The organism is Brevibacillus thermoruber 423, assembly GCF_000454065.1.
GTDB lineage: Bacteria > Bacillota > Bacilli > Brevibacillales > Brevibacillaceae > Brevibacillus > Brevibacillus thermoruber.
The window spans coordinates 249,929-363,757 of record NZ_KE695651.1 but is presented as its reverse complement, the minus strand read 5'-3'; the positions used below and the strand labels follow the sequence as shown (position 1 = coordinate 363,757).

General features: G+C 59.4%; 119 protein-coding genes and 1 pseudogene (2 of these 120 only partly in view). 12 read left to right on the top strand and 108 right to left on the bottom strand.

Annotated elements, in window-relative coordinates; genetic code table 11:
- From resB to M516_RS0113015, 41 genes are all read right to left on the bottom strand, one after another.
- Positions 1-845, bottom strand: the 5' portion of a protein-coding gene (gene resB / locus M516_RS0113220) for a cytochrome c biogenesis protein ResB (protein WP_029099552.1). The gene continues 811 nt to the left of window position 1, outside the view; only the first 845 of its 1,656 coding nucleotides appear in the window; it begins with the start codon at positions 843-845; its stop codon lies beyond the left edge, outside the window.
- Positions 846-857: 12 nt separating this feature from the next.
- Entirely contained in the window at positions 858-1,382 is a 525-nt protein-coding gene (gene resA / locus M516_RS0113215; protein WP_029099551.1) for a thiol-disulfide oxidoreductase ResA, read from the bottom strand.
- 122 nt (positions 1,383-1,504) lie between these two features.
- Positions 1,505-2,254 (bottom strand): pseudouridine synthase, encoded by a 750-nt coding sequence (locus M516_RS0113210; RefSeq protein WP_029099550.1) that lies wholly within the window; start codon positions 2,252-2,254, stop codon positions 1,505-1,507.
- Between the two features lie 104 nt (positions 2,255-2,358).
- Positions 2,359-2,892 carry a spore maturation protein gene (locus M516_RS0113205; protein WP_029099549.1) on the bottom strand — a complete coding sequence of 178 codons (534 nt, stop codon included), beginning with the start codon at positions 2,890-2,892 and terminating at the stop codon, positions 2,359-2,361.
- 15 nt (positions 2,893-2,907) lie between these two features.
- A complete protein-coding gene (locus tag M516_RS0113200) occupies positions 2,908-3,498 on the bottom strand; it encodes a nucleoside recognition domain-containing protein (RefSeq protein WP_029099548.1) in 591 nt (196 codons plus the stop codon).
- Complete coding sequence (locus tag M516_RS0113195; protein WP_029099547.1) at positions 3,491-4,651, bottom strand: D-alanyl-D-alanine carboxypeptidase family protein; 1,161 nt, start codon at positions 4,649-4,651, stop codon at positions 3,491-3,493. The genes M516_RS0113200 and M516_RS0113195 overlap by 8 nt, the downstream gene beginning before the upstream one ends.
- 89 nt (positions 4,652-4,740) lie before the next feature.
- Entirely contained in the window at positions 4,741-5,325 is a 585-nt protein-coding gene (gene scpB, locus M516_RS0113190) for an SMC-Scp complex subunit ScpB (RefSeq protein ID WP_029099546.1), read from the bottom strand.
- Positions 5,315-6,082: a segregation/condensation protein A gene (locus M516_RS0113185; RefSeq protein WP_029099545.1), complete on the bottom strand. Its 768-nt coding sequence runs from the start codon at positions 6,080-6,082 to the stop codon at positions 5,315-5,317. The genes scpB and M516_RS0113185 overlap by 11 nt, the downstream gene beginning before the upstream one ends.
- A 25-nt stretch (positions 6,083-6,107) precedes the next feature.
- Positions 6,108-6,782 carry a site-2 protease family protein gene (locus tag M516_RS0113180; RefSeq protein ID WP_029099544.1) on the bottom strand — a complete coding sequence of 225 codons (675 nt, stop codon included), beginning with the start codon at positions 6,780-6,782 and terminating at the stop codon, positions 6,108-6,110.
- Positions 6,783-6,914: 132 nt separating this feature from the next.
- Positions 6,915-7,652: an alanyl-tRNA editing protein gene (locus M516_RS0113175; protein ID WP_029099543.1), complete on the bottom strand. Its 738-nt coding sequence runs from the start codon at positions 7,650-7,652 to the stop codon at positions 6,915-6,917.
- Between the two features lie 402 nt (positions 7,653-8,054).
- Positions 8,055-8,489: a peptidylprolyl isomerase gene (locus tag M516_RS0113170; protein ID WP_029099542.1), complete on the bottom strand. Its 435-nt coding sequence runs from the start codon at positions 8,487-8,489 to the stop codon at positions 8,055-8,057.
- Positions 8,490-8,515: 26 nt separating this feature from the next.
- Entirely contained in the window at positions 8,516-10,831 is a 2,316-nt protein-coding gene (locus M516_RS23455; protein ID WP_051188214.1) for a GGDEF domain-containing protein, read from the bottom strand.
- Between the two features lie 139 nt (positions 10,832-10,970).
- Positions 10,971-12,293: a diaminopimelate decarboxylase gene (lysA, locus tag M516_RS0113160; RefSeq protein WP_029099541.1), complete on the bottom strand. Its 1,323-nt coding sequence runs from the start codon at positions 12,291-12,293 to the stop codon at positions 10,971-10,973.
- A 193-nt stretch (positions 12,294-12,486) separates the two neighbouring features.
- On the bottom strand, positions 12,487-13,959 hold the full coding sequence (locus M516_RS0113155) for a spore germination protein (protein WP_029099540.1): 1,473 nt from the start codon (positions 13,957-13,959) through the stop codon (positions 12,487-12,489).
- Positions 13,886-14,527 carry a stage V sporulation protein SpoVABEA gene (gene spoVAEA, locus M516_RS0113150; RefSeq protein WP_029099753.1) on the bottom strand — a complete coding sequence of 214 codons (642 nt, stop codon included), beginning with the start codon at positions 14,525-14,527 and terminating at the stop codon, positions 13,886-13,888. The genes M516_RS0113155 and spoVAEA overlap by 74 nt, the downstream gene beginning before the upstream one ends.
- A gap of 29 nt (positions 14,528-14,556) precedes the next feature.
- The gene (gene spoVAE / locus M516_RS0113145; protein WP_029099539.1) at positions 14,557-14,907 is read right to left on the bottom strand and encodes a stage V sporulation protein AE; all 351 of its coding nucleotides are present in this window, start codon (positions 14,905-14,907) and stop codon (positions 14,557-14,559) included.
- A complete protein-coding gene (gene spoVAD / locus M516_RS0113140) occupies positions 14,907-15,935 on the bottom strand; it encodes a stage V sporulation protein AD (RefSeq protein WP_029099538.1) in 1,029 nt (342 codons plus the stop codon). Before spoVAD ends, spoVAE begins: the two co-directional genes overlap by 1 nt.
- 12 nt (positions 15,936-15,947) lie before the next feature.
- Positions 15,948-16,427 carry a stage V sporulation protein AC gene (spoVAC, locus tag M516_RS0113135; protein ID WP_029099537.1) on the bottom strand — a complete coding sequence of 160 codons (480 nt, stop codon included), beginning with the start codon at positions 16,425-16,427 and terminating at the stop codon, positions 15,948-15,950.
- A gap of 114 nt (positions 16,428-16,541) precedes the next feature.
- On the bottom strand, positions 16,542-16,961 hold the full coding sequence (locus M516_RS0113130) for a stage V sporulation protein AB (RefSeq protein ID WP_029099536.1): 420 nt from the start codon (positions 16,959-16,961) through the stop codon (positions 16,542-16,544).
- On the bottom strand, positions 16,958-17,572 hold the full coding sequence (locus M516_RS0113125) for a stage V sporulation protein AA (RefSeq protein WP_029099535.1): 615 nt from the start codon (positions 17,570-17,572) through the stop codon (positions 16,958-16,960). Before M516_RS0113125 ends, M516_RS0113130 begins: the two co-directional genes overlap by 4 nt.
- A gap of 112 nt (positions 17,573-17,684) precedes the next feature.
- Positions 17,685-18,440: an RNA polymerase sporulation sigma factor SigF gene (gene sigF / locus M516_RS0113120; protein WP_029099534.1), complete on the bottom strand. Its 756-nt coding sequence runs from the start codon at positions 18,438-18,440 to the stop codon at positions 17,685-17,687.
- Between the two features lie 11 nt (positions 18,441-18,451).
- Positions 18,452-18,898: an anti-sigma F factor gene (gene spoIIAB, locus M516_RS0113115; protein ID WP_029099533.1), complete on the bottom strand. Its 447-nt coding sequence runs from the start codon at positions 18,896-18,898 to the stop codon at positions 18,452-18,454.
- A 1-nt stretch (position 18,899) separates the two neighbouring features.
- Positions 18,900-19,250 carry an anti-sigma F factor antagonist gene (gene spoIIAA / locus M516_RS0113110; RefSeq protein ID WP_029099532.1) on the bottom strand — a complete coding sequence of 117 codons (351 nt, stop codon included), beginning with the start codon at positions 19,248-19,250 and terminating at the stop codon, positions 18,900-18,902.
- Positions 19,251-19,399: 149 nt separating this feature from the next.
- On the bottom strand, positions 19,400-20,590 hold the full coding sequence (locus M516_RS0113105; protein WP_029099531.1) for a D-alanyl-D-alanine carboxypeptidase family protein: 1,191 nt from the start codon (positions 20,588-20,590) through the stop codon (positions 19,400-19,402).
- A 408-nt stretch (positions 20,591-20,998) separates the two neighbouring features.
- A complete protein-coding gene (locus tag M516_RS0113095; protein ID WP_238550975.1) occupies positions 20,999-23,032 on the bottom strand; it encodes a methyl-accepting chemotaxis protein in 2,034 nt (677 codons plus the stop codon).
- A 255-nt stretch (positions 23,033-23,287) separates the two neighbouring features.
- Positions 23,288-24,247, bottom strand: coding sequence for an ABC transporter ATP-binding protein (locus tag M516_RS0113090; protein WP_029099528.1), 960 nt, complete (start codon positions 24,245-24,247; stop codon positions 23,288-23,290).
- A gap of 15 nt (positions 24,248-24,262) precedes the next feature.
- Complete coding sequence (locus M516_RS0113085) at positions 24,263-25,258, bottom strand: ABC transporter ATP-binding protein (RefSeq protein ID WP_029099527.1); 996 nt, start codon at positions 25,256-25,258, stop codon at positions 24,263-24,265.
- Between the two features lie 14 nt (positions 25,259-25,272).
- Entirely contained in the window at positions 25,273-26,187 is a 915-nt protein-coding gene (locus M516_RS0113080) for an ABC transporter permease (RefSeq protein WP_029099526.1), read from the bottom strand.
- Between the two features lie 6 nt (positions 26,188-26,193).
- The gene (locus M516_RS0113075; protein ID WP_029099525.1) at positions 26,194-27,126 is read right to left on the bottom strand and encodes an ABC transporter permease; all 933 of its coding nucleotides are present in this window, start codon (positions 27,124-27,126) and stop codon (positions 26,194-26,196) included.
- A gap of 262 nt (positions 27,127-27,388) precedes the next feature.
- Positions 27,389-29,029, bottom strand: coding sequence for a peptide ABC transporter substrate-binding protein (locus M516_RS0113070; RefSeq protein WP_029099524.1), 1,641 nt, complete (start codon positions 29,027-29,029; stop codon positions 27,389-27,391).
- Positions 29,030-29,149: 120 nt separating this feature from the next.
- A complete protein-coding gene (locus tag M516_RS0113065) occupies positions 29,150-29,620 on the bottom strand; it encodes an Lrp/AsnC family transcriptional regulator (RefSeq protein WP_029099523.1) in 471 nt (156 codons plus the stop codon).
- A gap of 383 nt (positions 29,621-30,003) precedes the next feature.
- Entirely contained in the window at positions 30,004-31,308 is a 1,305-nt protein-coding gene (locus tag M516_RS0113060; protein WP_029099522.1) for a pyrimidine-nucleoside phosphorylase, read from the bottom strand.
- A 35-nt stretch (positions 31,309-31,343) separates the two neighbouring features.
- Positions 31,344-32,153, bottom strand: coding sequence for a purine-nucleoside phosphorylase (locus M516_RS0113055; RefSeq protein WP_029099521.1), 810 nt, complete (start codon positions 32,151-32,153; stop codon positions 31,344-31,346).
- 36 nt (positions 32,154-32,189) lie between these two features.
- Entirely contained in the window at positions 32,190-33,365 is a 1,176-nt protein-coding gene (deoB, locus tag M516_RS0113050) for a phosphopentomutase (protein ID WP_029099520.1), read from the bottom strand.
- A 70-nt stretch (positions 33,366-33,435) separates the two neighbouring features.
- On the bottom strand, positions 33,436-34,323 hold the full coding sequence (xerD, locus tag M516_RS0113045) for a site-specific tyrosine recombinase XerD (RefSeq protein ID WP_029099519.1): 888 nt from the start codon (positions 34,321-34,323) through the stop codon (positions 33,436-33,438).
- A gap of 88 nt (positions 34,324-34,411) precedes the next feature.
- Entirely contained in the window at positions 34,412-34,651 is a 240-nt protein-coding gene (locus M516_RS0113040) for a YqzK family protein (protein WP_029099518.1), read from the bottom strand.
- Positions 34,652-34,720: 69 nt separating this feature from the next.
- Positions 34,721-35,851: an alanine dehydrogenase gene (gene ald, locus M516_RS0113035; protein WP_029099517.1), complete on the bottom strand. Its 1,131-nt coding sequence runs from the start codon at positions 35,849-35,851 to the stop codon at positions 34,721-34,723.
- A 115-nt stretch (positions 35,852-35,966) separates the two neighbouring features.
- Positions 35,967-36,431, bottom strand: a complete 465-nt coding sequence (gene fur, locus M516_RS0113030) for a ferric iron uptake transcriptional regulator (protein WP_035289716.1) — start codon at positions 36,429-36,431, stop codon at positions 35,967-35,969.
- 94 nt (positions 36,432-36,525) lie between these two features.
- Positions 36,526-37,152 (bottom strand): stage II sporulation protein M, encoded by a 627-nt coding sequence (gene spoIIM, locus M516_RS0113025; protein WP_029099515.1) that lies wholly within the window; start codon positions 37,150-37,152, stop codon positions 36,526-36,528.
- A 57-nt stretch (positions 37,153-37,209) separates the two neighbouring features.
- Entirely contained in the window at positions 37,210-38,409 is a 1,200-nt protein-coding gene (locus tag M516_RS0113020) for an endonuclease Q family protein (RefSeq protein ID WP_029099514.1), read from the bottom strand.
- On the bottom strand, positions 38,396-38,953 hold the full coding sequence (locus tag M516_RS0113015; protein ID WP_029099513.1) for an NUDIX domain-containing protein: 558 nt from the start codon (positions 38,951-38,953) through the stop codon (positions 38,396-38,398). Before M516_RS0113015 ends, M516_RS0113020 begins: the two co-directional genes overlap by 14 nt.
- Positions 38,954-39,058: 105 nt before the next feature.
- On the opposite strand from M516_RS0113015, the pseudogene M516_RS26325 reads away from it, so the two are divergent.
- Positions 39,059-39,112, top strand: a pseudogene (locus M516_RS26325) (Z-ring formation inhibitor MciZ); the annotation flags it as partial.
- Between the two features lie 7 nt (positions 39,113-39,119).
- Here M516_RS26325 and M516_RS0113010 read toward each other — a convergent pair.
- The 12 genes from M516_RS0113010 to M516_RS0112950 form a co-directional block, all read right to left on the bottom strand.
- A complete protein-coding gene (locus M516_RS0113010) occupies positions 39,120-40,307 on the bottom strand; it encodes a DUF3866 family protein (protein ID WP_029099512.1) in 1,188 nt (395 codons plus the stop codon).
- Positions 40,308-40,521: 214 nt separating this feature from the next.
- Positions 40,522-41,637 carry a M20/M25/M40 family metallo-hydrolase gene (locus tag M516_RS0113005; RefSeq protein ID WP_029099511.1) on the bottom strand — a complete coding sequence of 372 codons (1,116 nt, stop codon included), beginning with the start codon at positions 41,635-41,637 and terminating at the stop codon, positions 40,522-40,524.
- A 297-nt stretch (positions 41,638-41,934) separates the two neighbouring features.
- Positions 41,935-43,491 carry an acyl-CoA carboxylase subunit beta gene (locus M516_RS0113000; protein ID WP_029099510.1) on the bottom strand — a complete coding sequence of 519 codons (1,557 nt, stop codon included), beginning with the start codon at positions 43,489-43,491 and terminating at the stop codon, positions 41,935-41,937.
- A complete protein-coding gene (mce, locus tag M516_RS0112995) occupies positions 43,484-44,335 on the bottom strand; it encodes a methylmalonyl-CoA epimerase (protein WP_035289710.1) in 852 nt (283 codons plus the stop codon). The genes M516_RS0113000 and mce overlap by 8 nt, the downstream gene beginning before the upstream one ends.
- 44 nt (positions 44,336-44,379) lie before the next feature.
- Positions 44,380-46,032, bottom strand: coding sequence for an acyl-CoA mutase large subunit family protein (locus M516_RS0112990; protein WP_029099508.1), 1,653 nt, complete (start codon positions 46,030-46,032; stop codon positions 44,380-44,382).
- A gap of 317 nt (positions 46,033-46,349) precedes the next feature.
- Positions 46,350-48,494 (bottom strand): copper amine oxidase N-terminal domain-containing protein, encoded by a 2,145-nt coding sequence (locus tag M516_RS0112980; RefSeq protein WP_029099507.1) that lies wholly within the window; start codon positions 48,492-48,494, stop codon positions 46,350-46,352.
- Between the two features lie 514 nt (positions 48,495-49,008).
- Positions 49,009-50,370: a dihydrolipoamide acetyltransferase family protein gene (locus M516_RS0112975; protein WP_029099506.1), complete on the bottom strand. Its 1,362-nt coding sequence runs from the start codon at positions 50,368-50,370 to the stop codon at positions 49,009-49,011.
- A 33-nt stretch (positions 50,371-50,403) separates the two neighbouring features.
- On the bottom strand, positions 50,404-51,387 hold the full coding sequence (locus tag M516_RS0112970) for an alpha-ketoacid dehydrogenase subunit beta (protein ID WP_029099505.1): 984 nt from the start codon (positions 51,385-51,387) through the stop codon (positions 50,404-50,406).
- Between the two features lie 12 nt (positions 51,388-51,399).
- Positions 51,400-52,392 (bottom strand): thiamine pyrophosphate-dependent dehydrogenase E1 component subunit alpha, encoded by a 993-nt coding sequence (locus tag M516_RS0112965; RefSeq protein ID WP_029099504.1) that lies wholly within the window; start codon positions 52,390-52,392, stop codon positions 51,400-51,402.
- Positions 52,393-52,419: 27 nt separating this feature from the next.
- Positions 52,420-53,841: a dihydrolipoyl dehydrogenase gene (lpdA, locus tag M516_RS0112960; RefSeq protein WP_029099503.1), complete on the bottom strand. Its 1,422-nt coding sequence runs from the start codon at positions 53,839-53,841 to the stop codon at positions 52,420-52,422.
- 170 nt (positions 53,842-54,011) lie between these two features.
- Positions 54,012-55,103 (bottom strand): Glu/Leu/Phe/Val dehydrogenase dimerization domain-containing protein, encoded by a 1,092-nt coding sequence (locus tag M516_RS0112955; protein WP_029099502.1) that lies wholly within the window; start codon positions 55,101-55,103, stop codon positions 54,012-54,014.
- 228 nt (positions 55,104-55,331) lie between these two features.
- Positions 55,332-57,398 carry a sigma 54-interacting transcriptional regulator gene (locus M516_RS0112950; RefSeq protein WP_029099501.1) on the bottom strand — a complete coding sequence of 689 codons (2,067 nt, stop codon included), beginning with the start codon at positions 57,396-57,398 and terminating at the stop codon, positions 55,332-55,334.
- 150 nt (positions 57,399-57,548) lie between these two features.
- On the opposite strand from M516_RS0112950, the gene M516_RS0112945 reads away from it, so the two are divergent.
- Positions 57,549-57,812, top strand: coding sequence for a DUF2627 domain-containing protein (locus M516_RS0112945; RefSeq protein WP_029099500.1), 264 nt, complete (start codon positions 57,549-57,551; stop codon positions 57,810-57,812).
- 22 nt (positions 57,813-57,834) lie between these two features.
- Here M516_RS0112945 and M516_RS0112940 read toward each other — a convergent pair whose 3' ends face one another.
- The 8 genes from M516_RS0112940 to M516_RS0112905 all read right to left on the bottom strand — a co-directional run bounded on the left by M516_RS0112940 (position 57,835) and on the right by M516_RS0112905 (position 63,517).
- Positions 57,835-58,710 (bottom strand): hypothetical protein, encoded by an 876-nt coding sequence (locus M516_RS0112940; protein WP_029099499.1) that lies wholly within the window; start codon positions 58,708-58,710, stop codon positions 57,835-57,837.
- A complete protein-coding gene (locus tag M516_RS0112935) occupies positions 58,695-59,384 on the bottom strand; it encodes a glycosyltransferase family 2 protein (protein ID WP_029099498.1) in 690 nt (229 codons plus the stop codon). The genes M516_RS0112940 and M516_RS0112935 overlap by 16 nt, the downstream gene beginning before the upstream one ends.
- Positions 59,371-59,928: a copper transporter gene (locus M516_RS0112930; RefSeq protein WP_029099497.1), complete on the bottom strand. Its 558-nt coding sequence runs from the start codon at positions 59,926-59,928 to the stop codon at positions 59,371-59,373. The genes M516_RS0112935 and M516_RS0112930 overlap by 14 nt, the downstream gene beginning before the upstream one ends.
- 12 nt (positions 59,929-59,940) lie before the next feature.
- A complete protein-coding gene (gene steA, locus M516_RS0112925) occupies positions 59,941-61,101 on the bottom strand; it encodes a putative cytokinetic ring protein SteA (protein WP_029099496.1) in 1,161 nt (386 codons plus the stop codon).
- A 145-nt stretch (positions 61,102-61,246) separates the two neighbouring features.
- Positions 61,247-61,423 (bottom strand): DUF2759 family protein, encoded by a 177-nt coding sequence (locus M516_RS24810; RefSeq protein WP_065066239.1) that lies wholly within the window; start codon positions 61,421-61,423, stop codon positions 61,247-61,249.
- A 156-nt stretch (positions 61,424-61,579) separates the two neighbouring features.
- Positions 61,580-62,356: a class I SAM-dependent methyltransferase gene (locus tag M516_RS0112915; protein ID WP_029099495.1), complete on the bottom strand. Its 777-nt coding sequence runs from the start codon at positions 62,354-62,356 to the stop codon at positions 61,580-61,582.
- Positions 62,353-62,727 carry a VOC family protein gene (locus tag M516_RS0112910; protein ID WP_029099494.1) on the bottom strand — a complete coding sequence of 125 codons (375 nt, stop codon included), beginning with the start codon at positions 62,725-62,727 and terminating at the stop codon, positions 62,353-62,355. Before M516_RS0112910 ends, M516_RS0112915 begins: the two co-directional genes overlap by 4 nt.
- 1 nt (position 62,728) lies before the next feature.
- On the bottom strand, positions 62,729-63,517 hold the full coding sequence (locus M516_RS0112905) for a class I SAM-dependent methyltransferase (RefSeq protein ID WP_029099493.1): 789 nt from the start codon (positions 63,515-63,517) through the stop codon (positions 62,729-62,731).
- Positions 63,518-63,637: 120 nt separating this feature from the next.
- On the opposite strand from M516_RS0112905, the gene M516_RS0112900 reads away from it, so the two are divergent.
- The gene (locus M516_RS0112900; RefSeq protein ID WP_029099492.1) at positions 63,638-64,504 is read left to right on the top strand and encodes a LysR family transcriptional regulator; all 867 of its coding nucleotides are present in this window, start codon (positions 63,638-63,640) and stop codon (positions 64,502-64,504) included.
- Here M516_RS0112900 and M516_RS0112895 read toward each other — a convergent pair.
- The 8 genes from M516_RS0112895 to spo0A all read right to left on the bottom strand — a co-directional run bounded on the left by M516_RS0112895 (position 64,501) and on the right by spo0A (position 72,107).
- Complete coding sequence (locus M516_RS0112895; RefSeq protein ID WP_029099491.1) at positions 64,501-65,322, bottom strand: metallophosphoesterase; 822 nt, start codon at positions 65,320-65,322, stop codon at positions 64,501-64,503. The genes M516_RS0112900 and M516_RS0112895 overlap by 4 nt on opposite strands.
- Positions 65,323-65,356: 34 nt before the next feature.
- Positions 65,357-65,935 carry a beta-class carbonic anhydrase gene (locus tag M516_RS0112890; RefSeq protein ID WP_029099490.1) on the bottom strand — a complete coding sequence of 193 codons (579 nt, stop codon included), beginning with the start codon at positions 65,933-65,935 and terminating at the stop codon, positions 65,357-65,359.
- Positions 65,936-66,124: 189 nt separating this feature from the next.
- Positions 66,125-67,657 carry an ATP-binding protein gene (locus M516_RS0112885; protein ID WP_051188213.1) on the bottom strand — a complete coding sequence of 511 codons (1,533 nt, stop codon included), beginning with the start codon at positions 67,655-67,657 and terminating at the stop codon, positions 66,125-66,127.
- Positions 67,626-68,024, bottom strand: coding sequence for an ATP-binding protein (locus M516_RS0112880; protein WP_029099488.1), 399 nt, complete (start codon positions 68,022-68,024; stop codon positions 67,626-67,628). The genes M516_RS0112885 and M516_RS0112880 overlap by 32 nt, the downstream gene beginning before the upstream one ends.
- Before the next feature lie 211 nt (positions 68,025-68,235).
- Positions 68,236-69,021, bottom strand: a complete 786-nt coding sequence (gene istB, locus M516_RS0112870; RefSeq protein WP_029099487.1) for an IS21-like element helper ATPase IstB — start codon at positions 69,019-69,021, stop codon at positions 68,236-68,238.
- Positions 69,018-70,235 (bottom strand): IS21 family transposase, encoded by a 1,218-nt coding sequence (gene istA, locus M516_RS0112865; RefSeq protein ID WP_230077399.1) that lies wholly within the window; start codon positions 70,233-70,235, stop codon positions 69,018-69,020. The genes istB and istA overlap by 4 nt, the downstream gene beginning before the upstream one ends.
- Before the next feature lie 386 nt (positions 70,236-70,621).
- Positions 70,622-71,125 carry a hypothetical protein gene (locus M516_RS0112855; RefSeq protein ID WP_029099485.1) on the bottom strand — a complete coding sequence of 168 codons (504 nt, stop codon included), beginning with the start codon at positions 71,123-71,125 and terminating at the stop codon, positions 70,622-70,624.
- A 193-nt stretch (positions 71,126-71,318) separates the two neighbouring features.
- Positions 71,319-72,107 (bottom strand): sporulation transcription factor Spo0A, encoded by a 789-nt coding sequence (gene spo0A / locus M516_RS0112850; protein WP_029099484.1) that lies wholly within the window; start codon positions 72,105-72,107, stop codon positions 71,319-71,321.
- Between the two features lie 42 nt (positions 72,108-72,149).
- Here spo0A and M516_RS25220 point away from each other — a divergent pair, with 42 nt between their 5' ends.
- Entirely contained in the window at positions 72,150-72,494 is a 345-nt protein-coding gene (locus tag M516_RS25220) for a hypothetical protein (protein WP_152523397.1), read from the top strand.
- A 62-nt stretch (positions 72,495-72,556) separates the two neighbouring features.
- On the opposite strand, the gene spoIVB is transcribed toward M516_RS25220, so the two are convergent.
- The 27 genes from spoIVB to M516_RS0112710 form a co-directional block, all read right to left on the bottom strand.
- Complete coding sequence (spoIVB, locus tag M516_RS0112840) at positions 72,557-73,888, bottom strand: SpoIVB peptidase (RefSeq protein ID WP_029099482.1); 1,332 nt, start codon at positions 73,886-73,888, stop codon at positions 72,557-72,559.
- A gap of 154 nt (positions 73,889-74,042) precedes the next feature.
- Entirely contained in the window at positions 74,043-75,773 is a 1,731-nt protein-coding gene (gene recN / locus M516_RS0112835; RefSeq protein WP_029099481.1) for a DNA repair protein RecN, read from the bottom strand.
- Between the two features lie 15 nt (positions 75,774-75,788).
- Positions 75,789-76,238: a transcriptional regulator AhrC/ArgR gene (ahrC, locus tag M516_RS0112830; protein ID WP_029099480.1), complete on the bottom strand. Its 450-nt coding sequence runs from the start codon at positions 76,236-76,238 to the stop codon at positions 75,789-75,791.
- Positions 76,239-76,243: 5 nt separating this feature from the next.
- Positions 76,244-77,101: an NAD(+)/NADH kinase gene (locus M516_RS0112825; protein WP_029099479.1), complete on the bottom strand. Its 858-nt coding sequence runs from the start codon at positions 77,099-77,101 to the stop codon at positions 76,244-76,246.
- A 111-nt stretch (positions 77,102-77,212) separates the two neighbouring features.
- On the bottom strand, positions 77,213-78,025 hold the full coding sequence (locus tag M516_RS0112820; protein ID WP_029099478.1) for a TlyA family RNA methyltransferase: 813 nt from the start codon (positions 78,023-78,025) through the stop codon (positions 77,213-77,215).
- On the bottom strand, positions 78,022-79,908 hold the full coding sequence (dxs, locus tag M516_RS0112815) for a 1-deoxy-D-xylulose-5-phosphate synthase (protein WP_029099477.1): 1,887 nt from the start codon (positions 79,906-79,908) through the stop codon (positions 78,022-78,024). Before dxs ends, M516_RS0112820 begins: the two co-directional genes overlap by 4 nt.
- Positions 79,909-80,190: 282 nt before the next feature.
- Positions 80,191-81,087 (bottom strand): polyprenyl synthetase family protein, encoded by an 897-nt coding sequence (locus M516_RS0112810; RefSeq protein ID WP_029099476.1) that lies wholly within the window; start codon positions 81,085-81,087, stop codon positions 80,191-80,193.
- Positions 81,084-81,341 (bottom strand): exodeoxyribonuclease VII small subunit, encoded by a 258-nt coding sequence (locus M516_RS0112805; protein ID WP_029099475.1) that lies wholly within the window; start codon positions 81,339-81,341, stop codon positions 81,084-81,086. The genes M516_RS0112810 and M516_RS0112805 overlap by 4 nt, the downstream gene beginning before the upstream one ends.
- A complete protein-coding gene (xseA, locus tag M516_RS0112800; protein ID WP_029099474.1) occupies positions 81,310-82,689 on the bottom strand; it encodes an exodeoxyribonuclease VII large subunit in 1,380 nt (459 codons plus the stop codon). The genes M516_RS0112805 and xseA overlap by 32 nt, the downstream gene beginning before the upstream one ends.
- Positions 82,690-82,701: 12 nt before the next feature.
- Positions 82,702-83,556 carry a bifunctional methylenetetrahydrofolate dehydrogenase/methenyltetrahydrofolate cyclohydrolase FolD gene (gene folD, locus M516_RS0112795; protein WP_029099473.1) on the bottom strand — a complete coding sequence of 285 codons (855 nt, stop codon included), beginning with the start codon at positions 83,554-83,556 and terminating at the stop codon, positions 82,702-82,704.
- Between the two features lie 88 nt (positions 83,557-83,644).
- Positions 83,645-84,607, bottom strand: coding sequence for a tRNA (adenosine(37)-N6)-threonylcarbamoyltransferase complex transferase subunit TsaD (locus M516_RS0112790; protein ID WP_029099472.1), 963 nt, complete (start codon positions 84,605-84,607; stop codon positions 83,645-83,647).
- A gap of 18 nt (positions 84,608-84,625) precedes the next feature.
- The gene (gene nusB / locus M516_RS0112785; RefSeq protein WP_029099471.1) at positions 84,626-85,030 is read right to left on the bottom strand and encodes a transcription antitermination factor NusB; all 405 of its coding nucleotides are present in this window, start codon (positions 85,028-85,030) and stop codon (positions 84,626-84,628) included.
- 51 nt (positions 85,031-85,081) lie between these two features.
- Positions 85,082-85,294 carry a DUF2273 domain-containing protein gene (locus M516_RS0112780; protein WP_029099470.1) on the bottom strand — a complete coding sequence of 71 codons (213 nt, stop codon included), beginning with the start codon at positions 85,292-85,294 and terminating at the stop codon, positions 85,082-85,084.
- A gap of 12 nt (positions 85,295-85,306) precedes the next feature.
- Positions 85,307-85,870 (bottom strand): alkaline shock response membrane anchor protein AmaP, encoded by a 564-nt coding sequence (amaP, locus tag M516_RS0112775; RefSeq protein WP_176703206.1) that lies wholly within the window; start codon positions 85,868-85,870, stop codon positions 85,307-85,309.
- Positions 85,871-85,962: 92 nt separating this feature from the next.
- Complete coding sequence (locus M516_RS0112770; protein ID WP_029099468.1) at positions 85,963-86,373, bottom strand: Asp23/Gls24 family envelope stress response protein; 411 nt, start codon at positions 86,371-86,373, stop codon at positions 85,963-85,965.
- 71 nt (positions 86,374-86,444) lie between these two features.
- Entirely contained in the window at positions 86,445-87,800 is a 1,356-nt protein-coding gene (accC, locus tag M516_RS0112765) for an acetyl-CoA carboxylase biotin carboxylase subunit (RefSeq protein ID WP_029099467.1), read from the bottom strand.
- Positions 87,801-87,816: 16 nt separating this feature from the next.
- Entirely contained in the window at positions 87,817-88,311 is a 495-nt protein-coding gene (gene accB, locus M516_RS0112760) for an acetyl-CoA carboxylase biotin carboxyl carrier protein (RefSeq protein WP_029099466.1), read from the bottom strand.
- A 232-nt stretch (positions 88,312-88,543) separates the two neighbouring features.
- On the bottom strand, positions 88,544-89,224 hold the full coding sequence (locus M516_RS0112755; RefSeq protein ID WP_029099465.1) for a SpoIIIAH-like family protein: 681 nt from the start codon (positions 89,222-89,224) through the stop codon (positions 88,544-88,546).
- Positions 89,225-89,236: 12 nt separating this feature from the next.
- Complete coding sequence (gene spoIIIAG / locus M516_RS0112750) at positions 89,237-89,872, bottom strand: stage III sporulation protein AG (protein WP_029099464.1); 636 nt, start codon at positions 89,870-89,872, stop codon at positions 89,237-89,239.
- 30 nt (positions 89,873-89,902) lie between these two features.
- Positions 89,903-90,559, bottom strand: coding sequence for a stage III sporulation protein AF (spoIIIAF, locus tag M516_RS0112745; protein ID WP_029099463.1), 657 nt, complete (start codon positions 90,557-90,559; stop codon positions 89,903-89,905).
- A gap of 9 nt (positions 90,560-90,568) precedes the next feature.
- Positions 90,569-91,759 (bottom strand): stage III sporulation protein AE, encoded by a 1,191-nt coding sequence (gene spoIIIAE / locus M516_RS0112740; protein ID WP_035289701.1) that lies wholly within the window; start codon positions 91,757-91,759, stop codon positions 90,569-90,571.
- Between the two features lie 12 nt (positions 91,760-91,771).
- Positions 91,772-92,161: a stage III sporulation protein AD gene (gene spoIIIAD / locus M516_RS0112735; RefSeq protein WP_029099461.1), complete on the bottom strand. Its 390-nt coding sequence runs from the start codon at positions 92,159-92,161 to the stop codon at positions 91,772-91,774.
- 14 nt (positions 92,162-92,175) lie between these two features.
- A complete protein-coding gene (gene spoIIIAC / locus M516_RS0112730; RefSeq protein ID WP_029099460.1) occupies positions 92,176-92,379 on the bottom strand; it encodes a stage III sporulation protein AC in 204 nt (67 codons plus the stop codon).
- Positions 92,380-92,395: 16 nt separating this feature from the next.
- Positions 92,396-92,914: a stage III sporulation protein SpoIIIAB gene (gene spoIIIAB, locus M516_RS0112725; RefSeq protein WP_029099459.1), complete on the bottom strand. Its 519-nt coding sequence runs from the start codon at positions 92,912-92,914 to the stop codon at positions 92,396-92,398.
- Positions 92,902-93,864: a stage III sporulation protein AA gene (spoIIIAA, locus tag M516_RS0112720; RefSeq protein ID WP_029099458.1), complete on the bottom strand. Its 963-nt coding sequence runs from the start codon at positions 93,862-93,864 to the stop codon at positions 92,902-92,904. The genes spoIIIAB and spoIIIAA overlap by 13 nt, the downstream gene beginning before the upstream one ends.
- A gap of 218 nt (positions 93,865-94,082) precedes the next feature.
- Positions 94,083-94,577 (bottom strand): CD1247 N-terminal domain-containing protein, encoded by a 495-nt coding sequence (locus M516_RS0112715; protein ID WP_029099457.1) that lies wholly within the window; start codon positions 94,575-94,577, stop codon positions 94,083-94,085.
- Positions 94,578-94,662: 85 nt separating this feature from the next.
- Positions 94,663-94,926: a YqhV family protein gene (locus M516_RS0112710; RefSeq protein WP_029099456.1), complete on the bottom strand. Its 264-nt coding sequence runs from the start codon at positions 94,924-94,926 to the stop codon at positions 94,663-94,665.
- 157 nt (positions 94,927-95,083) lie between these two features.
- Between M516_RS0112710 and comA the strand changes: the two genes are divergently transcribed.
- From comA to M516_RS0112695, 3 genes are read left to right on the top strand one after another with little or no spacing between them, the layout of a single operon-like run.
- Positions 95,084-95,905, top strand: a complete 822-nt coding sequence (gene comA / locus M516_RS0112705; protein WP_029099455.1) for a phosphosulfolactate synthase — start codon at positions 95,084-95,086, stop codon at positions 95,903-95,905.
- Positions 95,896-96,612, top strand: a complete 717-nt coding sequence (locus M516_RS0112700) for a 2-phosphosulfolactate phosphatase (RefSeq protein WP_029099454.1) — start codon at positions 95,896-95,898, stop codon at positions 96,610-96,612. The genes comA and M516_RS0112700 overlap by 10 nt, the downstream gene beginning before the upstream one ends.
- 36 nt (positions 96,613-96,648) lie before the next feature.
- Positions 96,649-97,113, top strand: coding sequence for a DUF441 domain-containing protein (locus tag M516_RS0112695; protein WP_029099453.1), 465 nt, complete (start codon positions 96,649-96,651; stop codon positions 97,111-97,113).
- A gap of 142 nt (positions 97,114-97,255) precedes the next feature.
- On the opposite strand, the gene efp is transcribed toward M516_RS0112695, so the two are convergent.
- From efp to M516_RS0112675, 4 genes are all read right to left on the bottom strand, one after another.
- A complete protein-coding gene (gene efp / locus M516_RS0112690; RefSeq protein ID WP_029099452.1) occupies positions 97,256-97,813 on the bottom strand; it encodes an elongation factor P in 558 nt (185 codons plus the stop codon).
- Positions 97,814-97,855: 42 nt separating this feature from the next.
- Positions 97,856-98,926, bottom strand: coding sequence for a M24 family metallopeptidase (locus tag M516_RS0112685; RefSeq protein WP_029099451.1), 1,071 nt, complete (start codon positions 98,924-98,926; stop codon positions 97,856-97,858).
- A 36-nt stretch (positions 98,927-98,962) separates the two neighbouring features.
- Positions 98,963-99,403: a type II 3-dehydroquinate dehydratase gene (gene aroQ, locus M516_RS0112680; RefSeq protein WP_029099450.1), complete on the bottom strand. Its 441-nt coding sequence runs from the start codon at positions 99,401-99,403 to the stop codon at positions 98,963-98,965.
- 100 nt (positions 99,404-99,503) lie between these two features.
- Positions 99,504-99,992: a YqhR family membrane protein gene (locus tag M516_RS0112675; protein ID WP_035289698.1), complete on the bottom strand. Its 489-nt coding sequence runs from the start codon at positions 99,990-99,992 to the stop codon at positions 99,504-99,506.
- A 136-nt stretch (positions 99,993-100,128) separates the two neighbouring features.
- On the opposite strand from M516_RS0112675, the gene M516_RS0112670 reads away from it, so the two are divergent.
- Complete coding sequence (locus tag M516_RS0112670) at positions 100,129-101,064, top strand: DUF1385 domain-containing protein (RefSeq protein ID WP_029099448.1); 936 nt, start codon at positions 100,129-100,131, stop codon at positions 101,062-101,064.
- A 36-nt stretch (positions 101,065-101,100) separates the two neighbouring features.
- A complete protein-coding gene (locus tag M516_RS0112665) occupies positions 101,101-101,439 on the top strand; it encodes a hypothetical protein (RefSeq protein ID WP_029099447.1) in 339 nt (112 codons plus the stop codon).
- A gap of 62 nt (positions 101,440-101,501) precedes the next feature.
- On the opposite strand, the gene M516_RS23450 is transcribed toward M516_RS0112665, so the two are convergent.
- The 3 genes from M516_RS23450 to M516_RS0112650 all read right to left on the bottom strand — a co-directional run bounded on the left by M516_RS23450 (position 101,502) and on the right by M516_RS0112650 (position 103,672).
- Positions 101,502-102,449, bottom strand: a complete 948-nt coding sequence (locus tag M516_RS23450; protein WP_035289695.1) for a patatin-like phospholipase family protein — start codon at positions 102,447-102,449, stop codon at positions 101,502-101,504.
- A gap of 113 nt (positions 102,450-102,562) precedes the next feature.
- Complete coding sequence (gene mntR, locus M516_RS0112655; protein WP_029099446.1) at positions 102,563-102,991, bottom strand: transcriptional regulator MntR; 429 nt, start codon at positions 102,989-102,991, stop codon at positions 102,563-102,565.
- A gap of 123 nt (positions 102,992-103,114) precedes the next feature.
- A complete protein-coding gene (locus M516_RS0112650; RefSeq protein WP_029099445.1) occupies positions 103,115-103,672 on the bottom strand; it encodes an NADPH-dependent FMN reductase in 558 nt (185 codons plus the stop codon).
- 197 nt (positions 103,673-103,869) lie between these two features.
- Here M516_RS0112650 and M516_RS0112645 point away from each other — a divergent pair, with 197 nt between their 5' ends.
- Complete coding sequence (locus M516_RS0112645; protein WP_029099444.1) at positions 103,870-104,901, top strand: hypothetical protein; 1,032 nt, start codon at positions 103,870-103,872, stop codon at positions 104,899-104,901.
- Between the two features lie 15 nt (positions 104,902-104,916).
- On the opposite strand, the gene M516_RS23445 is transcribed toward M516_RS0112645, so the two are convergent.
- Positions 104,917-106,917 (bottom strand): PAS domain-containing sensor histidine kinase, encoded by a 2,001-nt coding sequence (locus M516_RS23445; protein WP_051188212.1) that lies wholly within the window; start codon positions 106,915-106,917, stop codon positions 104,917-104,919.
- 371 nt (positions 106,918-107,288) lie between these two features.
- The gene (locus M516_RS0112635; RefSeq protein WP_029099443.1) at positions 107,289-108,611 is read right to left on the bottom strand and encodes a M28 family peptidase; all 1,323 of its coding nucleotides are present in this window, start codon (positions 108,609-108,611) and stop codon (positions 107,289-107,291) included.
- Between the two features lie 297 nt (positions 108,612-108,908).
- Between M516_RS0112635 and dat the strand changes: the two genes are divergently transcribed.
- A complete protein-coding gene (gene dat, locus M516_RS0112630; RefSeq protein WP_029099442.1) occupies positions 108,909-109,760 on the top strand; it encodes a D-amino-acid transaminase in 852 nt (283 codons plus the stop codon).
- 435 nt (positions 109,761-110,195) lie between these two features.
- Entirely contained in the window at positions 110,196-110,426 is a 231-nt protein-coding gene (locus M516_RS0112625; protein ID WP_029099441.1) for a hypothetical protein, read from the top strand.
- A 200-nt stretch (positions 110,427-110,626) separates the two neighbouring features.
- Here the strand turns inward: M516_RS0112625 and M516_RS0112620 are convergent, their stop codons facing one another.
- The 3 genes from M516_RS0112620 to gcvPB all read right to left on the bottom strand — a co-directional run.
- On the bottom strand, positions 110,627-111,457 hold the full coding sequence (locus tag M516_RS0112620; protein WP_029099440.1) for a lipoate--protein ligase family protein: 831 nt from the start codon (positions 111,455-111,457) through the stop codon (positions 110,627-110,629).
- A gap of 228 nt (positions 111,458-111,685) precedes the next feature.
- Positions 111,686-112,588 carry a class I SAM-dependent methyltransferase gene (locus tag M516_RS0112610; RefSeq protein WP_029099439.1) on the bottom strand — a complete coding sequence of 301 codons (903 nt, stop codon included), beginning with the start codon at positions 112,586-112,588 and terminating at the stop codon, positions 111,686-111,688.
- 331 nt (positions 112,589-112,919) lie between these two features.
- Positions 112,920-113,829, bottom strand: the 3' portion of a protein-coding gene (gcvPB, locus tag M516_RS0112605; RefSeq protein WP_029099438.1) for an aminomethyl-transferring glycine dehydrogenase subunit GcvPB. The gene runs 563 nt beyond the window's last position; the window shows 910 of its 1,473 coding nt (coding positions 564-1,473); its start codon lies off the right edge, out of view — the gene reads right to left on this strand; its stop codon occupies positions 112,920-112,922.

Sequence of the window (113,829 nt, the reverse complement as noted above, 5' to 3'; positions counted from 1 at the left end):
TACGCCACGTTTTTTACGTAATACGGGGTATCCGGCACCGCCACCGTCTGCCCCTCGCGCACCCAGACGAACTGGTCCAGGTAAAAGCCGGGGATATTCCGCATCAGGACGCCAATCAGGAAAATAATCAGTCCAATGTGGTTGATGTAGGGCCCCCAACGGCTGAAGCGCCCTTTTTCCGCCATCAGCGCGTCGCCGTCGCGGAAGATGCGGTAGCCTTTTTTCCGCAGGGCTTCGGCGGCCTTGTCGGCGACCGCACCCGGCTGCGTCTCGGCGGAAAGCTCCGCTTCGCCGTACAGCTTTTGCCCTTTCAGGAACGAGACATGCTGGTTGACGCGCGGTTTGTTCAGCGCCTTGTAGAGCGGGATCACCCTGTCCAGACTGCAGATGACCAGGGACGTGCCCAAGGCGACCAGCAGCGTGACAAACCACCACGACGAGTACATGTTGTGGAATCCCAACGCGTAGTAGATCTGCCCCAGCGTTCCGTAGGTCTCGCTGTAGAACCGGGCGACGTCCGCCTCCGTCGGCACCGGCACGGGGATGTACTGCTGCTGCGGAAAGATGGTACCGATGGCGGAGGCGATCAAGATAACGATGATGATGCCAATGGCGACCTTGACGGATGAGAAGGTGTTCCACACCCGGTCAATCAAGGTATTGGTATAGGTCTGGGATCGGCGGGCCATCCCTTCGTAACGCATGTCGGGAAAGGCGGCCTGTCCGACCTGTGCAGCCTCTCCGGTCTGTGCGGTCAGCTCCTGCTCCAGCGGCCTGCCGCACGATTCACAGAGCAGCGTGCCGACCGGATTGGCATGTCCGCATTCACATTTTCGCTGATCCATGTTGCTCCTCTCTTACGGCAAGATTTTGGCCACTTTTTGGGCGATCATGTCCTCGTTCAACTGCCCGACGAAAATTTCCTTCACTTCTCCGTCCGGATCGATGAAAAACGTCGTCGGAATCGGTCCGATGCGATACAGCTTGGTGATTTGCGACTCGCGGTCCAGCAGGATCGGGAAGGTCACGCCAAACTGCTTCACAAACGGTTCCACGGTGATCGGCGATTCCCCGATGTTCACGCCCACAACCACCAGTCCCTTGTCTTTGTACGCTTCGTACTGCTTCTGCAGGGCGGGCATTTCCTGTTTACAGGGGCCGCACCACGTCCCCCAGAAGTTGAGCACGACGCCTTTTCCCCTCAAATCGGACAGGGTGATGGACGCGCCGTTTAGCTGTTCCAGGCTGAAATTGGGGGCGTCCCTGCCCACTTTCACGGCGTTGGGGTCCTTCACAAAGCTGGAATAGACGGCGAAGACCAGCGCCACCAGCAAAACGCCCAAAACAGCCACTCTGATGTATGTGCGATTGCTCTTGTCCATGAATGTCCAAACTCCCATCTGTGCCTGTTGCCGGCCTGTTTGCTTCCTTATTTTATTATAGCGTTCCTTGATTTTCCGCCAGCGCACAAGATATGAACAGATTTTGAACGTCTCGCGCCGGATCAGCGGCGGTGCGGCGGGATTTTGCGGTCCCGGGTCAGGCCCCGTTTCAACCGCTCCACTTCCGCCGTCGTCAGCGGCCGGTACTGTCCCGGCTCCAGTCCTTCCAGCGTGAGGAAGCCCAGCTTGACGCGCTCCAGGGTCAGCACCGGATGGCCGATCGCTTCGCACATTCGGCGGACCTGGCGATTGCGCCCTTCGTGAATGGTCAGCTCCAGCAGCGCCCGATCCCCGGCGGCCGACGTCTTCAGCAGTCTTGCCCGCGCGGGAGCCGTCATGCCGTCCTCCAGCTTGATTCCGCGCGCCAGCCTGTCCACTTTTTCCGGGCTGGGCACTCCTCTCACCCAGGCGCGGTACACCTTGTCGATCTCGTACGAGGGGTGTGCCAGCATGTTGGCCAGTTCCCCGTCGTTTGTCATCAGCAGCAGGCCCGACGTGTCGTAGTCCAGCCGTCCCACCGGATAGACCCGTTCCTTTACCCCTTTCAACAGATCGGTGACGACGCGCCGGCCCTGCGGATCGGAGACGCTGGTGATGACGCCGGTCGGCTTGTACAGCAGCAGGTAGACGTGCTGTTCCAGGCGAACCGGTCGGCCGTCCACGGCGATCCGGTCCGTGCCGGGATCGACCCGCGTTCCCAGTTCCCGCACCACTTTGCCGTTCACCTGCACCCGGCCCTGCACGATCAATTCTTCGCAGTGGCGGCGAGAGGCGACGCCGGCGTGTGCCAACACTTTTTGCAACCGTTCCATGGATGGTTCACCTCTACAACATCATACCCATTCTTACCAGTGTGGACAAGAAAAACGAAAAAACTTCCCTCGACCGGGAAGTTTTCCAGCCAGCCCATCACGGCTCAGCCAAAGACGTACGTAACGATCAGCAGCGAAAAGATTACGCCCGCCAGATCCGACCACAGCCCGACCCGCAGGGCGTACGCGGAATGGCGGATGCCTACCGCGCCGAAGTAGACGGTCAGCACGTACAGCGTCGTATCCGTGCTTCCCTGCATGGTGGCGGCCAGCCTGCCGATAAACGAATCGGGGCCGTACTGGGCGATGAGGTCGGTGGCCACCGCCAGCGACCCCGTGCCGGTGAGCGGGCGAAGCAGCGCGAGCGGGACGATCTCCTCCGGCACGTGCAGCACCGCGAGCAGCGGTTTCAGGACGGAGAGCAGCAGTTCCAGCGCTCCCGATTCACGGAACATCGTGACGGCCACCATCATCGCGATCAGATGGGGAAGGATGCGGATGGACGTGGTCAGCCCGCCTCTGGCTCCGTCGACAAACGTCTCGTACACGGGAATCCGCCTGTGCCAGCCGTACAGCAGCACGAACGCGATCGTGACCGGAATGGCCCACAGCGAGATCAGGGAAACCCATTGGTACATACCGGCTTCCCTCCTTTATTTCAGCCTGCGGGTGTGACGGTATCGGTACCAGCGATCCAGCAGCAGGGCGACAGCCGTGGCGCCGAACGACGCCAGCAGCGTCGTGCCCACGATTTCGACCGGATGGGCCGAACCGTACTGCATGCGAATCGCGATCATGGTCGTGGGAATCAGGGTAATGCTGGCCGTGTTGATCGCCAACAGCGTGCACATGGCCGGCGTGGCGTGCTGCTTGTCGGGATTCAGTTTTTGCAGTTCCTCCATCGCCTTCAGTCCCATCGGCGTGGCCGCGTTGCCCAGCCCGAGCAGATTGGCGCTCATGTTGGACAAAATGTAGGCCATGGCCGGATGTCCGTTCGGCACGTCGGGAAACAGCCGGTTGATGAGCGGCGCCAACAGCCGGGCGAGCACGTCCAGAAGCCCCGCTTTCTCGGCAATGCGCATCAAGCCCATCCAGAACGCCAGCACGCTTACCAGCCCGAACGCGACGGTCACCCCCGTTTTGGCTCCTTCAAACGCCGCCTGATTGACCGCATCCAGCCGTCCGTTGACGGCGGCCACCACGATGCTGATGACGATCAGGGCGAGCCAGATGACGTTAAGCACTCCACATCCCTCCCGCCATGATCTCCCAGACATGGTCCCAGAACGACCGCGTCCGCCCGGGCGTCGAGGCCGGCGACGAATCCTGTACGGTGAGCGGCACCCGGCCGATCAACCGGTCACCGAGATACACCTGCAAAAACCCGACGTGACTGCCGACCATCCGCTTCGTCACGGACGGCTGAACCAGCTCCACCTGCGTGCGGAGCTGTTCGGCCTCGCCGTTTTGCAGCGGATAGGCGAACTCGTTGATCGTCACCAGGCGGAGGGACGGTTCGTCTGCCGCAAACCCCGCCTGGACCGTTTGCCCCTTGGTAACAACCCTGCTCACGGCAAAGTGCTCAAACCCCCAGTCCAACAGCTTCATCGAGTCGTTCCAGTCATCCGGCGCATTGAGCGTGATCGCCGCCAACTGCCGACCGTCCCGCGTCGCGGAGGAAGCCAGACAGCGTTTGGCCAGCTTGGTGTAGCCGGTCTTCACTCCGTCCGCGCCGTTGTACAGATGAAGCAGCTTGTTTTTGTTCTGCAAACGCCGGTCCCATTTTTCCCCTTCCCACGAGATGCTCTTCACCTTGGTCGAGACGATCTGGCGAAAGACGGGATTGTGCAGCGCGTAGGCGGAGAGCTTGGCCATATCCTCGGCGGTGGAATAGTGCATGTTGCTGTCGTCGAGACCGTGCGGATTGGTGAAGTTGGTGTGGGTCATGCCGATCAGCGCCGCCTTTTCATTCATCAGGTAGACGAATCCGGGCACCGATCCGCCGACGTGATGCGCCACGGCCACGGCGGCGTCGTTGCCGGAGCGGAGCATCAGCCCGTACAGCAGTTCTTCGAGCGTCAGCTTTTCGCCCTGCTTGAGGTAGATCGAGGAGCCGTCCACCCCGACTGCCTCCTTTGGCACGGTCACGACGTCCTGAAGCCGGCCCGACTCGATCGCCACAATCGCCGTCATGGTTTTGGTCAGGCTGGCGATCCGCATTTTTTTCGATCCGTTTTTGGCGTACAGGATGCGCCCGCTGGCCACATCGATCAGGGCGGCCGCTTCCGCGGAGACGTCGGGGGGGCCGTCTGCGGCCTCCACCTGCTGCTGCATGAGGAGCATCTGCCAAAAAAGAAAAACGACGAGTACGCCGGACAGTTTTTTCCGCACTTTCATAACGTCCTCCCCAACGATTGTAGTACCGGCAGTTTGTACCAGTATATGGGGACGAGTCGTTTGATAGTACCGAAACTGTCCGCAGGCGACTAGTCGTTTGTCGTCTCTTCCGCTTTTCCAAACAGGGCGGACGCCTCCATCCGGGCTTCCTCGATGTTCAGGTTGACGGGCGGCTCGGGCAGATCGCTCAATTCCCGCAGCCCGAAATGTTCCAAAAACTCCTTGGTCGTGGCGTACAGGATCGGGCGCCCCACGCCTTCCGCCCGGCCCGCTTCGCGAATCAGCTGCTTGGAGAGCAGCGTGTTCAGCGCCTTTTCGCATTTGACGCCGCGAATCTCCTCGATTTCCGAGCGGGTGATGGGCTGCTTGTACGCGATGATCGCCAGCGTCTCCAACGCCGCCTGGGAAAGCGTGGACTGGCTGGGCGATGAAGCCAGCCGCTCAAAATAGGGCGCGTGCTCAGGCAGGGTGGTCAGTTGGTAGGCGCGGGCCACCTCCACGATCTGAATGCCGCGTCCCGCACGGCGAAAATCCGCTTTCATGTCCTCGATCAAATCGACGACCGTTTCTTCCGGCACTTCGATTATCTCGCTGATTTGCTTGGCGTCAATGCCCTCGTCGCCCGAGATGAACAGCAAGCCCTCGATGACGCCTTTCAGCTTGTCATAGTCCATCGGCTTGGGCTCCTTTCTCCGTATTCTCGCAGATCATGATGTCGTGAAACAGCTTGTGCTGCACGCAGGTGACGTGTTTGGCCTTCATCAGCTCCAGCAGGGCGAGAAACGTGGTGACGATCTCCGTGCGCGACGCCCCCGGCGAGAAAAGCTGGAAAAAGCGGATCATGCCGCCGCCCACCCGCAAAAGCTGCCGGATTTCCTTCATTCTGTCCTTGATGGAAATCTCGTCGCGCGACACCTTGGCGATCGGGTCCCTCTCCTTGACCCGCTTCACCAGCTTTTCCAGCGCGCTCAGCAGGTCGTACAGGGTGACGTCCTTGATCGTCTGCTCCTCTTCGCGGACGTAGGGGGACAAGTCTTCCGCCGGACGCGTGAACACCTGGTTGCGCCCCGTCTCCATCTCGCGGAGCTGATCGGCCAACAGCTTGTACCGTTTATACTCCAGCAGCCGCTGCACCAGTTCCTCGCGCGGGTCGGCCTCTTCCACGTCCATGTCCAAAAGCGGTTGAAACACGTGCTCTTCCTTTCGCGGCAGCAGCATCTTGCTTTTGATCGACAGCAGCGTGGCCGCCATCACGACGAACTCGCTGGCCACATCCAACTGAAGCTGCTGCATCGTGTCGATCGTCGCCAGATACTGCTCGGTAATCTCCGCGACCGGGATGTCGTAGATGTCCACCTCCGCCTTTTCGATCAGGTGCAGAAGCAGGTCGAGCGGGCCTTCAAAGGAATCTAGTTTGATGCTGTATGACACAAGTAACTCCCTCGTTTCCCACTGGCTAGAACAGCGATAAAATGGCGGTAGCCGCATCTACCACCCACGAGACGGTCATGCTCAGCGGCGCATTCAGAATCAGGCCCCGCAGAGCCGGCAGGAAGATCAGCAGCAGCAGGAGCCACGGTCCGTAAACCTCCAGCTTGTAAAAGAATCCGTCCCAGCGGCGCGGCGAAAGAAAACGGACGATTTTGGAGCCGTCCAGGGGATGGATGGGCAGCAGGTTGAACACAAACAGCGCGCAGTTGATGAGCACGCAGTTGAACAGCGTTTCATGAATGGCGACGGCAGCCATTTCGTGCATGCCCGCAAGCACGTTCGATTGCGCCACCCAGCCGTAGATCGTCATGAAGAAAACGGCCAGCACCAGGTTGATCAGCGGCCCGGCCGCCGACACGTAGACGATCCCCAGCCGTTTGTTGCCGCGGAACTGCAGCGGGTTGATCGGCACGGGCTTGGCCCAGCCAAACGGTCCGAACAAAATCAAAATCAGCCCGAACGGATCGATGTGGGGAATCGGATTGAGCGTCAGGCGCCCTTCCCGCTTGGCCGTGTCATCCCCCAGCTTCCAGGCCACGTAGGCGTGCGCCCACTCGTGCAGCGTAAAGGCGATGACGAACGCGATCAAGCGAAACGGCACCGTCTCCCACTCAAAGTGAAACAGATTAGGAAAGTCCATTCCGTTCTCCTCCGAAAAAGTCGCTATCTTCTAGCATACCAGCAGACTCGGAGGGTTACAACCCCGAGTGCGGAGGAGAACGGGTCGCTCAGACAAGCAGCGCGCGTTTGGAGCAGGTGACCGGGAGCGGGCTCATCCCTGTGTGTTTTCCACGTTGAGCGGGAGCACCCGCACTTCCAGCCGCTTGTTGTTCTTCCCTTTGCTTTTTACGTCCGTGATCTCCAGTCGGCCGATCTCCCCGGTTCGTTTGACATGGGTGCCGCCGCACGCCTGCTCGTCAACGGAATCGATCGACACCAGCCGCACTTCCCTGATCGAGGGAGGCAGCAGGCTGACCACCGTTTTGATGATCCCGGGGATGCGCTCCGCCTCTTCCCTGCCGATGGTCCGGTACGAGATGGGATGATCGGCGGCGATCACGCGGTTGGTTTCCGCGACGATCTCATCCAGTTCCGCCGGCGTCAAGTCATGAAGCTGGTTAAAATCGATGCGGGCCCGCTCCGGGTAAATCTGGTTGCCGGTGCAGAGGGCGCCGTACTTCTTGTATACGACCGCTGCCAACACGTGCAGCGACGTGTGGAGACGCATCATTCCATACCGGCGCTGCCAGTCGATTCTGGCCGTGACCGGACCGGCCGCCAGTCCTTCCGGTTCCTTGACGTAATGGACGATCCGGCCGCCCTCCCGCTTCACCTGGTAGACGTCAAACAGCCGTCCGTCCTGTTCAAGCGTCCCGGTGTCGCATTCCTGTCCGCCGCCCGTCGGATAAAACATCGTCTGATCGAGGATCACCTTTTCGCCGGAAATCTCCACGATGCGAGCCGCACATTCACAACGATAGCTGTCCTCCAGAAATAGTTCTGCTGTCACAAGACATCCCTCTGGATCCGTAGAAGTTAGTAAGCTAACTACGTTTGTGGAGCTGCAAAAAAACGGTTCATCATGCTGAACCGCTGCCCTGTCACGACCTGAGCCACTATCGGATGGCTGTGCCGCAAGTTGTCCGGTTTTTCCGCTCCCGATGCCGGTCGTTTGTTCACTACCTACGTTTTATCACAGGATCGGAAATGCTGTAAACCCAGAGAAACCCAGATGAACGAAGCGGCTCCTGCTCCCCCCTCTCCGTTCTCCTGGCGCATGGGGACACGTCTGCCCTTTTGGCATGACAAAATCCCCTCCGGCAGACTGTCTTCGCCCCTGTCCTCACCTGGGCGTTTTCCCGCAGTCCACCGCGAGGGGATTCGATTGCGCAACGGTTGTGTTCCCTTGCCGTTATTCGGCGAACACTTCCACTTTTTCCATTCTGTCGCCCTGCTTGATCGCATCCACGTGCTCCATGCCTTTCGTCACGCGGCCGAAAACGGTATGTACGCCGTCCAGGTGCGGGAAGGAGTCATAGCAGATGAAGAACTGGCTTCCGCCGGTATCCTTGCCCGCGTGCGCCATCGACAGGGAGCCGCGCAGATGCTTGTGCGGATTGCCTTCGGTCTCGCACTTGATGGTGTAGCCCGGTCCGCCTGTTCCCGTCCCGTACGGGCACCCGCCCTGCGCCACGAAGCCCGGGATGACGCGGTGGAACGTCAGGCCGTTGTAGAATCCCGAATTTGCCAATTTTTCAAAATTGGCCACCGTTCCCGGCGCTTCCTGATCGAACAGTTCCAGTTCGATCTGGTTGCCGTTTTCCATGGTGATCAGCGCTTTTTTCATTCCATTGCCTCCAGACGTGGGAAGAGTCATAACGCCCCCATTTTACCACGCTGCTCTGCCCGCGTCCAATCTCTTTCGCTGTCATTCGCTTCCGCGCACTCCCTGTCCTGGTCGGAGACAAAGACGGTTCCGGGCCGCTCCTTCGCCAGCCGTTTGACCCATGCCGCCTGCTGCGCGATTTCCTCCACGCTGCCAAACCTGCCGGGAAGCAGGCTGACGCCGGCCATCGACATCGACAGGATCGAGTCGTCGCTGACCCGCCGTTTCTCATAGATGTCGGCGAAGTACGACCCGAACTGCTCGATCAGAAACGCGACGATCGGTTCCGCACACTCCGGGGTGGTGATGACGATAAAGTCGTCGCCGCCAATGTGGCCGATAAAATCGTGATGAGTGCCAAAGCGCTTCACCCCTTCTTTCAAGAGCGCCGCCGTCCGGACGATGATCTGATCGCCCACTTCGAAGCCGTACCGGTCGTTGAACCACTTGAACCTGTCGAGATCGCAGTAGATGACCGTCTGCGCCTCGTTTCGCCTGAGCCGATGATCCAGCACCCGCTCGATCTGCAGGTTGCCGGGCAGGCCGGTCAGCGGGTTGGCCGATGTAGCCAATTCCAGCTTGATGGAGGCCAATTTGTCCAAGAGACTCTGGACCGTGATGATGCCGACGTATTCCTCCTCCTCGCCGGTGATGATCACCACGTCGTAGAGGTGGTACGCGTCCCGGGCCATCGCCCGTTTGGCCACGTCGTCGATCTTGTCGTCCTTTTTGGCCGTGAGCGGATTGGTGTTCATGATGTGCGAAACGGGACGTTCGTAGTACAGCGGGATGCCGTACGGGCCGCCCAAGATCTTGTAGAGCTGAAAGCGCATCACCAGTCCGATCGGCTTGCCGTCTTCCAGGACGACCACGCTCTCGATCCGCTGGTTTTGTTCAAAGATGTGATGAACGCGCCGCACCTTGGCGTATTTGTCGACGCACACCGTCTTGCTCAAAATGTCGGTCATATCGGGCGTAACCCCCAGCGGGATTGGCTCCCTTGCCGTGCGCGTTTCCTGCGCCGTGCGGATCACGTTCATCGCCCGGCCGGAGACCTGCGCCATCCCCCTCGCCGGCCGGCCCAGATAGTAGCCCTGGCCGTAGGGGACACCCAGTTCCATCAGCGTTTCCAGCTCCCGTTCGGTCTCGATCCCTTCGGCGATGATCTTGCACTTGACCTTTTCGGCGAACTGGACGAATGTCTCCAGCAGCGCCTGCTTGATCGAATCCACATCAATGTTGCGAATGAGCGACATGTCCAGTTTGATGTAGTCGGGGTAAATCTCCGTGATGGACTCGAGGCTGGAATACCCGGCCCCCGCGTCATCGACGGCGACCAGATACCCTTTTTTCCGATATTCTTCGATGATCTTGCGGAACGCCGCGTAATTGGTAATCGCGTGCCGCTCCGTGATCTCCAGCACGATGTTGCGGGGATTCAGCCTGTACCGTTCCAACAATCCCAACACGTCCCCCCGCAGCAGATACGGATCGTCAATCGCGCGTGGATCGATATTGATGAACAACTTTTGGCTGGTTTTCAGATAGCGCAGTTGTTCCAACGCCCGTTTGCGGCAGATGTGTTCCAGCCGAAACACCATATCCGTCTCTTCCGCGTAGGAGAACAGCGCCGCCGGGGAGTAAAAGGGCGTGTTCTGCGGCCCCCTGGCCAACGCCTCCCACCCGAGCGGTTCAGCGTCGCGCAGCGAGACGATCGGCATGTAGTGCATGTCGATGTTTTCGTCCTGAAGCAGGCGGTGAAACTGCGTCACATGGGTGTACTTCTCCGAGGTGACGCCGTATTTGGCCATGTGCACAGCATGCTTGACCGAGGTGTACATCTCCTTGACCACGTCAACACCCGGGAAACGGGCATACCCGATGTGGACCCGCAGGTCTTCGCGATGGACAAAACGGACCTGGCGGTTTACCTGCATCTCCATCCGTTCCTGAAAGCTGATCGACATCAGCCGGCACTCTTCCTCTTGAAAACCGGAGGAAAATGAGACGTAGACGGCAAAGTCGTCCCCCCACAGCCTTTGGATCGCCAACACCTTTCCCTTGATCTCAAACACGTCTCGGCAGACCTCGGGCAGCGTCCGCTCAAAAATATGCAGGACCCGCTTGGCGGCCGTGTCCCCGTACCGGTTTTCAATCGCCGTCATTTTGACGATGTCTGCGTAAAACAAAACAACGGCGGCGCCTTTGCCCACCTCCTGTGCAATCATGGATGTAAGGCGGGGGCGCCTGTCCAGGGAAAGGATGGAGAAGCGCTGAAGCCGATTGAGCAACGTCGACCACATGGTGGATCTTTCCTCCTCGCTCCCCAGTATGGCAGGCCACTCTTGAGATCATGTAAACCCACGATTAATAAATGGTGAACAATTCCCCGCCGGGACGCAAAAAGCCTTCCCGATGTCGGGAAGGCTTGAACGCGCTGTCTTATCGCAGCACCTGAGCGCGCTTGGGAAGCAGGTCGTGACGGATCAGATCGGCGAGGCTCTCCCGCTTCACCACCAGTTCCGCTTCGCCGTCTTTGACAAAGACGACCGCGGGGCGCGGGATCCGGTTGTAGTTGTTGGACATGGCGTAGCCGTAGGCGCCGGTGCTGGTGACGGCCAGGATGTCGCCCGCCTGTGCCGGCGGCAGGGTGACATCCCATATCAGCATGTCCCCCGTCTCGCAGCATTTGCCCGCGATGGAGACCTGTTCCGTCGCCGGTTCGTTCATGCGGTTGGCGACAGCCGCCTCGTATTGGGCCTGGTACAGCGCAGGCCGCAGGTTGTCGGTCATCCCGCCGTCCACGGCCAGGTATTTGCGCACGTCGGGAATCTCCTTGCGGGAGCCGATGCGATACAACGTGGTGCCCGCCTCTCCGACGATGCTGCGGCCCGGTTCGATCCACAGCTCCGGCAGCGGGATGTCACGGGCGGTCAGTTCCTGCCGCACGGCTGTCGTGATCGCCTTGACGTACTCCTCAGGCGGAAGCGGCGTGTCGCCCTCCACGTAGCGGATGCCAAAGCCGCCGCCGACGTTCAGCACTTGCGGGAGATAGCCGAACCGGTCCTTTGCTTCTCGCAGCAGTTCCGCCAACCGCTCGACGGCGACGATAAAGCCGTCCGTCTCGAAGATTTGCGAGCCGATGTGGCTGTGTACGCCGAGCAGGTTCAGCCAGGCGCTCTCGTGGGCCTGCTTGATCGCGTCCAGTGCCTGCCCGCTCTTGACGTCAAAGCCGAACTTGGAGTCCTGCTGGCCGGTGGAAATGTATTCGTGCGTATGCGCCTCCACGCCGGGCGTCACGCGCAGGAGCACCGCCACCCTCTCGTTTCGCTCCTCGCCCAACTGCCGGAGGATGTCCAGCTCGTAAAAGTTGTCGACGACGAAACAGCCGATGCCGGCATCCAATGCCATTACAATTTCTTCCATTGATTTGTTGTTGCCGTGGAAGTGAATGCGCTCGGCGGGAAACCCGGCCTGCAGGGCGGTGTACAGCTCGCCGCCGGAGACGACGTCGAGAGACAGCCCCTCCTCCTCCACCAGCTTGCACATCGCCATCGTGCAAAACGCCTTGCTCGCATAGGCGACCTGAAAACGGAACCCGGACTGGCGGAACGCCTCCATGTACGCCCGGCACTTGCTGCGAATCAGCGCCTCATCGTACACGTACAGCGGCGTCCCGTACCGGGCAGCCAGCTCGGTGACATCACAGCCGCCGATTTCCAAATGTCCCAATTCGTTTACTCGACTTGTCCCGTGCAAAAACATCCCCAAATCCTCTCCAATCTCCTGCTGCATACCGTGCGGTTGCGTTGTGTCTTTATACAGAAAGGCAACTGAGCGCGATTCGCCAGTTGCCGTATCCACCTAGCATCCGTTAGGCTTACCATTCAATTTACTACAATAAAGTGCGTTTGACAATGGGTCGTGGCTTTTATTGTCAGAAAATTCCCCGACTGGTCTACTGCCGCGAGGAATCGGGGGAGCGGACAATGCTCGGCCGCCTGTTTTTCATCGGCACGGCCATGCGGATGACCACGTCCTTCATCGCCTTGTAGTTGAATGGAATGAACGGCCAGAGGTAGGGCGTATCCAGTGAGCGGGTGAAGGCCAAGCCCACCAGGACGACGGTCAGGCCAAGCATCAGGCCGGTCGTGGAAAAAAAGCCGACCATCAGGATGAGGAAGAGGCGGACCAGCCGATTGGCCTGCCCCAGCTCATAACTGGGGGTGGCGAACATGCCGACTGCAGCCACCGCCAGGTAGAGGATCACTTCGGGCACAAACAGGCCCACCTTGATGGCCACTTCCCCCACCAGAATCGCCGCGAGCAGGCCCATCGCGATCGACAGCGGCTGCGGCGTGTGAATCGCCGCCATCCGCATCAGATCGAGTCCCAATTCCGCCAGGACGAACTGCCCCAGCAGGGGGATTTCCGCCTTTTTCTTGATGCCGATGTAGGCGAGCTGATCCGGTATCATCGAGGGGTGCATCGCCAGAAGCAGCCAGACCGGCAGCAGAAAGACGGAGGCGAAAATCCCGAAAAAGCGCACCCAGCGCAGATAGGCACCGACGACAGGGGTTTGGCGGTACTCCTCGGCGTGCTGGACGTGATGAAAATAGGTGGCGGGCGTGATCATGACGCTCGGCGACGTGTCCACGTAGACCAGCACGTGCCCCTCCAGCAGGTGGATCGCCGCCACGTCCGGCCGCTCCGTATAGCGGACGAGGGGAAACGGATTAAACGACTTGCCGATGATGAATTCCTCGACGGTTTTCTCCGCCATGGGAATGCCGTCGATCTGGATGTTTTGCAGACGGTGCCGCAGCTTCTGGACCAATTCCTCGTTGGCCACATCCTTGAGGTAGGCGAGGGCCACATCGGTTTTGGTCCGCTCCCCGATCTGCATGATTTCAAAACGCAGCCGCTCGTCGCGAATCCGCCGCCGCGTCAGAACGGTATTGATCACCAGCGTTTCCGTAAACCCGTCGTGGGCGCCGCGGACGATTCGCTCCGTATCCGGTTCTTCCGGCTGACGGGTGGGCAGCACCTTCGCGTCCATGATGATCGCCTCGGGCGACCGGTCGATGATGATCCCCACTTGGCCGACGAGCAGCTTGTCCAAAAACTCGTCGGTGGTGGACACCTTGGTCAACTGATAGAACGGGATGTACTTGTGGTACAAATGCTCAAGCGCATTGGACTGCATGTCCCGCTCCCTCAAATTGTTCAGGTCGCGCATCACCTGGACGATGATGTCGGAACTGGCAAAGCCGTTTATGTAGTACAGCAGGAGACGTGTGCCGCCCACGGTAAACTCATGCACACCCACGTCAAAACTGATGCCCACCCCCAGCTTTTCATTCAGATACTCCTTGTTCTCTTCCACGCGTTCCGAGATGGGGCGCCGTTTCGTCGCGTCTTTCTGTGCCATGGGAACCGCTCCTTTCCAGTATCCATTTCACCGCAGTCAATGTGACCGGGCACCCCTTGTGCAGATGGTCCCTGCCCTGCATCTTGCCGACGTCCCCGATGCCGATGATGTTGGGCACCTGCAGCGCGTTGAGGACGTCCACCGTATCCCCGTAAATGCGGTTTTCCAGCGAGCCGTCGGCAAATCCGTCCTTGTCCACCGCCTCGTCCACGATCCGCCCCCGGTTGTCGACCGAGACCCTCACCGACGCTCCCCTCACCCATTTGGTGTTGGAGGCGACGGCGATGGCGCCCAGGACCTCAATATCGGGATGCCGGACCACGTATTCGATCGCCCGTTCGCCCTGGCCCTGTCCAAAGTCGCCGTTGTCGTCAAACATGACCAGCACCGGATCGGAGGCGGCCATCTTGATCAGTTCCACCATCTGTTCGCCGGACAGGGGCGTGGGATTTCCCGCCGACAGGGAAATTGCGCGGCCGCCGACCTGCCGGGCGACGGTCTCGACCGCTTTTTGCGCGACGTGATCGCCGTCGGTTACCAGAATGACTTTTCGCCGTTGTCCGCCCATGAGGGTCACCGTCCCGCTCACGTCCGTTTTCAGCCTTTGGGTTTGAAGACAAGCGCCGCCAGGAATCCGAAGGCGATCGCTGCGGAGATCCCTGCGCTGGTAACCTCGAATATGCCGGTGACAACGCCGATCAGCCCGTGTTGTTCCGCTTCGCTGATCGCCCCGTGATAAAGCGCGTGGCCAAAGCTGGTGATCGGCACCGTGACTCCGGCGCCGGCAAAGTCGATCAACCTGTCGTACACGCCGATAAAGTCCAGGACGACACCCGAGACGACCAGCGTGCTCATGACATGGGCAGGTGTCAGTTTGGCGACGTCCATGAGCAGTTGGCCCACGACGCAGATCAATCCGCCCACCACGAACGCAATGAGGTATTCCATTACGATTCTCCTCCTTCCAACGCCACGGCGTGGGCGATGCACGGGATGGAATTGCCCTGCTGGTAGCTGACCGGGCTGAGCAAAGCGCCGGTGGCGCACACCAGCACTTTTTTCAGCAGCCCTTTGTTCAACTGGTCGACGATGTAGCTGTAGGTGACCACGGCGCTGCTGGCACAGCCGCTGCCGCCCGCGAACACGTCCTGGTCGGGCGAATACACCATCAAGCCGCAGTCGTTGTATACCCCTTCCATGTCATACCCGTCCGTTTGCATCCATTCCTTGACGATGGGATACCCGACGGCGGCCAGGTCGCCCGTGACAATCAAATCGTAATCGCGCGGGGTACGGCCGGTGTCGGAGAAATGCGCCTGCAGGGTGGAGACGGCAGCAGGCGCCATCGCCGATCCCATGTCAAACGGGTCCTTCACGCCCATGTCCACCACTTTGCCGATGGTCGCATAGGTGATGCGCGGCCCGTTTCCGCCGATACCGACCAGTCCCGCCCCCGCCCCCGTCACGGTCCATTGGGCAGAGGGCGGCTTCTGTCCGCCGTATTCGGTCGGATAGCGGTATTGACGCTCGGCCGTCGCGTTGTGGCTGCTGCAGGCGGCGATCGCCCGGTTGACGTAGCCGGCGTTCACCAGCGCCGCCGCGTTCGCCAGGGTGAGCATTGACGTGGAGCAGGCGCCGTACATGCCCAGGAGCGGGATGGCCAACTGCTCCGCCGTAAAGTTGGTGGTAATGTTTTGGTTTAACAGGTCGCCGGCGACGATCACGTCGACATCCTGTTCGGTCAACCCGGCCTTGTCCAGGGCCAACTGCACCGCGTCCTCCATCAATTGGCGCTCCGCATTCTCCCAGCAATCCTGGCCGGCATACATGTCGTCATACACCTTGTCAAAAAACGTCCCCAGCGGCCCTTCCCCTTCCTTGGGCCCGACCGCCGTCGCCGAAGACACAAGCCGCACGTCCCTGGTAAACTGCCAGGTTTGCCGGCTGACCCGGAATTCCGCTGCTTGGCTACCCACCGTTTGTCCTCCTTACGTGAACATCTTCCAGAGTGTCTTCAGGACGCCCGCGACAAAGGCGGCCACCACGCCAAACACGATGACGGAGCCGGCCAGCTTGAACATGTTGCCGCCGACCCCCAGCACAAACCCCTCGCTGCGATGCTCAATCGCGGCCGAGGCGATCGAATTGGCAAACCCGGTCACCGGCACGGCCGAGCCCGCTCCCGCATACTGGCCGATGTTGTCGTAGACGCCCAAGCCGGTCAGCAGCACGGCCAAAAAAATCAGGGTGGCCACGGTCGGATTGCTTGCGGTTTTTTCCGTAAACCCGAAAAAGGTGATATAGATGTTCTGCAAGATTTGTCCCAAGAGGCAGATCGCCCCGCCTACCCAAAAGGCGCGCAGCGAGTTGAGCAGGACGTTTCGCTTCGGCTGGTATTTGGCCGCCTGCTGCTGATACAGTTGCTTCGTCATGGGCATCGATTTGGACGTTTTCGTCTTGGTCCCCATCTTGTTCACTCCTTCTGATCATAGGTGCCGCCGGTCCTGCCACCGTATGCAATGGTTCATCCATATGGTTCCTGTTTCTATTCACTTCTATGAATGGCTGTATTTTCCACTCGATTACAAGCGAAGCAGCCACTGCAGGAGCGAACCGCCGATCTTTCCAAAAACCATCGCCATCAGCAGGACGATCAGCTTTTCGTCCACGTTCAGCCTTTTCGCCAAAATCGGAAACACGTTCAGCACTTCGGTCAATCCCGCCGCCAGCGTGCCCACAAACACACCGGCCAAGAGGCCGTACAGAGAGGTGGTCACCAGCGGCAGACGGGCCACCCATTGAAAAAAGTCAGCCATCGTAAAAAAGAGGGCCCCGGCCACCAGCGCCCATTCCAGCGCCCGTATGTGGCGGTGGGCATTGGTCAACTGCGTCAGACGCGGAATGATGTCCAGCACGGTGATAAAGGCGACGAATCCGCTGCCGACAGCCACTCCCCCTCCCAGTCCGATCAGCACCAGCAGCAGATACTGCCAGGCGTTCATGATTTGGTCCGCTCGTTTTCCTTGTTTTCGTGCTGGATGTAATACTGGTCCAGGCTTTGCTGATACATGAACAGCTCCACCTCCAGCGGACTGGGTTCTTCCGTGATCCGTTTTTTAAACAAGTGATTAAAAAACAGCACCATCCCCAGTCCGATCCCGATCGAATAGGGGATTTGCAGCCACAGCGGCTGCTCGCTTGCCTTCCCGGTAATCAGGTAGTGGATCCGCTGATGGACCTGAAGCATGCTCACGTCCGTATGAAAGTTCATGATCGCGAGACCCGACCCGACGAACAGCAGCAGCCATACCGCGGCTACCAGCACCGGTTTGGGTCGTTTCCGCGGGTTGAGCACTTCCACGATGATCTGCGTCGATCCCTGAATCTCCAGACTGGCTTCCGGATAGGCGGTCCGGATCTTGCGAATCACCTGCATGATATCGATGATGATCAAATCGCCGTCTTCCGGCTGAACGCGATAGACGGGCATCCTCGCCAATGCCGCCTCCCGCTCCCCGTCCCAATAGAGCTGGCAGATGTCTCCCAGGGTGATCACCGCCTGCGGTTTGACAGACAGCCGTTTTCGCAGTCGCAGAAACAAAGGTTCTTGCACGTCAATCCCTCCTTTGTGCCCTGCCGATCTTCCGCTAGTATGCGCCGTTTGCCGGCCCGGTCATGCAGTCGGGGAAAACGTTTGTGCGGCCACAAAAAAAGACCAGACGAGCTTACTGCTCAATCTGGTCCTTGATCGTCTGCAAAATGCGCTTTTCCAGCCTCGATACCTGCACTTGCGAGATGCCCAGCCGCTCTGCCACTTCCGATTGGGTCTGGTCCTTGTAGTAGCGCAGATAGACAATGAGCTGCTCCCGCTCGTTCAGCCGGCTGATGGCGTCCTTCAGGGCGATTTTTTCAAACCATCGGTTGACGCCGTCGTCGGCAATCTGGTCAATCAGCGTAATCGGATCGCCGTCGTTTTCAAACACCGTCTCGTGAATCGACGACGGCGCCCTGCTCGCTTCCTGGGCCAGCACCACCTCTTCCGGCGTGATGCCCACCGCCTCCGCCACTTCCGAAATGGTCGGCGACCGGCCGTACACTTTGTACAGCTCGTCTTTTGTCCGCCGCACCTTGTTGGCCGTCTCCTTGAGCGAGCGGCTCACCTTGACCGTCCCGTCGTCGCGCAAAAACCGCTGAATTTCCCCGATGATCATCGGCACGGCGTACGTGGAAAATTTGACGTCGTACGCCAGGTCAAACTTGTCCACGGCTTTCAGCAGGCCGATGCATCCGATCTGAAACAGGTCGTCCGCCTCGTAGCCGCGGTTGATAAAGCGCTGGACGACAGACCACACCAGCCGGATGTTGCTGTTGACGAGAAGCTCGCGGGCCTCGGCATCTCCATTCTGGCTTTTGGCAATCAATGCTTTTACTTGATCATTGGTCAGAAAGGGCTGACTGGCATTTTTGATATCGGCACCCATTGGCACTACCCCTAATTTTGCAAGGCTTTGGCACACGAAAGGCGTTTGGTCAGGCGAACGGTGGTTCCTTTTCCGACGGCTGTCACCACCTCCAGCGTGTCCATGAAATTTTCCATGATGGTAAAGCCCATGCCGGAGCGTTCCAGTTCCGGCTTGCTGGTGTAGAGCGGCTGCATGGCCAGATCGACGTCCTCGATGCCTTTACCTTGGTCTTCCACCACCAAATCGACCAGGCCGTCTTCGATGCTGACGGAGATGCGGACCACGCCTTCCGCGTTTTCGTCGTACCCGTGAATGATCGCGTTGGTAACCGCTTCGGACACAACCGTTTTGATTTCTTCCAACTCCTCGACCGTCACATCCAACTGCGAGATGAACGATGCGACGGCCACGCGGGCAAACGCCTCGTTTTGGCTCAGTGCGGCAAACGACACCGTCATGAAATTGCGCTTGGTCATCTTACGCCACCCCCAGTACGTGCAGCGCTTCCGCTTCGCTTTCGCGGAACTTGATCACCTTGAACAGGCCCGACATCTCAAAAATCCGGTAGATGGTCGGATTGATCGAACACACGACCATTTCGCCGGAGCGGGCGGAAATCTGCTTGTATCGGCCGAGAATGACTCCGATGCCAGAGCTGTCCATAAACGCCAAATCGGCCAGACTGAGTACGATGTGGCGTATATGCGGATTGCGCAGGATCTCATCCACTTTGCTGCGCAGTTCTTCCGCCGTGTGGTGATCCAGTTCTCCCTGCAAACGGACGACCAGCACGTCCTGCTTGGTTTCCGTGGCGATGCGTAGACTCATAGCTGACACACTCTCCTTCATCCCGTAGTTCTCTCTCTTTTCTTCCAGGCCCATTCCATTTCCTGCCAGGCGACAAAAGAACAAAAAAATCGAGCAGCCGAAGGTCACATTCGTGGCAACTCGATTCTTTTCGCGATCGTGATGTCTGTTCAGTAGCCAATCAAGACGTGTTTTGTGGTTCGCTTGAGAATCTCCCACATGCCTGCCTTCTCTATCGATTGCTCCGGATAGAGATCAATGCGGCTCACTTCTTTGCCTTCCTTGGTTCGGATGAAGATATGACCGACAATCTGGTCCTTGCTGACGGGCGCATACACCGTCGGATTCAAGACGACCTCCCTGGTGAAGTGATCAGGCGATTCGCCCCGCTTCATCAGCAGACTGACCGCTTGCGGCGTGATGACGTTCACCTGCGGATGCTTTCCCTTGTCCACGGTGATCGGCTGCACCACTTCTCCCTTTTTGTAGACCGACTGCACCTTGAAGTGGGTAAACGCGTAGGTGAACAGCGTGGACACTTCCGCGTTGCGCGTCTTGGTGTCGGGTTCTCCCATCACGACGGCGATGACCCGCATGTTGTTGCGCTTGGCGGTTGCCGTCAGACAGTATTTGGCTTCGCTGGTGTAGCCCGTCTTCAGTCCGTCCACCCCTTCGTAAAACCGGATGAGACGGTTGGTGTTGACGAGCCAGAACGGACTGTCCGAGTCTTTTCGCAGATAGTCCTGATAGGTCCCGGTATATTTGGTGATCAATTCATGTTTCAACAGCTCGCGGGACATGATCGCAATGTCCATCGCCGAGGAGTAATGTTCGGGGGCCGGCAGGCCGTTGGAGTTCACAAAATGCGTATTCTTCATGCCGAGCTGCTTGGCTCGCTCGTTCATCCGGGCTACAAAAGCCTCTTCCGTGCCGCCCAGATGCTCTGCCATGGCGACGGAGGCGTCATTGCCGGACGCGATCGCGATGCCCTTGATCATGTCATCGACGGTCATTTCTTCCCCGGGCTGCAAAAAAATTTGCGAGCCCCCCATCGACGCCGCCCGTTCGCTGGTGCGAACCTTGTCGGTCAGCTTGATCTCGCCCCGATCCAGCGCCTCCATGATCAGAAGCAGGGTCATCACTTTGGTGATGCTGGCGGGAGGCAGTTTTTCATGCGCGTTCTTCTCGAACAAAACGGTTCCCGTATCCGCTTCCATCAAGATGGCGGACGTCGCGCGCGGCGCGAAGTTCATCTCCTTTTGATCGGGTGCGGGCTTTTCGTTGGCAGCCACCGCCATCGGAGAAAAGAAAGCAACACATGTGACGAACACACACAAACCCAGATACAGCGTCCTTTTCATAGCATCCCCTTCCCTCCATTCATGGTTTTATTCTCACCAATCGGACAGGAAAATATTCACAAGAGGGAAATGGCGTTTCGGCACAAAAAAAGCCCCCCCTTCACCTGAACGAAAGGGGAGCCGCAGATTGAGGACAAACCGATTGTATCGAAGGAGAAGCATGTTTCCGGCAGAGCGACTTGTGAGCCCTACCGAGCGGAGCATCGATTTGCGGGAAAAAGGAGCGCCACCTCTGAAGGGGCTTCGTATCGATGCTACTTTGGCGATCCCCCGCAAATCGGTGCGGAGCGTGCAGTCTATGCGTCTCTGCTGGTCGAGCATGGAGCGGATGCCGGAAACGTACTTCTCCCCCCAGCAGTCTTTGTCTGCACACTAAGCCCCCTTCGCCTGGGCGAAAGGGGACCGCATTCAGATGACAAACTTGCGAACGTTGTCCGACAATTCGTCCGCCAGCGTTTTCAGTTGTTCCACATTTTCGCTGATTCGCGCGATGGCGTTCAGTTGTTCGTCGACCGTTTCCACGACGCCGCTCAGGGACTGGTTGATCTCGTCCGACATGGCGGAGAGCCGGTGCATCGAGCTGGTTACCACCTGGTTGCCGGCGGCCATCTCTTCCGAAGCGGCCGACATCGCTTCGCTCTGCTCCGCCGCCGACTGGATGTCGGAGACGATGTGCTGGAAGGCGACGCCCACCGACTCCACGGACTGCAGTCCGTCGCCGACCATCGCGACGATCTCGTCCATGTGGGTGCTCATGCCCATCGCGTCGTCGTTGATCGAATGGGCGATGGAGGCGATGCGTTCGGAGAAGGCGCTGCTCTCCTCCGCCAGCTTCCGCACTTCGCTGGCGACGACGGAAAAGCCGCGTCCCGCCTCGCCGGCGCGAGCTGCCTCGATTGCCGCATTGAGCGCCAGCAGGTTGGTCTGCGAGGCGATGCTTCTGATCATCTCCACGATGCTGGTGATCTGGCGGGCCCGGTCGCGCAGGCCATGCATCTGCCGGGCCGTCCGCTCCACTTCACCGGTCGCCTGCCGGACCGTGGAGATGACATTTTTCACCAGTTCCATCCCGTCCTGAGCCCGCTCGAAGGTGCGTGTCGTGGCCAGCGTCGTCGATTCAGCCGCTACCGCCACTTGTTCCACCCCTTGGGAAATCTCCGATACGGTTCGGACGGCCGCCGCCACCTCGCCCGTTTGCAGGGAGACCCGCTCGGAAATGGTGGTGACGTTTTCCGTAATGAGCTGAATGGCCCCTTTGTTTTGCTGCGCAAAAACCGACAGCTCGTCGGCAGCCGCGTTCAATCGGGCGGCTTGTCCCTGCACGAGGGAGATCAGCGTGCGCAGTTCCGCCACCATTTCGTTCATTTTTCGTCCCACCATGGCCAGTTCGTCGCTGCCTTTGACTTCGACCTCCACGTCAAACCGTCCGGCACCGATGCGCTCCATGTCCTGGGCGATGGCGTACAGCGACTGGCGGATGCGCTTGGCGAACCACCAGATCAGCAGGGCCGACAGGGCAATGACGGGAAGGCTGATCAGGGCGAAGTAGAGCCCCATGCCGTTTACGTCGCCGTACACCTCGTCGGTGCCGGTGGTCAGGACGACACTCCAGCCGAGCGACGGGATGGGCGCCAGCGCCGCGAAGGAGTCCGTCCCGTCCGCTTCGTACAGCAGGCTGCTGCTTTGCTTTTGTCCTGCCAGCTCGAGCATCTCCTCGTAGTCGCTATTTTCGGCCAGCGAAAGCTTTCCGTTGTGTTCGCGGTCGTGGTGGGCGATCACCAGCCCGTCCGGCCGCACCACAAACGCGTACCCGGCCTGCATGAACGGAATCGACTCTACTTTGCTGACGATCGGCTCAATCGTAAAGCCGACCACCAGCACGCGGGAGGTATCCTTGTTTTTCTCGCCGACCGGCGCGGCGAGGTAGAGATAGCTTCTGTCGCTGCCCTGCACGATCTCTTCATCCGAGATGACTGGGGCCGCTGTCGAGACGGCCTGTTGAACGAACTTCTTCTGCTTGAAATCAGTCTCGCTTCGCCCCGTAAGCGAGTACAGTGCTTTTCCGCTGGCCGTATCCACCAGGTAGATTTTCGCAATCTCCTTGTGACTTTGACGCAGCAGATGGAACTGCTCCATGATCAGCGGCTCCATCTCCGTCGTCATTACGCGCTTGGACGCCGTATCCAGCGTAGAGTTCATCATGTCCTGAATCCAGTCTTCCATGCTGGCGGCATGCTGTTCCGCCAGCATTTTCGCCTGGGCGGACGTGATCCCGATCAGCGTCGACTTGGAAAGGGACAGCGCTATGTATTGAAGGGAACCAATAATGACCAAAACAAGAATAATGCCAAACGCAATCATTTTGGTGGCGAGGGACCCCTGGAGCTGTTCCTTCAGCGACCCCAGCACCCGGGGCGCATCACGCAGCCAACTTAGAGACATTCCCTTTCCTCCAAAACGTAATCCTCGAAAACGCATTTCTCGAAAACGCGGCAGTCGTATTTTCCGCATGAGCAACAGCCCCCTTTTTTCAATCAGCAGCTCCATATTATGCCAGGCAGGCGGTAAAGAAAAAAGCCTCCACGAACACGTTCAGGGTGTGATACCCGGTCGTTTCGCAGAGGCCACATTGTGCAGTGTTGTCAGGAAAAACAGGATTCCCAATCGGATTGATCGGGAATACCTGTCCTCGCGTTTCTAGTTGTATAAATGGCAGGCCGCGAAATGGCCCGGTTCCACTTCTTTCCAAACCGGCTCGACAGCGGAGCATTCCGGCATCGCCTTCGGGCAGCGGGTGCGGAAATGGCAGCCGCTCGGCGGATTCATCGGACTGGGCACGTCGCCCTGCAGGACGATGCGCTCCCGTTTGCGCTCCACTTCCGGGTCCGGAATCGGGATGGCCGACAGCAGCGCCTGGGTGTACGGATGGAGCGGTTTTTCGTATAGCTTCTCACTATCGGCCAGCTCCACCATTTTGCCAAGGTACATGACGGCGACGCGGTCGGAGATGTACTTCACCATCGACAGGTCGTGGGCGATGAACATGTAGGTCAGGCCCATCTTTTCCTGAAGCTGCTGCAGCAGATTGACCACCTGTGCCTGCACCGACACGTCCAGCGCGGAGATCGGCTCGTCGCAGACGATAAACTTCGGCTCGACGGCCAATGCGCGGGCAATCCCGATCCGCTGGCGCTGGCCGCCGGAGAATTCGTGCGGGAACCGGTTCATGTGCTCCGGGTTCAGGCTGACCAGCGAAAGCAGCTCCTGGATTCGTTCCTTGCGCTTTTGGCCGGATGCCAGGCCGTGAATGTCCAGCGCCTCTCCGATGATGTCGCCCACCGTCATCCGCGGGTTGAGCGACGCGTACGGATCCTGGAAAATCATCTGCATGTTGCGGCGCATCGCTTTCATTTCCTGATGGTTCAGCTTCATCACGCTTTGGCCTTCAAACAGGACGTCGCCTGCCGTAGGCTCGTACAAACGAAGGATGGTACGGCCGGCCGTGGACTTGCCGCAGCCGGACTCCCCTACCACGCCGAGCGTTTCGCCGCGCTTGATCTCAAAGGACAGATCGTTTACGGCTTTCAGGGTATTGTCACCGATCTTGAAAAATTTCTTCAGGTTGCGCACTTCAATCAGCGTATCGCGTTTCTCCACTGGTTACCCCTCCTCTTACGATCCTGCGCGGTTTTGCGCCAGCGGGTGCTGCAGCCAGCAGGCGGCGCGCTGCGTCGAGCTGATTTCTTTCAGTTCAGGATCGTACTCCTGGCAGACGCGCATGGCCGATTCGCAGCGGGCGGTAAATCCGCAGCCGACAGGAGGACGAAGCAGGTCCGGCGGAGTGCCGAAAATCGGCGTAAGCGGCTCGTCGCGTTTCAGGTCCAGGCGCGGAACGGAGCGCAGCAGCCCTTTAGTGTACGGATGCTGCGGGTTGTAGAAGATGTCGTCGACCGTTCCCGTCTCAATCACCTTGCCGGCGTACATGACGATGACGCGGTCGCACATCTCGGCCACGACACCCAGGTCGTGCGTGATCAGGATGATGGACGTGCCCGTCTTTTTCTGCAGGTCTTTCATCAGGTCCAAAATCTGCGCTTGAATCGTCACGTCCAGCGCCGTGGTCGGCTCATCCGCAATCAGCAGCTTGGGCGAGCAGGCGAGCGCAATGGCGATCATGGCGCGCTGCCGCATCCCCCCGGAAAATTCGTGCGGATACTGGTCGACGCGCTTTTCCGGCTGCGGGATGCCGACCATGGTCAAGAGTTCGATGGCACGCGCACGGGCGGCGGCGCGCGTCATCTTTTGGTGCTTGATCAACCCTTCCATAATCTGGTTGCCGACTGTCAGGGTCGGGTTCAGCGAGGTCATCGGGTCCTGAAAAATCATCCCGATTTCCTTGCCGCGAATCGCTTCCATCTCTTTGTTCGACTTCTTGACGATGCTCTCGCCGTTAAAGATGATATCCCCTTTTTTGATTTCACCCGGCGGCATGGGAATCAGCTTCATCAGGGTCTGCGCCGTCACGGATTTGCCGCAGCCGGACTCCCCTACGATCGCGACCGCTTCCCCCTTGTTTACGTGAAAGTTCACGCCGCGTACCGCTTTTACTTCCCCCGCGTACGTGTGGAAGGAGACATGTAGGTCTTTCACTTCAAGAATGCGTTCCATTGCGATGATCCCTCCTATTTGCGCAAGCGTGGGTCTACGGCGTCGCGCAGACCGTCACCGAACAGGTTAAATGCCAACATCGTAACGGAGATGAAGAGGGCCGGGAACATCAGCCGCCACGGATAGTACTTCATCGCCGCCAAGCCTTCGGCCGACATCGTGCCCCACGATGCGACCGGCGCGGAAACCCCCAAACCGATGAAGGAAAGGAACGACTCGGTAAAGATCGCGGTCGGAACGGTCAAGCTCAACGTCACGATAATCGGCCCCAGCGCATTGGGGATCAGGTGCTTGAAGATCAGACGGTTGTTGTCAGCGCCGAGGGAACGGGCGGCCAGGACAAATTCCTGCGCTTTCAACTGGAGGATCTGTCCGCGGACAATCCGCGCCATCCCGATCCAGCCGGTAATCGTCAGGGCGATGATGATGGTCACAACCCCCTGCTCCATCACCACCATGAGCAGAATGACCACCAGCAGGTACGGAATCGCGTACAGAATATCGGCAATGCGCATCATGATTTCATCCACTTTGCCGCCGTAGAATCCGGCAATGCCGCCCCAGATCATCCCGATGATCAAGTCGATGAGGGCTGCGGCAAACCCTACTTCCAGCGAGATGCGGGCGCCGTACCAGACGCGGACGAACACGTCACGCCCCAAGTCGTCGGTCCCAAACCAGTGTTCGGCCGACGGCGGTTTGTTCTTGCCGGCCAGGTTGGTCGTATAATAGTCGTGGGAACTGAAGATCGGGATGAAAATGGCACAGGCGACCAGCAGCAGGATAAAGATCAGGGAGGCCATGGCCACCTTGTTCATTTTCAGCCGGCGCCAGACGTCCGCCCAGAAAGAGAGGCTGGGACGCTTGATTTCCTCCGCCTGGCGAAGGTCGACGGATATTGGCTCGAAATGCTCTTTCGTCAGTTGCATGAATCATTACTCCCTTCCTGTGTCACTCAGCTTGATCCGAGGGTCAACCAGGGTGTACGCGATGTCTACGAGCAGAACCGCCGCGACGAGAATAATCGAGTAGAACACCGTCGTCCCCATGATGACGGTATAGTCGCGGTTCGTGATGGAGAGAACGAACTCGCGTCCCAGTCCGGGGACCCCGAAAATGCGCTCGATGACAAACGCACCCGTCAAAATGTTGGCAACAAGCGGACCCAGGTAGGTAATGACAGGCAGGAGAGCGTTGCGAATCGCGTGCTTCACGGTAATCGTAAACGTATTGAGGCCTTTCGCTTTGGCCGTCTTGATGTAGTCCTGGCTCAACACTTCCAGCATGTTGGAACGGGTCAGGCGGGCGATAAACGCCATCGGCATCGCAGACAGCGCGAGAGAAGGCAGGATGGTGTATTCAAACCCTTCCCACTTCGCAATAGGAAACCAGCCCCATTTAATTGCAAAGAAATATTGGTAAAATGATGCAAGGATAAAGCCGGGAACAGACAATCCGAGCACGGCGATCACCATGGCGGTATAGTCCTGCCATTTGTTGTGTTTCAACGCCGCGATGACCCCCAGCGTAATGCCTCCGAAGACAGCCAGCAGCAGCGCCTGCGCACCCAGGTGTGCCGACACGGGGAATCCGCGTTTGATCATGTCATTGACCGTGGAGGATTTTTCCGTGAAAGACGGTCCCAGATCCCAGGTGATGATGCCCTTCAAGTAATCGAGATACTGCTCGTGCAGCGGCAGGTTCAGCTTGTATTTGGCCTCCAGCGCGGCACGAATTTCGTCCGGAACGTTTTTTTCCGACGTGAACGGACCGCCCGGCACCGCCTTCATGATGAAGAAGGTGGCCGTTACGATCAGGAAAAGCGAGAGAAACATGAAAAAGATACGCTTGCCAAGATAACGGATCAAAAAACTTACCCCCTTGCAGATTGTTTGTTGCTTTCACGACCCATCTTTGCACTGCGTTCGCGCGGAATGCAGTGCAAAAATCGGCTGTGCAAATAACCCTTTGGTTCGATCTCTTGCACCCATCTTCTCTCTCTATCGGCTTGCTGCCGTCTGTCTCTTTGGAACCGGCCCGCAAAAGATAAGGTATATGGGGTTCCATATACCTTATCCCTGCAGAACCGGTTTCCGTCTGGCAACCGCTCAAACGGCGGGGAAATCGCGCTTACTCAATGTACGCCCATTTCCAGTCGACTCCGCCCAGACCATCGATCACAACGCCTTTTACATCGTCGTCCTTCACCCAGGAAAGGGTGTAGAAATAGATCGGAATGATGGGCATTTCGTCCATCAGGACCGCTTCCGCTTCGGCGAGGGTCTTCAAGCGCTGCTCTCCGGACTCCTTCGCGGATCGGTTCAGCAGCTCCTTGAACTTCGGGTTTTCCCAACGGGTGTCGTTGTTGCCGCCATCCTTCTCTTTGTACAGCTCCAGGAAGTTGATCGGGTCGTTGAAGTCACCCAGCCAGCCCATGCGGCCAATCTGGAATTTCCCTTCGTGGAGGTCTTCCAGGTACACCTTCCACTCCTTGTTTTCCAGCTTCACGTCTACGCCGAGATTTTTCTTCCACTGGTCCTGAATCGCCTGGGCGATCTTTTGATGCCCCTCGTGCGTGTTGTAGGACAGGGTAATCGTCGGCAGCTTGGAAATGCCCAGCTCCTGCATGCCTTCGGCCAACAGCTTTTTCGCCGTTTCCACGTCGTTGTCCTTGAAGTAGCCGTCCTTGTTCAGCGCCATCGACGGCGGCACGGCGCCCATGGCGGGGAGCTGGCCGGCCTGCAGGATGTTGTCGATCAGGGACTGGCGGTCGATCGCGTAGGCAAATGCCTTGCGGATCTTCACGTTGTTGAACGGCGGTTTCTCGGTGTTAAACTTGTACCAGTACGTGCCCGCGATCGGCTGGGTCGTCATCTTCCCGGAGTCTTTCAGCGCCGGGATGGCATCCGTCGGCAGGGAACTCATCGGCGCGCCGGCCCAGTCGAGCTCGCCGTTTTCAAACATGGACAGCTCGGTGGTCTCGTCTTCCACCATGGAGAACTCGATGCGGTCCAGTTTTACGTTGTCCTTGTCCCAGTAATTGTCGTTTTTCACGAGCACCATCTTGCTCTTGTGCTCCCACGACTCCATCTTGAACGGGCCGTTGCCCACATGGGTGCTCGCTTCGTTCGCCCACTTCGGATTCGCTTCGACCACTTTTTTATTGACCGGATAATACGTTCTGAAGGTGGTCAATTCAAGGAAAAACGGAGTCGGGTTTTCCAGTTTCACTTCCAGTGTCTTGTCGTCCAGCGCTTTCACGCCGACGTCCTCCGCTTTGGCTTTCCCCTTGTTGTAGGCTTCGCCGTTTTTCACGTAGTAGAGCTGATACGCGTAGTTGGATGCGGTTTTCGGATCGAGCGCGCGCTTCCACGCGTATTCGAAGTCATGTGCCGTTACCGGATCGCCGTTGCTCCACTTGCTGTCGCGCAGGTGGAACGTGTACGTCAGACCGTCTTCGGAAACGTCAATTTTTTCCGCTACGGACGGCTCCGGCGTTTTGCCGTCCTTGCCAATCCGGGTCAGGCCGTCGAACGTCGCCTGAATGATCGCACCGGACGTCGTGTCTTCCGCAATGCCCGGGTCAGCCGTCGGCGGCTCGGAATGCAGGTTCAGTCTCAGAAGCTGCGGTTTCTTCTCTGCGTTTGCGGCAGGCTGCTGGCCGGCAGGCGCGTTTTGGTCGCCCGTGGATGCTTGCTGTCCGCCGCAACCGGCCAAGGCCGCACCGAGAACGGCTATGGAGCTGACAAGTGCAAAAATGCTCTTTTTCAACGCAATAACCCCCAATACACAGTTCTTTTTTGTCTGTTTCTTTTTTTGTCTTTTTTCAGAAAATTCAAAAACGACGAATGGACAAGTGCGGCAAATGACTTCGGCTGGCATCAACTCCTTTCACTGGATCGGCACTTCGTCGTCACGAACGAAAGAGAAGGAATCCTTGTACTGCTTCAGTTCCAGCGACACGTCGGCCGCGGCGATTCCTTCAATTTGCGAGAGGCGCTCGTTGACGAAGGTTATGAGTTCATCGTTATTATGGAAACACGCTTGAATGATCAAGTCGTGCTTGCCGCTGAACGCACCCACGAACCGCACCTCGGGAAACTTGCTCAGCTCCTCGGCCACGCTGTTTTGCGACCCCAGCTTGGTGGTCAGTCCGATAATGGCCTGAACGTGCAGACCCAGCTTTTCCGGATCGGGGTGAATGACGAACTGGAACACGCCATCTTGCAACAGGCGGGTGATGCGCGAACGGATGGTGCCCTCGCTCAAGCCAAGTTGATGAGCAATTTCGGTATAGGGTCGTCTTCCGTCTTCCTGGAGGATCTGCAGGATCTGTTTATCAACATGGTCCAGCTTTCTCATAAATACGATTTTTGTAGAACCTCCATCAGTTTTTTACGAAATTCGAAAAAATCGTTAACATTTTGCCTGTCACCTTAAAAATATACGCAATTGTTAATGGTGTCAACGAAATTTGACAAGTAGAATTATAAAAAATTATAAACTCATTCCTAACAATAAATAATTTTTTATATTTTTGCGCAAGGCTCTTTTCTTCCATTGAACCGCAATTCAGTTGATTAATCAATAAAAATTTATCGAGAATCGCACATTTCAATCCGAATCGCGGAAAAACCGCAACCGCTCTTCACTCTCCGCCGTTCTCGCTCTATGCAAACAGGGCGTGCGGCATCGACCGCACCCCCTGTTCCGCCGAACGGGTCGGCTCCAGGCATGTTCCCTTTTTATTCCACAATCTTGTAAATGAGCGGCTGTTCCGGCGGCTGCTCGCTGCTGTACGCAAACGCTTCGTCCATTTCCTGCAGGGCATTTTGCAGCAGGCGCTCGTCGTTGGCGTGCAGGGTGGCCAGCGGTTCGCCGGCGCGCACCTGATCCCCCCGCTTTTTGTGCAGCACGATGCCGACGGCCAGGTCAATCGGCATCTCCTTGGTCAAGCGGCCCGCTCCCAGCACGACGGAGGCGTGTCCGACCGTCTCGGCGTCGATCCCGGCCAGATAACCGTCCTGTTTCGCTGTGACCTGTGCGGTCAATCCCGCTTTGGGCAGGCGGTCCGGTTCGTACACGTCGTGCTTGTCGCCGCCCTGTGCCTGTACCATTTGCGCCAGTTTATCCACGGCTTTGCCGCTGGCGATGATCTCCTCCAGACGGCCGCGCCCTTCGTCCACGGACGATGCCAGCCCGCCCAGCATGAGCATGCGCGCCCCGATCGCCAACGCCAATTCCGTCAAGTCCTTGGGACCGTTTCCGGCGAGCGTCTCGATCGCCTCTTTCACTTCCAGCGCGTTGCCCACGGCAAAGCCCAGCGGCTGGTTCATGTCGCTGATGACGGCCACCGTCCTGCGCCCCACCTGGCTGCCGATGTCCACCATTGCGCGGGCGAGCGTCTCCGCTTCTTCCAGCGTCTTCATGAACGCGCCTTTGCCCACTTTTACATCGAGCAGGATGGCGTCCGCCCCCGCCGCGATCTTTTTGGACATGATCGAGCTGGCGATCAGCGGCACCGCTTCCACCGTGGCGGTTACGTCACGCAGGGCGTACAGCTTTTTGTCGGCGGGAGTCAGGTTGCCCGACTGACCGATGACGGCCACGCCGATGTCCCGCACCTGCTGGAGGAACTGCTCGCGGGTACGCTCCACCTGAAACCCGGCAAACGACTCCAGCTTGTCGATTGTTCCGCCCGAGTGCCCCAGGCCGCGGCCGGACATTTTGGCCACGGGAATGCCGGCGGCCGCCACCAGCGGCGCCACGACCAGCGTCGTCTTGTCGCCCACGCCGCCGGTGCTGTGTTTGTCCACTTTCACTCCCGGGATGGACGTCAGGTCCAACTGCTCCCCGGATTCAGCCATCGCCATGGTCAAATCGCCGGTCTCGCGCGGCGTCATGCCGCGGAAGAGCACGGCCATGGCCCAGGCGGACATTTGGTAGTCGGGAATGCTTCCATTCGTATAGCCGTCGACGAGAAACCGAATCTCCTCCGTGCTCAGCTCCTTGCCGTCCCGTTTCTTCGCAATGATATCCACCATGCGCATGCTGCTTCACCTCAACCTGTTGTACTGCTGTCTGCCTACAATTTCGCCACAATCCCGTTCACGAGTGACAGGAACTGGGCCTTCACCCGTTCGGTCGTCTCCATTACTTCATCGTGGGAAAGCGGCTGTTCCAAAATGCCGGCCGCCATGTTGCTGATGCAGGAAATGCCGAGCACGTTCATCCCCATGTGACGGGCCGCGATTACCTCCGGCACGGTCGACATGCCGACGGCGTCTCCTCCGAGAATCCGCAGCATGCGGATCTCCGCCGGCGTCTCGTAGCTCGGCCCCAGCAGGCCGACGTAGACCCCTTCCTGCAGCTCGATGCCCAGCTCCGCCGCCACCTCTTTGGCCACCGCGCGAAGCGATTTGGAATAGGCCTCCGACATGTCGGGGAAACGGGGCCCGAGTGTGTCGTCGTTGGGGCCGATCAGCGGGTTGCGGAACGTCATGTTGATGTGGTCGCGAATCAGCATCAGGTTGCCCGGCTTGTAGCTCTCGTTGATCCCGCCGGCGGCGTTGGTGACGATGATCGTCTCCACGCCGAGCTGTTTCATGACGCGGATCGGGAACACCACCGCGTCCAGTCCGTGACCTTCGTAATAATGGAAGCGCCCCTGCATGGCCACGACCTGCTTGCCCTGCAGGCTGCCGATGACAAGCTGTCCTTTGTGTCCGACCACCGTGGAGACGGTAAAGCCGGGAATCTCGTGGTACGGGATGACGACCGGATTTTCGATCTCGTCCGCCAGTACGCCCAGACCGGAGCCGAGCACCAGGCCGATCGTCGGTTTTTCCGTCAGTTTCGGTTGGATGTAGGCAACTGCCTCCTGTACGCTGCTCATCGTGTTTTCCCCTCTCGATCCAATTCTTTCATCCGTTTACAGTCTGGCCAAAAAGCTTTCCCCGATCTCGGGCGCCTTGACGCCAAAGTTTTCGGCAATCGTGGCGCCGACGTCGGCAAACGTGCCGCGAACGCCCAAATCGCTTCCCTGTGCAACGCCCTTGTGGTAGACCAGAAGCGGCACGTATTCGCGGGTGTGGTCCGTGCCGTGGTGAACCGGGTCGTTGCCGTGATCGGCGGTGATGATCAACAGGTCGCCGTCGCCAAGCGCGCCGAGAAGCTCCGGAATGCGGGCGTCAAACTCCATCAGCGCCCGGCCGTAGCCTTCGGGATCGCGGCGGTGGCCAAACTTGGCGTCAAAGTCGACCAGGTTGACAAAGCTCAAGCCGGTAAACTCCTCGTTCATCGTCTTCAGCAGCTGGTCCACGCCGTCCATGTTGTCCTTGGTCCGGATGGAGCGGGTGATGCCCTCGTCGGCGTAAATGTCGCTGATTTTGCCGATCGCAATCGACGTCAGCCCCGCTTCCACAAGCCGGTTCATGACCGTCGGCGCAAACGGCTTGACGGAGTAATCATGCCGGTTGGCCGTGCGCACAAACGCCCCCGGCTTGCCGACGAACGGACGGGCGATGACGCGGGTGACGGCAAACTCGTCCCGCAGCGTCAGCTCGCGGGCGATCTGGCAGATCCGGTACAGCTCTTCCAGCGGCACCACTTCTTCGTGCGCCGCCACCTGGAACACGCTGTCGGCCGAGGTATAGACGATCACGTCGCCGGTCCGCATGTGCTCCTCGCCCAGCTCCTCGATGATCTCTGTGCCGGACGCCACCTTGTTGCCCAGCACCTTGCGCCCGATCCGCTGCTCAAATTCGCGGATCAGCTCGGCGGGAAAGCCGTTCGGATAGGTGCGAAACGGCGTGGACACATGCAGGCCCATGATCTCCCAGTGTCCCGTCGTCGTGTCCTTGCCGATGGAGATCTCTTTCATTTTCCCCCAGTGCGCCTTGGGAGCCTCCGCGGCCGGGACGTTCCGCAGCGGGGCGATATTGCCCAGGCCGAGCGCCTGCAGATGGGGCAGGGCAAAGCCGTCGACGCGTTCGGCGATATGGCCCAGCGTATGGGCGCCTTCGTCGTTGAAGCGGGCCGCATCCGGCAGCTCCCCGATTCCGACGCTGTCCATCACAATTAAAAAGACTCGAGAAAAACGTGGCATGTGAACCGCCTCCTGCAACAATCATCCAAGTGTTCAGTCGTCAGACGTCTGACGAGGAAAAAAAGAGAGACTATGCTCTCGGGTGGGTTTTGGCGTAAATGTCCTTGATGCGCGAACGGGTCACATGGGTGTAGATCTGCGTCGTGGAGATGTCCGCGTGACCCAGCATTTCCTGAACCGACCGGAGATCCGCGCCGTTTTCCAACAGGTGCGTGGCAAACGAGTGGCGCAGCGTGTGCGGCGTGATTTCCGTCCGGATGTTGGCCTTCTGCGCGTAGCGCTTGATGATCTTCCAGAACCCCTGCCGGGTGATCTGCTTGCCCAGATGGTTGAGAAACAGGGCGGTCTCGCCCGGCTCCTTCAACAGCTTCGGCCGCCCCGCCTGCAGGTAGTGGCGAACCATTTGAATGGCGACGGAGCCGAGCGGGATGATCCGCTCTTTGGACCCCTTGCCCATGCATTTGACGAATCCCATCTCCAGGTTGACGTCGCTCACATCCAGGTTGACCAGTTCGGAGACGCGGATGCCGGTCGCGTAAAGCAGTTCCAGCATCGCTTTGTCGCGCAGCCCCGCCGGGGAGTTGACCGGCGGGCTGTCGAGAAGCCGTTCCACTTCTTCGACCGATAGCACCTTGGGCAGGCGCTTTTCGATTTTGGGGGTCTCCAGATGGATGGACGGGTCCTTGTCTATGTATTTGTCGCGGACGAGAAATTGATAAAAGGCCCGGATGGACGCCAGGTTGCGGGACAGGGTGGCCGTGGCCCGCCCCTTTTCCTGCAGGGTCATCAGATAGCCGATAATCTGGCTCCGCGTGGAGTCCTCGATACGGGTCACCCCCTGCTCCTGCAGGTAAGCCGTATAGGCAACCATATCCCGCTGATACGATTCGAGCGTATTGGGCGACAGCCCCTTTTCCACAGCAAGGAAATGGATGAATTGATCGATCAGCATGTCCATGAAGCTGTTCCCCTTCAGGTAAGTGTCTTGTTATGCTTTCCACGCGGAGCGGAAAAGTCCTCTTTTTTTCCGGCGAAAAAGGTGACCGTTACTCTCCCGTCAGGTAAAACAACTGCAGCCGGGCCAGGTACCCGTCCCAATCTTCGGACCCCTGGGCATTGATCAGCTTCACCACTTTGACGGCATTGCCGTGCGGTTCGCGGTAGGGATCGCCTGGCATGAACCTGTCGGACAGCAGGCTGATGATCCCGTAGGACAACAGCGTGCAGGTAACGAACAGGAGGAAAAACCGGAGTATCTCCATCAGCCGCCGAAACGGAAATCGCATCGATGACAATCCTCCCCGCTTCCGTGTTACCTCCAGTATATGCGCCTGTCCCCCGCTCCATTCGGAACGCTACACCGGCAGGTCGTGCAGCGCGTCATCCAGCGGCACATACGGCAGATTCAGCGATGTGGCCACCGCTTCGTACACCACGTGGCCGTTCAGCACGTTGACGCCGCGGGCGAGCGCCCGGTTTTGCGCGATGGCGGCGCGATACCCTTTGTTCGCCAACTGCAGGCCGTAGGGTATTGTAACATTGCTCAGGGCGATTGTCGACGTGCGCGGCACCGCTCCCGGCATATTGGCCACCGCGTAGTGGACGACGCCGTGTTTGACGTATGTCGGTTCACTGTGCGTGGTAATCCGGTCCACCGTCTCGATCGAGCCCCCCTGATCGATCGCCACGTCGACGATGACCGAACCGGGAGACATCGACTTGACCATCTCCTCCGTCACCAGCTTGGGCGCCCGCGATCCGGGGATCAGGACGGCCCCGATCAGGAGGTCGGCTTCCTTCACCGCCTGCGCGATGTTGTACTGGTTGGACATCAGCGTCCGCAGCCGTCCCTGGAACAGATCGTCCAGTTCGCGCAGCCGGTTGGCGTTGATGTCGAGAATCGTCACCTGCGCCCCCAGGCCGACCGCCATTTTGGCCGCATTGGTCCCGACGATGCCGCCGCCGACGATGACCACGTTGGCCGGCGTGACACCGGGAACGCCCCCCAGCAGGACTCCCTTGCCTCCGTGCGGCTTTTCCAGGAACTGCGCGCCGATCTGCACCGACATGCGGCCGGCCACCTCGCTCATCGGCATCAACAGCGGCAGGGAACCGTCATCGGTCTGGATCGTCTCGTAGGCGATCGCCACCACTTTCTTGGCGCAAAGCTGCTCGGTCAGCTCCCGCTCCGGCGCCAGATGCAGATAGGTAAACAAGATCAGGTTTTCGCGAAAGAACCCATATTCGGCTGGCAGCGGCTCTTTCACCTTGCAGATCATCTCCGCCTGCTGCCATACCTCCTTGGCGCTGCCGAGGATCTCTGCGCCGGCCGCGGAAAAGTCTTCGTCGGAAAAACCGGAGCCGGTCCCCGCCTGCGTCTCGACCAGCACGCGATGGCCCGCCTGTTTGTATGCGCTCACTCCGGCGGGGGTCAGCCCCACGCGGTTTTCGTTGTCCTTGATTTCCTTTGGCACCCCGATGATCATCACTCATCCGCCTCCTGTGGCTCGCGTTGCGCTTTCCTTATCATGCCACCGGACGTCCCGCTCCATAACCCGGCGCGGGAAAAAAGAAAAACTTCTCCGTCACAGAGAAGTTTTTCTATTTGAAGTCCTCCACATTCACCTTGTCAATGCAGCGATGGCAAATGCCGTAGAAGGTGAGCCGATGGTCGGTAATATAAAAGTTGTAAACATTCTTGACCTTTTCCTCTGCGGAGACAAGCAGGTCTTCAAAGATCTCATCCACCGTGCCGCAGTTCAGGCAGATCAGGTGGTGGTGGTGGTACTCGGCGTTGTCGTCGCGCAGATCGTAGCGGGCCACCCCGTCGCCGAAGTTCATCTTGTGAATGATCTTCAGCTCGCTCAACAGTTCCAGGGTTCGATACACCGTGGCGAGACCGATTTCCGGGGCTTTTTCCTTGACCAAGAGGTAGACGTCTTCCGCACTCAGGTGATCTTCCTCGTTTTCCAGTAAAACGCGAACAGTGGCTTCACGTTGTGGCGTCAGTTTATAGTTCTGGGAATGTAGTTGCTGCTTGATCTTCTCTAACTTTTCTTCCAACATAAGTGCCCCTCCCCGCTCGCATGAAACCTGCTCCTATTATAGTAGAGGGGTGTTCCAGAAGTCAAATGCATACGTTATTAGATGAGAATTATTCTTAATTAAGCACCATCTGCATCAACCGGGGGGAAACGAACGTCTCGAACAGCGCCGCCACCGTCAGGACGGCCAGCATGGCGACGACCAGCACGGTGTAGCCGACGAAGTGGGGCAGAATCACGTCCCGTTTGCTCAGGAGCCGCGTCTTGATCAGCCGCAGGGAAAACGAGATGCCGCTCACCCCGACGATAAAGAGGGCCGGCACCACCAGCAGATTTTGCGGCAGCACGCCCGCCAGCGCCAGCGTCACGCCGTGCCACTGAAGCTGATTCACCAGAAAGCCGACCGTAAACCCGACGACCACCCCTTTGAGAAACAGCAGCAGAAGGATCATCGGCAGGCCGATGATGGACAGCCCCAGCACCCACAGGATGCCCACCGTTTTCGCGTAGTGGCCGAACGCCTGCTGGAAGTGGGCCGTCGGCTCGGGAATGCCCTGGCTGCCGAGATTGTTGAAAAAGTACTGCAGAAAGCCGAACAGCTCCTGTCTCTGGGAAAGCGGCAAGGAATTGACGATCACCGCTCCAAAAATAATGCCCATCGCAAACAGTACGATCGTGAACCAGTAAAGCGACTGATGGTCTTTCGCATATTCCTGGATTGTTTGTCCGACTCTTGCCCGCACGCCGGTTCCCCTCCCGCAACGCTGATTACTGTACAGCTTATGCGGAAGTCCGGGCGCCTATGCCTTGCCTGCCGTCACGATCCTGCCGTACGTGCCGGCTCCCCCGGCCTTGACGTTCAGCCGTCCTTCCCTGGCCTGGACGATCAGGTCCGCAATCCGCTCGCCGACGACGCCGGCCAACTCCTCCCTGCCGACCCGGTGAAGAATGTTCATCTCCGTCCCAAACGCGCGGTACAGTCTGTCCCGCAGCCTGGGGCCGACTCCGGGGATAAACTCCAGCGGCACCTGCTCCACGTACGGGGGACGAAACGGCGGATGGACGCCGGGCGGACAATCAGCCAACTGTTCGATCCGGTCAAAGACGCCCCGAACCACCCGTTTGAAGCCGCACTGCGGACAGCGGCCAACGGCGTCCGCCGGAAGCGTCGACTGGCACGATTGGCACGCAGTCTGATGGTATTTCCCCAACTGCGGATGAAGACCGTAGTTGACCGCGACGCCTCTCCCCGCTTCCCTGCGCAGGGCCCGTTTCCACTCCCGAAACGAGCGTTCGCCCATGGCGATCGCCTGGTACTCGCGGCCGATTTTCGCCAGCGAATGGGCGTCGGAATTGGTCAGGAACGTCTTGTCATGCAGTTCCGTCAACCGGTCGGCCATGTCCGCATTGGCGCTGAGCCCCAGTTCGACGGCGGGAATCAGGGAGGGATCCGCCACCTCCTGGAGCGAATCGGTGCAGCTTCCGTACAAGCCTTTGTGCGGCGTGAAAATATGGGCCGGAACCAGCACGCCGCCCCCTTCGGCGACCCTCTCCTGCAGCTCCCGCAGTGTGGCGCCGATCCGCTGGGAGCTGAGATGGACGTTTTTGCAGCGGCGGGAGAGCCAGTCGGTGAAGAGCCGCATGTCCCCCACTCTCGGCAGGTAACAGAGGAAATGGGCCTCTCCCCGTCCCGGTTCCTTAATCTCCACCTCGCATCCGAGAATCAGCAGAGTCTGCTTGTACTGAACGCCGCCGTCCCTGTGCTCTTCCGCCGCTCCCTTTTCCAGCAGGCCGATCAGCTCCTCCTGCACCTCCGGGGCGTGAGCGTCGATGATCCCGATGACGTCCATGCCTTTCCGCTCGGACGCTTCTTCCAGAATCCGCGTCAGGGTCATCTGCCGGGACGCGGTGATTTTGACCGGTTTGCCGCTGTTCGTTCCGCCGATGTGGATGTGCATGTCACAGAAGTAGTACGGCAGGCGGCTGTCAACCCCGTTCATGCAGCACCCGATTCTCCCAGGCAAACAGTGCCGCGACGGTCTTGGCGTCGCAAATCTCTCCCGTGCGATGCAGTTCCTTCGCCTCTTCCAGCGTCAGCTCCAGCACCTCGACAAACTCGTCCTCGTCGGGCCGGCTTTCCCCTTTTGTCAGGCCGGTGGCCACATAGAGGTGCATGATTTCGTCGGCAAACCCCGGTGAGGTGTAGAACGAGCTGAGGTGGTCGTACTTGGCGGCCTGATACCCCGTCTCTTCTTCCAGTTCGCGCTTGGCGCAGGCAAGCGGCTCTTCTCCCGGCTCCAGCTTGCCTGCCGGAATTTCCACGATGGTCCGCTCCAGCGGTTTGCGGAACTGGCGCACGGCCACCATCCTGCCGTCCGTCGTCAGCGGCAGAACCGCCACCGCTCCCTGGTGGTTGACAATTTCCCGCTTTGCCGTCCTGCCGTTGGGCAGCAGCACCTCATCCACCTTTACCTTGATAATCCGTCCGTCGTAAATCGGCTGGCTGCTGATGGTCTTTTCGTAAAAACGGTCTTGATCGCTCACGCTCATCATCCTTTTTCGCAGGGTCTGGTTCTAAACACGTCCGGCTGCCTCATAAGTTGGGAGCAAGACGCTTGTCCACCCTTATTGTATCGGAGGCGTACAGGGATGAAAACCTATGTAAGCGAAAAGCAGCTGCGCATGGTCGGCAAAGTGTGGGAAATCCGCGCTACACTCCGCTCCTGGTCAAAAAAAGAGCTAACGCTGCAAGAGTATCTGGCCCGACGCAGCGGTGTTTCCCGCCGCTAGCACACCCGGCCAAAAAGGGAGCGCTCCGCACCGCGAGATCCCCGGCCAGGACAGCCGCCTGAAACGGGGCCGGATCTTCCCGCCAGTGCCTGCCCATGGTGACAAACGACAGGCCAAAGGTCCGCTCCAACCGCTCCAGATGTTCATGATCCGGCGCCGGTTCGCTCACGGGCACATGGCTGCCACTGCGGATCAGATCGGCCGTTTGGCTGCGCACAATCTCGTCGCACCCATCGCCAAATGCGGGCACCACCAAAAGCACCGGCCGCAGCGCAAATCGGCCAAGGACGGTCCGCGAGTGATGGCTGACGCCAAAGTGGCGTTCGCGGGGATCGGCAAAGCTGAGACGGGGGATGAAAAAGGGGACGCCTCCCAAAAGGGAAACGGCGTGAATCACCTCCGCCAACTGCATGCCCGAAAAGCCCAGCGGCGTTCCTGTTCCGGTCACACCCGGGCCGAGAAAGCACAGGATCACGTCCGCCCGTTCCACATGCCGGGCCGCCAAGAGGCCGTTGTGGATCGTCACGGTTTCCCGGTCGCCGCCCCAGGCGTGTCCCGTGGTGACAGTTGCCGCCAGCACGCCTGCCGACTTCAGGCGCGCCACCTGTCGGCTCAGGGCGATCGGCAGCGAAGCGGCGTCCGGCATCACGTACACCAGGCGTTTTTCCGGTGCCGCCCATGCGACCGCCGCTGCGGCTGCCGGAAGCAGGCTGTGCAGTTCGCCGATCAGCACAGGTGTTCCCTCCAGCGAAAGCGACTCATCACAGAACCGTTCGTGATACGGGCTGTCCTGCTCTTCCACCGTATCGACGGCGAGCTGCGAGGGCGCGTAGCGCATTTTCATCACGTGTCCCCATGCCCCTGGGGACAGATCCGTTTCGACGGTTCTCCCCGTTTTCCCCATGACGATGTGGAACCCGCCCGTTCCCAGTTGAAGCCGAACGGCGGTCGTGTTCACCAGAACCTCGTCGCCCGCGGCGAACTCCTCGTCGAAAAACGAGACGGCCGGCTCGGCGAGGCCGCTGTCGTGCAGGCGCACTTCCAGGATCTGCACGCCCGGCCGCTTCTCCCGTACCTCTGTCACCATCCCCGCTGCCACGCGAAGCATGTCACTCCCCTCCTCCCCTTTCCCTTCTTTGTTTCAGGGGTCTTCTCATGTTCAGTCTATGTTCGGCATGGCTTGTCCCAATCATCGAGGTGTTCCCGGGATGAGCGTCCTTTCGCGTAAGCGGCATGGCCAGCCTTTCCCTTGCACAATCTCGCACGCGCACAAAAAAAGGCCGGGACCCCTGTCAGGTATCCCGGCCCGCACACCGCGCTCCTTATTCCAGCACTTCGGCGATGATCGCCAGCACCAGTTCCGCTGCCTTGTTCAGTTCCGCAATCGGCATGCGCTCGTTTTTCGTATGGATTTCTTCGTACCCGATGCCAAAGTTGACGCTCGGAATGCCGTACCCGTTGAACACGTTGCCGTCGCTGCCGCCGCCGCTGGCAATCAGCTCCGGTTCGCGGCCGACGCGCTTCACGGCGGCGATCGCCTTTTGCACCACCGGGGTCTCTTCGCTGTATTTGTAGCCGTGATACATGAAGATCACGTCGTTTTCGCAGCGTGCTCCCATTTCCGCCGCCGCTTCTTCAAAGGCGGTGGTCATCTTTTTCACCTGCGCCTCCAGCTTGTCCATCACCAGGCTGCGCGCCTCGGACCAGACTTCCACGTAGTCGGTCACGATGTTGTACGCCTTGCCGCCTTCAAAGCGGCCCACATTGGCGGTCGTGTCCGCGTCGATGCGGCCGAGCGGCATGCGGGAGATGGCCTTGCTGGCGACGGTGATGGCGCTGATGCCGTCCTCCGGATTGACGCCGGCGTGAGCGGCCTTGCCGTAGATTTTCGTGACAATCCGATACTGACCCGCTCCGGCGACGGTGATCTTGCCCACCGGTCCCTCGGAATCCAGGATAAAGCCCATTTCCGCCTTCAGCAGGCTGGCGTCCATGGCGCGGGAACCGACGAGGCCGGATTCTTCGCCCACCGTGAGCACGACCTGAATCGTCGGATGCGGCAAATTTTGCTCCTTCAGCGTGCGCATCGCTTCAAAAATCGCCGCGATGCCGGCCTTGTCGTCGGCGCCGAGAATGGTGGTCCCGTCGGAATAGACGTAACCGTCGCGCACCTGCGGCTTGATGCCGCTGCCCGGCACGACCGTGTCCATGTGGCTGCTGAACAGAATGGTCGGCCCTGGGGCGGTGCCCTCCAGCGTCGCGATCAGGTTGTTGGCGCCGTGGCCTGTTTTGGCAGCCGCGTCGTCTTCCTGCACCGTAAAGCCCAGGTCCGTCAATTTTTCCTTCAGCACCTTGGCAATGGCCGCCTCATGTTTGGTCTCGCTGTCGATTTGGACGAGCTCCAGAAACTCGTTCAACAATCGTTCCTGGTTGATCACACCCGATTCCTCCCTGAAAGATGGCCTGCCGCTTCGCGATGATTGCTCCGCAGCCGGCAGGGCCCAGATTTTTGCGGGAACCCCGGTCCGCCGCACCACCGATGTGGCCGTGTCCTGGCTTTTCTCCTCATGCCGCACGCTGCTGCCGCTCGGGCCGGGAGGATTCACATTCCTTGCCAATTACCCACATGTACCAGTATACCGCAAAAAATTTTTTTCTACCATGCATTCCCGCAAACCGTCCGGCCGACTGCCTGAACATTCAAAAGTACAGGACTCTTCCGCCAAACAAACGGATCACAGCGGGATGTTTCCGTGTTTCTTGGCGGGCCGCTGCTCCTGTTTGTTCCTCAGCATCTCCAGCGACAGCTTCAGGTACTTGCGCGTTTCGCGCGGATCGATCACGTCGTCCACCATGCCGTGCTCCGCCGCGACGTACGGATTGGCAAACTTCTCGCGGTATTCGGCGATCTTCGCCTGCCGCGTGGCGGCCGGATCGTCGCTTTGCTCGATGTCCCGGGCGAAGATGACGTTGGCCGCCCCCTCCGGGCCCATCACGGCAATCTCCGCGTTCGGCCAGGCGTAGACCACGTCGGCGCCGATCGCCTTGGAGTTGAGCGCGACGTACGCGCCTCCGTACGCCTTGCGCGTGATGACGCTGATCTTCGGCACGGTCGCTTCCGAATAGGCGTACAGGATTTTCGCCCCGTGGCGGATGATTCCGCCGTGCTCCTGATTGATGCCCGGGAAAAAGCCGGTGACGTCCACAAACGTGATCAGCGGCACGTTAAACGCGTCGCACGTGCGGATAAACCGGGCCAGCTTGTCCGAGGAATCGATGTCCAACCCGCCGGCCATCACTTTGGGCTGGTTGGCAATCAACCCCACGCTTTGTCCGTTGATGCGGCCGAAGCCGACCACGATGTTGCGGGCAAAATTGGGCTGCACCTCCAGAAAATCGCCGTGGTCCACCACTTTCTCCAGCACTTTTTTCACGTCGTACACTTTCGTTCCGGCCACGGGCACCAGCTCGATCAGCTCTTCCAGCCAGTCGCCCGGGTCCCCCTCGTACGGGAGGCGCGGAGGTTCCTCGCGGTAGTTTTGCGGAAGAAAGGCGAGCAGGCGGCGCACCTGTTGCAGCACGTCCTCTTCCGTCTCCGCCGTGAAATGGGCGTTGCCGCTGATGGCGGAATGCACCGAGGCGCCGCCCAGGTCTTCGCTGGAGATTTTTTCGCCGGTGACCGTCTCGATCACTTTGGGGCCGGTGATGAACATCTGCGACGTCTTCTCCACCATAAAGACGTAGTCGGTGATGGCCGGCGAATACACCGCCCCGCCCGCGCACGGACCGAGAATCACGGAGATTTGCGGGACAACCCCGGAGTAAATGGAATTGCGGTAAAAAATATGGCCGTACCCGTCCAGGGAGACGACCCCTTCCTGGATCCGCGCGCCGCCGGAGTCGTTCAGGCCGATGATCGGGGCGCCGTTTTTCGCCGCCAAATCCATGATGTTCGCGATCTTTCTGGCGTGCATTTCTCCCAGGGCTCCGCCAAAGACGGTGAAGTCCTGGGCAAACACGTACACCAGGCGTCCGTTGATCCTGCCGTAACCGGTGACCACGCCTTCGCCTGGCGCCTCCAGCTTGTCCATGCCGAAGTGGGTGGCCCGGTGTTTGACGAACGGCTGCAGCTCCACGAAACTGTCCGGATCGAGCAGGATGTCAAGCCGTTCCCTGGCCGTCAGTTTGCCCCGGTTGTGCTGGGCGGCGATTTTTTCGTCGCCGCCGCCCATCTCCACCTTCCGCTTCCGTTCGTACATGTCGTCTATTTTTTCGTACATCGCTTCACTCATGTGCCGCTTCCTCCTTGCTCTCGGATGCTGCCGGACCCTGACACAGTTCGTACAGGACGCCATGCGCCCCCTTGGGGTGCAGGAAAGCAATCTGCGCACCGTGGGCACCCGGCTTGGCCGTTTCATGGATCAGCGGAACGCCGTTTTCGCGCAGGCGGAGCAAGCGCTCGTTCACATCGTCCACGTCGAGGGCAATGTGATGAATGCCTTCTCCCCGCTTTTCGATGAAACGGGCGATCGGGCTGTCCGGACCGCTCGGCTCCAGGAGCTCGATGCGGCTCTCGCCGATCCCCAAAAACGCCACTCGCACCTGTTCCGAAGCCACCTCTTCCGTCCCCAGCAGCGGCAGCCCCAACTGCTCCGTGTAGAACGGCAGGGCATCCTCCAGGCTTTTGACCGCGATGCCGATGTGGGCAATCTTGTTGGGAGCGGGCTGCAGGCTCATCCGTTTTCGCTTTACCTGGGAGCGGATGAAATCGGCTGTCACCCGCGTCGGCGTCCCCGGAGTAAAGACCTCGGCGATCCCCTGCGATTTCAGATAGGGAATGTCCTCCTGCGGAATGACCCCGCCGCCGATGACGAGAATGTCGTCCGCCCCCTGTTCCCTGAGCAGGCGCACCACTTCCGGAAACAGCTCGTTGTGGGCGCCCGACAGACACGACAGGCCGATGACGTCCACGTCCTCCTGTATGGCGGCGCTGACAATCTGCGCGGGCGTTTGCCGCAGACCGGTATAGACCACTTCCATGCCCTCGTCCCGCAGCGCTTGCGCGACCACCAGAGCGCCGCGGTCATGGCCGTCCAGCCCCGGTTTGGCTACCAGTACGCGAATGGTTCGTTCCATGTTGATCCCCCTTGTTCACTGTGAATCCTTGACAGCGGCTGTTCCTACACGGCGCGGTACTCGCCGAACACCTCGCGCAGCACGCCGCAGATTTCGCCGATGGTGGCGTAGCTTCGGACACACTCCAAAATCAGCGGCATGAGGTTTTCCGTCCCCTCCGCGCCTGCCCGCAGCCGATTGAGCGTTTGCTCGACAATGAGATTGTCACGACGCGCCCGCAGCGCATCCAGGCGCTCCTTTTGTTTGCGGCCCAAGGCCGGATCGACGCGGAGCAGTTCGGGCTGCGGCTCGTTTTCCAGTTGAAAGCAGTTCATGCCGACCACTTTTTCTTCGCCCGATTCGATCTTCCGCTGCGTTTCATAGGCCTGCTTTTGAATTTCCCGCTGCATGTAGCCCGCTTCCACGGCGGCCACCGCCCCGCCCATCTGTTCGATTTTTTCCAGATATTCCAGCGCTCTGGACTCGATCTGGTCGGTCAGGTACTCGATGTAGTACGAGCCGGCCAGGGGATCGACGGTGTCGGTCACGCCGCTCTCAAACGCGATGATTTGCTGCGTCCGCAGCGCAATCCGCGCCGATTCCTCCGTCGGCAGGGCGAGTGCCTCGTCGCGCGAGTTGGTGTGCAGGCTTTGCGTGCCGCCCAGCACCGCGGCCAGGGCCTGTATGGTCACGCGCACGATGTTGTTGTCCGGCTGCTGCGCGGTCAGCGTCGAGCCGCCTGTCTGGGTGTGGACGCGGAACTGCCAGGACTTCGGATTCTTGGCCCCGTAGCGCTCCCGCATCAGGCGGGCCCACATCCGGCGTGCCGCGCGGAACTTCGCGATCTCTTCAAAGAAGTGGTTGTGCCCGTTGAAGAAAAACGACAACTGCGGCGCAAACTGATCGATGTCCAATCCGGCCTGCAGCGCCGCTTCCACGTAGGCCATGCCGTCCGCGAGGGTAAAGGCGACTTCCTGCACGGCGGTGGACCCGGCCTCCCGAATGTGGTAGCCGCTGATGGAAATGGTGTTCCACTTGGGCACGTGTTTGGCGCAGTAGGCAAAGATATCGGTGATCAGCCGCATCGACGGCTTCGGCGGAAAGATGTACGTGCCGCGCGCGATGTACTCCTTGAGAATGTCGTTTTGAATCGTGCCCGACAGCTTTTCCGACGGCACCCCCTGCTTTTCCGCCACGGCGATGTACATCGCCAGCAGCACGGAAGCGGGCGCGTTGATCGTCATCGACGTGCTGACCTTGTCGAGCGGAATTCCCGCCAGCAGGGTCTCCATGTCCTCCAGCGAATCGATCGCGACCCCCACCTTGCCCACCTCGCCAGCCGCCATCGGATCGTCGGAGTCGTACCCGATCTGGGTCGGCAGGTCAAAGGCCACGCTGAGCCCGGTTTGTCCCTGTTCCAGCAGATAACGAAAGCGCTTGTTGGTCTCCTCCGCCGAACCGAATCCGGCGTATTGGCGCATCGTCCACAGACGGCCGCGGTACATGTTGGGCTGAACGCCGCGGGTATAGGGATATTCGCCCGGGAACCCGATTTTTTCCATGTAAGCGTCATCAATCTGATCCGGCACGTACAGCGGATCTATCTCAATATCCGACGAGGTGGCAAAGCGCTGTTTGCGCTCCGGCGTCTTTGCCAGACGCGCTGCCAGCTCCTGTTGCCACTTCCGGTACAGTTCGGTACAATCTTTTGTAGTCACCGGTCAACCCCCGTTTCCTGTGTAATTGGCAAGGAGGAAGGAAAGGCTCCCCCTTCCAATTCTAGCACAGCGAAGTACACAATAACGCGACAATTTCCACTTTTCGTGAAGTAATTTTTGCAAGGCCCGGTTCAGGAGGTAGTTACGATGAGGAATCAGTCCCTGTTTGCCAAAGTGTTGGTAATCGTGCTGGTGATTTCGCTGGTCGTCCCGATGTTTTTCTACTTTCAGCCGTAGACAGGCAGGCGGTATCCAGCCCCGTACAACGGAAAACCCCCTTCCGCATTGGAAGGGGGTTTTTCATGCGCCGCTGGGGATTAGCGGTAGACGTACACGCTGGACGTTTTGGCATCCCAGCCCACTTTGTAGCCGAGCGAATCCGTCACGAAACGGATCGGGATCATCGGCATGTTGTTTTTCAGCGCGACAGGCGCCGGCAGGGTTACCTCCTTGCCGTTGACACGGGCTGTTTTGGCGCCAACCGTGAGTTTGATCTGGTTCGTGCCGCTGACAATCGTTACGGTATTGTTGTTCCAGATGGTGGTCAGCGCCAGCGCTTCTTTAAAGAACTGCGCCGGAACCATTGTCGTGCTGCCGTTGGCCAGGTATGGCGCCGCCTGCAGTGGGTAGCTCTTGCCGTGCAGCGTGAACGACGGCGTGTTCAGTTTAAACAGCGCCGCGTTTGCCGGAACGGTCACCGTAGGCTGCGGTTGCGGCTGCGGCTGCGGCGTTGCCGGCTTTTGCGCCGGTGCCGGCATGCCTACGCCGACGGCACGGGCAAACAGCAGGCCTTTTTCCTCAGACGTAAACACGCTGATGCTGTACGCGTTTTTCACCGACGGGTTAATGATGTTGGCGCCTGCGCCGATTACGACATTGGCTGCGCCGCCAGCCGGAATGTCCTGCGCCGGATAGACCAGCACATTTTGACCGCGAACGGCGACGAAGTTGGCGGCCACGCCATTTACCGTCACGTTTGCCGGAGCGATGTAGGCAGGTACGCGGTAGCCTGCCGGGAACACGATCTCGATGAAGTCGCGCTGCTTGTACAGCGGCATCGTCACGCCCTTGATCGCGATGTTGACGCCGGTCGGTTTGCCCACGGCCGTGTTGGTCAGCGTGATGGTGGACGTGCTGTTGTTCACCTGGGTAGGCGTGCCCGCTGCCGGAGCCGGGTTCGGTGTCGGCGTCGGTGCCGGAGTGACCGACGTACCCGAGATGGTGAAAGGTTTGGACGTGATCGTTTTGCCGTCCACCGTCATCTTCAACTGGTAGCTTCCCGCCGTTTTCGGATTGGTCAGCCAGGCATCGTACGAGATGTCCACCTTGACTTTGCTGGAAGAGGTGAAGCTGTACGGCGTGGTCAGGTAGATTTTGTTGCCGGACGGCGCCACCTTGCGCGGCGTTTTGCCGTTAATGGCAAAGTCGGACGGATTGAGATAGCCCGGAACCATGTCGGCGGACGGGAATTCCACGATCACGTCGCTGTCGGAAGCCAGCTTTCTGCTGCCGAAGTCGGCTTCAAACGTGTAGCTGGAACGCGCTCCCACACCGGAGTCGGAAAGGGTCACGCTGAAGTCGCCCGAACCGCTGGTCGAACTGGAGCTGGAACCTTTGATTTCAAATTCTTCCGACGTGTATGTAGTGCCGTCCCATTTGACTTCGATGACGTAATCGTCGTCCGCATCGGGATTCTCAATTTCCGCTCCTTCGTAGAAGGTGAGCGTCAATGTTTTGTCGCCGGCGGCCTTGGACGGCACCTTGATTTCCACCTTGTTGCCGGAAATTCTGACATCGTCGGGTTCATACTCGTTAATGTCCACGTCGTCGGTGCTGATTTTGCTCGGCAGCATGTCTTCATCCGGGAAGTAGACGGTGACCCAATCGCCTTTGGTCAGTTTGTCCTTCAATTTGATCGGACCCAGCTCGTATTTGGACGTTTCGCCTTCTGTCGTGCGGCTGATGTACACGTCAAAATCGTCATCCTTGGCGGAGCTGCTGCTGCTGTCGTCCACAATGTCGACCTCGTAGTCTTCCCAGGACTCCCTGGACGTTTTCACGGAGACGATGTAGGAATCCTCTTCATCCGGGTTGGTGATGCCGCTGTCGATGTCGATGGAGATATCCTCTCCCGCATCCACGGCTTCGTCAACGGTAATCTCGATCGTTCTGCCGGAGACTTCGACTTTTTTTACATCGACACTGGCATCGATGTCGTCTTCATCAATGTTGGAATCGACATCGAAATCCTTGTCAAACCTGATGTAGATGATGTCTCCCTTCTTCAAGTCCTCGTCCAGGACAAAATCGATATAATATGCGCTTTCTTCGCCTGCCGTATCGTCCTCCGGATCAACGGACAGGTCATCGATCGCATATGCGGAATGCGGGGCCGCCAAAAGCGGCGTGGATACAAGCGCTGTTGCCAACACAATCGGAAGTGTCTTTTTGCTCTTCTCCATGTTTGTCCTCCCATGCTTCTCGTAATCTTTTACACTCTCTTCTTGTCGAACCGCTATCAGTTTACCATAAATACGAAACAGAGGGAATCTGTTCATCGGAAAATGGTAAACACAACCGGTTCATTAAGCTATGACGACGGAAGCAGGCAAAAGGTTACAAAACGGTTACACAAAAATTCAGCAAACATGAGAAAGGCCAGATTCCTGTGTGAATCTGGCCTCAGACTGAAGACAAACCGATTGCATCGAGGAGAAGCATGTTCCCAGCAGAGCGACTTGTGAGCCCTACCGAGCGGAGCAGCGAGTTGCGGGAAAAAGGAGCGCCACCTCTGAATGGGCTTCGTAGCGATGCGACTTTGGCGCTCCCCCGCAAATCGGTGCGGAGCGTGCAGTCCATGCGTCCTTGCTGGGCGAGCACGGAGCGGATGCCGGAAACGTGCTTCTCCCGCCAACAGTCCTTTTTCCGCACACAAAAGCCAGATTCCTGTGGGAATCTGGCCTTGTGTCGCGTTGGCTAGTACAGTTTGGTGTCCGGGCCGATGGCCTCCAGCTTCTGCTTGACGCTTTGCAGGAAGCGGCCGCAGACGAGGCCGTCCAGCACGCGGTGGTCCAGCGAGAGGCAGAGGTTCACCATCGAACGGATGGCGATCATGTCGTCGATCACCACCGGCCGTTTGACGATCGCCTCCACGCTGAGAATGGCCGCCTGCGGGGCGTTGATGATCGGCATGGACAGAACGGAGCCGAACGAGCCGGTGTTGTTCACCGTGAATGTGCCGCCTGTCATGTCTTCCACCGTCAGTTTGCCGGCGCGCGTGCGGGCCGCCAGATCCTCGATCGATTTGGCGATGCCGAGGATCGACTTTTGGTCCGCGTCCTTGATCACGGGCACGAACAGCGCCTCCTCCGTCGCCACGGCGATGGAGATGTTGATGTTTTTCCTGACGATGATCTTGTCGCCCGCCCAGGTGGAGTTGAGCATCGGGTATTCCTTGAGCGCTTCCACCACGGCCTTGATGAAAAACGGCAGGAAGGTGAGGTTTACCCCTTCCTTGCGCTTGAACTCCTCTTTGACCTGATTGCGGAAGTTGACCAGGTTGGTCACGTCCACTTCCACCATCGTCCAGGCGTGAGGGGCTTCGTGTTTGCTCTGCACCATCCGGTTGGCAATCGTCCGGCGCACGGGCGTCACCGGGATGATCTGATCCCCCGCCGCCACCGGGATGTCAAAGGCGCTCGCGCCTGCCGCCGCTGGTGCGGAGGCGGCCGGCGCAGCGGGCTGGGCGGACGGAGCGCTTACCGCCGAAGCCTCCATAGGCCGTTGGGCAGGTGCCGCCGCTGCCGGGGTCTCGGCTGCTGCCGGCGGCTGGCCGCCTGCGTCGATGATCGCCTGCACGTCTTTGCGCGTCACTCGTCCGCCCAGTCCGGTTCCGTTGACGCGGGACAGGTCGATCCCGTGTTCCTGCGCCAATCGCAGCACCGCCGGCGAATAGCGCTGCTTGCCGCCCTGCCGTTCGGCGGCCGCAGCCGGTTGGGCCGGGGCGTTCGGCGTCGCGCTGACGGGCTTTGCCGGAGCTGCGGGCGCTGCTGCCGCTGTCGGCTCCGCTGCCGCCGTCGCCTGCGGCTCAGCCGCGACGCCCTCCTCTTCGATGTACAGGATCAGCGTCCCCACTGCCACCGTCTCTCCCTCGGGCACGACGATCTCCGTTACCCGACCGGAGACGGTGGACGGCACTTCCGCATTTACCTTGTCCGTGGTCACTTCGGCCAACGGATCGTATTTCTTGACCACATCTCCCACCTTCACCAGCCATTTGGTGATGGTGCCTTCGGTCACGCTTTCGCCAAGCTGGGGCATTAGCACTTTTGTTGCCATGTCCACGGTCCTCCTATCGCCTTATTGAACCCCTTAAAAATGCGCCAGTTCCCGCATCGCTTCCAGCACTTTGTCCGGGTTGAGCATGAAAAACTTCTCCATCGGCGGACTGTACGGCATGGCCGGAACGTCGGGGCCGCACAGGCGCTTGATCGGCGCATCCAGGTCAAACAGACATTGTTCGGCGATCACGGCGGCCACTTCCGCGCCGACGCCGCCTTCCTTGTTGTCTTCGTGGACGATCAGCACCTTGCCCGTCTTGGCGGCCGCTTCCGCAATCGCTTCCTTGTCCAGCGGATACAGCGTGCGCAGATCCAGCACATGGGCGCTGATGCCTTCTTCGGCCAGCTTTTCCGCCGCCTGCAGGCAGAAGTGGAGCGTCAGCCCGTACGAAATCACCGTGATGTCCGTCCCTTCCCGCTTGACGTCCGCCTTGCCGATCGGCAGGACGTAATCCTCCTCGGGCACTTCCCCTTTGATCAGGCGGTAGCAGCGCTTGTGCTCGAAAAAGAGGACGGGGTCGTCGTCGCGGATGGCCGCTTTCAGCAGGCCTTTGGCGTCGTACGGCGTGGACGGCGCCACCACTTTCAGGCCTGGCACGTTGGTAAACAGCGCTTCCACGGACTGGGAGTGGTACAGCGCTCCGTGCACGCCGCCGCCAAACGGGGCGCGGATCGTGATCGGGCAGAACCAGTCGCCGTTGGACCGGTAGCGCATTTTCGCCGCTTCGCTGACGATCTGGTTGACGGCCGGCATGATGAAATCGGCGAACTGGATCTCCGCGATCGGGCGCATGCCGTACGCCGCGGCCCCGATCCCCACGCCGACGATAGCCGATTCCGCCAGAGGCGTGTCGATGACGCGCTCTTCGCCAAACTCTTCGATCAGACCGACGGTGGCGCGAAACACGCCGCCGCGCACGCCGACGTCCTCGCCGAGAATGAACACGTTGGGATCGCGCCTCATTTCTTCGCGCATCGCCATGGTAATCGCATCAATAAACGAAATGACTGCCATCTGGATACCCCCTTATTCCCCGTACACGTGCGTGAGCGTCGATTCCGGCGCCGGATAAGGCGCGTTTTCCGCGTACTCCGTCGCCTCGTCCACTTCCATCTGCACGCGGGCCAGCAAGTCCTGCTCCTTGTTCTCATCCATCAGGCCCACCTCTTTCAGGTATTGGCCGAACAGCAGGATCGGGTCTTTTTTCTTCGCTTCTTCCACTTCTTCACGCGTCCGGTAGGTGCGGTCGTCGTCGTCGCTGGAGTGGGGGACGAGGCGGTACATGACCGCTTCGATCAGCGTCGGACCTCCGCCGGAGCGGGCCCGCTCCACCGCTTCCTTCATCACCCGGTACACTTCAATCGGGTCGTTGCCGTCCACGCTGACGCCCGGAAAGCCGTATCCGATCGCGCGGTCCGCCACGCTTTCGCAGGCGAGCTGTTTTTTCAACGGCACGGAGATGGCGTACTTGTTGTTCTCGCAGAAGAAGATGACGGGCAGCTTGTGAACGCCGGCAAAGTTGGCCCCTTCGTGGAAGTCCCCCTGGTTGCTGGAGCCTTCGCCGAACGACGTGTAGACGACGAAGTCCTTTTTCTGCATTTTGCCGGCCAGCGCGATGCCCACTGCGTGCGGCACCTGCGTCGTCACCGGGCTGGACCCGGTCAGGATGTTCCACTTCTTGCCGCCGAAGTGGCCGGGCATCTGCCGGCCGCCGCTGTTCGGGTCTTCCGCCTTGGCGAACGCCGACAGCATGCAGTCGCGCGCCGTCTGTCCGAAGACCAGCACCACGCCGAGGTCGCGGTAATACGGGCAGAGGTAGTCCTTCCCCTTCCGCAGGGCAAAGGCCGCTCCCACCTGCGCCGCTTCCTGCCCCTGGCAGGAAATGACGAACGGCACCTTGCCCGCCCGGTTCAGCAGCCATTGGCGCTCGTCAATCTTGCGCGCCAGGAGCATGTAATAGTACATGTCCAGCACCTGCGCGTCCGTCAAGCCCACTTGTTCATGACGCTTGGTTGTCATCGTCGGATACCCTCCTTGCTATTCGCGCTAAATGTGAATCGCCTTGCCGTCCACTGCCAGCGCCGCTTCCATGAGCGCTTCGGACAGGGTCGGATGCGGGTGTATAGCATGGCCGATTTCCCACGGAGCGGCGTCCAGGACGCGGGCCAGTCCCGCTTCGGAAATCATGTCCGTCACGTGGGGGCCGATCATGTGCACGCCCAAAAGGTCGTTGGTCTTCGCATCGGCCACCACCTTGACAAAGCCGTCGTTTTCGCCGTGGACGAGCGCTTTCCCCAACGGTTTGAAACTGAATTTGCCGACCTTTACCTCGTAGCCCTGCTGGCGCGCTTCCGCTTCCGTCAGGCCGACATTGGCCACCTCCGGCCGGCTGTACGTGCACTTCGGCACTTTGCTGTAGTCCAGCGGCTCCGGATTGAGGCCGGCCATGTGTTCGACGGCCAGGATGCCTTCGTGCGAGGCCACGTGGGCAAGCTGCAGCCCGCCGATGACGTCGCCGATAGCGTAGATGTGTGACTCCGCCGTCTGATAGTGCTGGTTGACGGCTATCACGCCGCGCTCCACCTTGATTTCCGTCGCCTCCAGGCCGATGTTTTCCACGTTGGCCTGCCGCCCTACGGATACCAGCAGCTTCTCGGCCGCAAACGTCTGCACGCCGCCGGCCGTCTCCGCCTGAATCGAGACGCGGCCGTCCGATTTCTCCAGGGTGTCCGGCAGCACCTTTGCGCCGGTGACGATGTTCACCTTGCGCTTTTTCAGCAGGCGGGCCATCTCCTTGCTGATCTCCTCGTCTTCCAGCGGCAGGATCCGGTCGGCGTACTCCACCACCGTCACCTCGACGCCGAAGTCGTTCAGCATGGAGGCCCACTCGATGCCGATCACGCCGCCGCCGACAATCGTGACGGACGACGGCAGTTCTTCCCATTGAAGCGCTTCGTCGCTCGTCACCACATCTGTGCCGTCAATCGTCAAGCCCGGCAGTGTCCGGGGGCGGGAACCGGTGGCAATGAGCAAAAAGCGGGGGACGATCATCTCCTGGTCCCCGTTCGGCTTTTCCACCCGCACGGCCCCTGCCTGCGGCGAAAAAATCGACGGCCCCATGACGCGGCCAACCCCTTCAAAAACCGCGATGTTCCCTTTTTTCATCAGGTACTGAACGCCCTTGTGCAGCTGCTCGACGATCCCCTGCTTGCGCGACTGCACCTTGCGGAAGTCGTAGCCCACACTGTCGGCCAAGACGCCGTACTTGTCGCTTTCCTTCAGGGTCGCGTACACCTCGGCACTGCGCAGCAGCGCCTTGGAGGGGATGCAGCCGCGGTGCAGGCAGGTGCCGCCCAGCTTCTCCTTTTCGACGATCGCCACTTTCATCCCCAACTGGGAGGCGCGGATCGCCGCGACGTAACCGCCTGTCCCGCCTCCCAACACGACGAGATCAAATTCCTGTGACATGCGTTCCATCTCCTTTCGTCCGTGGCGGGGCGGCTGGGGCCGACTCCACCGTCCGGGATCTGCTTTCGCGTCCGGCGAATATGAACATTCACTCGGCTGGTTATGTATCGGGGCGTCCGCAGCGCTGCCGCGGGCGCTCCCCGGACAAGCCGCCGGTCAGGCGGGGGGTATTAGCGGTGGTAAACAGTCTTGCCGTTTCGAAGGAATGTATTGCGGGACTTGGCGACGCTGGCGATGCGCTCCTCCGCCATGCGGTCGGCCGCCTTGTAGGACGGTACGCCGTCGCGCTCGGCGATCTCGAACACCTTCAGGATGTTGTCGTAGATCGTCTCCACCTTTTTCAGCGCCCGCTCCCGGTTGTAGCCCTGCAGCTCATCCGCCACGTTGATCACGCCGCCCGCGTTGATCACGTAGTCCGGCGCGTAGATGATGCCCATCTCATGAATCATATCGCCATGCCGTTCTTCTTTCAACTGGTTGTTGGCCGCGCCGGCGATCACCTTCGCCTTCAACAGCGGAATCGTGTCGTCGTTGATGATCGCCCCGAGCGCGCACGGCGAGAAAATGTCGCAGTCGACGCTGAAGATCTCGTTAACGCCGACCGCTTTCGCGCCAAAGTCCTCCACCGCCCGGTTGACGTTCTCCTCGTTGATGTCGGTCACGATCAGATAGGCCCCTTCTTCGTGCAGGTGGCGGCAGAGGTTGTACGCCACGTTGCCCACGCCCTGCACCGCCACCACGCGGCCCGACAGGTCGTCGCTGCCAAACGCCAGCTTGGCGGCCGCCTTCATGCCGCGGTAGACGCCGTAGGCGGTTACCGGCGAGGGGTTGCCGCTGGAGCCGAACGCCGGAGAGACGCCGGTGACAAAGTCCGTTTCCAGATGGATCAAGTCCATGTCGGCCACGGTCGTTCCCACGTCCTCGGCCGTGATGTAGCGGCCGTTCAATCCCTGGATGTAGCGGCCAAAGGCCCGGAACAGTTCCTCGCTCTTGTCTTTGCGCGGATCGCCGATGATCACGGCTTTTCCGCCGCCGATATTCAGTCCGGCCGCCGCGTTTTTGTAGGTCATCCCGCGGGCGAGCCGAAGCACGTCAACAATTGCTTCTTCCTCGGATTTGTACGGCCACATGCGCGTGCCGCCCAGGGCCGGTCCCAGTGTCGTATCGTGAATGCAGATGATCGCTTTCAAACCGGAGTTTTCGTCTTGACAGAAGACAAGCTGCTCGTAGTCGTACTTTTGCATGTAATCAAAGATGTTCATGATGAAACCTCCCTAGTATGATTCGTCTTCGCAATCCGGCAGTCATGCGGAGAAGGCCCTTCTGCCTGCTCCCCGATTGGTATATTATGCAATAGTCGTGCCATAAAAGAAAGGGAATGAAAGCGCTTCATTTTTGCGAAGGACCCGCTCGGGCTTGCCTCTGCCCTGTGCATGATTTTGCACGAATAGGCAAAAGGTTGCATGCAAAAAATTGCATGGTCGTCTCGCTCAGCTCTGCTCCTCGGCGATCCCCAGCTTTTCCAGCTTGTAATAAAGGCTGCGGATCGAAATGCCCAGGCGTTTGGCCGCCAGCGTCCGGTTGCCGCGAGCGGCGGCCAGTTCGCGGATGATGTGCTGCCGCTCCGCTTCTTCCACCGCCTCTTTCAGCGTCTTGCCCGTGGAGGCGGCAAACGGCTGTCCCGGTCCGCCGAGGTTTCCGCTTTTTCGTTCCAGCGGCGGCAGATGCTCCGGCAGGATGACCCGCTCGCTGATCCGCATGTGGATCATCGCCCGGCCCAGCACGTTTTCCAGCTCCCGCACATTGCCCGGCCAGTGGTAGGAGAGCAGGATCCGCAGCGTCTCCGGGGCGATCTCCTCGACGCTGCGCCCGTACTCCTGATTGTACTTGCGCAGCAGGTGCAGGGCGAGCGGCTGTATGTCCTCCAGCCGCTGCCGCAGCGGCGGGATGTAGATCGGCACCACGAGGAGCCGGTAGTACAAGTCTTCCCGAAAGCGGCCCGCCTGGATCGCCGATTCCAGGTTGACGTGGGTGGCGGCAATGACGCGGACGTCGACGTCGATCGCCTTGGTGCCGCCGACGCGCACCACCTCCCGCTCCTGCAGGACGCGAAGCAGTTTTACCTGCATGCTCATCGACAGTTCGCCGATTTCATCGAGAAAAATGGTGCCGCCGCTGGCTTCCTCGAACAATCCCCGCTTGCCGCCGCGCCGCGCGCCCGTGAACGCCCCCTCCTCGTATCCGAACAGTTCGCTCTCCAGCAGATGCTCCGAGATCGCGGCGCAGTTGACGCGGATGAACTGCTTGTACTTGCGTTCGCTGGCGTTGTGGATGGCGTGGGCAAACAGTTCCTTGCCCGTCCCCGATTCGCCGCGCAAGAGCACGGTCGCCCGGGTCAAGGCGGCCTTTTGCGCCTGTTCGATTGCCGCCCGCATCGGCTCGCTGAAACCGATGATGTCGGCGAAGGTGTACTTGGCTTCGAGGGTGCGGATAATCTGGTGGGCCCGCTCCAGTTCTTCCGTCAGCCGTTTGATCTCCGACACGTCGTGGATCACCCCGACGCTGCCTTTCAGCTCCCCGTCCACCATGACCGGAGCCACGTTGACGACGACGTCCTTGCGTTTCGGTCCCAACTTCATATGTACGCCGCGAACCGGCTTTTTTGTCTTCAGGACACGCATGTGCATGCTGTCCCCTTCGGAGATGTCCACCGTTGCCGGCTTGCCGATGATGTCGTCAGGCTGCAGGCCGGTCAGCCGGGTGTACGCGGGATTGATTAACAGGCCGTTTCCCTTGGCGTCGACGACCGAGATGGCCTCGTCGGACGAATGAATGATCGCCTGCAGCATGCTTTTCAGTTCTTTCAGGTCGGTCACTTCTTCCGCCAGCGCCATGATTTCCGTTATGTCGCGGAAGATGGCGACGGCGCCCACCACCTCGCCTTGTTCGTTGCGTACGGGAACGCGGTTGGTGATGATGCGCGTCTGATTGGGCAGCACCTGCTCCTGGTTGAGCTCCGGCTGCCCCGTCTCCAATACAATATGTAAGCGCGTGTTGGGGATCTTCTCCGCTGCTACCGTCCCCAGCACATCCGCTGCCTCGAGGCCCATCAGCCGTTCCGCCGCCTTGTTGAACAGGGTGATCACCCCCTGCCGGTTGACGGCGATGATCGCGTCATGGGTGGAGTTCAGCATGGTCTCCCGCTCCCGCTGGTTCTGCGTCAAAGCGGCGATCAGCGCCTCCCGCTCGCTGATCAGCTTCATGATGATGCCGGTAAACGTCCCCGGAATCAGCGCCGTCTTTTCCTGTTTGAGGCGCAGGATCTCTTCATAGGCCGCCTGGTTGCCGGTCGCCTCCAGAATCACGTCCACGTCCCGGGACAGATACGGCCGAAAATCGGTGCCGACCTCGATTCCCAGCGAACGGGCCAGTTCCAGGCCCGGCGCGTCGCTCCGCTCATCCACCACGGCGATGATCGTCATCTCCTCCATGTTGCTCAGCAGCCGCAGGAGCGCCGTTCCGCCCCGGCCGGCCCCGACGATGAGCAGCTTGTGCATGCGCGATCCCTCTTTCCATCAATCAGAAATCAGACTGTTACCATTGTACCCCATGCGCGTCCGCTTGGACAGGCGCATGTTCCGTTGGACAAGGGGCGACCCATCCATTATGATGGGAAGGGAGCAAGTTGGAAAGGGGTGAAAACGCCCTTGATCGGCCAAAAACTGATCGCGCTCCTGATCATGGTGATTCCTGCAGCGCTCGCCATGTACGGAATCAAACTGATCCGCGATGCGCTTTTTTACTCCGTAACCCCCGACGTGGACTTTCTCTGGGGAAAGCTGCTGCTGGGCCTTTTGCTGTTCGTGGGTCCCGTCAGCTTTATCGGCGGGTTCATCCTGCACCACGACCGGAAGCGGAACCGCGTACAGCCCCGCTTCATGAAACGCGATCCGGAGGACGACGAAGACTAGAACCAGGCGTGACGACCTGGTTCTATTTCGTTTCGGCCGGACGGCCCCACTGGTCCAGCCGGTTCAGCCAGCCGACGGATTGGATCACGCGGGAAAAGGAGACGAATTCCGCCAGCAGGTGGAGGCCCGCAAACACGAGCAGGATGGCAATCTGCACGGCGAGCGGCAGGTTGGTCGCGAGGCCGAACCCAGCCGCGAACCCCAGGTAGTTGGCTCCCGTGTCGCCCAGCATCAAGCGGCCTGCGGCGTCATGCCGAAACACCAGCGCAGCCGCAGCCGCAACGGGAACCATCCATACCCAGCAGGGCGCGGCCCCTGCCGCAAACGCCCCGCCCCCCACGGCCACGGCCGCAAGCAGCGCGAACACCTTGAGCGCGCGCGCCGGCCGCAGGTCAAACATGTTCAATACGTTGGGCGACAGCGCCAGCAGGCCGGCGGCTGCAAGCGCCGGCAGCGTCTCCCCGTAAAGGGCGAGACTGACCAACAGGGCCGTGCTCCCTCCTCCCCACGCTTTCCACATGCCGCCGGTCATGCGCCGTTCCTTCCAGAGCGCGCCGAGGTGGCCGCGGAAGCCTTTTACCGCTTTGTCGGAACTGCAGTCGTCCAGCCAGCCCCAAAACGCCATCGACGCCGAACCGGCCAGGAACAAAACGCCCACGCGCAGCATGGCAGGCTCTTCGGCGGCAATCAGGCAGACGAGCAGCATGGCCGCCTGCGCGGCGGCTGCATGGCAAAAGACCGCCACGCCGCCTCCCGTCACCACGTCTTCGCCCCTGTAATTCTTGCGGATCATGCCCCGCTGGCGCAGCTTCTCCAGAAAGGCGGAAAACAGCAGCCAATGCCCGACCGCGGGGACGCCGACGCCGAGCGACAGCAGCGCCATCAGTTTCGCGTCCACATGCCTCCCTCCCACCATTTGCGCCCGAGCGCCCGGCCGATCGCCAAAAATTCTTTTCCCCGGTGACAGCAACCGGCCCAATCATTTCCGGTCTGCCGGTGGGAAAAGGCGACCGGCACCTCCAGCACCCGGTACCCGGCCCGAAGCGCATCGATGGTCAGCCCGACTTCGATGCCAAAGCCCGTGTCCAAACGCCCCGTGTGTTCCAGCACCTGGCGGCGAACGGCCCGCTGCCCCGACAGCGGCGCCCGTGCCCGATACCCGGTCAGCAGCCGGATGCCGTGATGCGCCAGCCCTTTTGCCAATCCCACGCCCGCCTTTCTCGCCGGAGCGGGAAGTACGGCCACTGCCATGTCGCAGGCGCCGGCGAGGACGGGAGCGAGCAGGTCGTTCGCTTCCGCCGCACTTTCCCGCAGATCGCCGTCCAAGAGCAGCACGATGTCACCGCCGGCACGCCCCCAGCCCGTCTGCAGCGCCCCCCCTTTTCCCTGGTTGCGCGGCAGTCGGATCACCAGATCGGCCCAGCCGTCCGCCAGTTCGCCCGTCCCGTCCGTACTGCCGTCGTCGACGACGATCAGTTCGTCGCAGGTGACGCGCTCGCGGACAGCCCGCAGCGTGGGAACGATGGAGTCGGCCTCGTTGTAGGCGGGAATAACCACGCTAACTGTTTTCACGCGCCTCCCTCATTTCCGTCAGCAGCTTTTGCACGTTTTCCAACAACCCCCACTGTTTGGCCGGCGAATCGGGCACCTCTTCCGCGTACAGCCAGCGGCAGTCGCGCGGCAGCTTCGCCAACCAGTCCGGCTGCACGGGGCCAAAGACCAGAAGCGGCCCGTCCAGCGGCACGCTTCCCTCCCGGTAGGACAGCACGTTTACCCCGACGGAGCGGAACATCTGCTTGAGCCGCCCCATTCGCTGCTGATCCGCATGCCAGACGTACACGCTGCTTCCCCTCAGCTCATCGGCATACCGGGTGGCCAACAGCCGCTCCACTTCTTCGTGGCTCCGCTCCATTTCCACCAAGATCCGGTTTAGCTGCTGCTTCAGCTCGCTGTTGCTGCGCAGCGCCTGGTCGTATTTGGCTTCCATGTTCTTCAGGACTTCCTGTTCCTTCATCGCAAACCACGATTGTCCGGCCGTTCCCCCCAGCAGGATCCCGATACCCAACGCGAGAAACACTGCGGCCAGCGAAATCAGGTGATGACGAAAGTGAATCAATTCCGTCGCCTCCTAAAATACCCAACTGCGCCACTGCACCCACCACATCTGCACGGCGTGGCGCGCGACCGGGTTGACCGCCAGAGCGGCCGCGACCGGAACCAGTGTGGCGGCGATCATCAGCGCCCACCAGTTCCACGACCAGCGCGGCTGGTAGAGCTGGCTGACGCCCTTGGCGTCGATCAGCTTGGGCCCGATTTTGGTGCGTACCAGCAGGGTGCTGGCCATGCCTTTGCGTCCTTTCTCCAAAAAGTCAATCATATTGGAATGCGAGCCGATCGTGACGATCAGCTTCGCCTGTTCCTCGTAGGCGAGCAGCATCGCGACGTCTTCGCTGGTCCCCGGCGCGGGCAGTAGGTGATAGCGCAGACCCAGCGCCTCGACCCTCCCCCGTCCGGGCGCGCTGCCGTCGGGAAAGGCGTGGACCACCACCTCCGCCCCGGAGCACAGGGCGCGGTCGGAAATGCTGTCCATGTCCCCGACGATCAGGTCTGGCGTGTATCCGCACTCCATCAACGCGTCCGCCCCGCCGTCCACGGCGATCAGCACCGGCCGGCACTCGCGGATGTAGGACGAGAGCATCCGCAAATCCTCCCGATAATGTCTGCCGCGCACGACCACCACCACATGCCGGTCCGCCATCCGCGTGACCAAGGGTAGCTTGCGCAGCGGATGGAGAAACAGTTCTTTTTCCTGTCCGGCGAACTGCAGGGTGTTGTCGATAAACGCGGACAGCACGTCGTCCAAGCGTTCGTCCGCCTCCCTCCGCTTCGCCGCGATCCCATCGGCGGTGACGGCCCGAACGGCGGCGACCGGACGCCACTTCCCGTCGGTGTGCACCAGCAGCGCATCGCCCGACACCGCCGCCCGCCTGCCGTCCAGTTCCTCTACCAGGCCGCTGTGGCCGCCGACGACTTCGTACATGGGAATCCCCGCTTCCAGGAGTCTGATCGCCCCTTCTGCGGGGTAGGTGCCGGTCATGAACGGGGAGAGGTTGATCACGGCCTGCACGTTGGCTTCCAGCAGCGAACGGGCCGCCACCTCATCGACATCGGCGTGATCCACCAGGGCGATTTGCCGGGGCTGAAGCCGTTTGCAAAGCTGTTTGGTTTTGCGGTCGGCCGCGATCGTGGCCGCGCACGCAAACATGCCGGTATCACTGCGCTTGCCCACCTGTCCCACCTCCATCCCTAGTATGCTAATGATTTCCGTCGACCATGCAATTCGGGAAAAGAAAAGGAGGCCGCGCAATTTGCGCAGCCTCCGCATGCAACCGCTTTCGTCCCCTCGTGAATGACCCCGTGAACGAGGATGCCTCCTATACGCCTTTTGTCGCGTAGTAGATAATCAGTCCGTCTGCGAACAGGAAAACAGCCAGGGACAGCAATCCGAATCCGACCGCAAACTTGTTTTTGGCTTTCATGGAACGGAACACGCCCAGTGCGATGAAGAACGTGAACACGAACATCAGGATATCGAACAGCGTAATTTTCATCCGAAAGACAACTCCTTTAAAAAAATGACGCGCAGGAATAGAATGGCACTTTCATTATATAGAATCGCCCACGGGTATACAAGTCGTATCGGAATTGTGACAAACGATTTCACAATTGTGGGGCCACTGGGGAAGGGTGGATACTGGTAGTGTGTCTCATTGTTTCGCTCCTATCCAGATGGTCCAGCGATCCCGTTCCACGATGGCCCCGCCTGAAGCGAGCGGCTCCCTCATGGTATCGACCAGCGCGCGCAGCTCTTCGTCGGAGAGGGCGTGCAGAATCGATCGCCCGGTCCGCTGGAGCAAATCCTGCGCCAGTTCCTCCCATCCCGGATAGACGCGCCGAGTCTCCCACAGCACATGCGTGCGAATCGTTCGAAACCCGGCTGTCCGCATCGCTTCCCGCACATCGGCATCGGCGGGGCGGCGCCCCTTTTCCAGCTCCAGCAGACGCGGAAACCGGGCGAAAAAGTACCCGCGCAGATGTGTGGGGGAACCCGGCAGGGCCACGTCCTCCATCGTCCGATCCTGCACGATCGCCAGACCGCCGGGAACGAGCAGGCGGGCGGCTTCGGAAAAGAACCCGTCCAGCTCGTCCAGATGATGAATCAAGGCTCTGGCAAACACCACGTCGGCGCTTTCCCCCGCCATCCCCGTCCGCAGGGCGTCTCCGCGGACAAATGTCACGTTTTGGCAGTCGCGACAGGTCTCTTTGGCTGCCTCCAGCATGACTTCGGAAAAATCAACGCCGACCACCGCTGACGCTCCCATTTCCGCCCATGCTCTGGTGTATATCCCGCCGCCGCATCCGATGTCCGCCACGCGCTTGCCGGACGGGTCCAGCCATCCGCGGATCGCCTCCGTCCAGCTCTCGTCCGCCCGCCGGCCAGCGTACGCATGGCGATTCTGTGCCGCATGGAAATCGATGCTCATGAATCGATCCGCTCCATGAACTCCAGCCGGTTGCCGAACGGATCGTCGGCAAAGAGGCGCTTGACGCCGGGGATCTCGTCCCCTTCCCGGACCGTCACTCCGGCCGCCTCCAAACGCTGCCGGAGCGCTTCCAGATCGCTTGTGAGAAACGCGGGATGCGCTTTGTTCGCAGGAGCAAAGGAGGCCTCGACACCGACGTGCACCGTCTGCGGACCGCATTGAAACCAGACCCCTCCCCGCCTGCGCAGCGCTTCCGGCTTCGGCACCTCCGGCATGCCCAGCACATCGCGGAAAAAGCGGCGGGCCTCCTCTTCGCATCCGGCCGGCGCGGCCACCTGCACGTGATCCAATCCGATCCACCGATGGCTCATCTCATTCGCCTCCTTTTTTGCACAGGACCATCCACTCGTCGATCTGGTGCGACTGGACGCGTCCGTCTTGTACGTCCAGATTCCAGTACGCTTTCATCGCCTGCGGCGCGTCCAGCAGGCAGCGCTCCACCGCTTCCTCCTGCTCCTTGGATGAGGCGGTCCGGGCCACCCACTGCGGAAACGGGAAGCGCTTCCGGCGCAGGCGGTCCTGCAGTTCCCGCAGGCCGTTTTCCTGAAACAGTCCCCGCCACTCCGCAACCGACAGACAGCGCACGTGGCTGATGTCGCGCAGTGTCTCCACCCGGTTGACGATCGCGGCCAGCTCCGGTTCCTCCGGCGCCACGTTGTCGATCAGCAAAAACAATCCTCGCGGACGAAGAACGCGGCACGCTTCGCGGACAAAGGCGGCCGGGTCGGGAAAGTGGTGGGCGGCGATGCGGCAGCACACGGCGTCAAACGATTCGGACAAAAACGGCAGTTGTTCCGCGTCCGCCTGCACGTGCACGATATTCGCCAATCCGGCCTCCCGGTGGGCTCTGGCCGCCGCCTCCAGCATCGGTACGGTCAGATCGGTCGCCACCACGAAGCGGCAGTGCGGAGCCAGCGTTTTGGCCACATGGCCGCCGCCGGTCGCCACATCCAGCACCACCCAATCGCCGTTCGGCTTCAGCCATTCGACCAAAAGCGGCAAGTCCTCCCCCTTGGCGTGCGTCATGCTGGTCACATACGCCTCCGCATGCCGGCCGAATTGTTGTTGAACCGTTGTTTTCACGTCGTCTTCCCGTCTCATCGGGACCACCTCCTGTTCCCATCCTATTCCATGAACGCGCCGCTTTGTTATAGAATATGGATTACGAGCTATCAATGAATTCGATAACCAGCGAAGACGACATGGTTTCAGGAGGTTCCCATGGATTTGCAAAGCCTGGAGGTGTTTTTGGCGATCGCCCGCCACGGCTCCCTGAACCGGGCGGCCCACGCCATGTTTCTCGCCCAATCCACCGTGACGCACCGGCTCAAGCAGTTGGAACGCCAAGTGGGCACACCGCTGTTCGTCCGCACCGCTACAGGCGTCAGCCTGACCGGGGAAGGGAGGCGCCTTCTGCCGGTCGCGGCCGCCGTCGTCGAGCAGCTCCGTGCATTTTCCCAGCACAGGGAGAAGCGGCAGGCGCTGACGATCGTCGCCGGCAAAGCGTTCGCGTCGTACGAGCTGCCCCGCCTGATCGGCGAGTACCGCCGCGCACACCCGCACTTTACCTGTTTCGTCCGCTCCACGCTCTACGAGGAATCGATTTCCGCCCTCCTGACGGGTGCCGCCGACATCGCCTTTCTCGGCCACGAGGTGTACCACCCTCACATCCATCAGGAGTTCTTGCCGAGCGACCGGATTCTCCTGGTGACCGCTCCCGAGCATCCGTGGGCCGGCGGATTCCCCGGTTTTTCCCGCTGGGGGGCAGAGCCTGTGATAGCCTTCGGCGACCACACCGCTCCGTTCCGGCAGCGGGTCGACCGGTTCCTGGCACAGCACGGCGTATTTCCCAACGTGATCATGGAACTGGACAGTTTCAGTGCGGTAAAAAAAATGGTCCTCCAGCAGTTTGGTGTAACCATGCTGCCGGAACGAACCATCCGGGAAGAGGTGGACGCGGGACGGCTGATTGCCATGGACATCGCCGGCGGAGAACTGACCCGCCCCACTCTGATTGCCTACCTGCATGCCAAAAAGGAGGACGACGCGTTTCAGCGGTTCGTCCAGTGGATCAAGGACGCCTACTAAACCAGCGTGAGGACGGTCACTTCCGGCCGGCAGAGAAAACGGACGGGCAGAATGGTCGTGCCCAATCCCCTGTTGGTGTAGACCGGCATCCCGCGCTCGCCCGCTTGCATCAGGCCGGACACGTATTTTTGGCCCAGCTCGGGAGTCGCCAGGTGGCCGATGAGCGGGAGCCGCACCTGTCCGCCGTGACTGTGGCCGGACAACTGCAGATGGACCGGATAACGCGCCGCCTCATCGGCAAAATCCGGCTCGTGCACAAGCAGGATCACCGGTTCGCCTGCGGGAATGCCCGCCAACGCCCCCGCCAGGTCAGGCGTGCCGTGCAGCACGTCGTCCACGCCGGCCACATAGAGACCGGCCCCTTTGTGTTCCGTCCGCACATGCCGGTTGTTCAGCACCTGAAATTCCGCATCCAAGAGCGCCTGGTGGATGACGGCCTGCTGTCCGTAGCGCCAGTCGTGATTGCCCAGCACGGCAAACTTGCCGAGCGGCGCCTGCAGCGCCCGCAGCACGGGAACCGCCGCTGACAGCAGCCGCGTGCTCTTGTCCACCAGGTCGCCGGTAAAGCAGATCAGATCGGCCTTCTCCCGGTTGATCAGGTCCACCACCCGCCGCAGTTCTTCAATTCCCCAGTACGGTCCCAGGTGCGTGTCGCTAAAATGGACCATACGGACGCCTTTCAGCGCCTGCGGCCAATCGGGAAGGGAGACCGGGAGCGAGACCACCTCCAGTTGGTGCCGTTCCCACCCGTATCCGTAGGCTCCGCACAGCGCCCCCACCCCGAGCAGCCCCAGGAGCCAGTGAATGCCTTTTGTCATGAAACGCCTCCGGGTTATGACATCCGGACGCCGCTTACTCGTCTGCAGCGATTCTCTCATAGCCGTTGACGACCAGGTCAAGCTGTCCGGTTTCCGGATTGATCAACAGGCCGTGCACCGGTACCCGGCGCGGCAGCAGCGGGTGGTTCGCGATTACCTCCACGCTTCGTTTCACGCTTTCCTCCACGCTGTCAAAGCCGCGCAGCCAGGTCTTCAGGTTGATCCCGGCGTTTTGCAGCAGGGAAATCGTCTCGGCCGCAATCCCCTGCTGTTTCATTTTGTTCAGCATGTCTTCGGCGGAGATCATGCTCATCCCGCAGTCGTAATGGCCCACCACCATCACTTCTTCCGCGTTCAAGGCGTACAGCGCGACGAGGATACTGCGCATGACGCTGCCAAATGGATGGGAAACGATCGCCCCCGCACTCTTCACGTGCTTGAAATCCCCGTTGCGCAAATTCATCGCCTTGGGCAGCAGTTCCTCCAGCCGGGTATCCATACAGGACAGGATCACCAGACGCTTGTCCGGGAATTTGGTTGTCTTGAATGCCTCGTATTCCTTACGAGCGACAAACTCGCGGTTAAACGCGAGAATCTCTTCCAGTTTGGTCATTCGTGATCACCAGCCTTAGCAAGTGTTATTCCTTCATTGTACTAGAAAGAAGGGGCGAATCAACACATTCATGGAAGGGAGAACCGCCCTCCAACACAACGTGCTGGCTTGCAGGATGGGGGCTCAGAAAAAAGGAACCCCTTGTCACGTTTGAAAGGGGTCGATTTCAGGAAAGCGTTTCCCTTTTATTTATTGATATTCCTCCAAGGCCTGCTGCAGCGTGGCCTTGGTGTCAACCTTTTCCGTAAACACGATGCCCAATTCGATCATGGTGTTCGCGATTTCCGGGCGAATCCCGGTGATGATCGCCTTGCATCCGAGCAGCCCGATTCCTTCAACGATGCGAAACAAATGGCCCACCACGGCCGTATCCATAAACGCCACACCCGATAAATCGATAATGATTTTTTGTATTTTCAGGCTGGCGATTTGATTGAGTGTCCGCTCCTGCACTTTTTTCGCCCGATAGGTGTCCAGTGTGCCGACGATGGGCAGCACCGCCATGGAAGCGGATAACGGAATAATGGGAACCGACAGGTCATCAATCGTTTCGCGGTGGGAACGAAGCAGTTCATCCTTGTACTCGATGTAACTGGAGAAATAGTGAAAAATGTAATGATCCAAAATAAAATTCGTTTTGATGCCAAGTTGGAAAACACCTTCCATGTCAAGACCGACATGCTGATAATAGTTATGTAACAGATTCCAATACACCTTGCGAAATGCCTGAATCAATTCCAGTTTAATGACGAGCGGAACATCATTCCGTGCACCAGTCTTTCCGAGTTCCTTCGCGAGTATGGTCAGTTCATGCTGCCGCTCTTCGACCAGGAGTTTGGCCATTCTGTCAAAAATGTCCTGTACATCGATATTGTACATGGAGGCTTCAATGAGCTGATTCGTCCCTTTCGTTTCGTGGGCAAACAGTTCATGAAAACGATCCTGATTCATCACAAAATATTCTTGAAAACTTTGACCTTCGACGTATTGCATATTCAAATTCATCACTCCAATTTGTTCGATCATTTCAATGGGAAATTGAATGGTGAAAGTCGTGCCAATGCCTTCTCTACTCTTTACATCGATGGTGCCTCCATGCTGGTAGATGGTCGAAAACACCTGCGTCAGGCCCATTCCCGTCCCTTCATCTTTTGTTGTGAAGAAGGGGGTTCCCAACAGTTGAAGTTTTTCCTGCGGTACACCGACCCCTGTGTCCGAAATGCTGACGAAAACGAAGTCACCCATTCGGTAATGTTCGATTGAAATGATGCCTTCATGGGGAATGGCTTCAAACGCATTTTTCAAGAGATTGAAAAAGGCCTTCTTCAACTGGTTTCGTTTTCCGCAGATGACTTCATCACTATTGCGAAAGTTTCGGACAATTTGCACCCGATAGATTTGATCCTGAAACAAATAGAGCAGCGACTCCAATTCAGAACAGAGATTGATCGAAATATACGACTCCTCTTCCAAATCAGGTTTGGAAACCTGCAATAAATCCTGCAGCGTCGCAATCGCCTGATCCAGTTCGGAGCAGGCAATATCCAAATACCCATGGGAAATCTCTTCTTGGAGAAGCTGCAAGAATCCCTTCACCGCTGTTAACGGATTTCTCACTTCATGCGCGATTCCCGCCGCGATTTGACCGATGGAGGCAAGGCGGCTCAAGGTATCATCCGTCTTTGGTGCTTTATAGTTTCTTTCCTGCCCATTTGATCGCAACGATCTTCGTTCCTCTCGTCGAAGTCTCAATTTGGAATTCATCCATCAATCGCTTCACGCCGGATAAGCCGAGTCCCAATCCTCGCGACGACGATTTCTTTTTGCCGTTGACAACATCCTCTACATGGAGAATTCCCGGCCCTTCATCGGTAACGACAAAACGTATTCCCTGATCGAGCAATTCACAACAAAAAAGCCCCTTGCTGTAGGCATGATCCAATATATTTCGGGTTAACTCCGAAACACTCACGAAAATCTTCTGCTGATCGGACTCGGAAAAAGGGAGCTGCTTCATAAAATGACGAACGGTACTTAACGCAAAATAAATATCGTCTTCGGAAGAGATATTCACTTTTTGGTAGGTCATCGGCACAGGAATCCTCCATGGAATCAAACTTTTTTCATTCTAGTTTGATTATAGTGACCTTTATGAATATATCAATAGGAAATTGTGCGCTTTCCATCGCTTCAGGCAGGGCTTCGGTTGTCAAGATCAAAAGAAAGCTCCTCAAAAAAATCAATCGAAAATTCCCCAGTAAGAGTTATTTTATACGCCCCTTAGGGGGCGGAAACAAGGACTACTCCTTTGGGTGTTCTTCATGCCCTTCTGGTCGGAAGAAACCCGCCTTTTTCTTTTCTTTGATGCGGTAACTTTCCCCCTTGATATTGATTGTGGTGGAATGATGCAGCAAACGATCCAGGATGGCTGTGGCCAGTATAGAGTCTCCAAAGATTTCTCCCCATGAACCATACGACTTGTTGGAAGTCAGGATGATAGAGCCGGTCTCGTATCGTTCGGAGATGATTTGGAAGAAGAAATGGGCTGCCGGTTCGTCCATCTTGCGATAGCCGATCTCATCGATGATCAACAGACGCGGCTTGGTGTACATGCGAATTTTTTGTTTGATCGTATGGTTCTGATCGGCCTGCTGAAGCGTTTGCACGAGATCATGGGCGGTTGTAAAATACACCGTATACCGCTGCTTAATCGCCTCCAAAGCCAGTGCAACGGCCAAATGTGTTTTCCCCACACCGGGCGGGCCGAGGAAAATGAGATTCTCCTGGTGCTCGATAAACCGAAGGGTCGCCAGATCCCGGATTCGCCGTTCATCGATGGATGGTTGGAAACGAAAGTCGAATTGATCCAGGGTCTTGTGAAAGGGCAAGTTGGCTAGACGTGTCCGGGTCCGGATATACCGATCCCATTTTGCCGCCAACTCCTCCTGCAGCAGCTTGTCCAGAAATTCCAGATACGATATATTGTGTTTGGAAGCTTCTTCGGCGTGGTGGTGAAGCACCTCGGGAATGCGAGTCCATCCGAATTGGTGGAAGGCATCCTCAAGACGTTCTTGCAGCCCAATCATTGGAGCCTCACCGCCTCGTCGAGGAATTGTTCATACACGGATAAGTTTCGTTCCAGCACTTCAGGGGCTGGTCGGTCAACAAGTTTGGGCATTGGGGCAGGAACTCGATGTTGACCGGTTGGGCGCAGTCCTTCGAAGTGCTTTTTGTTGATGACCAGCTGCCCTTTTTGGACGGCCTTGGGATGTTCAGCGATGAGTGTGTCTCCACTGTAAATCCGGATGCGTCCGTTCTTGTCGTCCTGGACATGCACGATTTGCCCCATAAAACGGAAGGGAACGGAGTAACGGTTGGCCTCAAACGATACCAGGCAGTCGGCTGATACCTTCCGAGCATGACGGTCGACGACCGCAAACGGCGTTGGGTTCATGGGTTTCAGCTTTTCCTCATGCCAGCGGTCAACCGGCCTGACGTGCGTGGTTCCATGAATCCTCACGTTGGCCACTTGATTTAGCCACTCACGAGCTTGACGATTCAGATCGTCTACTCCCTTGAATTCCCGAACTCGCGGCCAAAAGTTCTTGCGAACATAGCCAATTCCGTTTTCGACCTTTCCTTTAGTGCGAGCGCGATAGGGCCGGCAGCTCGTAAGAAGGAAGCCGTGGTGGCTGGCAAATCGGGAAAAACGCTCATTCCAGACGGGATGGCCCTGTTCATCTCTGTCTTTCACAACGGTCTTCATGTTGTCGTACAGCATCACCTCCGTACCCCCTCCAAAATACTCAAAAGCCCGATGGTGACAACTGATGAGCGTATCCAACTTCTCATCTTCAGTGAACTCCAGATACATCATGCGAGAATAGCTGAGGACCATGACAAACGCATAGAGCCGTTTTGGTTTGCCGTGCCAGTCCACCGTAAACCGTCCCCAATCGACTTGGGCTTGGTATCCGGGATCTGTTTCAAATCGGACGGTGGTTTTGCTGATGACGGTGGGCCGGAACGGTTTCATGAAGACTCGCAGAGTGGTAATCCCACCGGTATACCCTTTTGCCTTGATTTCTTCCAGGATAACTCTCGCATTCAGGCAACCTTCCTCCATTCGGCGGCGAACGTAATCCTTGAACGGATCCAGCTTGCCGAGACGAGTGACCTTTCGCTGATAGGATTCAGGTTCCTTCTTGTTTAGCCACTTACGAATGGTTTTTCGATCCCTCCCCATTTCCTGCGCGATCCGAGTAATACTCATGCCACGTTTCCTCATCTCGTGAATCATGTAAAACTCCCCATTCTTTACCATAATTTCTCTCTCCTCCAAGGAGAGAGTCTGCGATGAAAATGGGGAATTTTCAACCGATTCTATTGGGGATTTTATCGCTGATCTTCACAGGTGGCGGACAACAGGTTCACAGGAAGTTCTTTCATGATGAATAGGCAATTGGCTGACACCGGATCTTTCCCGGATTCCGTCATGAATAGTTACGGGCAGGTTTGCCTAAGAAAAGGTCATCCATTCCTTGTCTTTTCACTGTATGCTGCGTCTGTTTACGTATTTGCGGTTCCGTGGCAATTTTGGTTCAGTGTTGATTTTTTCGTCTTTCGTCGTATCAGATACGATTCGGCGGAATCGGTCCAAAAGGGGATCACTCCGCCCTTTGTAAACTACACACATCGAATGCTTACACATTCAAAGTATAAATATTTCTTTTCATCTTCTTGAATTTCCGGACGCAGTTGTTTACACCACTCTTCTTGCAAATCTTCCTCTTTACATATGTTTGATCGCCAAAAAGACAACCCCCATTTAGGGAAATCATACGTCCACCCTAACTCCTTATGGTCACGATCATATTTTGATATCTTATCCAGTTCCGCGATAAGCTCCTCGGCTTTCGTATGAAACACATCCATATCCATACATTCGCATGAAAGTACATCCTTTAAACCAGATGACACTTGAATAAAGGTAACCTTTCCATGGGAGTCATATTCTAGTTGAAAACAAGATCGAATCGCACCTTTCATGTGGAAGTTGCGAGGATTTTGCTCATAGGTGATTTCGTATGTATCCGTATAGACCTGAAGACACTCATCCACCTCCATTTTGGTCATGCCAAGTTGTATGATGCCAATCCCTTTCTTTGGTTCAATGATTAAACGATCCATCTGCATCCCCCTCATTCGGCCATAAAAAAATACCACTTCTTCATTGGTTTTAGGGAACCAATAAACAAGCGGTATTCGTTGGATTGCTGTTCAGAAGTTTATTGGCATTTTCGGATATTAGAAGTCGAAATTGTTCTGGATGTAATCCGTTTCCAATTCTCAAAATCCCTTGCTACATCTGTTTTCTTCCTTCTCAGCTAATCTTTGCTTCAATCCGCAGCTTGTCGGCGACCATGGCAATAAACTCGGAGTTGGTCGGCTTGGCCTTGGTGTTGGAGATGGTGTAGCCGAACAGGCTGGAGATGGAATCCAGATTGCCGCGCGACCAGGCGACTTCGATGGCGTGGCGGATTGCGCGTTCCACGCGGCTGGCCGTCGTGTTGAACTTTTTGGCGATGTCGGGATACAGCACTTTGGTGATCGAGCCGAGCAGTTCCACGTCGTTGTACACCATCGTGATTGCTTCGCGCAGGTACAAGTACCCCTTGATGTGGGCAGGCACACCGATTTCGTGAATGATGCTGGTAATGCTGGCATCCAGATTGCGCCCTCTCACCGCCAGCGACGTCTGCGGCTTGACGGCGGTGATAAACGAACCGGTCGGCTTGCTGCTGGTCATCTGGCGGATGCGCTGGGCCAGCACTTCCATGTCAAACGGCTTCAAAATGTAGTAGGCGGCCCCCAGTTCCACCGCTTTTTTCGTGATTTCTTCCTGACCGAACGCAGTCAGCATGATGATCTTCGGCTGCGGCGACAAGCGCATGGCCTGAATCTGCTCCAGCACCGCCAGGCCGTCGAGGTGCGGCATGATAATATCGAGAATCAGCACATCCGGCACGCGCTCCTGCAGCAGGCGAATGACATCGTTGCCGTTGTACGCCACCCCGATGACATTCATGTCATGCTGGCTGCTGATGTACTCTTCCAGCAGGTTTACAAATTCCCGATTATCATCTGCCAACAACACATCAATCTTGTTCAAGGTCGTTCCTCCTTACAATCAACGGTCTGTTTGGGAAAGAAGGTGGAATTGGTGATCTCAGAAGTATGTAAACGATCGGAATATGTCCAAACCATCTTTTCACATGAAAAATTATTCGACAAACCCCAGTTCATTCCTGCCAATGACGAAAGATTGAATGATTTTTCCGATATTTCGACAATTCGCGACCGCTTTTCGCCAGATTACGGTTCCCATCCGGCCGTCATTCGCGAAAGACGCGGCCGGATGCGGCAGGACCCCTTCTCCTCTACACGCCGCACGGGCCATTCTCCACCTGGCCTGTTTGCCCATCCTTTCCAGGACGCCCCCATAGAGAAGAGCCGCCGCGCCCAACGGGAGAGCGCTGACGGCTATGGAGCGTGCTGACTGGGCTTCGCGAAGCCGCGCGTTCGTGCCGGTTCCACCAAGCATGCTGTGCTGTCCTGACGCTACGCTGCACTCCCGATCGGCGTTTTGGCTTGCGGCGAGCGGACGGGGATGCCGGCCTCCTGCAGCATCCACTCGATGTAGCAGCCGTATCCCGAGGTGGGATCGTTGACAAACACGTGTGTGACCGCCCCGACGATTTTTCCGTTTTGGATGATCGGACTGCCGCTCATCCCCTGGACGATTCCGCCGGTTTTCTCCAGCAGGCGCTTGTCCGTTATTTTGATGATCATGCCCTTCGTGGCGGGGAAATGCTGCTTGACGACATTGACGATCTCAATGGCGAACTCCTCCACTTTCTGGCCGTCCACCACCGTGAGAATTTTGGCCGGCCCCTCCTGCACCTGCTCCGCAAGGGCGATCGGCATCGGCTCGTTGTACAAACTGCGCTTCGGCTGCTCTTTCATCTTGCCAAAGATGCCGAACGGCGTGTTTTTGGTGATCGTCCCCAGGACTTCGCTTTCGTTGTAAAAGCGGGCGAACTTCTCCCCCGGGTTGCCGCTCTGTCCTTTTTCAATGGAGGTTACGCTGGCCGCCACGATCTGGCCGTCGCCCACGGCGATTGCCTGTCCGGTATCCACGTCGGATATCACGTGACCCAACGCGCCGTACGCCTTGGAGTTGGGGTCGTAGAACGTCAGCGTACCGACACCGGCCGCGGAGTCGCGAATGTAGAGACCCATGCGGTACTCGTTGTCTTTTCTGTCTTTTGCCGGGTACAGGGTCACGTTGAGCTTTTCCTTGCCGCGTACGACCAGCAGTTGTACGGGGGTGTTGCGTGCCCCTGCTTCACTGACCAGTTTCTTGACGTCATTCATGTCGTTGATGTACAGGTCGTTTATCTTGACGATCATGTCCCCGACGTGAATACCCGCTTGTTCCCCGGGCGATACCTTTTCCTTGCCTGTGTCCACGAGATGGTGTCCGACGACGAGCACGCCCGCCGTCTGCAGCTTGACGCCGATCGATTGTCCCCCGGGGATGACCCGCAAATCGGGCAGCACGTTTACTTTGACGGCGGTCAGTGGAACGCTGCGCCACTTGACCTGGAGCTGTGCCTCACCCGCGCGGCGCGGCTCGACGGACAGCGGTTTGCTCAGGTCGACGGCGACTTCCCGCGTCTCTGCTCCGTTTACGTGCAAAATGTCGGGGTTGCTGTTGATCAACGTCCCCATGACGGGCACGGAGACGCGAAGCTGTTGCAGTGAACCTTCCATCAAGCGCAATTCATGGGGGAAAGAAGACAGGTCGCGGAACGGGGTGGAACTCACGACGAGCGCCGTGATGAGGAGAAGGAGACTTCCCATCCATTTTCTTCTGTTGTGACGGATCACCAGCAATCACTCCTACCGTTCCCTACCTACACCTACCTGATACACCTCCACCTTGTGTAGTTATAATGTTGCCTGGGCCCTTGCGGATTATGTCAGGAAAATCACCCACGCGCATGCTTTCCTGACGCCATCCGCACCAGTACAAAAAAAGCTGTCAATCTCCGTTGACAGCTTTTCGTTGTTGCCCGAGCAGAATCATCTCGCGGGCGTGTTCTTCGGTTTTGGCCGTGACTTCGGCGCCGCCCAGCATCCGGGCCAGCTCCTTGACGCGCTCTTCGTCGGAGAGGCGCTGGACGACCGTCATCGTCTCGTGCTCGCTCATTTCCTTGCGGATCAGAAAATGCGCGTCGGCCAGCGATGCCACCTGCGGCAGATGGGTGATGCAGAGGACCTGCCGCTTCTGTGCCACGCGGGCCAGTTTCTCCGCGATCGCCTGGGCGGCCCTGCCGCTCACGCCGGTGTCCACTTCGTCGAAGATCAGCGTCTGGACCTGATCCGTACCGGCCAGGATCGTCTTGATCGCCAGCATGACCCGGGACAGTTCGCCGCCGGACGCGATCTTGGCCAGCGGCCGGAGCGGCTCGCCCGGGTTGGGGGAGATGAGAAACTCCACCTGATCGATTCCGTTTGCATCGACGCGCCATTTGGCCCCTTCCAGCTCAATCCCGTCCTCATCCGGCACCCGGCGGACGTCGATGGCGAAACGGGCCCGTTCCATGTGCAGATCTTTCAACTGCTGCTCGATCTCCCGAGCCAGCCGCTCGGCGCATTCGCGGCGGATCACGGACAGTTCCAGCGCTTCCACGGCCAGATCGGCCGCCAGCTCGGTCAGCCGGTGCTCCAACTGCTGCAGGCGATCCTCGTAGTGCTGCATCTCGTCCAGCTCGTCCTGGATTGCGGCGGCGTACTCCAGAATGTCGTCCACGTTTTTGCCGTACTTGCGCTTCAGGTTCTGGATCTGGTCAAGCCGCCGCTCCACTTCCGCCAACTGCTCCGGTTCGAAGTCAAGCTGGTCGCTGAGCTGACGAAGCTGCTGCGCCACGTCTTCCATCTGGTAGTATGCGCTCTGGACCGCTTCCACAATCGGCGCGAGCTGCTCCTCGTACGGCGCGATCCGCTCCAGCTCGCTCATCGCGTGGCCGAGCCAGTCCAATCCGCGCTGATCCCCGTACAGGGCGCGATAGGCATCCTGAATGCCGGCGTACACCTTTTCGATGTTCATCCATTTTTTCCGCTGCTGGAGCAGTTTCTCGTCTTCACCCGGCGTCAGGGCGGCCGCTTCGATCTCGTTCAACTGGTATTGAAGCAAATCGATCCGCTGCACCAGCTCACGCTCGTTGCGGGCCATCCGCTCCAGGTCCTGTCTGGTCTTGCTGTAGGCGGCATAGAGCTGGCCGTACTCCCGCTTGGCCGCGCCCAGCTCCGCCTCGCCGTACGCGTCCAGCCAGTTGATGTGCTTATCCGCCTGCATCAGCATGTGGGTGTCGTGCTGGCCGTGCACGGTTACCAGCCACGGCCCCAGCTCCCGCAGCATCGCCAGGGTGACCAACTGGCCGTTGATACGGATGATGCTCTTGCCCTGGCTGGAGATGTCGCGGCGCACGACCAGCGTGCCGTCCTGCTCCACGGCGACGCCGAAGCTCTCGCACAGCGCCAGCGCCGGGTGGCCGGCGGGCAGTTCAAACAGCCCTTCCACTTCGGCCCGCGTCTCCCCGTATCGGACAAAGTCGGCGGAAGCTCGTCCGCCCAGGAGCAGGCCGAGCGCGTCGATGATGATCGACTTCCCGGCTCCGGTCTCCCCCGTGAGGATGTTCAGTCCCCGTTGAAAGGAAATCGTGACCGATTTGATGATGGCAAAATTGCGAATGGACAGTTCCAACAGCATCGTGTGCAACCACCTTTACAGCATGTCCAGGAAGCGCTGGGTGACTTCCCGGGAGTTCTCCTTCGAGCGGCAGATGATGAGAATGGTGTTGTCGCCGCTGATGGTGCCCATGATTTCCTCCCAGGACAGGTTGTCGATCAGCTCGGCTACGGCATTGGCGTGGCCTGACAATGTTTTCAGCACAATGAAGTGGTCGGCGTAGTCGATGCTCACGTAGGAGTCCACCAGCATCCGCTTCAGCTTTTGGATCGGGTTGAACTTCTGCTCGACGGGCATCGAATATTTGTACCGTCCGTCCGGGAGCGGCACCTTCACCAGATGCAACTCTTTGATGTCCCGCGAAACGGTCGCCTGGGTCACGTTAAACCCGGCTTCCCGCAGACGGTCCACCAGTTCGTCCTGGGTCTCCACCTCGTAATTGCTGATGATTTCCCGAATGCGAATGTGTCGTTGTCCTTTGTTCATTGCCATTACTCCCACTCACCTTGTAGTTTCGTGCGAATCGCTTCAAAAAAGCCGCCTGTTTTCCACTTGATCAGCGGCGTGACATGCGGGGACTTCTTGACGAAAATCTGGTCGCCGCCTTCCAGCCGGTAGCCGAACTGTCCGTCGATGGACAGCCCCATCTCCTGGTGGATCGCATCCACCTCGATCCGGATGACCTGATTGGCCGACAGCACCATCGGACGGGCGGTCAGCGAGTGCGGGGCCACCGGTGTCAGGAGCAGCATGTCCACATTGGGCGCGACAATCGGCCCTCCCGCCGACAGGGAGTAGGCGGTCGAGCCTGTCGGGCTGGAGACGATCACGCCGTCGCCGCTGAACGTCGCCACGTAGTCGTCATCCACGTAGACGGCGCATTGGATAATCCGGCAGAACGAGCCTTTGGCGATGCCGATGTCGTTCATCGCGGTGTAGCTGGCCAGCGCCGCCCCGTTTCGCACCAGCGTCGCCTCCAGCATGGTCCGCTCCTCGATGTCGTACTTGCCGGAGAGCAGGTTGTCCACGGCTTCCGGCAAATCGTCCGGGTCGGCTTCCGACAAAAAGCCGAGCGTCCCCAAATTGATGCCGAGAATCGGCAGGGAACGGCCGGCCAACTGGCGGGCAATCCCGAGCAGCGTACCGTCGCCGCCCAAGACGCACAGCAGCTTCGCTTCCCGGCCGATCTTTTCCAGCGCGGCCGCCAGCTCGGGACGGCCCACATCGGAGGCAATATGTTCATCAAGCAGGACGCGGGCCCCTCTGGCTTCCAGCAGGTACATCAGCTCCCTGGCCACGATGCGGGCTTCCGGCTTCCCTTTGTTTGCTACGATACCAATCGTTTTCATATGGCCCACCCCAAACGTCGTTGGTTGGAAATCCTTATACAAGTATACAACTTTTCATGCATATAAAAAAAGCCTCGATTCAACCGCGATCGAGGCTTTTTGTCCCACACCTTACTTCAATTCGCGATGGGCCGCGAACACCACTTCCGCCGCGCGCCGAAGCCAGGCATCCGGAGTCAGGCCGCCCTCGCTTTTTCGCGCGTGCAGGAGAAATTCGATGTTCCCCTCGCCTCCGGTGATGGGAGAATAATCCAGCCCGTGCAGCGAGAACCCGATGCTGACGGCAAACTGGCCGATGTCGACCAGCACCGCTTCATGGATGTCCGGGTCGCGGACGATGCCGTTTTTGCCGACGTTCTCCTTGCCCGCTTCAAACTGCGGCTTGACGAGGGCAACCACATCCCCGTCCGGCTCCAGGAAGCGGTACAGGACGGGGAGGATCAGTTTCAGCGAGATGAAGGAAACGTCGATCGAGGCGGCGTCCGGCCGCTCGTGTTCGAACGCGTCCGGATCCATGTGGCGGAAATTGGTTCGCTCCATCACCACGACCCGCTCGTCCTGGCGGAGGCTCCAGGCGAGCTGTCCGTATCCGACGTCAATCGCGTACACGCGGCGCGCGCCGTGCTGCAGCGCACAGTCGGTAAAGCCGCCGGTCGACGCGCCGATGTCCATCATCACCCGGCCGTTCAGATCAATCCCGAACACCCGCAGCGCTTTTTCCAGCTTCAGCCCGCCGCGGCTGACGTAGGGATGCACCTCTCCCTTGACGGCGATGGGCGTGTCTTCGGGAATCTTGGTCCCCGGCTTGTCGCAGCGCTCGCCGCCCACCAGCACCAGTCCGGCCATCACGGCAGCCTTGGCCTTTTCCCTGGTTTCAAACAATCCCCGCTCAACGAGGAGCACGTCTACCCGTTCTTTTTTCATGCTTCCACGACGCCCCTCGTCATCGGCAGCAGGGCGCGCACGCGGGCGGCGATGGCGTCTGCCGTCAGCCCCACTTCCTCACGCTGTTCCTTCACGCTGCCGTGTTCCACAAAGTAGTCGGGCACCGCCACCACGTCCACGCGCACACCATGGAACCCGGCCTTTGCCAGACATTCCAGAACGGCGCTGCCAAAACCGCCCATCGCCGCCCCTTCTTCCACGGTGACGATGTCGTAGCCTTCCCGGGCCAGACGGAACAGCAGTTCCTCATCGAGCGGCTTGCAGAAGCGGGCGTTGACCAGCATCGGCTGGATGCCTTCGCGGTTGAGCTGCTCCACCGCTGCCTCCGCCAGTTCGAAGACGTGGCCGAACGACAGGATGGCGACGTTCTTCCCTTCGCGGACCACTTCCGCTTTCCCGATCGGCAGCACCTGCAGCTCCTCGTCCATTTTTACGCCGCGAATGGCAAGACGGGGGTAGCGGAACGAGATGGGGCCGTCTTCGTAGGCCACCGCCGTGTTCATCATGTGGCGCAGCTCGTTCTCGTCCTTCGGCGCCATGACCACCATGTTGGGGATCGTCCGCATGAACGCGATGTCGTACATGCCCTGGTGCGTCTCCCCGTCCGCCCCGACCAGGCCGGCCCGGTCGACGGCGAAGATGACGTTCAGCTTCTGGCGCGCCACGTCGTGAATCAACTGGTCATACGCCCGCTGCAAAAAGGTGGAGTAGACCGCAAACACCGGCTTCAGCCCCTGCGTCGCCAAGCCGGCGGCAAAGGTGCAGGCGTGCTGTTCGGCGATGCCCACGTCAAACAGGCGGTCCGGGAACCTCTCGCCAAACTTGAGCAGCCCGGAACCAGCCGGCATGGCCGGCGTCACGGCGACAATCCGTTCATCCGCTTCGGCGAGGCGGATCATCGTGTCGGCAAAAACGGACGTGTACGTCGGAGCCGACTTCGGCGTGTCGCCCGACTCGATCTTGTACGTTCCGATGCCGTGCCACTTGACGGAGTCGGCCTCGGCGGGGGCGTAGCCCTTTCCTTTTTTGGTGATGGCGTGAATCAGTACCGGCCCTTTGGTCTGCTTGGCTGTCTTCAGCGAGTCGAGCAGCAGTTCCAGGTTGTGGCCGTCGATGGGGCCGATGTAGGTGAAGCCCAGCTCTTCGAATAGAACGCCGGAGACCAGCAAATACTTCAAGCTGTCCTTGAAGCGCTCCGCCAGATGGGCCAGCCTGCCACCCACGGCGGGAATCGATTTCAGCAGGTGCTCCAGCTCTTTTTTGGCGTTCCGGTAGTTTTCGGCGGAACGCAGCTTGCCCAGGTAGTTGTGCAGCGCGCCGACGTTGGGGGCGATCGACATCTCGTTGTCGTTCAAGACCACGATCACGTTTTTCCGCTCGTGACCGATGTGGTTCAGCGCTTCAAACGCCATCCCCCCGGTCAGGGCGCCGTCCCCGATGATCGCCACGACATGGTGCTTTTCCTTTTTCAGATCACGCGCCGTGGCCATGCCCATGGCGGCGGACAGGGACGTACTGCTGTGTCCCGTCTCCCAGACGTCATGCGGGCTTTCGCTCATCTTGGGAAAGCCGCACAATCCCTTGTACTGGCGCAGCGTCGGAAACAGTTCGCGGCGGCCGGTGAGGATTTTATGTACATAGGCTTGATGGCCTACGTCCCAGATCAATTTGTCTTCCGGACTGTTGAACACGTAGTGCAGTGCGAGCGTCAGCTCCACCACGCCCAGATTGGGAGCGAGGTGGCCGCCCGTTTTGGACAAGGTTTCCACGAGAAACTGGCGAATTTCGCCGGCCAGCGTATAAAGCTGGGGCAGCGAACACGTTTTCAAATCCTGAGGATTGTTGACGGTCGTCAGCAGCATTTTGATTCCTCACTTTCCAGTCGTTCTCCGTCAATTGGCATGCTGCAATCCAAATCAACACGCAAACATCCGCTTCGTTCAGCTTGATTCATTATAACGGTTTCTCGGCGAAAACACCACTTTCATCTGCCAGAGGCACCATTCCGCCCACCTTTTGGCACCAACACACGGACTGCCATCTCCGGGGAAGATGAACAAAAAAACCGGCTTCCCCCTGCGGAAAGCCAGCTTTTGTCGATTGGAGGTGGTTCAAAAGGACCAGGGCGTGGATGCCCGACCCGTCTACTTCGTCCGGTTCATCACATAATCGGCCAGAGGAGTCAAGGCCGAGTGTTCCAACCCCGCGTCGGCAAGCGCGGCTTTTGCCTCCTCGATCAGCCGGACGAGCCGCTCTTTGGACGCCTCCAGGCCGAGCAGCGCGGGATAGGTGGCCTTCTGCCGGTCGGCGTCGCTGCCCACCGCCTTGCCCAGTTGGGCTTCATCCCCCTCCACGTTGAGGATGTCATCCTGGATTTGAAACGCCAGTCCGATACAGAGCCCGTAGCGGGTCAGCGCGTCCATCTGGGCCGGCGTGGCCTCGGCCAGCCACCCGCCGCCGCGCAGCGCGGCGATCAGCAGGTCCCCGGTCTTGTGCCGGTGGATGTACTCCAATTCCTCCAGGTTGAGGCGTTTGCCTTCCCCTTCGATGTCAGCCATCTGCCCGCCGACCATCCCGGCGGAACCGGCCCGCTTGCCCAGTTCGGCGATCAGCCGGACCGTCGTCTCCGGCTTGACCTCGGGATCTTCCATGTAGGCCTCGGCGATGTAGCCAAACGCCCGCGTCAGCAGCGCATCCCCGGCCAGAATCGCGGTCGCTTCCCCGAACACCTTGTGATTGGTCGGTTTGCCGCGGCGCAGGTCGTCGTCGTCCATCGCCGGCAGGTCGTCGTGAATCAGCGAGTAGGTATGGATCATTTCCAGCGCGACGGCGTAGGGAATCCCCCGCTTCAGCGGCTTGTCCAGCGCTTCCAGCACCGCCAGCACCAGCATCGGACGCAGCCGTTTGCCGCCCGCCATCAAGGAATATTTCATCGATTCGTACAGCGTATGAGGCACGCCGTCCCGTTCCAGACCGGGAAGCAGGTGTTCTTCGATCAACGCCGTCTTTTCTGTCAGGTAGGAGGCGAAAGAGTCGGTCATTGCGCTTCGCCCTCCACGTGGAACGGCTTCTGCTTCCATTGACCGTCTTCCTCCACCAACTGGGTGATTTTCGCTTCGATCGCATCCAGCTTCTGACTGCAGATGCGGGAAAGCGTCACGCCCTCCTGATAGAGGCCGATCGCCTCCTCCAGCGCGATGTCCCCCTCTTCCAGACGACGGACGACTTCCTCCAGCCGCTTCATCGCCTCTTCAAACTGCATGTCAGTCTCTTGATCCGTCTTCTTCCGCGCCATTACGCTTCTCCTCCCGGTAAATCTGTTCCACGCGTGCCTGAGCACTGCCATCACTTAATCGTACCACGAGCGCGTCTCCGGGGGCAAACTGGTCAACTGACTTGATCAACCGCCCGTCGGCGTATACCAGGGAAAAGCCGCGCTGCATCACTTTCAACGGGCTGAGCGCATCCAGTTGGCCGATCCGGGCGGCAAACGCCATCCGCACCTCCGTCACCCGCTGCCGGACCAGCTCGTCCAGGCGAGCCCGATGCGCGGCGACAGCCCGCCTGCGCTCCGCAACGGCTTCCGTTGGCCGGTACCGTTTCAACTGGGCAGCCACCAGTTCAAACCGCTCCTTGCGGCGGGTCAACAGTTGCTTCATCGCCTGCCGCATGCGAATCTGCACGTCGTCCAGGCGCTGCTGCGCTTCTTCCACCCGCCGCTTGGGCCGGCGCATGGCGTACGATTGCGTGAGGGTTTCCAGCCGTTTTCGCTCGGAGGCCAGCCGCCCGCGCAGCGCCCTGTGCATGCGGGCGTCGAGCTGCTTGACCCGTTCCACCCACTCCAGGTAATGCGGCACGGCCAGCTCGGCGGCCGCGGTCGGGGTTGCCGCCCGCACGTCCGCGACAAAATCGGCAATGGTCACGTCGGTCTCGTGCCCCACCGCGGAGATGACCGGAATCCGGGATGCGGCGATGGCCCGCGCCACCTGCTCGTCGTTGAAGGCCCACAGCTCTTCGATCGAGCCGCCGCCCCTGCCTACGATCAGCACGTCGATGTCGGGCTGCTGGTTGATGATGTGGATCGCCGCCACGATCGACGCCGGAGCCTCCGCCCCCTGGACGATCGCCGGAGACAGGACGATCTCCGCCTGCGGGTAGCGCCGTCTAATCGTGGTGCAGATGTCGCGAATGGCCGCGCCCGTCGGCGACGTGACCACGCCGACGCGCTTGGGAAAGGGCGGCAGCGGCCGCTTTCGTTCCGGGGCAAACAGGCCTTCGGCGGCCAGCTTCGCCTTCAACTGTTCAAACGCCAAATAGAGGGAGCCCAGCCCGTCCGGCTGCATCTCCCGGGCGTACAGTTGATAGGTGCCGTCCCGCTCATAGGCAGAGATGGAACCGCGGACAATCACCTTGGTTCCATCCTTGGGCAAAAAGCGCAAAAAGCGGTTGTAGCTGGCGAACATGACCACTTTGATGCGGGACTGGCTGTCTTTCAGCGTCAAATACATGTGGCCGCTGGTGTGGTGGGTAAAATTGGACACTTCCCCCCGCACCCAGACGTCCTGCAGGCGCTGTTCCCGCTCCAGCACCTGCTTGATGCAGCGGTTCAAGTCGCTGACCGTGAATACGTGTCGCGTGTCCATGCGCTCCCTCCCTTACCGGGCGGTTTGTTTTCTGGCAGCGGCGACGGTGTTCTTCAGCAGCATGGTGATCGTCATCGGGCCGACACCGCCGGGAACGGGCGTGAGAAAGCCGGCCACCTCCCGCACCTCGTCAAACTTGACATCCCCGACCAGCTTGCCGGTCTCGATCCGGTTGACGCCGACGTCAATCACGACCGCCCCCGGCTTGACGTGTTCCCTGCCGATCAGATGAGGCTTGCCCGCCGCCACGACGAGAATGTCCGCCTGCCGGGTGTGAGCGGCCAGGTCCACGGTGCGGGAGTGGCACATCGTCACCGTGGCGTTTTCCTGCTGCAGCAGGAAGGAGACCGGCTTGCCCACGATGTTGCTGCGGCCGATCACGACGGCGTGCCTGCCTGCGAGGGGCGTTCCCGTCCGTTTGATCAATTCCACGATACCGTGCGGCGTGCAGGGAAGCAGCGTGTCGTATCCGATCATCATGTTGCCGACGTTGAGCGGATGGAAGCCGTCCACATCCTTTTCCGGCGCAATGGCTTCGATCACCGCTTTCTCGGAGATGTGCGGCGGCAGCGGAAGCTGCACCAAAATGCCGTGAACGTTCGGATTCCCATTCAACTGATGAATCATGTCCAGAAGCTCCGCTTCGCTGATCGAAGCGTCTTTCCGAATGACCTCCGAGCGGATGCCCACCTCCTGACACCCCCGCTCCTTGCCTCGAACGTAGGAATGGGAGGCAGGGTCATCCCCCACCAAAATCACCGTCAAGCCCGGCACTACGCCCTGTTTTTTCAGTTCTTCCACTTCGTTCGCCAATTCGGCGCGAATGTCCTGTGCGATGTCCTTCCCGTACAAAATGGTCGCTGCCATGGAGAAGTAACCTCCTTTATCAAGATCGCTACCCTTAGTGTAGCGACTCAAGGAGTTCGTGTAAAGGCGAATTTTAAAAAGTTAATTTCTACTTAATGTTCGCCTTTAGCTTCATCCACCCCAGCATTGCCACGCCGTATGCATTGTCCCCCGAGTACTCCGGGTCGCAAAAATAGAGGCTGGCCTTCACGGCCGGGTGCTCCAGCCGTTTGATCAGACGCTCCCGGATGTACCGGTTGGCGGCGACGCCCCCGACGATCAGAATCTCCCGGGGCAGCCCCGCTTCCACGGCATGGCGCAGCGCCTTTTCCAGCGTGTTGGCGATGCACTGTTCCGTCGCCCTGGCGATGTCCGCCGGAGCGGCCGCCCCGCTTTCCACCGCCCGCAGCAGCGACGCCTCCGGTCCGGAGAAGCTGAACGACATGCCGTCGACCGCGGACGCCACGCGGAAATCTCCCGCCGCTTCGCGTGCCAGCTTCTCCAGGGAGGGACCCGCCGGAAACGGCAGTCCCAACGCCACCCCGATCCGGTCCACCAACTGTCCGGCGTGGAGGTCGATCGTCCCGCCCACCTTCTCGATGCGGTAGCCGGCCGCCTCCCGTTCGCACTTCAACAGCTCGCTCGTCCCGCCGGACAGGTGAACGGCGAGAAAGCGGTCGCCCTGGGGCCGTTTTTCCGCGGTGAACTCGCCTGCCGCAATGTGCCCTTCCTGGTGCGTCGTCAGGAGGCAGGGAACCCGCAGGTAGGCGGCCAGAGACTTGGCCAGTCCTTCGCCCACCTTGAACACGGGCATGTACGAACGGTCCACGGGACGCGGCTTTTCGCTGGCACAGACCGCGACGATCTCGTAGTCGTTCCACTTCAACTGCTCGCTCAGCTCCGGCAGGTTCATCACATGCTGAAAGACGGCTTCCGATTGCTGCAGGCCGCGCTTTCCTTCCTTCACCTTGAGAAGGCGCTTCGCTTCTGCCGCAATCCGGCCGTCTTCCTCTGCCAAGCACAGCGATGTCCGGTAGTTGCTCGTATCAATTCCCAACAATACCTTCGTCATGCTGTCTCACCTGCTTGTTTACGCCTGGGCGGTCTGGCGCGACTGCAAAAAGCTGGACAACACGCCGTTGATGTAACGGTGCGACTGCTCGTCACTGAACAATTTGGCGATCTCGATCGCTTCGTTCATCACGACCTTGTCCGGAACGTCCGGTTCATACATGATTTCGAAAAAGGCCAGGCGGAGAATGGCCCGGTCCACGTTGGCGATGCGCTCCAACTGCCATCCGCGCAGGAACTTGCGGATTTCCGCATCCACCTCCTGCTGGTGCTGCAAGGTGCCTTCCACCAGGTAACGCAGGTACGACGGATCTTCCTCGCTGTCTTCCATGACGAGGTTCAGTGCGTCTTCCACCTGCACGTCTGCCATGTCGATCTGGAACAGGCATTGGACTGCTTTTTCTCGTGCTGTTCTACGTTTCATCGCGTTCACCTTCTACTCAGAATCCGTTCGAAACCGATGGTCCGCTGACCATCAACGAAACTTGCCGGGCAGGATGCGATCCAGGATTTCCCGCAAATCTTCCTTCTGGTCCAGCTTGCGGCCGATGTAATACCCTGTTCCGACAAACACGACAAACACCAGTGTATCCCAAAAACCGACAAAAAGGTAGATGATGCCGAAAAAAAGACCGGCCGCCACACCCAGTAGTTTCCCCTTGTGCTCCCACAACAACTCCCATAACATGCCGTTCACCCTCTATTCCACCCGTCTGCGGGCCGCGTAGATCTCAGACTGAGCCACTTCGGTGACGACGACGGCCACTTCGGAAATCATGACGCCGGCGATGCCTTCCACCTGCTCCTTGACAACGGCCTGCAGCTGCTGGGTCAATTCCGGCAGCGGGGTTTCTCCGTCCACAGAGACGCGCAGCGTGATCATGTTCCCGCTCTCGTGGGCCCTGACCACCGTTTTCAGATCGCGAACGCCTTTCACGCGCCGCGCCGCCCGCTCGGCGATCGTCTGGATCGTCTGCAGGGTGATGTTCACTTCCCCCAGGTCACTGCGCTGCCGGATGCCCCGTTCCCTTTTCGGTTGGCGGGAGCGGAACGAACTGAAAAAGAAACGCAGGCTGACGATCAGAAAGATTATGGCGACGATCAGATACGCCGGATGGCTGCCGGTCAGCATTTGTTCCGCATAGGGACGCAGATAGTCAGCGGGGATCAGGCCGCTGGTCGCCCCGATGGCAACGCAGGACAGGACAATCAGGGCAAAGCTGTACAGCGTCAAGATAAAGCGGTCAAACAAATTCACATGCATCTTCCTTTCGCCTTGTTTGAACAGGAGGGCCATCACGGCAATGATGAGGAAAATGCCCCCTGGCTAGCAGGGGGCATTCGTTCCGCTGCCGTCTAGCGAACCCGCTGGTACTCTTCTACGGCGGCCGGGGCTTTTTCTTCGCTCTTCAGCTCTACATCGACGATATGTACGTTTACTTCCACAACCGACAGCCCTGTCATGCTCTCGATTGCATTGCGCACATTATCTTGAATATTTCGAGCGACATCCGGGATGCGGTGTCCGTATTTCACAATGATCGATACGTCAACTGCCGCTTCGCGGGATCCCACTTCGACGCGAACGCCGCGAGCAATATTTTTACGGCCGAGCCGTTCGGCAATCTCGCCTACGAAACCGCCGCTCATATGGGCCACGCCCTCCACTTCCGAGGCGGCCATGCCGGCGATGACTTCCAAGACTTCGGGAGCGATCTGGACTTTGCCAAGCTCTGTTCTCTCTAGATCCGGAGTAAACTCTTCCATGCTTCGCACCTCCCTGCGGTTTTGTACTCCATTATAGCAAGCACCCACCCATTTTACAAATCAAGCCAAGATCAGGCTTCATCCAGGTGAAGGTCATAGGTGTCCAGGAATTTGGTGTCAAACTCACCGCTGATGAACACCTCGTGATCCATCACCTTCAAGTGGAACGGGATGGTGGTGGTGATGCCTTCGACGACGAATTCTCCCAGCGCCCGCTTCATCCGCTCGATCGCCTCCTGTCTGTCCTTGCCCCAGACGATCAGCTTGGCGATCATCGAATCGTAATACGGCGGGATGGTGTAACCGGCGTAGGCGGCGCTGTCGACGCGCACGCCGAAACCGCCCGGCGCCAGGTAGTTGGTGATGCGTCCCGGCGACGGCATGAAGTTTCTGGCCGGATTCTCCGCATTGATCCGGCACTCGATCGCCCAGCCGTTCAGCTTGACGTCGTCCTGGGAGAACGACAGCGGTTGGCCGGCTGCAACCAGGATCTGCTCCTTGATCAGGTCGATGCCGGTCACCAGTTCCGTCACCGGATGCTCCACCTGGATGCGGGTGTTCATTTCCATAAAGTAAAACTGTCCGTATTTATCCAGCAAAAACTCGACCGTGCCGGCACCGTGGTAGTTGACCGCCTTGGCGGCAGCGACGGCGGCTTCCCCCATCCGCTTGCGCAGTTCCTCGCTGAGGGCGGGGGACGGCGCTTCTTCGATCAGCTTCTGATGGCGCCGCTGAATGGAACAGTCGCGCTCGCCCAGGTAGACGACGTTGCCGTACTTGTCGGCCATGATCTGAATTTCCACGTGGCGCGGTCCTTCCACGAACTTCTCCAGGTAGACGCCCGGATTGCCGAACGCCGTTTTCGCTTCGCTTTGCGCCTGGCGGATCGCTTTTTCCAGGTCCTCGTCGTTGACGGCGACGCGCATCCCGCGGCCGCCTCCGCCCGCCGTCGCCTTGACCATCACCGGATAGCCGATGTCGTTCGCGGTACGGATGGCGTCGGCGATATCCTCGATCAGGCCGTCCGTTCCGGGAACGGTGGGCACGCCCGCCGCTTTCATCGTTTCCTTGGCGGTGGACTTGTCCCCCATCTTTACGATTGCTTCCGGTTCCGGGCCGATAAAGGTGATGTTGCAGGCGGTGCAGATTTCGGCGAAGTCGGAGTTTTCGGCCAGGAAGCCGTACCCCGGATGAATCGCGTCGACGCCCACCTTGGTCGCCACGCTCATGATGTTGGCAATGTTGAGGTAACTGTCTTTGGACGCCGTCGGTCCGATGCAGTACGCTTCATCGGCCATCTTGACGTGAAGCGCGTCACGGTCCGCTTCGGAGTAGACGGCAACCGTCCGAATGCCCAACTCGCGGCAGGCGCGGATGACCCGCACGGCAATCTCGCCGCGGTTGGCAATCAACACTTTCTGGAACATTCCGCTCTCCTCCACTTTATTCAGGCTTCACCAGGAACAGCGGTTGACCGAATTCCACCAACTGTCCGTCTTCGACCAGCACCTTCACGATTTCCCCGGTCACTTCCGCCGTGATTTCGTTGAACAGCTTCATCGCCTCTACGATACAGACCACCTTGTCCGGCGTGACCTTGTCGCCCGGCTGCACGTACGGCGGTTTGCCCGGCTCGGACGCGCGGTAGAAGGTGCCGACCATCGGCGACACGATCTTGTGCAGGTTGGCCTCTTCCTGTGCCGGTGCCGCCGGTTTGGCTGCTTCCACAGGCGCGGGCGCTGCCGGCGCTTCCACTGCCGCCACCGGAGCCGCCGGTACAGCGGCGGGAGCCTGCACGACCGGCTGCGGAATCACGACCGTCTCGGCCGCTACAGATTTTTTCAGGGTCACTTTGGTCCCGTTCATTTCCAGTTCGAATTCGTTAATGGAAGATTGATCAATCAACTTGATGATTTCGCGGATTTCATGAATTTTCAACACGCGTACGCACTCCTTTGTTTCGATGGATGTCCAGGGAGCTTTACAAGAGTATGTAGGATCAGGTCATAAACCCATGGTAGCCTGTCACCATCCCCAACGTCAAGAAAGGATTTCCCCTCCGCTCCCGCCGGAGAAGAGGGAAAATCCTTACCAGCATACCCGTTTTGGACGCACTTTAGTATGGAAGAAAACAGGATGGGACCGTGAATCGGGCGGACAGCCCGCACGCTTACGACGCCTGGAACCTGACCGTCACGTTGCTGGCGGAGACGTTCAGGTGCTGCTTCACCTGGGCGATGATGTCCACGGCTTCATCGGCGTTCAGTTTGTCTTTTTGGACGATCACCGTCACCTTGCCGTCCTGAACGAAGACGACCGCGTCTTTGTAGCCGCTCGCCTTCAGCATCTCTTCCAGCCCCATCGTGGCTGTTTCGATCTTGGACAGCTCGTCGTACTTCGCTTTCGCTTCGGCAACCGCCTGCGGCGTGGCATCGGCGCTGCTCATGATCGCCAGTTGTTCGTCTTTTTGCTGCTGGGTCTGCGCTTCCCGTTTCATCTTGTAGCCTTGGAAGATCTCGGCCGCCGTCTCGCCCACCGTCATCTGCGCGCTGCCTTCATCCTTCTTCCCGGCAGCCTGCGGCGCGGCATCCGGCGAAGCGGCCGGCGTTTGGGACGAATCGGCCGACGCGTCGGGTTTCCCTTCCACGGGTGCGGCGTCCGGCGCCGGTTTGTCCGTCTGCTTGCTCTCCACGACCACGCCGGCCAGCGGGTCCTGCTGCTGGGGAGCCTGCTGCTCCTGGCCCAGTGCCGGCACCTGCTCCTGCGGTCCCTTCACCAGGTAGTAGCCGGACAGGACAACCATCACCGCCAGCATCGTCAACAACCATACCGTCTGTTTTCTGAGCATCATCTGCCATTCCTCCTAACCCTTTTTGGGCAATATGGATATCTTGTAAGCGGGGACGTCCAGCACTTTTTGGACGGCCTCGGTGATCCACGCCTTGACCTGAATGTTGTCGGCTCCCTTGGCGACGACCAGCACGCCCCTCACCCGGGGCTTCAGCGTCTTGATCACAACCGGCTGATCCTGCTTCCCGCTGACGACGACCACCTGCTCGTCGCGCGATTGTTCGCTCTGGTTGCGGGTAGCCCGTTCCTTGTCCGTCTCCTGATTGGTGGAAGAACGCGTGTTGCGGTTTTTCTCCACGACCAGCTCCGGGGTGGAATCCAGGTTGACCATGACCTCGACGTCGCCGACGCCAATCACATTGCCGAGGATTTCCCGCAGTTGGGTCTCGTACATGTTTTCATAATCGGCGATGATGTCGGGAGCGGACGATCCTCCAATGGCCGGCACGGTCGCTTCACCGTCCGGCGGACCGGTCGGCTCGCTGCCCTCGATTCCGAAGCTGAGCGGCTGATCCCGCTCCACTTTCAGGAAGTCGGTCAGAATCATCACCGCCACGCCGATGCCCAGGATGACGATGAAGTAATGGATCGGCTTCAGCTTTTTGCCGCCGCCGTCCCCCTCCCACAGCTTTTTCAGCTTGGCAAACACGTCCTTCACCTCGCTTTAGCGATAACTCCTTCAGCGCTGTTCAACCGGCCGGCCGGACAGGACGACCACCTGCTCCTCCGCCAATCCCCACTGCTGGGCGACGTCGCGGGCAATCCGTCCGTACAGGGGATCGTCCCGCTGCCCCGCCGCTGGCACCTCCGCCGGGCCGGAGGTGGACGGCGTCCCGCTCAGGTCGATGTGCACCGGCTGAACCGGCTCAATCGGCCTGATCGCCCCGGAAGACGTCTCCTTCTCCTCTCCCACGACCAGTTCGATGCGGCGCAGGCCCGGCTGTTCGGTGTTTTGATCCAGCGTCACGTTCACGGCGGCCAACTCCAGTCCGTACGCCTCTTTTACGCGGGCGCGGACCGCCCCCTCCACCTGCTTTTGCACGTACGCCTGCACCTGCTTGTCGCGCGCTCCCGCCAGCTTGTCGGCGATGCGCTTCCACTCGACATCGGCGGGACGGTCCATCTCTTCCTGATAGCGGTCAAGCCGGAGTGCCAGCTCTTCCTGCGAGAGATTGAACAGGGAAAAGACGGGCGAAATGATCGTCAGCAAGAGAATCAACCCCATCACCATTTTGACGTACCGCTGCAGGCTGGTATTGGGCAGGACCAGGTCAAGAAAGGCGGCGAGCAGCACGAGCAGGATGATTTTTTTCAGCCACAAGGTCAGCCATGTCATTCGCTTCACCTACCGAACCATCATGGAGATGTTGCCGGCCGCGATGATGATGGTAATGGCGAGGAAAAACATCAGTCCCACCGTTGCCAGCGCGGCAAAGACGAACAGGAGGTTTTTGCCGATCGTCCCGAGCGCGCTGATGATCGGGCTGTTGCCAAGCGGCTGCAGCACCGCCGACGAGAGGTTGTAGATCAAGGCCAGCACCAGAATCTTGAGGGCCGGAAACGCGCACAGGATGACGAGGATCAGCACGCCCGCCAGCCCGACCGCGTTTTTCACCAGGAGAGAAGCGTTCAGCACGGTGTCGGCTGCGTCGGAAAACATCCGTCCCACGATGGGGATAAAGTTGCCGGTGAGGTACTTGGCCGTCCGCAGCGTCACGCCGTCCGCCACCGCCGATGTCGCCCCCTGGATGGAGATGACGGCGAGGAACATCGTCAGAAACGAGCCCAGCGCCCCCATCGCGATATTCCGCAGCAGCGCCGCCAACTGCGTCACCTGGTACCGCTCCGAAAACAGACTGGCGATGGACAGCATGGCGGAGAGAAACAGCAGCGGGAAAATGATGGTGGAGATGAGCAGCCCGCTGGTGTTGATCATGAAGATAATCAGCGGATGAAACATCGTCGCCGACGCCAGGCTGCCCACGGAGGCGAGCAGGGCAAGCACCAGCGGGATCATCGCCAGCATGAAGTCGGACATGTCGGTGATCGCGTCCTTGGCGTACGTGATGGCCACGTGAAAGCTGTTGATGGCCAGCACCATCAGCACCAGATAGGCGATGGAGTAGGCGACGATGGTGACCGTGTTCCGCTCAAACGCGTTTTGCATCGTTTCCAGTATCATCGCGAACACGGTGATGATGATGATCGAACTGAGCAGTTTGCCGTTCATCAGAATCTCGTGAAAGAAGAATTTGGCCATGCCCTTGAGAAACCCGGTGATGCTGAGCTCCCCCTGCTGCATCAGCAGTTGGACGAAGCCAGGGGCTTTCACGTCGGGCAGGTAGCCCTTGTACTCGTGCTGGAGCTGCCGCCAGAACTGCTCCACGCGATCCATCTGCAGGCCGTCCACTTGATCCTTGACCAAATCGTTGACGGTCTGGGCGGCGGGAGCGGGTGAAGCCGATACGGTGACGGCCGGCAGCACCACCAGCAGCCACAGAAGGATGACCGACCAGCCTGCACGCGCCACGCGCATCCCTCCTCTCCCTCACGCCGGCAGCAGGTTAATCACGGTTTCGATGATGATTTGAATGATGGGGACGGCCATGACCAGAATCAGCACTTTGCCCGCCAGCTCGATCTTGGAAGCGATCGCCCCCTGGCCGGCATCCCGCGTCATTTGGGCGCCAAATTCGGCGATGTAGGCAATTCCGATGATTTTGAGGATCGTTTCCAGAAAGACGAGATTCAGATCGGCCTGCACGGCCAATCGCTCGAGAATGCGGATCACTTCGGCGATCTTGCCGATGAGAAAGTAGAAGATGAACACGCCGCTGGCAAGCGCCAGAAGAAAGGCGAACATCGGCTTCTGCTCCTTGATGACCAGCGCGAGAATCGTGGCCACCAGGCCCAGCCCGACGATCTGCACGATTTCCATCCTGCCTTCCCTCCTCAGTTGAACAGGAAGACGCGTTTTACCTCGGTAAACAGGTCGCCAATAAAGTGGGCCACCATGTACAGCACGATGATGAACCCCACCAGCGTCGCCCAGTGCGCGATGTCTTCCTTGCCCGCCTGCTTCAGCACCGTATGCAGAATGGCCGTGATAAACCCAACCGCCCCGATCTGAAAAACAGGTGTCAAATCAAAATCCACTGTGAACACCTCGCCTTTAGAACATCAGGATGACGACCAGCAGGCCGCACAGGAAGCCGAGGCTTTTGTACATCTTTTCGTATCGCCCTTGCTCTGCGCGCGCCTCTTCTTCCAGTCCGCGCAGGTGGGTGACGGCGAGGCGCAAATGTTTCTGCTGGTCTTCCCGGTCGGACGAGCCGAGAACCTGCCCCAGGCTGCTCAACACCTCGCGTTCCTGCCTGCGCAGCGCTGTCTGCGGCCAGTGTGCGCCGATCGCCTGCTGGAGGGCTTCTTCCGCCGTCTGGGCCCGCTCGGTGATCAACAGCTCGGCCGCGGTCAAAAACAGGCGGCCCACCTCCGCCGGTACGCGATGACCGATCTTGACGAAGGCACGGTGCAGGGGGGTCAGACCGTACACGATTTCCGTCTCCAGCATCTGCAGGGCGACCAGCAGGGCACGAAGCTGCACGGGACGAAACGCGTAATAGCGGCCGATCTGCCAGCCTACCATGGAAGCGGAGAACAGGATCAACACGGCGCCGATCAGCTTAACCATGCGATTTTCTCCCTTTCCACACGAGTCAGGCCGCCGTCGTAGACCGCTTCGACCGTCCCCACGCCGTTTGCCCTGCTGAGCACGATGTAGCGGGAAAACGCGCCGTACTGGATCAACCTGCCCAGCGTCGGGCGCTGAGCCACTTCGCTGACGTCGGCGCCGTGGGCGGTGCAGATGACGGCTACTCCGGCGTGGATTGCCTCCCACACCGCCTCCCCGTCTTCCGTCCGGCCGATTTCGTCGACGATCAGCACATCGGGCGACATGGAGCGGATCAGCATCATCATCCCGACCGCTTTGGGACAAGCATCCAGCACGTCGGTGCGCGGTCCGACGTCCCGCTGCGGCACGCCGTTGAGGCAGCCGGCCAGTTCGGAACGCTCGTCCACAATGCCGACTTTTCGGCTGGACGACCATTCGCTGCCGTAGCTCAGGGAGCGGGCGATGTCGCGCAGCAGCGTCGTTTTGCCGCACTGCGGCGGAGAAATGATCAGGGTGTTGTGCACGCGGCCATTCTCGAACAGAAACGGGAGCACGCTGTGCGCCGCCCCTTTTTTCTCGCGGGCGATGCGGATGTTGAAGCTGGTGACGTCGCGGATGCCTTTCACTTCTCCCTTCTCCAGCACCACTTTGCCGGCGATGCCGATGCGATGGCCGCCGACGACGGTGATGTATCCCCGCTTCAGCTCTTCCTCGAGCGCGTAAAGAGAGTGATGGCTCACCTGGTTGAGCAGCTTGACCGACTGCTCCTCCGAAAAGATCCACCCCTGTCTGGCGTTGGCGGTTAGCTGTCCGGAAGGCGTCACATAGCTGGACTGCTGTCCGTAACGTATTTCCATCGGCTGATTTTGCCGCAGGCGTATCTCCTCCAGATGCTCTCTGACGGCGGAGGGCAACGCTGTCAGAATGCTGCGGACGGACGCCGGCAAAATCGCCATGATCTCCTTCACAATCGTCCCCTCCTTTTGCGGCCGGCGGGTGGCGCCAGCCTTTGTCCACTTTGACTTACCTCCATCCTATGCGGCCATGGACGAGTTTTATGCCAAGAAAAAACGCCTGCCGCGGGGCAAGCGCCGAGCGGCAGACGTGCGTGCGCGCGCAGACATGACAAGCCTGGCTGGCCGGAAATCCGGCCGTGGGGCCCGCATGTCTGCCGGGATCGCTGTTCTCATGTCGGGTTGATCGGCTCGTACACCGCTTCGTCGAGGTACGGCTCGACGATGTAGTGGTGGTACCCTTCGTCGTCCACGCCTTCGTGAAAAAAGAGGACCTCCCGGCAAGAGGGACACTCAATGGCGTGCGATGACGTCACGTGATCCCGCCCCCCTGTCTCGTACAGATAAGCGTCCTCATCATCGTCGAGATCGGCGAACGCCTCGTACGCTTCCCGCTCTTCCGCGGCGCAGTCCCCTACGGTTTCGTACAGGTTCTCATCGTCGCCGAACAGGTACAGCTCCACGTCTTCCAGGTCTTCGTCGATGGCCTCCGCGTAGCGCTCCGCTTCTTCCACGCGGGCGTGCAGCTCGCGGAACGCACCGTAGATCTCGTCGACCAGTTCGATCATCTCCGCGAGAATCTTCCCCTCGCGGCTGTGCTCCTGAACGTCCAGTCCGTCCGCCAGTCCGCGCAGATAGGCGATGCGGTTTTCCAACGCTTCCAACATGATGGGGTTCCCTCCTCTACCGGTGCTTGCCCTATTGTTCCCGAAAGACGGTCCGGTTACCAATCCAATTGGCCGCCGTGTCCGCTCACCTGCGCACGCCGATGAAGATGCAGACGACGCCGAGGAAGATCCAGGCGATTTTGGCAAAACTGATCCGGTCCGACATGCCGATCAATCCGACGGTCGTGGTCGTCAGCATCACCAGCGGTCCGACGATTGCCAGACTGGAGTTGATCAGCAGGGCCTTTTCCACCTGGTTCACCTTCAAGATCAGCAGGGCCGCCAACAGTTCAAGCGTTCCGGACATCATCCTGAGCGCAGCCATCCCGAGTATCGCTTTTTCCCACATCCAGCCTCGTCCTCCCTCCTCGTTCTCACTCTATGCCCGTCCCCGCCGGTTTCATCACACCTTTGGCTGGGCAATCGCCTATGGGCGGTCGGCTCACTTCTTTTCGTCCGCCTACATACACTGAAGCAAACGCCTAGAAGAAATGAGGAAAACGCCAATGCTAGACAGCGACATCCCATTCTGGCCCGCGAGCTGGGCTGATCCGTTCGGCGAGCGGCAAACCAAGCCGCGCTCCCGCGGATTGACCATGGTCATCGACAAAGGGCTTGGGCTGAACACCTTTCATGACCTGATGGAACTGGCCGCGCCGCATATCGACATTTACAAACTGGGGTTTGGCACCTCGACGCTCTATCCCGCCGGCGTCCTGTACCAAAAAGTGGCGCTCGCCAAGGCACTGGACCTGCACATCATGCCGGGCGGCACGCTGTTTGAAATCGCCATCCGGCATTCGCCGCCGGAGACGTACATGGCCCGGCTGCTCGACCTCGGTTTCAACGCGGTGGAGATTTCCGACGGAACCTTCCCGCTCTCCGCCGACATGCGCCGGCGGGCAATCGCCGCTGCGGCAGACGCGGGGTTGACGGTATACACGGAGTTTGGCAAAAAAGCGGCCCATTTCCGGGCTGAACGCGACGATCTGCTGCGCACGCTGGAACAGGATGTGCGCGCGGGAGCCAGCTACGTGATCGTGGAGGCGCGGGAGAGCGGAACGGTTGGCGTGTTTGACGGCAAGGGCATGGTGGATCACGCGTTTTTGCAGGAGATCGCCCAGGCGGCCGGCGACCATGCCGGGCGGCTGATCTGGGAAGCGCCGCAAAAGGAACAGCAGGTGGCCTTGATCCGCGCCCTGGGGTGTGACGTCAATCTGGGAAACGTCGCCTATACGGACATTCTCGCCGTGGAGACCCTGCGCCGGGGGCTGCGGGCGGATACGGCGGGCTTTCTGGAGGGGAGGAGGACCGCTCCATGCGAATAGCGGTGGTGCCGACCGTGGAGGAGATTCGTTTTGATCAAATCAGCAACCGCGTGGTCGTGGTGATCGACGTGCTGCGTGCCTCCAGCACGATCGTTACCGCTTTGGGCAGCGGATTTCATGCGGTCGTCCCGGTGGAGACGATCGGCCAGGCCCACGCGCTGCGCTCGGCCGGCAGCGTTCTTGCCGGCGAACGGCACTGCCGCAAGATCGCCGATTTCGACTGCAGCAATTCGCCGACCGAGCTGTCCCGACAGCCCCACGCCGGACGGCAGCTGATTCTCACCACGACCAACGGCACCCGCGCGATTCAAAAAGCCGAGCGGGCCCAGGTTCTTGTCATCGGCTGTTTTTTAAACGCCACCTCCTGTATCCAGTACGCCCTGTCGCACAATCTGGACATCACCCTGTACTGTGCCGGCACCCGCTCCGAGTTCGCCCTGGAGGACGGACTGGCGGCCGGCCTGATGATCCACACGGCACAACAAATGCGCCCCTACATCCAGGTGTGTGACCTGGGGGAGGCGCTGAAAGCGGGCTATCTGTACGTATGCGGCCGGCTGGATGAGGTGATGGCCCGCACCACCACAGGCAAGCGGCTGATCCAGCACCACTGCGAGGAGGACCTCCGCTTCTGCTCCCAGATCGACCGCTACCGGCTGGTTCCGGTGGTGAAGGATCGACGCATACTCTCCCACCTTGTCTCATAAAGTGTAAGCAGAACAGGGACAGGGGTTTTGATGCCGATGATGCCAGGAGAAGTGATGCTTGTCATCCTGATCGTGATTGGGTTGCTCGGACGATCGCCGATTATCGCCACGGCCGCCAGCATCCTGCTGGTGCTGAAACTGACCGCGCTGGAGCGATTTTTTCCCACCGTCGAACGGCGCGGGCTGGAACTGGGCCTGCTGTTTTTGACCATCTCCGTGCTGGTGCCGTTCGCCAGCGAAAAGATTTCCTGGCGGGACGTGACGCCGCTGTTTACGACGGTAATGGGCCTGCTCGCCTTGGCGGGCGGCGCCGTCGCCACGTGGATGAACGGCAAGGGCCTCGACCTTTTGCGCGCCGAGCCGCACATCATCGTCGGCCTGGTGATCGGCTCCATTTTCGGCATCGTCTTTTTGCGCGGCATCCCTGTCGGTCCCCTGATGGCGGCGGGCATTACCGCATTCGTTCTGAAGCTGTGGGAGTGGTTTGGCGGACGGTCGTAGCCGTCCGCTATTTTGGTTCGGGCGGATCGTCTCGGGGCAGATGGCACGGCGGTACGGTGACAGGTGTATCAGGCCCATGTCTTCGACAGCGCAAAAAGGCTGTACCCCGTTCGGGTACAGCCTCGCCTGCGTGTATGCGCGTTTACGCGCGGGAAACGTATTGTTCCGTGCGCGTGTCGATGATCAGCTTGTCGCCTTCTTCGACGAACAGCGGCACGTTGACCACGAAGCCGGTTTCCAGCGTCGCCTTTTTCGTCACGTTGGACGCGGTGTCGCCTTTTACGCCCGGCTCGCACTCGGTCACCACCAGTTCAACCGTGTTCGGCAGTTGAATACCGATGGTCTCACCGTTGTACTGCATGATCTGTACGTTCATGTTTTCCTTGAGGAATTTCAGTTCGCGCTCAATTTGCTGACGCGTGAACGTGATCTGCTCGTACGTCTCGGTATTCATGAAGGTGTACTCGTCACCGCTGTTGTACAGATACTGCATGGTCGACGTTTCAATGCGGGCCGGGTTCACCTTTTCGCCTCCGCGGAACGTCATTTCCGTGATGTTGCCGTTGCGCAGGTTGCGCAGCTTGGAACGGACGAACGCCGCCCCTTTCCCCGGCTTCACGTGTTGGAATTCGATCACCTGATAAATGTTGCCATCCACTTCGATGGTCAAACCAGTACGAAAGTCGTTCACAGAGATCATGGTAGTCCTCCCAAAATCAATCAATAACACAACTAGTATAAATTAGACGGGCAAAATGAGCAACTCTTTCGTCGAGGTTGTCAGTACCTCATGGCCGTCCGCCGTGATCAGCACGTCGTCCTCGATGCGCACCCCGCCGAGGCCGCTGATGTAGATGCCCGGCTCCATCGTGACCAGCATGCCCGGCTCCAGCACGAAGGGACTCACCGCGGACAGGTTGGGCAGTTCGTGAACTTCCACGCCGAGCCCGTGACCCGCGCTGTGTCCGTACGCGTCTCCATAACCGGCGGCAGTGATGATCTCGCGCGTAACAGCATCCGCCTCTTTGCCTGTCACGCCCGGTTTCAAGGCCTCCACGCCGGCGATCTGGGCGCGCAGGACGATGTCGTAAATCTCCTTCAGCTTGGGATCCGGTTCCCCGACGGAAAGGGTGCGGGTGATGTCGGAGTTGTACCCTTTGTAGGCCGCACCGAAGTCCAGCGTGACCATTTCGCCCGCCTGGATGACCTTCTCGCTGGCTCGCCCGTGCGGCAGCGCCCCGCGCACGCCGGAAGCCACAATGATGTCAAACGCGGCGGCCTCCGCACCCCGTTTGCGCATGAAAAACTCCAGCTCCAGAGCCACGTCCACCTCGCGGACGCCCGGTTTGATATAGCCCTGAATGTGCTGGTACGCCTCGTCAGCGATGCGCACCGCTTCGCGGATGATCGCCAGTTCGGAAGCGTCCTTGTACATGCGCAGTTTTTCCATCAGGCCGCTGGTCGGCACAAGCTCGACACCGTCAAACGCCTTGCTCCATTCCTGATAGGTGCCGAACGACACACTGCTTTCAAAGGCAAGCCGCTTTACGCCCGCATCCTTCAGCACCCGGGCGAGCGCTTCCACCGGTTTGCGTTCGTTGTTGACGACACGAAAATGGGGCGCCTGCTCCTGCGCCTGTTCGATGTAGCGGAAGTCGGTGACGAGGAATGCCTCTTTTTCCGTCACGATCACCCAGCCGGTGGAGCCGGTAAAGCCGCTCAGATAAAACCGGTTTTCCTTCTTTTCCGTAATCAGCGCATCCGCGCCGAGCTGCGACAAGGCGTCGCGAAGTCTCTCAAGCCGTTGGTCCATGACCCTCTCCCCTTCGTTTTTCGTTCTTCCGTGCCCTTATCCCCGCGTCAGTTTGCGGACCAGTGCGCGCAGCGCCCATTCGTACCCGTCCGTTCCCAGTCCGACCACCTGTCCCAGCACCACCGGCGCAATGACAGACTGATGGCGGAACGGTTCGCGGGCGTGCACGTTGGAGATATGTACCTCGATGGCCGGCAGCGCCACCCCCGCCAGCGCGTCCCGCAGCGCGTAGCTGTAATGGGTGAAGGCGCCGGGATTGATCACGATGCCGTCGTGCACCCCTTTGGCCCGGTGAATGGCGTCGATCAAGACGCCTTCATGGTTGGACTGGCAGTGCTCCAGCCTGCCGCCCAATTCCTCCATCACTTTTTCCAGCCGAGCCAGCACGTCGTCCAGTGTCTCTCTTCCGTACACGTCAGGTTCCCGCTTCCCCAAGAGGTTGAGGTTCGGGCCGTTCAGCAGCAGGACGGATACCATCGTCCATTCCTCCCCAGTGTGAAATCAATCGAACTCCTCTTTGTAAAAAGATTTTTACTAAAGAGATATTTTACCACACACAGGAAGGGCTTGAACAGCGTCAGGCTTTGTCAGACCGCTCCAGCGAGATCGTCATCCCGACAAACAGGCCGAACGACAGGTACCAGGCCAGTTCGGTGCTGAGCGTCGCTTGATTCCAATTGCCGATGCGAAAGAAAAACCCCGCCACGGCCAGCAGGATCAGGCCGTACAGCAAGCCGATCCACCACAAGCGGATCCTGCCGAACACAAGTGAATACACCATCACGGCCAGGAACGTCTCCACAAACAGCACCAGCGTCCCCAGCCCGATGCCCGCCCAGGAGTTTGCCCTCGCCGTGCCGAGAATCGGCCGGGCGAACGCTTCCACGCCGTATGGTGTGAAGTTCAGATAATGGGCGGCCGCGCGGACCAGCCCCCACAGAACCGTACCCCAGAAAGCGACTTCCGCCATCTTGGCGAACGGCAGCGCTTTTGTCCCGCCCTGCTGCCCGGCCGACAAGCCTGCCGCGCCCTGCTGTTCCGCCTTTTGCGTCTTGGTTGCGTCCATGTGCATCACCTCAGGTGTAGTATGCGCCGCGGTCCCGGTTTTCACTAATTGTTGACATTTGAAAGGCAGCGGGTGAACTGCTTGTAGCCTGCGCGGTCCGTTTCCGGTACAATATGTGGTAAGGAAGGTGATAGGATTGGCGCAGCAAAACGTACCCAGTTACGGCGGGCAGGCCGTCATCGAAGGCGTCATGTTTGGCGGCAGACGGGTGACCGTCACGGCCATCCGCAGGAAAAATCAGGAGATTGAGTATTACGAAGCTCCGCGCTCGGAATATACATGGGCAAACACCTTGAAAAAAATCCCCTTTGTCCGCGGGATCGTCGGCTTGATCGAGGCCAGCGCAAACGGAGCCAAACATCTGAACTTCGCCTCCGAACGGTACAGCATGGAATCGGACGACGACGTGTACGAAGGCCCGTCCAGGCTGCAAATGGTGCTCGGCGTGGCGGTGGTCGGCGTACTCTCGTTCTTGTTCGGCAAGTTCGTCTTCACGCTGGTGCCGGTCTTTCTCGCCCAGTTTTTGCTCGGGCAGTGGGTGCCGGCGGGGATTCCCCAAAACCTGGCGGAAGGCGCGATCAAACTCCTGCTATTGCTCGGCTACATCACAGCCATCGCGCAGGCTCCCTTGATCAAGCGTCTGTTTCAATACCATGGAGCCGAACACAAGGTGATTAACGCCTTTGAATCCGGGGTAGAATTGACAGTAGAGAACGTGCAAAAATTTTCCACCCTGCACTACCGCTGCGGCAGCAGCTTTCTGATCTTCACGGTGATCGTCGGGGTCATCATCTACTCGCTGTTCACCTACGAAACGCTGTGGGATCGCGTGGTGCAGCGCATCGTTCTCCTGCCTCTGGTGATCGGGGTGTCGTACGAGGTGCTCCAGTGGACCAACAAATGGCGCGATACACCGGTCCTCCGCTATTTGGGCTACCCGGGGCTGTGGCTGCAAAAAATCACGACCCGCGAACCGGACGACAGCCAGGTGGAAGTGGCGATCGCCGCGTTTCTCAAAATGCGGGAACGGGATCAGGTCGCAGGCGAAGAGCGATTGATCTCCGCCGGATAACGTGAGGCATATTGAAAACCATTGAGGTGAAGCCCTATGTTACGCCGCATTCCCCCCATCATCGTCGCGTTGCTGCTGTTGGCCGCCTACGGCTTTCTGAGGCAGGTCATCGACAATCCTGTCGGCACCTTGATCGTGATCGGCTTGTCCGTGCTGCTGTTTGTGGCGGTGCGAAACTACCTGCGAAGCGGCTCGGTTTTCTCCTCCGCCTATCGGCACAAACAGGCGAAGCCGAAAACCGCACCGCGCCCGTCGATGAAAAAGTCGTCGCCGGCAGGCCGCAAAAACCACCCGTTCCGGGTAATTGAAGGAGCCAAAAGCAGGGCAAAGGATAAGCAGGACGAGAGCGACCCGCAGAACCACATCTCGCAGTAACAGCAGGCAGAACACTCCTACCATATTCGTTTTTCAGACCGTTTTTCGTCAAAACAGGCCGCCTATACGAGGCAGCCTGTTTTTTCGTTTGGCGCAGGCGGTATGCTGCGAAACACTTCGACGTACTGCTCGAAGTTCCATTTGGCCAGAAACTGCCGGGCCGCCTCCTCCCCCGAACGAAGCAGGGACGCGCGCAGCTCGGGCGAGAGGCCGAACTGCGTGGTCCGCACCCCCAGCGTGGGAATGAAGACCGTCCGCACCGCCTGCGCCCTCTCCACATACAGCCGGTCGTGGGCGTCCAGCATCGTGGTGATCAGACTGCGGGTGAACGAAAAAAGTCCCCGGATCCGGTACGGTTCCCGCTCCACCCGTTTGCCGTGCAGCCGAAACCCGATCGTCGGCCAGCGCGGTTTTCCGGGAACGTCGAACAACCAGACCGGATAGTTGCTCAGCAGCCCGCCGTCCACGATATAGTGCGGTTCCCCGTTCTGCTCCAACCGGACCGGCTGAAAGAAATACGGGAGCGAGCACGACATGCGGACGGCCCGGGCGATGGGGAATTCTTCCGGGACGATGTCAAACTGGACGAGATCGTCCGGCAGGACCAGCATTTTTCCCGCCGTGATGTCGGACGCGATGATCCTGAGCTTGCCCGGCGGCAGGTCCCCGAAGGTGTGGATGCCTTTTCTCCTCAACAATTCGTCCATAAACCGCTCAATCCGGTTGGTCCGGTACATTCCCTGCCGCACCATCAGTTCGTACAGGGGGCCGATGACCGGCAGCCGTCCGATGCCGCGCCGCTCGAGAAAGTGCAGATAGTCGAGCCGCTCAAACACGGGCCTGATCTCCCCGCTCTTGTAGCCCGCCCCGAGCAGAGCGGCGACAAACGAGCCCGCCGACGTGCCGGCCAGGTTCGCCCACGTATAGCCGTGCTCCTCCATCACCTGCAGCGCCCCGATAAAGGCGATCCCTTTCACCCCGCCGCCCTCAAACACCGCGTCCGCCTTCATGCCCTCACCTCCCCTTTCCTCCTTATCAAATATAGGGAGATGGCTTGTCGATTACGACAAAAAACGCAAGCCGGTCAGGCTTGCGTCTGTGCAGTGCGATCTCTATGATTCGGCTATTCTTCCTTTTGCTCGTCTTCCTGTCGAATGCGGCGCAGCTCCTCAATACGCGACGGGTCGGCATGAAAATACTGGACAAGATACTCCAGGCAGGTGATCGACTCCCAACTGAGATGGTGCTCGATCCCTTCCACGTCCTGATAGATGTGCTCCTCGTCCACGCCGATGACACGCATGAACTCTTCCAGCAGACTGTGACGGTCCACCAGACGCTTGCCGATTTTTTTGCCTTTCGGCGTCAGCACCAGGCCGCGGTACTTTTCGTAGACCAGGTATTTGTCTTTGTCCAGCTTTTGGACCATCTTGGTAACGGATGAGGGATGCACTTCCAACGCTTCCGCGATATCGGAGACACGGGCGTAACCTTTTTCTTCAATTAAGCTGTAAATGCGTTCCAAATAGTCTTCCATACTGGGAGTTGGCATGTGGATCCCTCGTTTCCAAACGGTATTTCTGGTGAGAAGAAAAACCTTTTGTGGCCAAGGCTTTTCAAAAGCACGTAAAAACATAATACCGTGGAAAGCGCAACGGTTGCAAGAAAAACCTGCCTACTGCGGCTGTTTTTCCGCGTTCATCACCCGCACGTACCGCACCAGTTCCCGGCCGAGCGTCTCCATGCGTTCCTGCAGGCGCGGATCTTTCAGCGTCCCGTCCGGCGCGAACGCGTTGTAGGCGCTGGGGACACTCGGGCTGGACGGCAGGGGCCAGGCGTGCAGATTGCGCATGATCACCTGCAGGGTGTTTACCGTATTGGTCGCGCCCATGCCGCCTCCCGCCACGCCGAGAATGGCCACCTGCTTGTCGCGCAAATGGCGCCCTTCCAAAAAATCGAGCGCGTTTTTCAAGGCGCCGCTGATGCTGCCGTGGTACTCCGGCGAGCCAATCACCAGTCCGTCCGCTTCCGAGACCTTTTGCACAAAACGGTGCACCGTCTCCGGATACGTGGAGGCGTCATCGCGATTGTCGTAGATCGGCATCGGCCATTCGGCCAGGTGGATCAGTTCCGTTTCCGCTCCCGCTTCCCGGGCGGCCTTCAATACGATCTGTACGGCCAGTTTGGTTGTCGATTGGGGGTTCATGCTTCCGGCAATGCCGACGATTTTCATGTCATTCACCTCGGATGGCAGTCGTTGTCAGGGGTACCTTCAGTATATCCATTTTTTGATAGTTCGTAAACACATATGTATCATTAATCCCCCAGTTCTGAACAAGCCTCCCTGGCTCATACATTGGTACCAATATGACGAATTGCATGACGCATGAGCTGCTCTTGGTTTCCACGCTGGGTAAAGGATGATGTGCAATGGACAGAAGCGCATGGCGAATCGCCGTACTGTTCGCTGGAGCCGCGCTCGGCGGTTCGTATTTCAGCGGTTATGAATGGCTGCGCTTTTTTGCCTATTACGGCTCGTGGGGGACGATTGGTCTCGTCGCCGCCAGCATCGGACTGGGGTGGACCGGCTGCCGTGTGCTGGTCACCTGCCATCGCGAGGGGGTTCGTACGCTCCACGATCTGCTCTGGCAGTGGTTTGGCCCCCAACTCGCTCCCGTCCTCTCCGTGCTGATCCACCTCTCCCTCTTGGCGTACGCGGGAGCGTCAGCGGGCATGCAGGCGGCTCAGCACGCGGCTGGTTCGTGGAGCTGGCTGTTTGTGCTTGCTCCCCTGCTCCTCGCCGTGGTGTTTGTCGCCCAGGGGTGGACGGCGATCCTGCGGGGTACAGCCGCCTCGCTCGCCGCCGGACTGCTGCTGCTCGCGTTTGTGTTTGCCGAACAGCGCCACGTGCCGATCCCTTCACTCGGATACCAGCTCAACTTCCTGTGGCTGATCCAAGCCGTGCTGTACCTCTCCCTGCACTTTCTGGTCTGTCTGGTCGTCGTCCTGCCGCTTGCCACCCGTGCGCCCCGGGAGAGTACCATCCGCGTGGGCGTGATGGCGGGCACGCTGTTCTTTTTCTTCGCCACCCTGCTGGGACAGGCGATCCTGCTGGCCTACTGGCACGACGTCCACTCCGCCGCCCTGCCGCTGAAGCAGATTCTGACTTCCCTGCTGCCGTTTGCCGACCTGCTGCACCTGTTGTTGGCGCTCGGACACGCCGGCCTCATCCTGGGCGCGCTCGTCTACGCCATGGCCGTGCCCGTGGCGGTGCGCCACGATCTGCACATGGGGCCGCTGCTGCTGGCGATGCTGGCCGGGGCCAGTCTGTTCTCCCTGCTGCCGCTGGTGAGCGGCACGGCTGCCCATCTGGCCGCAAGCAGCGCCACGTACTGCGGACTTTTGCTGCTGGGGCGCCTGCTGTGGAAAGACAGGCCGCCGCGTCCTGAACCGCCCGGGTGAGCGGAACCCACCGCATCATCCGGCCAAGGCGGGGAGGATGACGTCGACCGTCGTTCCCTGTTCCGGTTCGCTTGTGATCGCGATCCGGCCGCCGTGCTCCTCGATGATCCTGCGGCTGACCATCAGGCCCAGTCCGGTTCCCTTTTCCTTGGTGGTGTAAAAGGGCTCGCCCAGGCGCGGAATCCGTTCCGGGTCGATGCCGCAGCCCGTATCCTTGATCCTGATCCGCACCTCGCCTTTGTCAAGCGCTTCCGCCTCCACCCGGAGGTGTCCCCCGTTCGGCATTGCTTCGATGGCATTTTTGCACAAATTGATGAAGACTTGCTTCATCTGGTTTTCTTCGCAGGTGATGGGCGGCAGCTTCTCCGCGATCCGGGTGTGAATCTGGATGTTGTTCAGAATGGCCTGGCTGTCCAGGAGCGAGAGCACGTTTTTCAGGATGCTGCCCACTTCGCGCTGCTGATACTTGACCGCCTGCGGCTTGGCCAACAGCAGCAGTTCGCTGACGATCAGGTTGATCCGATCCAGTTCGGAGAGCATGATCCCGCAGTACCGCTTGTCTTCGGCGGACGACTGCATCAACTGGATAAAGCCGCGCAGCGCCGTCAACGGGTTGCGGATCTCGTGGGCGATCCCCGCCGCCAACTGCCCGACGGCAGACAGCATGTCCGACTGGCGGAGCAGTTCTTCCGCCCGCTTTTTCTCCGTGATGTCGCGGGTGACGATCATAAAACTGATCACCCGTCCCGTCTCGTCCACGATCGGCTTGCAGCGGGATTCCAGGTGGACCCAGTGGCCGCCGCTGTGCAGGAAGCGGAATTCGACCGCCGCCATTTCCCTGGTTTGGCGGATGTCCGCAATCGCCTGCCGGACGGATTCCCGATCGTCCGGATGAATCAGTTTCAGGCAGTCGTACACCCGCTTGTACTGATCGAGCGGATACCCCAGGATCGATTCATGCGAAGGAGACATGTAGGTCACCGCGCCGTTCTCCTCGTACACGCAGATCATGTCGGTCATGTTCTCGGCTATCAACCGGTACTTGGCTTCGCTCACCCGCAGGCGGTGCTCCACGCGCTTTCGTTCGGTAATGTCCCGCGCGCTACCGGCAATGCCGATCACCTTTCCCTCGACGTCGTAGATCGGCGCCATCGAGAGCGAAACGTGCAGGGGCCGGCCGCTTTTGTGAAAACGGATGGTCTCCAGGCCGATGATGCGCTTGCCGTTCAGCACCTGTTGATGGTAGTAGTCGGCTTCTTCCTGCAGATGCGGGGGGATGACCGGCAGCGGACGGTCGATCAGCTCTTCCTCGCTGTAGCCAAAGATGATTTCCGACGCCTGGTTGACGCGCTTTACGCGGCCGTTGATGTCGATCAGCGAGATGGCGTCCGGGGTTTGCTGCAAAAAGGACTCCAGCAGTTCCTTCGTGGCCAGTCCGTCCAATTCCGCCCGCTTCTGGTCGGTGATGTCCCGCCCCAGCACCAGGAGGGCGGCGTATTGGGTCAGCGCATCCACGACCGGTACCTTTAGCATGTCAACGTAGCGTGCCGAACCGTCCGGCTGCACAAACACCTCGACGCGGCGGAGCGGTTCTCCCGTTTGAAAGACGAGTTCGTCGGTTTCGCGGCAGCCGCACAGACTTTGCCGGTAGCGGTCCGTCCCGGCCACCAGGTTGGGAGCGGCAAGCCGCTCGCCAACAAAGAATTCGCTGGCCGCTTGATTGACGTATAAAAGCTCGCCCGTTTTGCTCTTGATGAAAAGGAGGTCCGGGATGGCGTCGAGATATGTGCAGAAGCTGCGCTCCCGATAGCGCGCTTCCTGTTCCAGTTGCCGGACGCGCCGCAGCAGATACAAGACGAAAAGGAACGCCGCCAACGCCAACGCCGCCAGTACGCCGAACAGCAGCCTCCCGTTGAGAAGGGAAGACAATACGGGCCAGTTTGACGCGGTGAGAACCGCCAGGGCGACTACCGCCAAGAAAGAAGGAAACAGCGCGAGAGTACCAGTTTGCTTCATATCGACCTCCGTTACCGATGTACATCTCCTGTATCGCTGAAGGGAACGTTTCTGTATTCGGAAATTTCCGATAAATGGAACGACGACTGCTGCAGACCCGGATGCACCGAGGACGCGTCCACGCGAACGCGTTGCCGTACCGGATCGAGTCTCTTTCTCCGCCGAGGCTCTCTCTGATCCACGCTTTGTCAAAACAGAATGGGTGAATTTTTTAACATCCGTGAAAATTATACCTCTTTCAAGATAAATCGGCCATTCCTTACCATTCGACAGTTTGTGACAAGCGGCTGCCGGAAGGCCAACGAAAAGCGCCCGCGGCGAATAAACCTGCGCGGGCGCTGCGTGCGTTTTCCATGATGGTTCGCTTCTCTTTACCGTCCGGATCTGGCAGCGGGTCTGCCCGCCGGATACGCCGGGGTCTGTCCGCCGGCAATCTCGCCGACAGCGGCGAGGACGACTTGCACCGCACGGCTAAGCCGCTCCCGGCTGATCCTGTCCACGGTGTCCTGCGGATGCTCCCGCTGCTTGTCGGCGGGAACAGGAGCGACGAGCGCGGCGGCGGGAATCCCGGCGCGGGCAAACACGATCGGTTCTCCCTCTCCGCCCGCCTCGCTCAGTCGGGTGCCGGAAAAAACGGCCCCCGCCCGCGCAGCCAGGTCGGCCGGAAGGTTTCGCTGTCCGTCCGCTGTAACCGCCGTCAATTCCCCCGCGTCCGCGCTGCCGACCCCGTTGAGGCAGAACGCGGCGACGATCTGCTGCTTCTCCGCTTCGGACAAGGAGCGCACGTAGGCAGCGGTCCCCTGCGCCCCGTCGAAAGCCGCTCCCAGGCTGACGAAACGGACTTCGGTGTCAATCGCCTGGTCTGCCAAAAGGCGGGCTGTCTCCAGGAGCACGGCCACTCCGGAGGCTCCCTCGTTGGCGCCCGGCGACGCCGGCAGCGAATCGTGGCGGGCGGTCACCAGTACCGTTTGGCCCGTGTTTGCGCCGTCCGGCTTTCGCGCGGCGATCAGATTGTACGACGTGCGTCGGCTGGTCACGCCGCCGGACACGTTCAGCTCGGCGGACACCTTTCCCTTTTCCAGCAGACGCTGACGCAGGAGTTCCCCTTCCGTTCGCGGGAGCAGCACGACGGGTACGGCCATGTCGAGCGGTTCCTCCAGGGGTTCGCTCCACGCTCCGTCGGCGTCGTTGACGAGAATGGCTCCCACCGCCTTGGCTGCCGCCGCGTTGCGCACCTTTTCCCCCAAGGGGATCTCCCCCCGCCGGATCAGGACGATCTTTCCCTCCGCCTGTATGCGGCTCAACTCCGCCGCCGTGCCTCTCCCGGCGTCAACGATCTCGCCTGCCGCCCTGCCGTTGGGTCCGTGCGTCAAGGCGGTCACGTTCCACCTGCGTTCGGGCCAGTCGGCCGTGCGCAAGGAGAGCTGCGTCGGCTGGCGGTACACGTAATAGGCAAACGGCTGCAGCCTGGTCTCGTACCCGTACAGGCGAAGCTGCTCTTCCACATAGACGATGGCGGCAAACTCCGATTCCGTCGCCGCCGCCCGCGGCAGACGGGACAGACGCTCAACCCGGCCGTACAGGCCGTCGGCGTCGATCTGATCCTGCAGTCCGGCCGCCGCCCCCGCCGGCAGCGGCAGATTCAAGCTGATGGCCAGCATGGCGCCCAACGTCCATCTGCAAAACGCCCTCATGGCATTCTCCCTTCGCAACGCGTTCGTTTCTTTTTATTATGGGCAGGGGCAGGCGCCAGCGTCTAGTCAGAATAGTTTGTCAAATACAGGCACATGCCGTCATCGGGCGACAGCATTTGTGGACCAACCGCAAAATCAAATTGACCCTTGTCCCCCGGTTTGGTAAGGTGGAAGTAGAATCCATCAACCGCTCGACGCGGATTTTCCGGTCCGCCGCCGGTGGCTGTATGTTTGCGGATGGTTTCTGCAAACCAAAAAAGACATAATATTTGTGTAATAGTGAAGGAGGATTTCGCCATGCTGTATGTGGATGGCAAATGGGTCGAGGCTGACGAACTGGCCGTACACCCGGAAGACCGCGGCTACAACTTCGGAGACGGGATATATGAAGTGGTCCGCATTTACAAAGGGAAAATGTACCAGTGGGACGCCCACTTGACCCGTCTGTTCCGCAGCGCGCGGGAGATCAAGCTGGACCTGCCCTGGACGGCGGCGGAACTGACCGACATCGCCCAGCAGTTGATCGCCAAAAACAACCTGACGACGGACGATGACGCCACCCTCTACCTGCAGGTGACGCGCGGCGTCGCTCCTCGCCTGCACGATATCCCGAGCGGCATCCGGCCGGTCATCATGGGATTCGTCCGGCGCAAGGAACGCCCGCTGGCCGATATGAAAAAGGGACTGACCGCCAAACTGGTGGAAGACATCCGCTGGCTCCGCTGCGACATCAAAACGCTGAACCTGCTCGGAGCCGTGCTGGTGAAGCAGTACGCCAAGGACGCCGGCGCCCAGGAATCCATTTTGCACCGCAACGGCATCATTACCGAGTGCAGCGCCTCCAACCTGTTTGCGGTCAAGGACAACGCCCTGTACACCCACCCCGCCGACCATCTGATCCTGCACGGCATCACCCGGCAAACCGTCATCGACCTGGCAAAGGCAAACGGCATTCCGGTGCATGAGGAGGCGTTTGACATCCAGTTCCTCAAGCAGGCGGATGAGCTGTTCCTCTCCAGCACGACGGCGGAAGTCATGCCCATTGTCGCCGTGGACGGCCAACCGGTTGGCAGCGGCCAGGTAGGCCCGATGGTGCAAAAACTGCAGCAGTTGTTCGAGCAGCACATCTATTCCGAGGTGCTCGTGTAATCTCTCGTGTAATCGCAAGAAGCATTCCTTGCTTCCCCTGCGCCGCATCATCGCGAAAGGGACCCTGAACATTTCGAATCTGCGTAAGTGAAACGGCTATCTGTATCGGATAGCCGTTATTTCTTTGTATCTTTGGAACGGAAGACATCTGTCGGCAGATTGTCCCCGTTGCCGTCAAACATCACCTTAGCGGTAAATGGCAGCGCTGCGAATGCTTTTAGGCAACAAATTTGAAGAAGAATGCTATTCTTGAACGCCCATTGGTCACCACACGCGGTGATGGGAAAAGTAAATGGATCTCTTGCACAAAGACTGGAAATCGCCGATAAAGAATACTCCTTAAAGGACATCATTTATTTGAAGTAATCAGCCACTTTAATATAATTTGGGGTTTTTTAACAGGAAAATGATAAAAGGATGGGATGATGATACCGAATGAATCTGATCGTTTTCTTGTGGTGGATGTCAGGCATTCTCTCTTTAGGGGTTCTATTTTTTGCAATCATTGCACAGTCAGTGCTTTGGACTTTAATCAGCGGTGCGCTGTTTCTTCCAATTGCCTATTACTTCGGAGGAGCCGAAAATGCTTTCCGATTCATTGGATTGATTCCATTGATTCATATCGTCCTGGCCTGTGTGTTCTTTTGGATGAAAAAACGAAACTAGTCAAAATCAAAGTGAAAAAGCTGGGAAATCCCCAGCTTTTTTCGTGTCAATAGAGGTTATGACCCCTATACAGATCCCGTGCATCACCGGAGCCGTAAACATCGCGCTCAAAGCATATGAATGGGTTATGGCAAAAAAGACAGGTATATCCGCAATCGTCCATTTGTTTACCTGTTTTCCTCCGGCGAAAAACCTGTCCGTCAGCGGCGGAAGTTCCACTCGTCGGCGGCGTAGCGGGTACGGACCAGTTCTTCGGCCAGTGCCGTTTCTTCGGGCGTCAGCTCTCCCGGAACCAGTTCCACCTCCAGACCGGATGCGAATCCGTTGCGGAAGGCTTCCACAGCCTCCTGCAGGCCGATGGGCCGGGGGTTTACCTCGTTGATCGTCACCGCCTTTTGCCGGAAGCTCTCCATCATGCGCTGCTTCACCCGCTCGGACGGGAAGTTGAGCAGCGAAAAGAGCAGCTCGACGTCCATCTCCAGGAGAATCGAACCGTGCTGCAGGATCACGCCTTTTTGCCGCGTCTGGGCGCTGCCCGCCACCTTTTTGCCCTCCACCACCAGTTCGTACCAGGAGGGGGAATCAAAGCAGGCCGACGAGCCGGGCGAGCTGTACTTTTCCTTTTCCTCCTCGGTGGCCAGCGAGACCATCTCCGCGCGCAGGCCGAGCCGCTGAAACCCGTGCAGGAGGCCCATGCTGATCACCTTGTACGCTTCCGTCACGCTGGACGGCATCTTCGGATGGCTTTCCGAAACGACGACGCTGTAGGTCAGCTCCTGATCGTGCAGGACGGCCCGTCCCCCGGTCGGACGGCGGACAAAGCCCAGCCCGCGCTCACGCAGCGCCTCCAGGTTGATCTCCTTGGCCGCCTTTTGAAAGTAGCCGATCGACAGGGTCGCCGGATTCCACGTGTAAAACCGGACGGTCGGCGGTACCTTTCCTTCGCTGTGCAGTTGCAGAATCGCCTCGTCGACAGCCATGTTCATGGCCGGCGGCATGGCTTCCGTGACGATAAAACGCCATTGTTCCATAGTTCGACCTCCTCTTGCCCCATCCATTGTACGCCGCCGGCAGCCGGGACGGCAAGGGACGGATGGGCTGTCCGCGGCTGGCTAGCGGCCGGCCGCTGCTTTGATCACCCCAAGCAGCCGGGACAGGGGATCGCCCAGTTCCGCCTGTTCCATCCGCCGCGCGAACTCCCCACGCTTGTCGGCCACACGCTGGACGGCAGCCAGAAAGGCCGAATCGCTCCAGCCTTTTTACGCGACGACAGCCCACGCAAAGCGCACGTGATTGCTCGCCTGAAAACCGTCCGTCCGGCTCTGGAAATAGCGTTCCTGGATGTCGGACGGGCTTGCGTTTTCATGAAGACGAAGCCCCACACGTTCCAATTCAACAGCCAGCGTTAACGGGTCGAGGGTCGTTTTCATCGGCTCGCCGATCTTTCGCAGCCCCTCCCGCATCTCTTTCATGTGCGGCGTATCTTCTTCCGGCACAAAGTAATCGAAAATCACCGCACTGCCCGCGGGGGCCATGTCGGCAATGGAACGAAGCGTTGCGAACACTTCGTCTCGCGTCAAGTACATGGTGACACCCAGCCAGCTAAAAAAGCTTTTCGTCTGCATGTCGTACGACGTTCCCCTGAGTGCATCAGCCAGACTCTCCTTTGTGAAATCCACAGGCACAAAGTGGAGATGTGACGGGATGTCCCATTTCAATTCAGCCAGCCGATTGCGTTTGAAGGCTTGCGTGGCGGGGTGGTCTACTTCAAATACCTGCACCTGGCGCAGGAGATCGGGACGGCGAAACGCAAACGTATCCAACCCGGCCCCGAGTATTACATACTGCCCCACCCCTTGTTGTACCGCCAGCTCAAGGTTGTCTTCCGCATATCGTGAGCGGCTGAGAACATGAGGCAGCCCCATGGCCTGCAATAACGACCGCAAGGGGGCTGCCGCCTGGCCGGAGCGTGCCAGGCCGCTTTCCGGAACGGGAATCTGGAGAGCCTTGGCCAATCCCTGTTCAATGAGGGCACGCCTTTCCTCTGGTATCAACTGGAAGGCGAGAAAGTCATCAAAAATTTTAGGGGTGTCATTCATGGCATGGTAGGCGCGCAAGTAGGCGGTCATGATCGCGGTCAGACTGACGTGGTCTTCTTTCATGGGCATCTCCTCCTTGTAAAGCCGATCTCCCAGGGAATGGAAAGATGGCATTTACAAAGAAGTATACCAAACCCACAGTATATTTCAATCGTTAAATTTTAATCATATCACAAAATTAAAGTTTTGTCAAGGTGTGTCTCTCAGAAGAAGATCGTTCTCATGATACGCATGAACAGCCGGCTGCATGCTTTTCATTGAACGATTTCCCTGATTAACCGTCGGCCCAGGTCCTCTGCCTGTGATTTTCGCAACCTGCCGGGAGACCTCCTCATGGCGAACCGTATGGGGGCAAAGCGAAAACCGCCCGAAAAAAGCGGGCGGTTTCAATCGGTTACGCTTGTTCCGGCTGGTAGCGGAGGATCGGCTTGCGAGCTGCCGTCGCTTCGTCGAGACGCTTCACCACGGTGGTGTGCGGTGCTTCCTGGACGATTTCCGGGTTTTCTTCGCACTCGCGGGCGATCTGCAGCATGACGTCGATAAACTCGTCGAGCGTTTCCTTTGTCTCCGTCTCTGTCGGCTCGATCATCAGGCATTCGTCGACGATCAGCGGGAAGTAGATCGTCGGCGGGTGGTAGCCGAAGTCAAGCAGACGCTTGGCGATGTCCAGCGTACGGACGCCCAGCTTTTTCTGGCGGACGCCGGAGAGGACAAACTCGTGCTTGCAGACGCGGTCGTACGGCAGCTCGTAGGCCTGGGCCAGCTTTCTCATCATGTAGTTGGCGTTCAGCACGGCGTTTTGCGATACCTGCAGCAGCCCTTCCGGCCCCATCGTGCGGATGTAGGCGTAGGCGCGGACCAGGATGCCGAAGTTGCCGTGGTAGCCTTTCACCCGGCCGATGGACTGGGGACGGTCGTTGTCCCAGTAGTACGTGCCGTCCGCTTTTTTGCCCACGATCGGGGCCGGCAAAAACGGCTCCAGAATCTTTTTCACCCCGACCGGACCGGCGCCGGGACCGCCGCCGCCGTGCGGGCCGGTAAAGGTTTTGTGCAGGTTGAGGTGGACGACGTCAAAGCCCATGTCGCCCGGCCGGGCAATGCCCAGAATCGCGTTGGCATTGGCTCCATCGTAGTACAGCAGGCCGCCCGCTTCGTGGACGATCCGGGCCATTTCCACGATGTCTTCCTCAAACAGGCCGAGCGTGTTCGGGTTGGTCAGCATCAGCGCCGCCGTCTCCGGGCCGACTGCCTGGCGCAGCGCTTCGATGTCCACCAGGCCGCGCTCGTCGGACGGAATCGTCACC

Bases quoted from the DNA above. Each gene is read 5' to 3' on its own strand.
- M516_RS0112890 (WP_029099490.1), bottom strand. From the start codon at position 65,935: ATGACCAAACTGGAAGAGATTCTCGCGTTTAACCGCGAGTTTGTCGCT.
- ahrC (WP_029099480.1), bottom strand. From the start codon at position 76,238: ATGAACAAAGGACAACGACACATTCGCATTCGGGAAATCATCAGCAAT.
- aroQ (WP_029099450.1), bottom strand. From the start codon at position 99,403: ATGGTATCCGTCCTGCTGCTGAACGGCCCGAACCTCAACCTCTTGGGG.
- deoB (WP_029099520.1), bottom strand. From the start codon at position 33,365: ATGCCACGTTTTTCTCGAGTCTTTTTAATTGTGATGGACAGCGTCGGA.
- M516_RS0112915 (WP_029099495.1), bottom strand. From the start codon at position 62,356: ATGAGCATCGATTTCCATGCGGCACAGAATCGCCATGCGTACGCTGGC.
- M516_RS0112625 (WP_029099441.1), top strand. From the start codon at position 110,196: ATGAATCTGATCGTTTTCTTGTGGTGGATGTCAGGCATTCTCTCTTTA.
- M516_RS0112715 (WP_029099457.1), bottom strand. From the start codon at position 94,577: ATGTTGGAAGCGTTGGAAAACCGCATCGCCTATCTGCGCGGACTGGCG.
- folD (WP_029099473.1), bottom strand. From the start codon at position 83,556: ATGGCAGCGACCATTTTGTACGGGAAGGACATCGCACAGGACATTCGC.
- M516_RS0113080 (WP_029099526.1), bottom strand. From the start codon at position 26,187: ATGCAACTGACGAAAGAGCATTTCGAGCCAATATCCGTCGACCTTCGC.
- spoIIIAF (WP_029099463.1), bottom strand. From the start codon at position 90,559: ATGACATGGCTGACCTTGTGGCTGAAAAAAATCATCCTGCTCGTGCTG.
- ald (WP_029099517.1), bottom strand. From the start codon at position 35,851: ATGATCATCGGGGTGCCAAAGGAAATCAAGGACAACGAAAACCGCGTG.
- accC (WP_029099467.1), bottom strand. From the start codon at position 87,800: ATGTTCCAGAAAGTGTTGATTGCCAACCGCGGCGAGATTGCCGTGCGG.
- M516_RS0113105 (WP_029099531.1), bottom strand. From the start codon at position 20,590: ATGAAAAGGACGCTGTATCTGGGTTTGTGTGTGTTCGTCACATGTGTT.
- M516_RS0113180 (WP_029099544.1), bottom strand. From the start codon at position 6,782: ATGGACTTTCCTAATCTGTTTCACTTTGAGTGGGAGACGGTGCCGTTT.
- spoIIAB (WP_029099533.1), bottom strand. From the start codon at position 18,898: ATGACCAAGCGCAATTTCATGACGGTGTCGTTTGCCGCACTGAGCCAA.
- spoIIIAB (WP_029099459.1), bottom strand. From the start codon at position 92,914: ATGGTTAAGCTGATCGGCGCCGTGTTGATCCTGTTCTCCGCTTCCATG.
- M516_RS0112955 (WP_029099502.1), bottom strand. From the start codon at position 55,103: ATGAACATCTTTGATTACATGCAAAAGTACGACTACGAGCAGCTTGTC.
- M516_RS0113155 (WP_029099540.1), bottom strand. From the start codon at position 13,959: ATGGCACAGAAAGACGCGACGAAACGGCGCCCCATCTCGGAACGCGTG.
- M516_RS0112780 (WP_029099470.1), bottom strand. From the start codon at position 85,294: ATGTTATGGGAGTTGTTGTGGGAGCACAAGGGGAAACTACTGGGTGTG.
- M516_RS0113020 (WP_029099514.1), bottom strand. From the start codon at position 38,409: ATGAACGGGGTTGACAGCCGCCTGCCGTACTACTTCTGTGACATGCAC.
- M516_RS23445 (WP_051188212.1), bottom strand. From the start codon at position 106,917: ATGAAGCAAACTGGTACTCTCGCGCTGTTTCCTTCTTTCTTGGCGGTA.
- dxs (WP_029099477.1), bottom strand. From the start codon at position 79,908: ATGCTGCTGACGACCGTCAACAATCCTCAGGATTTGAAAACGTGTTCG.
- M516_RS0112900 (WP_029099492.1), top strand. From the start codon at position 63,638: ATGGATTTGCAAAGCCTGGAGGTGTTTTTGGCGATCGCCCGCCACGGC.
- spoIIIAD (WP_029099461.1), bottom strand. From the start codon at position 92,161: ATGGAAATCGTGCAGATCGTCGGGCTGGGCCTGGTGGCCACGATTCTC.
- M516_RS0112825 (WP_029099479.1), bottom strand. From the start codon at position 77,101: ATGAAAACGATTGGTATCGTAGCAAACAAAGGGAAGCCGGAAGCCCGC.
- M516_RS0112675 (WP_035289698.1), bottom strand. From the start codon at position 99,992: ATGGACGCAACCAAGACGCAAAAGGCGGAACAGCAGGGCGCGGCAGGC.
- lpdA (WP_029099503.1), bottom strand. From the start codon at position 53,841: ATGTCACAGGAATTTGATCTCGTCGTGTTGGGAGGCGGGACAGGCGGT.
- M516_RS0113065 (WP_029099523.1), bottom strand. From the start codon at position 29,620: ATGAGAAAGCTGGACCATGTTGATAAACAGATCCTGCAGATCCTCCAG.
- M516_RS0113205 (WP_029099549.1), bottom strand. From the start codon at position 2,892: ATGTACCAATGGGTTTCCCTGATCTCGCTGTGGGCCATTCCGGTCACG.
- M516_RS0112895 (WP_029099491.1), bottom strand. From the start codon at position 65,322: ATGACAAAAGGCATTCACTGGCTCCTGGGGCTGCTCGGGGTGGGGGCG.
- comA (WP_029099455.1), top strand. From the start codon at position 95,084: ATGCTAGACAGCGACATCCCATTCTGGCCCGCGAGCTGGGCTGATCCG.
- lysA (WP_029099541.1), bottom strand. From the start codon at position 12,293: ATGTTTTTGCACGGGACAAGTCGAGTAAACGAATTGGGACATTTGGAA.
- M516_RS0112950 (WP_029099501.1), bottom strand. From the start codon at position 57,398: ATGCACAAGCTGCTCATCGTCGGGGCCGGCCGGGGCGGAACGGCGCTC.
- M516_RS0113010 (WP_029099512.1), bottom strand. From the start codon at position 40,307: ATGCTTCGCGTGGCAGCGGGGATGGTGACAGAGGTACGGGAGAAGCGG.
- M516_RS0113060 (WP_029099522.1), bottom strand. From the start codon at position 31,308: ATGCGCATGGTGGATATCATTGCGAAGAAACGGGACGGCAAGGAGCTG.
- M516_RS0112710 (WP_029099456.1), bottom strand. From the start codon at position 94,926: ATGTGGGAAAAAGCGATACTCGGGATGGCTGCGCTCAGGATGATGTCC.
- M516_RS0112910 (WP_029099494.1), bottom strand. From the start codon at position 62,727: ATGAGCCATCGGTGGATCGGATTGGATCACGTGCAGGTGGCCGCGCCG.
- M516_RS0112790 (WP_029099472.1), bottom strand. From the start codon at position 84,607: ATGACGAAGGTATTGTTGGGAATTGATACGAGCAACTACCGGACATCG.
- xerD (WP_029099519.1), bottom strand. From the start codon at position 34,323: ATGGACATGCTGATCGATCAATTCATCCATTTCCTTGCTGTGGAAAAG.
- M516_RS0112695 (WP_029099453.1), top strand. From the start codon at position 96,649: ATGATGCCAGGAGAAGTGATGCTTGTCATCCTGATCGTGATTGGGTTG.
- efp (WP_029099452.1), bottom strand. From the start codon at position 97,813: ATGATCTCTGTGAACGACTTTCGTACTGGTTTGACCATCGAAGTGGAT.
- M516_RS0112685 (WP_029099451.1), bottom strand. From the start codon at position 98,926: ATGGACCAACGGCTTGAGAGACTTCGCGACGCCTTGTCGCAGCTCGGC.
- M516_RS0112820 (WP_029099478.1), bottom strand. From the start codon at position 78,025: ATGAAAAAAGAACGGGTAGACGTGCTCCTCGTTGAGCGGGGATTGTTT.
- M516_RS0113210 (WP_029099550.1), bottom strand. From the start codon at position 2,254: ATGGAACGGTTGCAAAAAGTGTTGGCACACGCCGGCGTCGCCTCTCGC.
- M516_RS0112905 (WP_029099493.1), bottom strand. From the start codon at position 63,517: ATGAGACGGGAAGACGACGTGAAAACAACGGTTCAACAACAATTCGGC.
- mntR (WP_029099446.1), bottom strand. From the start codon at position 102,991: ATGCCAACTCCCAGTATGGAAGACTATTTGGAACGCATTTACAGCTTA.
- istB (WP_029099487.1), bottom strand. From the start codon at position 69,021: ATGATTGGGCTGCAAGAACGTCTTGAGGATGCCTTCCACCAATTCGGA.
- xseA (WP_029099474.1), bottom strand. From the start codon at position 82,689: ATGGACACGCGACACGTATTCACGGTCAGCGACTTGAACCGCTGCATC.
- fur (WP_035289716.1), bottom strand. From the start codon at position 36,431: ATGTTGGAAGAAAAGTTAGAGAAGATCAAGCAGCAACTACATTCCCAG.
- amaP (WP_176703206.1), bottom strand. From the start codon at position 85,870: ATGCATGTGAATTTGTTTGACCGCTTTATCTTGACGCTGTACAGCTTT.
- M516_RS0112645 (WP_029099444.1), top strand. From the start codon at position 103,870: ATGGACAGAAGCGCATGGCGAATCGCCGTACTGTTCGCTGGAGCCGCG.
- recN (WP_029099481.1), bottom strand. From the start codon at position 75,773: ATGCTGTTGGAACTGTCCATTCGCAATTTTGCCATCATCAAATCGGTC.
- M516_RS0112810 (WP_029099476.1), bottom strand. From the start codon at position 81,087: ATGACCGACTCTTTCGCCTCCTACCTGACAGAAAAGACGGCGTTGATC.
- istA (WP_230077399.1), bottom strand. From the start codon at position 70,235: ATGATTCACGAGATGAGGAAACGTGGCATGAGTATTACTCGGATCGCG.
- spoVAC (WP_029099537.1), bottom strand. From the start codon at position 16,427: ATGGGGACCAAGACGAAAACGTCCAAATCGATGCCCATGACGAAGCAA.
- M516_RS0112620 (WP_029099440.1), bottom strand. From the start codon at position 111,457: ATGGAACAATGGCGTTTTATCGTCACGGAAGCCATGCCGCCGGCCATG.
- spoVAE (WP_029099539.1), bottom strand. From the start codon at position 14,907: ATGGAATACCTCATTGCGTTCGTGGTGGGCGGATTGATCTGCGTCGTG.
- M516_RS0112970 (WP_029099505.1), bottom strand. From the start codon at position 51,387: ATGGCAGTCATTTCGTTTATTGATGCGATTACCATGGCGATGCGCGAA.
- nusB (WP_029099471.1), bottom strand. From the start codon at position 85,030: ATGAAACGTAGAACAGCACGAGAAAAAGCAGTCCAATGCCTGTTCCAG.
- sigF (WP_029099534.1), bottom strand. From the start codon at position 18,440: ATGGGTGCCGATATCAAAAATGCCAGTCAGCCCTTTCTGACCAATGAT.
- M516_RS0113040 (WP_029099518.1), bottom strand. From the start codon at position 34,651: ATGCGATTTCCGTTTCGGCGGCTGATGGAGATACTCCGGTTTTTCCTC.
- M516_RS0112665 (WP_029099447.1), top strand. From the start codon at position 101,101: ATGTTACGCCGCATTCCCCCCATCATCGTCGCGTTGCTGCTGTTGGCC.
- M516_RS0113095 (WP_238550975.1), bottom strand. From the start codon at position 23,032: ATGTCTCTAAGTTGGCTGCGTGATGCGCCCCGGGTGCTGGGGTCGCTG.
- M516_RS0112700 (WP_029099454.1), top strand. From the start codon at position 95,896: ATGCGAATAGCGGTGGTGCCGACCGTGGAGGAGATTCGTTTTGATCAA.
- scpB (WP_029099546.1), bottom strand. From the start codon at position 5,325: ATGGACTATGACAAGCTGAAAGGCGTCATCGAGGGCTTGCTGTTCATC.
- spoVAEA (WP_029099753.1), bottom strand. From the start codon at position 14,527: ATGGGCGGACAACGGCGAAAAGTCATTCTGGTAACCGACGGCGATCAC.
- mce (WP_035289710.1), bottom strand. From the start codon at position 44,335: ATGGAACGAACCATTCGCGTACTGGTAGCCAAACCGGGGCTGGACGGC.
- M516_RS24810 (WP_065066239.1), bottom strand. From the start codon at position 61,423: ATGAAAATTACGCTGTTCGATATCCTGATGTTCGTGTTCACGTTCTTC.
- M516_RS0112805 (WP_029099475.1), bottom strand. From the start codon at position 81,341: ATGGCGCGGAAGAAGACGGATCAAGAGACTGACATGCAGTTTGAAGAG.
- M516_RS0112975 (WP_029099506.1), bottom strand. From the start codon at position 50,370: ATGGCAACAAAAGTGCTAATGCCCCAGCTTGGCGAAAGCGTGACCGAA.
- resA (WP_029099551.1), bottom strand. From the start codon at position 1,382: ATGGACAAGAGCAATCGCACATACATCAGAGTGGCTGTTTTGGGCGTT.
- M516_RS0112610 (WP_029099439.1), bottom strand. From the start codon at position 112,588: ATGAAAGAAGACCACGTCAGTCTGACCGCGATCATGACCGCCTACTTG.
- M516_RS23455 (WP_051188214.1), bottom strand. From the start codon at position 10,831: ATGTGGTCGACGTTGCTCAATCGGCTTCAGCGCTTCTCCATCCTTTCC.
- M516_RS0112965 (WP_029099504.1), bottom strand. From the start codon at position 52,392: ATGACAACCAAGCGTCATGAACAAGTGGGCTTGACGGACGCGCAGGTG.
- spoIIAA (WP_029099532.1), bottom strand. From the start codon at position 19,250: ATGAGTCTACGCATCGCCACGGAAACCAAGCAGGACGTGCTGGTCGTC.
- spoIIIAE (WP_035289701.1), bottom strand. From the start codon at position 91,759: ATGCGCGTGGCGCGTGCAGGCTGGTCGGTCATCCTTCTGTGGCTGCTG.
- M516_RS23450 (WP_035289695.1), bottom strand. From the start codon at position 102,449: ATGAAGGCGGACGCGGTGTTTGAGGGCGGCGGGGTGAAAGGGATCGCC.
- M516_RS0112770 (WP_029099468.1), bottom strand. From the start codon at position 86,373: ATGGAAGAGTTTACTCCGGATCTAGAGAGAACAGAGCTTGGCAAAGTC.
- M516_RS0112980 (WP_029099507.1), bottom strand. From the start codon at position 48,494: ATGGAGAAGAGCAAAAAGACACTTCCGATTGTGTTGGCAACAGCGCTT.
- M516_RS0112635 (WP_029099443.1), bottom strand. From the start codon at position 108,611: ATGAGGGCGTTTTGCAGATGGACGTTGGGCGCCATGCTGGCCATCAGC.
- M516_RS0112855 (WP_029099485.1), bottom strand. From the start codon at position 71,125: ATGGATCGTTTAATCATTGAACCAAAGAAAGGGATTGGCATCATACAA.
- M516_RS0113130 (WP_029099536.1), bottom strand. From the start codon at position 16,961: ATGAACGCCTGGCAGTATCTGCTGCTGGTGCTGATCGGACTGGGAGGG.
- M516_RS0113170 (WP_029099542.1), bottom strand. From the start codon at position 8,489: ATGAAAAAAGCGCTGATCACCATGGAAAACGGCAACCAGATCGAACTG.
- dat (WP_029099442.1), top strand. From the start codon at position 108,909: ATGCTGTATGTGGATGGCAAATGGGTCGAGGCTGACGAACTGGCCGTA.
- M516_RS0113055 (WP_029099521.1), bottom strand. From the start codon at position 32,153: ATGAGCAGCGTACAGGAGGCAGTTGCCTACATCCAACCGAAACTGACG.
- M516_RS0112755 (WP_029099465.1), bottom strand. From the start codon at position 89,224: ATGATGCTCAGAAAACAGACGGTATGGTTGTTGACGATGCTGGCGGTG.
- M516_RS0112880 (WP_029099488.1), bottom strand. From the start codon at position 68,024: ATGACCTACCAAAAAGTGAATATCTCTTCCGAAGACGATATTTATTTT.
- M516_RS0113000 (WP_029099510.1), bottom strand. From the start codon at position 43,491: ATGAGTGAAGCGATGTACGAAAAAATAGACGACATGTACGAACGGAAG.
- M516_RS0112650 (WP_029099445.1), bottom strand. From the start codon at position 103,672: ATGAAAATCGTCGGCATTGCCGGAAGCATGAACCCCCAATCGACAACC.
- M516_RS0113085 (WP_029099527.1), bottom strand. From the start codon at position 25,258: ATGGAACGCATTCTTGAAGTGAAAGACCTACATGTCTCCTTCCACACG.
- M516_RS0113195 (WP_029099547.1), bottom strand. From the start codon at position 4,651: ATGAAAGTGCGGAAAAAACTGTCCGGCGTACTCGTCGTTTTTCTTTTT.